General features: G+C 72.5%; 92 protein-coding genes (1 of these 92 running past the window's edge). 31 read left to right on the top strand and 61 right to left on the bottom strand.

All coding sequences use genetic code 11. The annotated features are described in order from the left end of the window. Together ABT053_RS03280 and ABT053_RS03275 are read left to right on the top strand one after the other, a co-directional pair. Nucleotides 1-364: the 3' portion of a dihydrofolate reductase family protein gene (locus tag ABT053_RS03280; protein WP_350967200.1), read on the top strand. The gene continues 188 nt to the left of window position 1, outside the view; 364 of the gene's 552 nt are visible here — the last part of the coding sequence; its start codon lies off the left edge, out of view; it ends in the stop codon at nt 362-364. 42 nt (nt 365-406) lie between these two features. Next, nucleotides 407-1,786, top strand: a complete 1,380-nt coding sequence (locus tag ABT053_RS03275) for an FAD-binding oxidoreductase (RefSeq protein WP_350967199.1) — start codon at nt 407-409, stop codon at nt 1,784-1,786. Nucleotides 1,787-1,975: 189 nt separating this feature from the next. Here the strand turns inward: ABT053_RS03275 and ABT053_RS03270 are convergent, their stop codons facing one another. The 8 genes from ABT053_RS03270 to gltB form a co-directional block, all read right to left on the bottom strand. Beyond that, a complete protein-coding gene (locus ABT053_RS03270; protein WP_350967198.1) occupies nt 1,976-3,013 on the bottom strand; it encodes an LLM class F420-dependent oxidoreductase in 1,038 nt (345 codons plus the stop codon). Further along, nucleotides 2,992-3,861, bottom strand: a complete 870-nt coding sequence (locus tag ABT053_RS03265) for a thioesterase II family protein (protein ID WP_350967197.1) — start codon at nt 3,859-3,861, stop codon at nt 2,992-2,994. Before ABT053_RS03265 ends, ABT053_RS03270 begins: the two co-directional genes overlap by 22 nt. A gap of 172 nt (nt 3,862-4,033) precedes the next feature. After that, the gene (locus ABT053_RS03260) at nt 4,034-9,076 is read right to left on the bottom strand and encodes a non-ribosomal peptide synthetase (RefSeq protein WP_350967196.1); all 5,043 of its coding nucleotides are present in this window, start codon (nt 9,074-9,076) and stop codon (nt 4,034-4,036) included. Beyond that, nucleotides 9,073-9,471, bottom strand: a complete 399-nt coding sequence (locus ABT053_RS03255) for an acyl carrier protein (RefSeq protein WP_350967195.1) — start codon at nt 9,469-9,471, stop codon at nt 9,073-9,075. Before ABT053_RS03255 ends, ABT053_RS03260 begins: the two co-directional genes overlap by 4 nt. A 192-nt stretch (nt 9,472-9,663) precedes the next feature. Beyond that, complete coding sequence (gene pyk, locus ABT053_RS03250) at nt 9,664-11,094, bottom strand: pyruvate kinase (protein ID WP_350967194.1); 1,431 nt, start codon at nt 11,092-11,094, stop codon at nt 9,664-9,666. A gap of 226 nt (nt 11,095-11,320) precedes the next feature. Next, nucleotides 11,321-13,147 carry a S8 family peptidase gene (locus ABT053_RS03245; RefSeq protein ID WP_350967193.1) on the bottom strand — a complete coding sequence of 609 codons (1,827 nt, stop codon included), beginning with the start codon at nt 13,145-13,147 and terminating at the stop codon, nt 11,321-11,323. Between the two features lie 540 nt (nt 13,148-13,687). Further along, complete coding sequence (locus tag ABT053_RS03240; RefSeq protein WP_350967192.1) at nt 13,688-15,166, bottom strand: glutamate synthase subunit beta; 1,479 nt, start codon at nt 15,164-15,166, stop codon at nt 13,688-13,690. A gap of 136 nt (nt 15,167-15,302) precedes the next feature. Continuing rightward, entirely contained in the window at nt 15,303-19,808 is a 4,506-nt protein-coding gene (gene gltB / locus ABT053_RS03235) for a glutamate synthase large subunit (RefSeq protein ID WP_350967191.1), read from the bottom strand. Between the two features lie 274 nt (nt 19,809-20,082). Between gltB and ABT053_RS03230 the strand changes: the two genes are divergently transcribed. Next, a complete protein-coding gene (locus ABT053_RS03230) occupies nt 20,083-21,921 on the top strand; it encodes a bis-aminopropyl spermidine synthase family protein (protein WP_350967190.1) in 1,839 nt (612 codons plus the stop codon). Here ABT053_RS03230 and ABT053_RS03225 read toward each other — a convergent pair. From ABT053_RS03225 to ppk2, 14 genes are all read right to left on the bottom strand, one after another. Then, entirely contained in the window at nt 21,896-22,510 is a 615-nt protein-coding gene (locus ABT053_RS03225; RefSeq protein WP_350967189.1) for a hypothetical protein, read from the bottom strand. The genes ABT053_RS03230 and ABT053_RS03225 overlap by 26 nt on opposite strands. Before the next feature lie 124 nt (nt 22,511-22,634). Further along, nucleotides 22,635-23,492 carry a hypothetical protein gene (locus ABT053_RS03220; protein WP_350967188.1) on the bottom strand — a complete coding sequence of 286 codons (858 nt, stop codon included), beginning with the start codon at nt 23,490-23,492 and terminating at the stop codon, nt 22,635-22,637. Next, complete coding sequence (locus ABT053_RS03215; RefSeq protein WP_350967187.1) at nt 23,489-24,208, bottom strand: VIT1/CCC1 transporter family protein; 720 nt, start codon at nt 24,206-24,208, stop codon at nt 23,489-23,491. Before ABT053_RS03215 ends, ABT053_RS03220 begins: the two co-directional genes overlap by 4 nt. A gap of 151 nt (nt 24,209-24,359) precedes the next feature. Next, on the bottom strand, nt 24,360-26,036 hold the full coding sequence (gene lgt, locus ABT053_RS03210; protein ID WP_350967186.1) for a prolipoprotein diacylglyceryl transferase: 1,677 nt from the start codon (nt 26,034-26,036) through the stop codon (nt 24,360-24,362). 26 nt (nt 26,037-26,062) lie between these two features. Beyond that, nucleotides 26,063-26,827: a DsbA family protein gene (locus tag ABT053_RS03205; RefSeq protein WP_350967185.1), complete on the bottom strand. Its 765-nt coding sequence runs from the start codon at nt 26,825-26,827 to the stop codon at nt 26,063-26,065. Continuing rightward, the gene (locus ABT053_RS03200) at nt 26,827-27,363 is read right to left on the bottom strand and encodes a MauE/DoxX family redox-associated membrane protein (protein ID WP_350967184.1); all 537 of its coding nucleotides are present in this window, start codon (nt 27,361-27,363) and stop codon (nt 26,827-26,829) included. Before ABT053_RS03200 ends, ABT053_RS03205 begins: the two co-directional genes overlap by 1 nt. A 249-nt stretch (nt 27,364-27,612) precedes the next feature. Beyond that, a complete protein-coding gene (gene trpA, locus ABT053_RS03195; protein WP_350967183.1) occupies nt 27,613-28,407 on the bottom strand; it encodes a tryptophan synthase subunit alpha in 795 nt (264 codons plus the stop codon). Between the two features lie 65 nt (nt 28,408-28,472). Next, a complete protein-coding gene (trpB, locus tag ABT053_RS03190; RefSeq protein ID WP_350967527.1) occupies nt 28,473-29,693 on the bottom strand; it encodes a tryptophan synthase subunit beta in 1,221 nt (406 codons plus the stop codon). Nucleotides 29,694-29,720: 27 nt separating this feature from the next. Beyond that, entirely contained in the window at nt 29,721-30,530 is an 810-nt protein-coding gene (trpC, locus tag ABT053_RS03185; protein WP_350967182.1) for an indole-3-glycerol phosphate synthase TrpC, read from the bottom strand. Between the two features lie 170 nt (nt 30,531-30,700). Next, on the bottom strand, nt 30,701-31,147 hold the full coding sequence (locus tag ABT053_RS03180; protein ID WP_350967181.1) for a DUF2752 domain-containing protein: 447 nt from the start codon (nt 31,145-31,147) through the stop codon (nt 30,701-30,703). Nucleotides 31,148-31,340: 193 nt separating this feature from the next. Continuing rightward, the gene (locus ABT053_RS03175; RefSeq protein ID WP_350967180.1) at nt 31,341-31,784 is read right to left on the bottom strand and encodes a DUF4190 domain-containing protein; all 444 of its coding nucleotides are present in this window, start codon (nt 31,782-31,784) and stop codon (nt 31,341-31,343) included. A gap of 258 nt (nt 31,785-32,042) precedes the next feature. Further along, nucleotides 32,043-32,654, bottom strand: a complete 612-nt coding sequence (locus tag ABT053_RS03170; RefSeq protein WP_350967179.1) for a Trp biosynthesis-associated membrane protein — start codon at nt 32,652-32,654, stop codon at nt 32,043-32,045. After that, entirely contained in the window at nt 32,651-32,998 is a 348-nt protein-coding gene (hisI, locus tag ABT053_RS03165; RefSeq protein ID WP_350967178.1) for a phosphoribosyl-AMP cyclohydrolase, read from the bottom strand. Before hisI ends, ABT053_RS03170 begins: the two co-directional genes overlap by 4 nt. Nucleotides 32,999-33,098: 100 nt before the next feature. Further along, the gene (gene ppk2, locus ABT053_RS03160) at nt 33,099-34,055 is read right to left on the bottom strand and encodes a polyphosphate kinase 2 (protein WP_350967177.1); all 957 of its coding nucleotides are present in this window, start codon (nt 34,053-34,055) and stop codon (nt 33,099-33,101) included. Between the two features lie 552 nt (nt 34,056-34,607). On the opposite strand from ppk2, the gene ABT053_RS03155 reads away from it, so the two are divergent. The 4 genes from ABT053_RS03155 (at nt 34,608) to ABT053_RS03140 (ending at nt 38,394) form a co-directional block, all read left to right on the top strand. After that, nucleotides 34,608-35,591, top strand: coding sequence for an amino acid ABC transporter permease (locus ABT053_RS03155; RefSeq protein ID WP_350967176.1), 984 nt, complete (start codon nt 34,608-34,610; stop codon nt 35,589-35,591). Then, nucleotides 35,588-36,352, top strand: coding sequence for an amino acid ABC transporter ATP-binding protein (locus tag ABT053_RS03150; RefSeq protein ID WP_350967175.1), 765 nt, complete (start codon nt 35,588-35,590; stop codon nt 36,350-36,352). The genes ABT053_RS03155 and ABT053_RS03150 overlap by 4 nt, the downstream gene beginning before the upstream one ends. Before the next feature lie 324 nt (nt 36,353-36,676). Then, entirely contained in the window at nt 36,677-37,675 is a 999-nt protein-coding gene (locus tag ABT053_RS03145; protein WP_350967174.1) for an ABC transporter substrate-binding protein, read from the top strand. A gap of 266 nt (nt 37,676-37,941) precedes the next feature. Beyond that, entirely contained in the window at nt 37,942-38,394 is a 453-nt protein-coding gene (locus ABT053_RS03140) for a GNAT family N-acetyltransferase (RefSeq protein WP_350967173.1), read from the top strand. Here ABT053_RS03140 and ABT053_RS03135 read toward each other — a convergent pair. Together ABT053_RS03135 and ABT053_RS03130 are read right to left on the bottom strand one after the other, a co-directional pair. Further along, the gene (locus tag ABT053_RS03135) at nt 38,391-40,163 is read right to left on the bottom strand and encodes an ABC transporter ATP-binding protein (protein WP_350967172.1); all 1,773 of its coding nucleotides are present in this window, start codon (nt 40,161-40,163) and stop codon (nt 38,391-38,393) included. The two genes, ABT053_RS03140 and ABT053_RS03135, sit on opposite strands and share 4 nt — an antisense overlap. A gap of 67 nt (nt 40,164-40,230) precedes the next feature. Continuing rightward, a complete protein-coding gene (locus ABT053_RS03130) occupies nt 40,231-42,033 on the bottom strand; it encodes an ABC transporter ATP-binding protein (protein WP_350967526.1) in 1,803 nt (600 codons plus the stop codon). Nucleotides 42,034-42,185: 152 nt separating this feature from the next. Between ABT053_RS03130 and ABT053_RS03125 the strand changes: the two genes are divergently transcribed. Next, on the top strand, nt 42,186-42,815 hold the full coding sequence (locus ABT053_RS03125; RefSeq protein ID WP_350967171.1) for a TIGR03085 family metal-binding protein: 630 nt from the start codon (nt 42,186-42,188) through the stop codon (nt 42,813-42,815). A 495-nt stretch (nt 42,816-43,310) separates the two neighbouring features. On the opposite strand, the gene ABT053_RS03120 is transcribed toward ABT053_RS03125, so the two are convergent. From ABT053_RS03120 to ABT053_RS03090, 7 genes are all read right to left on the bottom strand, one after another. Beyond that, nucleotides 43,311-43,607, bottom strand: coding sequence for a hypothetical protein (locus ABT053_RS03120; protein WP_350967169.1), 297 nt, complete (start codon nt 43,605-43,607; stop codon nt 43,311-43,313). 93 nt (nt 43,608-43,700) lie between these two features. Continuing rightward, on the bottom strand, nt 43,701-44,510 hold the full coding sequence (locus ABT053_RS03115; protein ID WP_350967167.1) for a DUF1295 domain-containing protein: 810 nt from the start codon (nt 44,508-44,510) through the stop codon (nt 43,701-43,703). Nucleotide 44,511: 1 nt separating this feature from the next. Next, nucleotides 44,512-46,056, bottom strand: a complete 1,545-nt coding sequence (locus tag ABT053_RS03110; protein WP_350967166.1) for a class I SAM-dependent methyltransferase — start codon at nt 46,054-46,056, stop codon at nt 44,512-44,514. Then, the gene (locus tag ABT053_RS03105) at nt 46,053-47,279 is read right to left on the bottom strand and encodes a class I SAM-dependent methyltransferase (RefSeq protein ID WP_350967165.1); all 1,227 of its coding nucleotides are present in this window, start codon (nt 47,277-47,279) and stop codon (nt 46,053-46,055) included. Before ABT053_RS03105 ends, ABT053_RS03110 begins: the two co-directional genes overlap by 4 nt. Continuing rightward, nucleotides 47,276-47,926: a DUF1365 domain-containing protein gene (locus tag ABT053_RS03100; protein WP_350967164.1), complete on the bottom strand. Its 651-nt coding sequence runs from the start codon at nt 47,924-47,926 to the stop codon at nt 47,276-47,278. The genes ABT053_RS03105 and ABT053_RS03100 overlap by 4 nt, the downstream gene beginning before the upstream one ends. Nucleotides 47,927-48,129: 203 nt before the next feature. Then, nucleotides 48,130-49,371: an NAD(P)/FAD-dependent oxidoreductase gene (locus ABT053_RS03095; RefSeq protein WP_350967163.1), complete on the bottom strand. Its 1,242-nt coding sequence runs from the start codon at nt 49,369-49,371 to the stop codon at nt 48,130-48,132. 173 nt (nt 49,372-49,544) lie between these two features. Continuing rightward, entirely contained in the window at nt 49,545-50,285 is a 741-nt protein-coding gene (locus tag ABT053_RS03090) for an alpha/beta hydrolase (RefSeq protein ID WP_350967162.1), read from the bottom strand. A gap of 567 nt (nt 50,286-50,852) precedes the next feature. On the opposite strand from ABT053_RS03090, the gene ABT053_RS03085 reads away from it, so the two are divergent. The 4 genes from ABT053_RS03085 (at nt 50,853) to ABT053_RS03070 (ending at nt 54,846) form a co-directional block, all read left to right on the top strand. Next, on the top strand, nt 50,853-51,014 hold the full coding sequence (locus ABT053_RS03085) for a hypothetical protein (RefSeq protein WP_344744406.1): 162 nt from the start codon (nt 50,853-50,855) through the stop codon (nt 51,012-51,014). 918 nt (nt 51,015-51,932) lie between these two features. Next, entirely contained in the window at nt 51,933-52,169 is a 237-nt protein-coding gene (locus tag ABT053_RS03080; RefSeq protein WP_350967161.1) for a putative Ig domain-containing protein, read from the top strand. A 221-nt stretch (nt 52,170-52,390) separates the two neighbouring features. Further along, entirely contained in the window at nt 52,391-53,788 is a 1,398-nt protein-coding gene (locus tag ABT053_RS03075; RefSeq protein WP_350967160.1) for a glutamine synthetase family protein, read from the top strand. Nucleotides 53,789-54,267: 479 nt separating this feature from the next. Next, a complete protein-coding gene (locus ABT053_RS03070; protein ID WP_350967159.1) occupies nt 54,268-54,846 on the top strand; it encodes a Uma2 family endonuclease in 579 nt (192 codons plus the stop codon). Nucleotides 54,847-55,062: 216 nt separating this feature from the next. Here ABT053_RS03070 and ABT053_RS03065 read toward each other — a convergent pair whose 3' ends face one another. The 12 genes from ABT053_RS03065 to hisD all read right to left on the bottom strand — a co-directional run bounded on the left by ABT053_RS03065 (nt 55,063) and on the right by hisD (nt 67,029). Continuing rightward, complete coding sequence (locus tag ABT053_RS03065; protein WP_350967158.1) at nt 55,063-55,623, bottom strand: OmpA family protein; 561 nt, start codon at nt 55,621-55,623, stop codon at nt 55,063-55,065. Then, a complete protein-coding gene (locus ABT053_RS03060) occupies nt 55,607-56,251 on the bottom strand; it encodes a hypothetical protein (RefSeq protein WP_350967157.1) in 645 nt (214 codons plus the stop codon). The genes ABT053_RS03065 and ABT053_RS03060 overlap by 17 nt, the downstream gene beginning before the upstream one ends. Nucleotides 56,252-56,337: 86 nt before the next feature. Further along, nucleotides 56,338-59,178 carry an AfsR/SARP family transcriptional regulator gene (locus ABT053_RS03055; protein WP_350967156.1) on the bottom strand — a complete coding sequence of 947 codons (2,841 nt, stop codon included), beginning with the start codon at nt 59,176-59,178 and terminating at the stop codon, nt 56,338-56,340. Further along, nucleotides 59,175-60,809, bottom strand: a complete 1,635-nt coding sequence (locus ABT053_RS03050; protein WP_350967525.1) for a serine/threonine-protein kinase — start codon at nt 60,807-60,809, stop codon at nt 59,175-59,177. Before ABT053_RS03050 ends, ABT053_RS03055 begins: the two co-directional genes overlap by 4 nt. Nucleotides 60,810-60,989: 180 nt before the next feature. Next, nucleotides 60,990-61,760, bottom strand: coding sequence for an imidazole glycerol phosphate synthase subunit HisF (gene hisF, locus ABT053_RS03045; RefSeq protein WP_350967155.1), 771 nt, complete (start codon nt 61,758-61,760; stop codon nt 60,990-60,992). Between the two features lie 10 nt (nt 61,761-61,770). Continuing rightward, nucleotides 61,771-62,493, bottom strand: a complete 723-nt coding sequence (gene priA / locus ABT053_RS03040) for a bifunctional 1-(5-phosphoribosyl)-5-((5-phosphoribosylamino)methylideneamino)imidazole-4-carboxamide isomerase/phosphoribosylanthranilate isomerase PriA (RefSeq protein WP_350967154.1) — start codon at nt 62,491-62,493, stop codon at nt 61,771-61,773. 4 nt (nt 62,494-62,497) lie between these two features. Next, nucleotides 62,498-62,839, bottom strand: a complete 342-nt coding sequence (locus ABT053_RS03035; RefSeq protein WP_350967153.1) for a hypothetical protein — start codon at nt 62,837-62,839, stop codon at nt 62,498-62,500. Nucleotides 62,840-63,080: 241 nt separating this feature from the next. Continuing rightward, nucleotides 63,081-63,716 (bottom strand): imidazole glycerol phosphate synthase subunit HisH, encoded by a 636-nt coding sequence (gene hisH / locus ABT053_RS03030; RefSeq protein ID WP_350967152.1) that lies wholly within the window; start codon nt 63,714-63,716, stop codon nt 63,081-63,083. Then, the gene (locus tag ABT053_RS03025; RefSeq protein ID WP_344744419.1) at nt 63,710-63,865 is read right to left on the bottom strand and encodes a CG2302 family histidine operon protein; all 156 of its coding nucleotides are present in this window, start codon (nt 63,863-63,865) and stop codon (nt 63,710-63,712) included. Before ABT053_RS03025 ends, hisH begins: the two co-directional genes overlap by 7 nt. A gap of 27 nt (nt 63,866-63,892) precedes the next feature. Continuing rightward, the gene (gene hisB, locus ABT053_RS03020; protein WP_350967524.1) at nt 63,893-64,486 is read right to left on the bottom strand and encodes an imidazoleglycerol-phosphate dehydratase HisB; all 594 of its coding nucleotides are present in this window, start codon (nt 64,484-64,486) and stop codon (nt 63,893-63,895) included. A 59-nt stretch (nt 64,487-64,545) separates the two neighbouring features. Continuing rightward, entirely contained in the window at nt 64,546-65,616 is a 1,071-nt protein-coding gene (locus ABT053_RS03015; protein WP_350967151.1) for a histidinol-phosphate transaminase, read from the bottom strand. Nucleotides 65,617-65,721: 105 nt separating this feature from the next. Further along, entirely contained in the window at nt 65,722-67,029 is a 1,308-nt protein-coding gene (hisD, locus tag ABT053_RS03010) for a histidinol dehydrogenase (RefSeq protein WP_350967150.1), read from the bottom strand. A gap of 99 nt (nt 67,030-67,128) precedes the next feature. Between hisD and ybaK the strand changes: the two genes are divergently transcribed. Both ybaK and ABT053_RS03000 read left to right on the top strand, forming a co-directional pair. Continuing rightward, nucleotides 67,129-67,629: a Cys-tRNA(Pro) deacylase gene (ybaK, locus tag ABT053_RS03005; RefSeq protein ID WP_350967149.1), complete on the top strand. Its 501-nt coding sequence runs from the start codon at nt 67,129-67,131 to the stop codon at nt 67,627-67,629. A gap of 197 nt (nt 67,630-67,826) precedes the next feature. Then, the gene (locus ABT053_RS03000; RefSeq protein ID WP_350967148.1) at nt 67,827-69,215 is read left to right on the top strand and encodes an amidase; all 1,389 of its coding nucleotides are present in this window, start codon (nt 67,827-67,829) and stop codon (nt 69,213-69,215) included. Nucleotides 69,216-69,281: 66 nt separating this feature from the next. On the opposite strand, the gene ABT053_RS02995 is transcribed toward ABT053_RS03000, so the two are convergent. Then, nucleotides 69,282-69,833 carry a hypothetical protein gene (locus ABT053_RS02995; RefSeq protein WP_350967147.1) on the bottom strand — a complete coding sequence of 184 codons (552 nt, stop codon included), beginning with the start codon at nt 69,831-69,833 and terminating at the stop codon, nt 69,282-69,284. A 107-nt stretch (nt 69,834-69,940) separates the two neighbouring features. Here ABT053_RS02995 and murA point away from each other — a divergent pair, with 107 nt between their 5' ends. Both murA and ABT053_RS02985 read left to right on the top strand, forming a co-directional pair. After that, on the top strand, nt 69,941-71,257 hold the full coding sequence (murA, locus tag ABT053_RS02990) for a UDP-N-acetylglucosamine 1-carboxyvinyltransferase (protein ID WP_344744426.1): 1,317 nt from the start codon (nt 69,941-69,943) through the stop codon (nt 71,255-71,257). A 52-nt stretch (nt 71,258-71,309) separates the two neighbouring features. Further along, nucleotides 71,310-73,706: a transglycosylase domain-containing protein gene (locus ABT053_RS02985; RefSeq protein WP_350967146.1), complete on the top strand. Its 2,397-nt coding sequence runs from the start codon at nt 71,310-71,312 to the stop codon at nt 73,704-73,706. Between the two features lie 174 nt (nt 73,707-73,880). Here the strand turns inward: ABT053_RS02985 and ABT053_RS02980 are convergent, their stop codons facing one another. The 3 genes from ABT053_RS02980 to dnaE all read right to left on the bottom strand — a co-directional run bounded on the left by ABT053_RS02980 (nt 73,881) and on the right by dnaE (nt 79,564). Then, nucleotides 73,881-75,182 carry a serine hydrolase domain-containing protein gene (locus tag ABT053_RS02980; protein WP_350967145.1) on the bottom strand — a complete coding sequence of 434 codons (1,302 nt, stop codon included), beginning with the start codon at nt 75,180-75,182 and terminating at the stop codon, nt 73,881-73,883. 137 nt (nt 75,183-75,319) lie between these two features. Further along, on the bottom strand, nt 75,320-75,796 hold the full coding sequence (locus tag ABT053_RS02975) for a macro domain-containing protein (RefSeq protein WP_350967144.1): 477 nt from the start codon (nt 75,794-75,796) through the stop codon (nt 75,320-75,322). Nucleotides 75,797-76,042: 246 nt separating this feature from the next. Further along, nucleotides 76,043-79,564 carry a DNA polymerase III subunit alpha gene (gene dnaE, locus ABT053_RS02970; protein WP_350967143.1) on the bottom strand — a complete coding sequence of 1,174 codons (3,522 nt, stop codon included), beginning with the start codon at nt 79,562-79,564 and terminating at the stop codon, nt 76,043-76,045. Between the two features lie 168 nt (nt 79,565-79,732). Between dnaE and ABT053_RS02965 the strand changes: the two genes are divergently transcribed. Beyond that, on the top strand, nt 79,733-80,056 hold the full coding sequence (locus ABT053_RS02965) for a PadR family transcriptional regulator (RefSeq protein WP_350967142.1): 324 nt from the start codon (nt 79,733-79,735) through the stop codon (nt 80,054-80,056). Between the two features lie 119 nt (nt 80,057-80,175). On the opposite strand, the gene ABT053_RS02960 is transcribed toward ABT053_RS02965, so the two are convergent. Further along, entirely contained in the window at nt 80,176-81,201 is a 1,026-nt protein-coding gene (locus ABT053_RS02960) for a chorismate mutase (RefSeq protein ID WP_350967141.1), read from the bottom strand. A 331-nt stretch (nt 81,202-81,532) separates the two neighbouring features. Here ABT053_RS02960 and ABT053_RS02955 point away from each other — a divergent pair, with 331 nt between their 5' ends. The 5 genes from ABT053_RS02955 to ABT053_RS02935 all read left to right on the top strand — a co-directional run bounded on the left by ABT053_RS02955 (nt 81,533) and on the right by ABT053_RS02935 (nt 88,454). Next, the gene (locus tag ABT053_RS02955; RefSeq protein ID WP_350967140.1) at nt 81,533-84,208 is read left to right on the top strand and encodes a protein kinase domain-containing protein; all 2,676 of its coding nucleotides are present in this window, start codon (nt 81,533-81,535) and stop codon (nt 84,206-84,208) included. A 46-nt stretch (nt 84,209-84,254) separates the two neighbouring features. Continuing rightward, nucleotides 84,255-86,366, top strand: a complete 2,112-nt coding sequence (locus tag ABT053_RS02950; protein WP_350967139.1) for a serine/threonine-protein kinase — start codon at nt 84,255-84,257, stop codon at nt 86,364-86,366. A gap of 7 nt (nt 86,367-86,373) precedes the next feature. Next, on the top strand, nt 86,374-87,210 hold the full coding sequence (locus ABT053_RS02945) for an AraC family transcriptional regulator (protein WP_350967138.1): 837 nt from the start codon (nt 86,374-86,376) through the stop codon (nt 87,208-87,210). A gap of 23 nt (nt 87,211-87,233) precedes the next feature. After that, nucleotides 87,234-87,914 carry an AzlC family ABC transporter permease gene (locus ABT053_RS02940; protein ID WP_350967137.1) on the top strand — a complete coding sequence of 227 codons (681 nt, stop codon included), beginning with the start codon at nt 87,234-87,236 and terminating at the stop codon, nt 87,912-87,914. 228 nt (nt 87,915-88,142) lie between these two features. Further along, nucleotides 88,143-88,454: an AzlD domain-containing protein gene (locus tag ABT053_RS02935; RefSeq protein WP_350967136.1), complete on the top strand. Its 312-nt coding sequence runs from the start codon at nt 88,143-88,145 to the stop codon at nt 88,452-88,454. Nucleotides 88,455-88,543: 89 nt separating this feature from the next. Here the strand turns inward: ABT053_RS02935 and ABT053_RS02930 are convergent, their stop codons facing one another. Further along, nucleotides 88,544-89,728, bottom strand: coding sequence for a sensor histidine kinase (locus tag ABT053_RS02930; RefSeq protein ID WP_350967134.1), 1,185 nt, complete (start codon nt 89,726-89,728; stop codon nt 88,544-88,546). Beyond that, complete coding sequence (locus ABT053_RS02925) at nt 89,728-90,414, bottom strand: response regulator transcription factor (protein ID WP_350967133.1); 687 nt, start codon at nt 90,412-90,414, stop codon at nt 89,728-89,730. Before ABT053_RS02925 ends, ABT053_RS02930 begins: the two co-directional genes overlap by 1 nt. Before the next feature lie 121 nt (nt 90,415-90,535). On the opposite strand from ABT053_RS02925, the gene ABT053_RS02920 reads away from it, so the two are divergent. Further along, nucleotides 90,536-92,719, top strand: a complete 2,184-nt coding sequence (locus ABT053_RS02920; RefSeq protein ID WP_350967132.1) for an MMPL family transporter — start codon at nt 90,536-90,538, stop codon at nt 92,717-92,719. A 430-nt stretch (nt 92,720-93,149) separates the two neighbouring features. On the opposite strand, the gene ABT053_RS02915 is transcribed toward ABT053_RS02920, so the two are convergent. The 8 genes from ABT053_RS02915 to ABT053_RS02880 are packed head-to-tail and all read right to left on the bottom strand — an operon-like array spanning nt 93,150 to nt 100,748. After that, on the bottom strand, nt 93,150-94,379 hold the full coding sequence (locus tag ABT053_RS02915; protein WP_350967131.1) for a beta-ketoacyl synthase N-terminal-like domain-containing protein: 1,230 nt from the start codon (nt 94,377-94,379) through the stop codon (nt 93,150-93,152). A 29-nt stretch (nt 94,380-94,408) separates the two neighbouring features. Continuing rightward, nucleotides 94,409-95,671 (bottom strand): beta-ketoacyl-[acyl-carrier-protein] synthase family protein, encoded by a 1,263-nt coding sequence (locus tag ABT053_RS02910; protein WP_350967130.1) that lies wholly within the window; start codon nt 95,669-95,671, stop codon nt 94,409-94,411. Further along, nucleotides 95,668-96,504 carry a cupin domain-containing protein gene (locus ABT053_RS02905; RefSeq protein ID WP_350967129.1) on the bottom strand — a complete coding sequence of 279 codons (837 nt, stop codon included), beginning with the start codon at nt 96,502-96,504 and terminating at the stop codon, nt 95,668-95,670. Before ABT053_RS02905 ends, ABT053_RS02910 begins: the two co-directional genes overlap by 4 nt. 57 nt (nt 96,505-96,561) lie before the next feature. Next, nucleotides 96,562-97,884, bottom strand: a complete 1,323-nt coding sequence (locus ABT053_RS02900) for an SAM-dependent methyltransferase (protein WP_350967128.1) — start codon at nt 97,882-97,884, stop codon at nt 96,562-96,564. Continuing rightward, nucleotides 97,881-99,107, bottom strand: a complete 1,227-nt coding sequence (locus ABT053_RS02895) for an FAD-dependent monooxygenase (RefSeq protein ID WP_350967127.1) — start codon at nt 99,105-99,107, stop codon at nt 97,881-97,883. The genes ABT053_RS02900 and ABT053_RS02895 overlap by 4 nt, the downstream gene beginning before the upstream one ends. Then, nucleotides 99,104-99,652 (bottom strand): antibiotic biosynthesis monooxygenase family protein, encoded by a 549-nt coding sequence (locus ABT053_RS02890; RefSeq protein WP_350967126.1) that lies wholly within the window; start codon nt 99,650-99,652, stop codon nt 99,104-99,106. Before ABT053_RS02890 ends, ABT053_RS02895 begins: the two co-directional genes overlap by 4 nt. After that, nucleotides 99,649-100,398, bottom strand: a complete 750-nt coding sequence (locus ABT053_RS02885; RefSeq protein ID WP_350967125.1) for an SDR family oxidoreductase — start codon at nt 100,396-100,398, stop codon at nt 99,649-99,651. The genes ABT053_RS02890 and ABT053_RS02885 overlap by 4 nt, the downstream gene beginning before the upstream one ends. Next, on the bottom strand, nt 100,395-100,748 hold the full coding sequence (locus tag ABT053_RS02880; protein ID WP_350967124.1) for a SchA/CurD-like domain-containing protein: 354 nt from the start codon (nt 100,746-100,748) through the stop codon (nt 100,395-100,397). The genes ABT053_RS02885 and ABT053_RS02880 overlap by 4 nt, the downstream gene beginning before the upstream one ends. Nucleotides 100,749-101,393: 645 nt before the next feature. Between ABT053_RS02880 and ABT053_RS02875 the strand changes: the two genes are divergently transcribed. The 7 genes from ABT053_RS02875 (at nt 101,394) to ABT053_RS02845 (ending at nt 109,282) form a co-directional block, all read left to right on the top strand. Next, nucleotides 101,394-102,251: a sensor histidine kinase gene (locus ABT053_RS02875; protein WP_350967123.1), complete on the top strand. Its 858-nt coding sequence runs from the start codon at nt 101,394-101,396 to the stop codon at nt 102,249-102,251. Next, on the top strand, nt 102,230-102,904 hold the full coding sequence (locus ABT053_RS02870; RefSeq protein ID WP_350967122.1) for a response regulator: 675 nt from the start codon (nt 102,230-102,232) through the stop codon (nt 102,902-102,904). Before ABT053_RS02875 ends, ABT053_RS02870 begins: the two co-directional genes overlap by 22 nt. 468 nt (nt 102,905-103,372) lie before the next feature. Next, on the top strand, nt 103,373-103,711 hold the full coding sequence (locus ABT053_RS02865) for a TcmI family type II polyketide cyclase (protein WP_350967121.1): 339 nt from the start codon (nt 103,373-103,375) through the stop codon (nt 103,709-103,711). Further along, nucleotides 103,708-105,459: an acetyl-CoA carboxylase carboxyltransferase subunit alpha gene (locus ABT053_RS02860; protein ID WP_350967120.1), complete on the top strand. Its 1,752-nt coding sequence runs from the start codon at nt 103,708-103,710 to the stop codon at nt 105,457-105,459. Before ABT053_RS02865 ends, ABT053_RS02860 begins: the two co-directional genes overlap by 4 nt. After that, the gene (locus ABT053_RS02855) at nt 105,452-106,255 is read left to right on the top strand and encodes an acetyl-CoA carboxylase biotin carboxyl carrier protein (RefSeq protein ID WP_350967119.1); all 804 of its coding nucleotides are present in this window, start codon (nt 105,452-105,454) and stop codon (nt 106,253-106,255) included. The genes ABT053_RS02860 and ABT053_RS02855 overlap by 8 nt, the downstream gene beginning before the upstream one ends. After that, nucleotides 106,252-107,628, top strand: coding sequence for an acetyl-CoA carboxylase biotin carboxylase subunit (locus ABT053_RS02850; RefSeq protein WP_350967118.1), 1,377 nt, complete (start codon nt 106,252-106,254; stop codon nt 107,626-107,628). Before ABT053_RS02855 ends, ABT053_RS02850 begins: the two co-directional genes overlap by 4 nt. Before the next feature lie 43 nt (nt 107,629-107,671). After that, nucleotides 107,672-109,282: a serine/threonine-protein kinase gene (locus tag ABT053_RS02845; RefSeq protein WP_350967117.1), complete on the top strand. Its 1,611-nt coding sequence runs from the start codon at nt 107,672-107,674 to the stop codon at nt 109,280-109,282. A gap of 198 nt (nt 109,283-109,480) precedes the next feature. On the opposite strand, the gene ABT053_RS02840 is transcribed toward ABT053_RS02845, so the two are convergent. The 3 genes from ABT053_RS02840 to ABT053_RS02830 are packed head-to-tail and all read right to left on the bottom strand — an operon-like array spanning nt 109,481 to nt 111,442. Further along, nucleotides 109,481-110,410 carry an RluA family pseudouridine synthase gene (locus ABT053_RS02840; RefSeq protein ID WP_350967116.1) on the bottom strand — a complete coding sequence of 310 codons (930 nt, stop codon included), beginning with the start codon at nt 110,408-110,410 and terminating at the stop codon, nt 109,481-109,483. Continuing rightward, the gene (locus ABT053_RS02835; RefSeq protein ID WP_350967115.1) at nt 110,403-111,059 is read right to left on the bottom strand and encodes a signal peptidase II; all 657 of its coding nucleotides are present in this window, start codon (nt 111,057-111,059) and stop codon (nt 110,403-110,405) included. The genes ABT053_RS02840 and ABT053_RS02835 overlap by 8 nt, the downstream gene beginning before the upstream one ends. Further along, nucleotides 111,023-111,442, bottom strand: coding sequence for a TraR/DksA family transcriptional regulator (locus ABT053_RS02830; protein ID WP_350967114.1), 420 nt, complete (start codon nt 111,440-111,442; stop codon nt 111,023-111,025). Before ABT053_RS02830 ends, ABT053_RS02835 begins: the two co-directional genes overlap by 37 nt. Nucleotides 111,443-111,922: 480 nt before the next feature. On the opposite strand from ABT053_RS02830, the gene ileS reads away from it, so the two are divergent. Further along, nucleotides 111,923-115,081: an isoleucine--tRNA ligase gene (ileS, locus tag ABT053_RS02825; protein ID WP_350967113.1), complete on the top strand. Its 3,159-nt coding sequence runs from the start codon at nt 111,923-111,925 to the stop codon at nt 115,079-115,081. Nucleotides 115,082-115,343 lie beyond the last annotated feature (262 nt).

Here is a 115,343-nt window from a genome sequence, read left to right as displayed (position 1 = left end):
CGGCAACCCCTACGTGGACCACGTCAACTCCGTTCCCAAGTACGTGGTCGCCTCCCGGCCGGTCGACACCTCCGCGTGGAACCCCACGACGGTGATCCCCGGTGACGACCTCGTGGCGCAGGTCACCAAGCTCAAGGAACAGGACGGCAAGGACATCCTGATCTGGGGCTGCGGCCGCCTCACCGACGCCCTGGCCCAGGCCGGCCTGCTCGACGAGTACAAAGTGTGGATCTTCCCGGTCGTCAAGGGCCAGGGCGAGCCCCTGTTTCGCGTCGACAGCGCCACCACCCTGACCCTGACCGACTCCACCACCTTCGCCGGCGGCACCGTCGTCCTCACCTACCGCCCCGAACCCTCCGCCTAGTCCATCGCGGGACCGGCGAACACCCAGAAGGGAGCGGTCATCATGACTCTGACCGGATCGAGGAACACCTCCACCCCCGCACGCCGTCTGCGCGCGGACTTCGCCGGCGCCGTACACCTTCCCGGCGAAGCCGGATACGAAGAGCACCGGCGCCCGCTGTTCACACCGATCGACCAGCGACCCGCCCTGGTGGCCGAGGCGACCGGCGCCGAGGACGTACGGGCGGCGGTCGTGGCGGCTCGGGACGCCGGCCTGGCCCTGGCCGTGCAGGCGACCGGGCACGGCACCCACGCGCCCTGCGACGGCGGTCTGCTGCTGAGGACGTCCTCCATGGGCGGAGTACTCCTCGATCCGCGCCGGCGCATCGCCCGTGTCGGCCCCGGCGTCCGATGGGGCCAGGTCATGACGGCCGCCGGGCCGTTCGGGCTGGCCCCGCTGTCGGGCTCGCACGCCGACGTCGGCGTGACCGGGTACACCCTCGGCGGTGGCCTGGGCTGGCTCTCCCGCGCGTACGGCTTCGCCGCCGACAGCGTGCTGCGCGCCCAGGTCGTCACAGCCGACGGGCGGCTCGTGACCGCCGCTCCCGACAGCCACCCCGATCTGTACTGGGCGCTGCGCGGCGGAGGCGGCAACTTCGGCGTGGTCACCTCGCTGGAGTTCCGGCTGCACCCGGTGGCCCAGGTCTTCACGGGCACCGCCTGTTTCCCGGTCGAACGCGCCGGCGAGATCATGACCTTCTACCGGGACTGGATCACCGGGCTGCCCGACGAGCTCAGCACCGCCCTGTCACTGACCTCGATGCCCGACACCCCAGAGGTGCCCCCGCTCGTGCGCGGCCGCCGCGTCCTGCAGTTCAAAGCGCTGTACGCGGGGAGCGCCGACCAGGGCCGGCGGCTGCTGCGGCCGTTGCGGCGAGCCGCGGGCCCGGCGCTCGCCGAGGACTTCCGCGCCATGCCGTACGCCGAGGCCTCCATGGGCGGCATCGCCCCCGGCCAGGTCGAACTCCTGAAGGAGCTGCCGGACTCGGCGATCGCGGCGGTCATGCGCGTCGCCGAGCCGTACGACGGACCGGCCGTGGAGATCCGGCACTGGGGTGGCGCCATGGGCCGCCCCGGCCCCGGCGCCGGCCCGGTCGGACACCGCGCCACCCGCCTGTCGGTGATCGCCGACGACTGCTCCCCGGTCCTGGCCGACGCCCTGCGCGCGCACACCGGCGGTGGGGCGTTCCTGAACTTCCTGCGCGACCCGACCCGGACCGCGGACGCCTACACCGCCGCCGACCACCGGCGGCTGAGAGCCGTCAAGCGCCTGTACGACCCTGACAACACCTTCGGTGTCACACACAACATCCCGCCGGCACCGCTCGCCACCGCCCGCCCGGCGTCATCGAAGTGGGCTCAGTCTCCGGCGGTTCCCGTCTGAGGGTCAGCAGGCGAGGCCGACCGTCTTCCGCGACCCGCGACGCGGCGGTTCACCGCCGACGACCGTCCCGCTGTTCCTCGACCCCGTGGCCCTGGACCGGTCCGAGGTCCGGCAGGCTGTTCGCCGCGTCCGTGACGGAGTCGGCGGCCGGCCGCGTGCGCCGGCCCAGGACACCGGGGTCTCGGCAGGTCAGGTCACCAGGTCGGCGACCAGTTCCAGTTGTTCCAGGCGGAGCCTGAGCGTCGGGGTGACCAGGCCGACGACGAGGGAGGTGGCGCCCGCCTCGCGGTAGGCGGCGACGCGTTCGCGGAGTTTGCCCGGTGGCCCGCACATCGTCATCGCGTCGACCAGGCCGTCGGGGAGCAGCGACATCGCCTCGCCCTGGCGCCCGCCCAGGAACGCCTCCTGGATCGCCTCCGCCTCCTTCTCGAAGCCCAGGGAGCGGGCCAGGCGGTTGTAGAAGTTGGTACGGCGCGAGCCCATGCCGCCCAGATAGAGGGCGAGCATGGGCCGCATCATGTCGTAGGCCAGTTCCTCGTCGTCGTCGACGAGGGTGAGGATCATCGGCGCGACGTCGAAGCCGTCCAGGCTGCGGCCGGCCCGCGCCGCGCCCGCGCGCAGCTGGGCCGTGCGCTCGGCCAGGTGCTCCGGCGGGAAGTGGATCGCGAGCCAGCCGTCGGCCAGCTCCCCGGCGAGCGCGGTCGTCTCCGGGCCCATCGCGCCGAGATAGACGGGGAGGTGCTTCTGGACCGGGGAGACGCCCAGGGACAGCTCCTTGCCCTGCCCGCCGGGGAGCGGCAGCGTCATGGTCGGGCCCGAGTAGCTCACCGGGCGCCCGGCCAGGGCGAGCCGCAGCACCGACAGGTAGTCGCGGGCGCGGGCCACCGGCCGGTCGAAGCGCTCCCCGTGCCAGCCCTCCACGACCTGCGGCCCCGACACGCCCACGCCCAGCCGGGCCCGGCCTCCGGAGATCTGGTCGATGGTGGCGGCCGTCATCGCCGCCACCACGGGCTTGCGGCCCGACATCTGCAGCACCCCGGTGCCCAGCGCGATCCGCTCGGTCTGCCCGGCGATCCACGCCATCAGGCTCGCCGGGTCGGTGCCGTACGTCTCGGCGGCCCACACCGACTCGTAGCCCAGCCTCTCGGCCTCGCGGACCAGGGTGAGGTGGTCGGCGGGACCGAGCCCGGCGCCGCCCCAGTAGCTCATGCTGTAACCGAGACGCATCCGATCTCCTCTGCGATGACGGTGGCGAGCAGGTCGGGGGTCTCCTCGGCCAGCCAGTGCGAGGCGTCGAGCTCGCGCATCGACGGCCGTGTGACGCTCTGCCTGCGCCAGCCGAGCAGCCCGCCGCGCGACATGGAGCCGTCGCGGCTGCCGTACAGGACGGTGACGGGCACCGGCAGCGGCGGGCCCTGCCGGTGCCGGTACCGGGCGAGCATCCCGAAGTCGGCGCGCAGGGCCGGTTCGAGGATCGGCCTGAGCACCTCGCGCTCGGCCACCTCCGCCGGGACCCCGCCCAGCTCGATCAGCTGGTCCCAGAACAGCCACGACGGCAGGGCGGGCAGCCTGCGCAGCAGGAGGGTGACGTCCGGCGCGGCGAAGGACCCCACGAGGAGCCGTTCCGGCCACCGCCCCCCGGACCCGGACCCGGACCCGAACTCGTGCTCGTGCTCGTGCAGAGGACCTGATCCGGCGGGCTCCGGCGAGGCACCCGGTCCGGGTGACGCCGGAATCCCGGCGCCGGAGGCCGGGGCGAGTTCGGTCAGGCGGCGGCAGACCAGGTAGGCGAGGAGCGCGCCGCTGCAGTAGCCGAACAGCGCGTACGGCTCGCGGGCGTTCGCCAGCAGGTCGCGGGCCAGGTCGTCGACGAGCGCGTCGAGGTCCTCGACCGGCGGCTCGGCCAGCCTGGCCTGACGGCCGGGGAGGTTCACCGACCACACCTCGACCTCGTCGGGGAACCGCTCGGCGAGGTCGGTGAGCGAGGCGGGGCCGCTGCCCGCGTTGGGGAAGATGTACAGGCGGATCCGGTCCTCCGGCCGCTCCCCCACCGGTACGAACCACGGGGCGGTCATCTGGGTCCTTCCAGCGTGGAGAGGTCGGGGGTGGGCTCCGGGGAGCCCGGCACTCGGGTCCGGGGCCCCGGACCCGGCCCTGGGCTCGGCCTCGGGGAGGAGACCGGGAGCCGTCCGGCGGGCCCCGGCCCCGGCCCCAGCTTCGGCTTCGGCTTCGGCCTCGGGGAGGGGGTCAAGAGCCGGCCCCTTCCTGGATGAACGCGGCCAGTTCGGCCGGGGTGGGGTGGTCGAAGACCGCGCGGACGTTGATCGCCCGGCCCGCGAGCTCCTCCAACGGGGCGATCAGCCGTACGGCGAGCACCGAGTGTCCCCCGTTGAGGAAGAAGTTGTCGTGCTCGCCGAGCCCCGGGCGGCGCAGCGCCTCCCGCCAGAGCCGCAGCACCCCCTCGGCGAGTTCCGAGCTCGCCGGGGCGCGGGAGGCGGGCGAGGAGTCGTCCTCGGGGACGGTCAGCCCCCGATAGTCGATCTTGCCGTTGGCGGTCGTCGGGAACTCCTCGGCCAGCACGATCCCCGACGGGACCGCGTAGTCCGGCAGCCGCGTCCCCGCATACCGCCACAGCTCCTCGCGCAGTGCGGCCCCCGTCTCCCCGTCGGGCAGGTCCGTGGGCTGTACGAACGCCACCAGCCTGTCGTCGTGGACGATGACGGCCGCGACCTTGACGGCGTCGTGGTGGTGCAGCACCGCCTCGATCTCGCCCAGCTCGATGCGGTGCCCGCGCAGCTTGATCTGGCGGTCGTCGCGGCCCAGCAGCTCCAGGGTCGCGTCGTGCCTGAGCCTGGCCATGTCGCCGGTCCGGTAGAAGCGCCCGTGGCGGGGGTGCTCGCCGAACCGCTCGGCGGTCAGCTCCGGCCGGTTGACATACCCGGCGCTCACCCCGTCGCCCGCTACGCACAGCTCGCCCGGTACGCCCGGCGGGGCCTCGCGCCCGTCGGCGTCCCTGACGAAGATCCGGGTGTTGGCGAGCGGCACCCCGATCGGCACCGGGTCGGACGGAGGGCCGAGGATCTCGGCGGCGGTGGACCAGATGGTCGTCTCGGTCGGCCCGTAGACGTTGAACAACCGGCAGCCCAGGCCCAGCAGGTCCGTGGCGAGCGCGGCCGGCATGGGCTCCCCGCCGCAGAGCACGATGCGCCCGGCCAGCTCGTCGCGCGCCTCGGGGGCGATGAGCCGCCAGGCCGTCGGGGTGGCCTGCACGACGCGTACGTCCCGCGCCGCGATGAGTTCCAGGAACCTGCGCGGCTGGAGCTGGTCGTCGTCGGAGGCGACGACCAGGGTGCCGCCGACGGTGAGCGGGAGCATCAGCTCCAGGGCCGAGATGTCGAAGGAGGTCGTGGTGGACCACAGCACCGCGTCGCCCGCGCCCGCGCCGAGCCGGTCGGCGAAGTCGAGGACGAGGTTGGCCAGGTTGCCGTGGGTGACGGCCACCCCCTTGGGCCTCCCGGTGGACCCCGAGGTGTAGATCACGTAGGCGATCGACTCCCCGGTGACCGTCGCGGCGATCCCGGCCGGATCCAGCGGGCGCGCGGGCGCGCCGTCACCGTCCGCGCCACCGGCTCCGGGAGCCGGTGGCATGGGGAGTACGGGGATCTCCCCCGCCCACGGAGCCTCGGACTCGGCGACGACCAGGCGGGCCCCGCAGTCCTCCACCTGGTAGGACAGGCGCAGCTCGGGCTGGCGCGGGTCCAGCGGCAGGTAGGCGGCCCCCGCCGCCCAGACGCCGAGCACGGCGGCGACCATCTCCGCCGAACGGCTCAGCCCGAGCGCCACGATGTCACCGGGCCCCGCGCCGCGCGCGACGAGGGTGTCCCTGACGACGGCCGCCCAGGTGAGCAGCTCGCCGTAGGTGACCTCCCGGTCGCCGTCCCGGACCGCCGTCCTGTCGACGGCCTCGCGGGCGACTTCCGGGCCGCCGTCGCGAGCCACCCCGGTGGCCTCCGGACCGCCGTCGCGAGCGTGGCCGACGGCTTCCGAGCGACCGCCGCGGTCCTCCCCGGTGACCTCCGGACCGCCGTCACGGACCTCGCCGGGGGCCTCCGGGCCACCGGCGCGGTTTCCCGTCACGGTGTGGGCCGCGATCCGCTCCAGCAGCGTGGCCGGGCCCTCCCAGGTGCGCGCGGTGTCGTTGAGCCGGTCGAGCAGCTGCCGGTCGGCCGTGGAGAGGGAGTCCAGCTCCCGCTGCGGGCGCCGCGCGTCCTCGGCGGCCCGCCGCAGCAGCGCGGTCATCCGCGCGACGAACGCGGCGATCTCGGCCTCGTCGTGGACCTCCGTGCTGTGCCAGACCCTGAGCGTGAGCCTGCCGGGCTCCTGCACCGCGATGCACTGCAGGTCCAGGCGGCTGCGGTCGAACAGGTCCTCGACGTACTCGGGTACGGAGCCCAGGATGCTGACCTGGTCGTCGGTCCACGGCCGGTAGTTGAACATGTGCCGGAACAGCGGCACCCTCCAGTCGCCGGTGCCGTGCCCGCGTTCGACCAGCACCGCCTCCACCGAGGCGTCCGCGTGCTCGACCCCCTCGAAGAAGACGTCCTCGACCCGCCTGACCAGGGCGGCGAACCCCTCGTCCGGGTCGGCGCGCACCCGCATCGGCAGGGTGCTGACGCCGTACCCGACGTGTCCGCGCATCGCGGCCGTCCTGGTGGTGACCGGCATCGCGGCCACCAGCTCGGGACCGGCGCCGTGGGCGCGCAAGGTGAGCATGAACGCGGCGGCCAGCACGATGTTGTCGGTGGTGCGCAGGCCGGTCCGCAGCGTGCCGAGCGCCCGCCGCGTGTCCGCGTCCACCTCCCAGGAGCAGGTGTGCCCGGCGAAGGTGGGCCGGGCGGGCGACGGCCTGCTGCCGGGGAGCACCATCGCGGCCGGGTCGACGTCCGCGAGCCGTTCGAGCCAGTAGTCCAGCGACCCCCGCGATGCCTCCCCAGGCTCCAGCATGGGCGCGACGCCGGAGAGGGCGACGGGGAGCGGCTCCCGGCTCGTCTGCGCGTCGTAGAAGCCGCCCAGCTCCTCGACGAGGAACTGCATCGAGGTGGCGTCGATGACGATGTGGTGGGCCACCAGGCAGACCACGCTCCCGCCGCCGTCGGGCAGCGCGAAGTGCCCGGCCCGGAACAGCAGGTCGCGGCCCAGGTCGAAGGGCTCGTCCAGGAACCCCTGCAGGTCGGCGACGAGCGTCTCCTCGGTGGTCTCCCCGTTCGTCAGCTTGATCTGCGCGTCCTGCGCGGCGGTGAGGTGCCGCACGGGCGCGCCGTCCACCACGGGGAACCGCAGGCGCAGCGCCGGGTGCCGCTTGAGCAGGCGGTTCACCGCGATCTGCAGCGGGAGCCTGCGCAGCGGCTCGCGGGTCCTGAACGCCACCGCCAGGTTGGACACCCCGCTCGACCCGGCGAGCTGCTCCAGCACCCAGAAGGAGTACGGGACCGCCCCGGGCCTGCGAAGCGGCTCGGCGGGCTCCGGAAGGCCCTCCGGGACCGCCGGATTGCCCTCCCGTCCCACCTCCCGCGACGCGGGAGACGACCGGGAGGTGGAACGGGAGAATTCGAGGACGGGGACGATCGACGCCGGGGTGTAGCGGTGTCCTCCCGGGACGGGGAGGCGCTGCAGGGGGTGGTCGGGGTCGAGGGCGGCCCAGTCCACCGGGCAGCCGAGCGTCCACAGCCGGGCGAACGCCGCGAGCAGGCCCCGGCGGTCGTCCCCGCAGGCGATCGTCCCCTCGTCCGCCGACGCTCCCGCCGTCCCGATCAGGAGGGACAGCGTGTCTCCCGGGCCGGTGCTCCCCGGCCCGGTTCCCGCCCGGGGCGAGGCCTCCTGTCCCGGGACCGCCTCGCGCGGGGTCTCCGGTTCGTGGAACGTTTCATGTCCCGGCAACGGCTCGGGCACTGCAAGATCACCCGGCACCGGCTCGGACACCGCCAGATCGCCCGGCACCGATTCGGGCACCGTCAGGTCGTCCGGCACCGGCTCGGACACCGCCATCGCGTCGTCCGCCACCGGCTCGGGCACCCGCCCCGCCGGTTGTCCGGACGCCTGCCCGGCCATCCGCTCGGGTGTCTGCTCGGGCACCTGCTCGGGCACCTGCTCGGGCGCCGCGACGGAGGCGGCCACGCGGGCGATCGCCTCGTCCAGCTCCAGCGTTCCCGAGAAGACGGCGGCGGTGAGCTCGCCGACCCCGTCTCCCGTGCAGTCCAGCGGGGTGACGCCCCAGCCGGTCAGGGTCGCCGCCAGGGAGTAGGTCACCGCGAACGTCACCGGGTCGTCGTCACGTTCCCCGGCGAGCCAGGCGTCGTAGAGGTCGACGCCGTGCCGCTCGAAACCTTCCAGGCAGACGTCCATCGCCTCGCTGAACAGCCGCTCGGTCCCGTACAGCGAGGCTCCCAGCCGTCCGGCGCCACCGGCGGGGAAGACGAACCGCACGCCCGTCCCGGCCACGTCGCCGAAAAGCGGCTCGTACCCGGACGCCGGTTCGCCGGACGGAGCCGTCGGCGAGGCCGGGGGCGTCACGGCGACGGCCGTGGCGAGGGCGGCGGACGCCTCGGCGGGGGTGGCGGCCACGACCGCGCCCCGCACGGGACGCTGGGTGCGGCCCAGCTGGAGGACGGCCACGGCGTCGGCGAACCGGTCGGCGCCGAGGGTGGCGAAGAACCCCGCCAGGCTTCTCCGTACGGCGTCGGCCTCCTCCTCCGTACGTCCCGACCAGACGACGACGCGGGGCCGGGAGTCCGCCGGGAGGTGGACCGGCGGGAAACCCTCCTTCACCCTCAGCGGTTCCCGCAGGCGCGCGGCCGAGCCGCTTCCGAGCGGACCACCACCGCGCCCGCTGCGGGCGGGCACGGTGCGGGCGGGAACCGTCCTGGTGGAGACGATGCGGGCGGGAGGGGTGCCGGGCGGGGATTCGATCACCAGCTCGATCACGGCGCTCACGAGGTCGCCGTCGAGGAGGGCGTCGTCCAGGCGTTTGAGCACGATCGTGGTGCCCGGTTCCGTGAGAGCTTCGAGGCTCGCTCCCGACACCGTGACCACGAGGTCGTGGTCACCGACCGCGAGGGCCAGGCAGGCCTCCTCGGCCGGTTCGTAGTGAGCGGACATCCCCAGGGGGCGCACGGGGTCGTATCCGGCGTTCTCCAGCGCGCCCTCCCCGCTCTCCATCAGGACGACACCGGGAGGAGGGAGCGGAGCACGCGGGGCCATGCCGATCACGGCGATCGACGCGGTATTCGTCACCGAGGCGCCCCGCCGTCCCGGCGGATGCGGGCGCGCACGTCCCTGCGGCTGCCCCCGACGGGGCGCAGGCGCGCGGGTTCGGTCCTGACGGGTTCCCGCGCGCCCTCGACGAGGCGGCTGAGCGCCCGCACGTTCGGCCGGGTGAACATCGAGGTGACCGGGATGTCGATGCCGAGCACCCCCGTGATGTCCGCGTGCAGCTCGACCAGTGCCATCGAGTTGAGCCCGGCCTCGAAGAAGTTCTCGTCGGGATCGACCGCCCGGCCCAGTCGGGCCTCGATCATCTCCGCGACCGTGTCGGCGGCCGACACGCGCTGCCCCGGCGGGCCCGGAGGCCGCCCCTCGGCCTCCTCGCGTTGCCGTTCCGCTCCCACCGGCCGACTGCTCTGTATCATCCGGCGCCTTTCATTGAGTTTGTCCGGTTTACCAGGCAGGCCCCGTTCGGGCATGCCATGTACCGATCCTCTGACACCTATTCGGACACGACAAGAGCGTATTTTTCGGCTTTTTGAATGCGCGGCCGGGCGGAAGGCCCCGGAAACGCGAACGGCCACCGCCGAAGCGGTGGCCGTACGCGATCACGCAGATCAGCCGGGGTTGGAGACCGCCGCGCCGATGGTGTGCACGCGCAGGGCGTTGGTGGAACCCGCGGTGCCGGGAGGCGAACCGGCGACGATGACGACCTTGTCGCCCTTCTCCAGGCGGGAGTTGGCGAGCAGCGAGGCCTCCACCTGACGGACCATGTCGTCGGTGTGGTGGACGAACGGCACCTCGAAGGTCTCCACGCCCCACGTCAGCGCGAGCTGGTTGCGGACGTGGCTCGCGGAGGTGAACGCCAGCAGCGGGATCGGCGAGCGGTAGCGGGCCAGGCGGCGGGCCGTCTCACCGGACATGGTGAACGCCACCAGCGCCTTGGCGCCGACGATGGCGCCCACCTCGGCCGCGGCGCGGGCGATGGCGCCGCCGGTGGTCTCCGGCAGCCGGTCGAGGCTGTGCGTGGCCTGCAGGGAGCTCTTCTCCGCGGTCGTGGCGATGCGGCTCATCGTCTCGACGACCTCGATGGGATAGTTGCCGACCGAGGTCTCGCCGGAGAGCATCACCGCGTCGGCGCCGTCCATGACGGCGTAGGCGACGTCGGAGGCCTCGGCGCGGGTGGGACGCGGAGAGGTGATCATCGACTCCAGCATCTGGGTGGCGACGATGACCGGGCGGGCCTTCTCGCGGCAGAGCTCGATGGCGCGCTTCTGCACGATGGGCACCTCCTCCAGCGGCAGCTCGACCCCGAGGTCGCCGCGGGCGACCATGATGCCGTCGAAGGCCTCGATGATCTCCGGGAGCCGCTCCACGGCCTGCGGCTTCTCGATCTTGGCGAGCAGCGGGAGGCGGATGCCCTCCTGCTCCATGATGTTGCGCACCACGTCGGCGTCGGAGGGGCGCCTGACGAAGGAGAGGGCGACCAGGTCGAAGCCGGTGCGCAGGGCCCAGCGCAGGTCCGTCTCGTCCTTGTCGGTCAGGACGGGGGCGCTGACGTTGACGCCGGGCAGGTTGAGGCCCTTGTTGTCGGAGATCATGCCGCCGATGATCACGCGGGTGGTGACGCGCTGGCCGTCGACCCGGGTCACCTCCAGCCGGACGCGACCGTCGTCGACCAGGATGCTGTCACCGGGGCTGACGTCCTTGGGAAGCCCCTGGTAGGACGTGGAGACCTGGTCACGGTCGCCGGGGACCTCCTCAGTGGTGATCGTGAAGACATCACCGAAGCCGAGGCGGACGGGGCCCTCACCGAACTTGCCGACCCGGATCTTGGGACCCTGGAGGTCGGCCAGCAGACCCACGCCACGCCCGAGCTCGGCGGCGGCCTCCCTCACCCTGTCGTAAACCTCCTTGTGCAGCTCGTGGCTGCCGTGGCTGAGGTTGAAACGGGCCACGTCCATCCCGGCCGCGATCAGCTCGCGGAGGCGTTCGGGAGAGGAGGTGGCAGGGCCGAGAGTGCAGACGATTTTCGCGCGACGAGTCACGGATCCCACCCTAATTGGTACAGACCACTTGGTCGTGACGTTGGTCAGAGCGCCGATGAAAAAATCGGTGACACAAAGCTACCTTGGATGAACGTGAGGTTGCGAATCGCCCTTTATCTCAGGCTTTGAGACCACATGTCGTAAAACGACACGACACCCGCGCTCGCGAACCTCGCGAGGCCCGCGTCCTCGAAGACCCGCGAAGCCCGTGTCCCCGAAGGCGGGATCAGGGAGTGGAGACCGGGGCCTTGGCGGCGTTGGCGGCACTGACGACACCGCGGCCGTAGAAGCCGTTGCGCGTCTTGGGACCCTCGCACTTGTGGACCTCGTCCACCACGAGGTCGATCTTGTACGCGTACTCGCGCGGCGAGGGGCAGGCCTTCTCGGTGGCGGTGGAGTACAGCAGGCGCTGGACGTCCGCGGGGGGCAGCGCGAGACCGCCCTTGCCCGGCTTGCCGAAGCGGCTGACCAGGATGGCGGCGACGCCGGTGGCGTGCGGGGCGGCCATCGAGGTGCCGACGAGGTACTGGTAGTAGGCGCAGGTGCCGCCCTCGCAGTCCCGGATGATCGAGTCGGACTTCGGCGTGCCGTCGGCGGAGATCTGTCCCTTGGCCTTGAGCGCGTTCTCCGGCGCGGCGGCGAGGATGCCCCGGGTGGTGTCGTACGTGCCGCCGCCGTCGAACTCGTCCCCGCCGGGGGCCGCCAGATCGGCCTGCTCGACGCCGTAGTCGGAGTAGTAGGCCTTGCGCCCGCTCTCGCCCACCGAGGTGACCGAGATGACGCCCTTGGACTCGGCCGGGACGTTGAGGCAGGAGTTGTCGACCTTGCGGGTGCGCTCGGCGTCCTTGGGGTAGTCGGGGCTGGTCGCGTCCTTGGTGGGCCTGCCGAGGTCGGTGGCCCCGTTGCCGATGGCGCTGACGAGGGTGACGCCGCGCTTGCGGGCGTAGTCGAGGGCGCGCTGCATGCCGGTGATGATGCCGCGCTGCTCCAGCTGCTCGGCCTTGGAGTCCGCGGGGTTGGCCTTGCAGTTGAACAGCCAGGGGTCGACGTAGAAGCTCATGTTGACCACGTCGATCCCGGCGTCGGCGGCGTAGGTGAGCGCCTCGATGCTGGGCTTGAGGAAGAACAGGCCGGAGTCCTGGCCCGCGCGCAGGTTCACCAGGGACACCTGGGGGGCGACCCCGGCGATGCCCACGCCGTTGATCGGTGAGGCGATGGTGCTGGCCACGTGGGTGCCGTGGCCGTCGTCGTCCCAGTCGACCGGGTCCTTGCAGCTCTTGAACTCGCAGGGCCCGTCGAGGGTCTTGCCGTTGGGGTCCTTGGGCCGGTCGATCACGAAGTTGCGGCTCAGGGCGCGGTTGAAGTTGGGGGCGATGTCGGGGTGCCTGCCGTCGACACCGGTGTCGATCACCCCGACCAGCACCCGCTTGTCACCGGGCTCGGCGGCGTAGGAGCCGTCCGCGGTGGCACCGATCATCTTCATGTCCCACTGCCGTCCGGCCAGCGGCTCGGGCGCGCCGGTGGAGACGGCGGGGGCGCTGGGGGTGCCCGCCCGCCCGAGGGCGTCGGCGGAGGGGAAGACGAGCGGGGTCCTGGCCTGGGAGGCGGCCCCGGAAACGTTCTCGGCGCCGGGCGTCCTGGCCGCAGAGGCGGCGGCCGTCCCGGTCGCGGAGACGGCCCCGGTGGGCGTCCTGACCGCGGAGGCGGCGGTCCCGGCCACGGTCGCGGGGGTGAGCGCGGTGGCGGAGCCGATCCTGCGGTCGGAGGAGACTCCCTCGACGGCGTCACTGCCGGCCAGGCTCTCCACGAAACGGGTGCCGGGCCCCTCGGCGAGGACGTAGCCGATCCTGGTGTCGGTCGACAGGGCGGTGCCGCCGCTCGCGGCGATCGCGTCGACCGCCCGGTCGCGGGCCCCGTCCGCGTAGAAGACCAGGTACTCGCGGGTCTGGCCCGCGCCTGTCGTGGCCCCGCCGCCCAGGGCTCCCGCCGTGAGGGTCGCCGCCAGGGCGAGCACCGTCGCCGCGCCCGTCAGGCTTCTGATCCCGCGATTCATCGATCCTCCGCACCTGGCCTGACCAAGAAAGAATTATCTTTCAGGCATATGTACGACAAAGCAATCTGAACACCTGCTCTGCGCATTTTTACCTGAAGCAGCCGGTAAGACACCCGGCACGCCGCACGATTTCCGGGCGTGATGGGCGACACCGCACCCGGAAGGCCGTGACGTGCCGGACCCGCCGCGTTCCCGCCGGACCGTCCCCGGCCTGACCGGGGCGGCCATGACACCCGCGAACCGGCCCTGACATGCAGGAACCGGTCCGGGTGTGCACGAATCAACCATGACACACCCGGACCGGCCATGACATATCAGCCGACGACCACCTGAGGCCAGCGACCACCCGAGGCCAGCGCCCGCCCGAGGACGGCGACCACCCGGGGCCGGGCGGCCACCCGGCCCGGCGACCGCTCAGACCAGGCGACCGCTCAGACCGGGGAACCGCGCAGACCGGGAAGCAGACCGGGGAGCCGCGCAGACCGGGAAGCGGACCGAGAAGCCGTTCGGGCCAGAACGCCGCTCAGGGCGGGAAGCCGTTCAGACCAGGGGCCGCGCCGTCGGCGGGATCGCCACCGGCAGGGCCGTCTGGCCCGTGAGGTAGCGGTCGGCGGCCGAGGCGGCCGAGCGGCCCTCGGCGATCGCCCACACGATCAGCGACTGGCCGCGACCGATGTCCCCGGCGACGAAGACGCCGTCGACCGAGGACATGTAGCCCCTGTCCCTGGCGACGTTGCCCCTGGCGTCGAAGAACTCGCCTCCGGCGGCCTCGGCGAGCTCCTCCAGCAGGCCCTTCTTCTCCGGGCCCACGAAGCCCATCGACAGCGTGACCAGCTCGGCCGGGATCTCCCGCTCGGAGCCGGGCACCGGCTTGAACCCGGCCCCGGGACCCTCCACCTCGACCAGGCGCAGCGCCCGGACGTTGCCGTCGGCGTCGCCGGCGAACTCGGTGGTGGAGACCGCGTAGACCCGGTCGCCGCCGCCGTCGGCCAGCTCCTCGTGGGCGCTCTCCATCTTGAACAGGATGGGGAACGTGGGCCACGGCTGGCTGCCGGGACGGGCCGCCGGGGGCTGGGGCATGATCTCCAGCTGGGTGACCGAGGCGGCCCCCTGCCGGATCGCGGTGCCGATGCAGTCGGCGCCGGTGTCGCCGCCGCCGATCACGACGACGTGCTTGCCCTCGGCGCTGATCGGCGAGACCGGGAAGTCGCCCTCCTGGACCTTGTTGGAGGGCGGCAGGAACTCCATCGCCTGGTAGATGCCCTTGAGGTCGCGCCCGGCGACGGGCAGGTCCCGCCACTGGGTCGCGCCACCGGCCAGGACGATCGCGTCGAACTCCTCGCGCAGCCGCGCCGCCGTGATGTCCACGCCGACGTTGACGCCGGTACGGAACTCGGTGCCCTCGGCCCGCATCTGGTCGAGACGGCGGTCGATGTGCCGCTTCTCCATCTTGAACTCGGGGATGCCGTAGCGGAGCAGGCCGCCGATCCGGTCGGCCCGCTCGAACACGACCACGTCGTGCCCGGCCCTGGTGAGCTGCTGCGCGGCGGCGAGGCCCGCGGGCCCCGAGCCGACCACCGCGACCCTCTTACCGGTCTTCGAGGCGGGGATCTGGGGGGTGACCCAGCCCTCGTCGAAGGCGCGGTCGATGATCTCGACCTCGACCCGCTTGATCGCGACCGGGTCGGAGTTGATGCCGAGCACGCACGCCGCCTCGCACGGAGCCGGGCACAGGCGGCCGGTGAACTCCGGGAAGTTGTTGGTGGCGTGCAGGCGCTCGATCGCCTCCTGCCAGTCGTCCCGGTAGACCAGGTCGTTCCACTCGGGGATCAGGTTGCCCAGCGGGCAGCCGTTGTGGCAGAACGGGATGCCGCAGTCCATGCACCGCGCGGCCTGCTTGGTCAGCGCGGGCTTGGGGAAGTCCTCGTAGACCTCCCGCCAGTCGCGGATGCGCACGTCCACCGGGCGGCGCGCCGGCAGCTCGCGTCCGTGAGCGAGGAAACCCTTGGGGTCAGCCATCGGTCGTACCTCCCTTATCCGTGAAATCCGTGAAATCCGTGAAATCCGTGAAAAGCCTGGCAAGCCCGGAGACCCGGAAGAAACCGGGAAACATGGGCGACATGAACGGTCTTCGGCGTGGAGAAGGACATCGGCCTCACCCCTGGACCGCGGCGGTCATGACGGCCTCGTCGATGTCGCGGCCCTCCAGCCGGGCGGACTCGGCGGCCCGCAGGACCCGCTTGTAGTCCGTCGGCATGATCTTGCCGAACCGGGACGGGTCCCAGTCGGCGAGGACCGCCTTGGCGACCGTGGAGCCGGTCTCGGTCAGGTGGGCCTCGACGAGCTCGCGCAGCGCCTCGGACTCGGCCTCGTCCAGCTCCTCGATGTCGACCATCTCGCGGTTGACCCGCTCGGCGTCGAGGTCGAGCAGGTAGGCGACGCCGCCCGACATGCCCGCCGCGAAGTTGCGGCCGGTCGGGCCGAGGACGACCACCTTGCCGCCGGTCATGTACTCGCAGCCGTGGTCGCCGACGCCCTCGACCACCGCGGTGGCCCCGGAGTTGCGGACGCAGAACCGCTCCCCCACGACGCCGCGGATGAAGGCCTCGCCGGAGGTCGCGCCGTACAGGCCGACGTTGCCGGCGATGATGTGCCCGTCGAGCGGGGCCGCGTCGTGCGGCTGGACCGAGATCCGGCCGCCGGACAGGCCCTTGCCCACGTAGTCGTTGGCGTCGCCGGTGAGCCGCAGGGTGATCCCCCTGGGCAGGAAGGCCCCGAAGGAGTTGCCCGCCGAGCCGGTGAAGCGCACGTCGATGGTGTTGTCGGGCAGCCCGGCGCCGCCGTACCGCTTGGTCACCTCGTGGCCGAGCATGGTGCCGACCGTGCGGTTGACGTTGCGGATGGGCAGGTCGAGCGTGACCCGGGAACCGCCCTTGAGGGCGCCCTCGGCGAGCTGGATCAGCGTGTTGTCCAGCGCCTTGGACAGCCCGTGGTCCTGCTCCACCGTACGGCGGAGCGAGGCGCCCGCGGGCAGCTCGGGCTGGTGCAGGATCGGCGCCAGGTCCAGGCCCGAGGCCTTCCAGTGGTCCTCGGCCGGGGTGGTGTCCAGCAGCTCGGCGTGGCCGACGGCCTCGTCGATGCTGCGGAAGCCCAGCGCGGCGAGATACTCGCGGATCTCCTCGGCGACGAACTCGAAGAAGTTGACCACGAACTCGGGCTTGCCGGTGAACCGCTTGCGCAGCTCCGGGTTCTGGGTGGCGACGCCGACCGGGCAGGTGTCCAGGTGGCAGACGCGCATCATCACGCAGCCGGAGACGACCAGCGGGGCCGTGGCGAAGCCGTACTCCTCGGCGCCGAGCAGCGCGGCGACGACCACGTCGCGGCCGGTCTTGAGCTGGCCGTCCACCTGCACGACGATCCGGTCGCGCAGGCCGTTGAGCAGCAGCGTCTGCTGGGTCTCGGCCAGGCCGAGCTCCCAGGGCGAGCCCGCGTGCTTGAGCGAGGTCAGCGGGGACGCGCCGGTGCCGCCGTCGTGGCCGGAGATGAGCACGACGTCCGCGTGGGCCTTGGAGACGCCCGCGGCGACCGTGCCGACCCCGACCTCGGCCACGAGCTTGACGTGCACCCGGGCGGCCGGGTTCGCGTTCTTCAGGTCGTGGATGAGCTGGGCGAGGTCCTCGATCGAGTAGATGTCGTGGTGCGGCGGCGGCGAGATGAGGCCGACGCCCGGGGTGGAGTGCCGGGTCTTCGCGATCCACGGGTAGACCTTGTGGCCGGGCAGCTGGCCGCCCTCGCCGGGCTTGGCGCCCTGGGCCATCTTGATCTGCACGTCGTCGGCGTTGACCAGGTACTCCGAGGTCACGCCGAACCGGCCGGAGGCGACCTGCTTGATCGCCGAGCGGCGGGCCGGGTCGTGCAGCCGCTCGGGGTCCTCGCCGCCCTCGCCGGTGTTGGACTTGCCGCCCAGCTGGTTCATCGCGATGGCGAGCGTCTCGTGCGCCTCCATCGAGATGGAGCCGTACGACATCGCGCCGGTGGAGAAGCGCTTGACGATCTCGCTGACCGGCTCGACCTCTTCGATGGGCACCGGCTCGCGGACGCCCTCCCGCAGCTTGAACATGCCGCGCAGCGTCATCAGCTTCTCCGCCTGGGAGTCCACCAGGCCGGTGTACTCCTTGAAGATCTCGTAGCGGCGCGAGCGGGTGGCGTGCTGCAGCTTGAAGACGGTCTCGGGGTTGAACAGGTGCGGCTCACCCTCGCGCCGCCACTGGTACTCGCCGCCGACCTCCAGGCGGCGGTGGGCGTTCTCGGCCCGGGGGTACGCGCGCAGGTGACGCTGCGCCGCCTCCTCGGCCAGGACGTCGAAGCCGACGCCGCCCAGGCGGGACGTGGTCCCGGTGAAGCAGGCGTCCACGACCTCCTGGCTCAGGCCGAGCGCCTCGAAGATCTGCGCCCCGGTGTAGGAGGCGACCGTGGACACCCCCATCTTGGACATGACCTTCAGCACGCCCTTGCCGTACGCCTTGATGAGGTTGCGCACGGCCTTGTGCCGGTCGACCTTCAGGGCGCCGGAGTCGACCATGTCCTCGACGGTCTCGATGGCGAGGTACGGGTTGACCGCGCCCGCCCCGTAGCCGACGAGGAGCGCCATGTGGTGCGCCTCGCGCGCCTCGCCGGTCTCGACGACCAGACCGATCTTGGTACGGGTCTTCTCGGCGATCAGGTGGTGGTGGACGGCGCCGGTGAGCAGCAGGGAGGGGATCGGCGCCAGGGTCGCGGAGGAGCCGCGGTCGGACAGCACGATGATCCGCGCCCCGCCCTCGATCACCGAGGAGACCTCGGCGCGGATCTCCTGGATGCGGCGCAGCAGCGCCTCGCCGCCGCCCGCGACCTCGTACAGGCCGGAGACCACGTGCGGGTGGAAGCCCGGCAGCGCGCCCTCGTCGTTGATGTGGATGATCTTCGCGAGCTCGTCGTTGTCGAGCACCGGGTAGGGCAGCACGAGCTGGCGGCAGGAGGCCGGGCCCGGGTCGAGCAGGTTGCCCTCGGGGCCGATGGTGCTGGCCAGAGAGGTGACGAGCTCCTCGCGGATCGCGTCCAGTGGCGGGTTGGTGACCTGCGCGAACAGCTGGCTGAAGTAGTCGAACAGCAGCCGGGGCTTCTCGCTGAGCACCGCGACCGGGGTGTCGGTGCCCATCGAGCCGATCGGCTCGATGCCCGCCCTCGCCATCGGCGCCAGGATGATCCGCAGCTCCTCCTCGGTGTAGCCGAAGGTCTGCTGCCGCTTGATCAGCGCCTCGTGCGAGAGGACCTCGTGCGAGCGGGCGGGCAGCTCCTCGAAGCGGACCAGCCCGGCGTGCAGCCAGTCCGCGTACGGCAGCTCGGCCGCCAGCTCGGCCTTGATCTCGTCGTCTTCGATGATCTTGCCGAGCTCGGTGTCGATCAGGAACATCTTGCCGGGCTGCAGGCGGCCCTTGCGGACCACGTCCTCGGGGGCGATGTCCAGCACGCCCGCCTCGGAGGCGAGCACGACCAGGCCGTCCGCGGTCACCCAGAACCGGCCGGGGCGCAGGCCGTTGCGGTCGAGCACCGCGCCGACGAGGGTGCCGTCGGAGAAGGTGATCGAGGCCGGGCCGTCCCAGGCCTCCATCATCGTGGAGTGGAACTCGTAGAACGCCCGCCGCGCGGGGTCCATCTCGGTGTGGCTCTCCCACGCCTCGGGGATCATCATCAGCACCGCGTGCGGCAGGCTGCGCCCCGCGAGGTGGATGAGCTCCAGCGTCTCGTCGAAGGAGGCGGTGTCGGAGCCGGCCGGGTCGCAGATCGGGAAGAGCCGCGACAGGTCGCCCGGCAGGTTCGCCGTCTTCAGCATGGCCTCGCGGGCGCGCATCCAGTTGCGGTTGCCCTTGACCGTGTTGATCTCACCGTTGTGGGCGACGTAGCGGTACGGGTGCGCCAGGGGCCACGAGGGGAAGGTGTTGGTGGAGAAACGCGAGTGGACCAGCGAGATCGCGGTCTCGTAGCGCTCGTCGCTCAGGTCGGGGAAGAACTGCTCGACCTGCAGCGGGGTGAGCATGCCCTTGTAGACGATGGTCCGGGAGCTCAGCGAGGGGAAGTAGACGTTCGCCTCGTGCTCGGCCCGCTTGCGCAGGCAGAAGGCCATCCGGTCCAGCTCCAGGCCGCTCTCGCCGTCCGGGGACGCCACGAACAGCTGGCCGAAGAACGGCATCACCGCGCGGGCGCTCGGCCCGGGAAGGTCGGGGGTGGTCGGTACGTCGCGCCAGCCGAGGACCGTGAGGCCCTCCTCCGCGGCGATCTCCTCGATCAGCCGCACCGCGGCCTCGCGAGCCTGCGCCTCGGCGGGCAGGAAGGCCATGCCCGCGGCGTAGGAACCGGCCACGGGCAGGGGGAAGTCCGCCACCACGCGGAAGAAGGTGTCGGGGACCTGCGTCAGGATCCCGGCCCCGTCTCCGGTGTCCGGTTCGCTACCCTGGGCTCCCCGGTGGTCGAGATTGCACAGCGCGGTCAATGCCTTCGCGACGATCTCGTGGCTACGGCGCCCGGCGACGTCCGCGACCATGGCGACACCGCAGGCGTCGTGCTCATGTGAGGGGTGGTACAGGCCCTGGGGCTCGGGAAAGCCGAGGTGGGCAGCAGGCATTGAATCCCTCCCGTCGTCTTGCTTCTTTCGAACAAGCAAGGGACGACGTTGGCCCTGCTGCGTGGTGGGTAGAGATTACCGTACCCTGCCGGATACCTACCTACCCGGTGAGATCGCGCCGAATTAGTGCCGGTTCGCCCGGTTCGTTTAACACGTAACGGTGACACAACATTCCAGGTCCGGGCCCTATGGTGGCCCAATGGAACCGAGCGATCCCACCGGCCCGGACGGCCCCACCGGTCTGACAAATACCAGCACTCCGAGCATCTCGGGCGTGTCGGGGCGACCTGGCGCGCCGGAGACTTCCGGGGAGACCGGGGCCGAGGCGCTCGTCGCGCGGGCGGGCGTCGACGGCAGGCGGCTGCGGAACGCGCTGGTCATCCTGGGTGGCGGCCGCTGGTGGACGCTCGCCGACCTGGTCAGGGAGACCGCGACCTCCCGGCGGACCATCGAGGCGCTGCTGCGCGAGGTGGACGGGGATCTGGAGCGATCCGGCGACCGGTTCAGGCTCCCGGCCCCTCCCGCCTGGCTGGCGCCGGCCCGGCAGGATCCTGCCAGTCAAGCCCCTGCCGAACGGGTCCCGGACCGGCAGGATCCTGCCAGGCAGGATCCGGCCGGACAAGCGGAGAAGGCCGCGAAACCGGCCGGACCGCGAGCGAACGCCCCCACACCGGCCACCCCAGAAACGCCCGGCCCGGGAACGACCGGCCCCGCCCCGGCCCGCGCCGGGGCGAGGATTCTCGCCCCGGCCGACCCCGTGGCCCATCTGCTCCCCGGTCACGCGGACCTGGTCGCGCGCATGGACGAGCTGATTGCCAAGGCGCCCCGGGGCCGCCACACGCTGGACCACGTCGCCGCGACCGGAGAGACCGTGGTCAGGCGGGCGCTGCTGCTGGACGCCCGCTTCTGGCTGGACGGCGCCAGGCTGCTGTGCGTGGGCGACCACGACCTGACCTCGCTCGCCACCGCGATGCTGCACCCGGGCGTCGAGGTAACCGTCGTCGACGTCGACGAGCGCATCCTCGCCTACATCGCCGGGCAGGCCGACCGGCTCGGCCTGGCCGTACGGACCCGCTGGGCCGATCTGCGCCTGGGGCTGCCCGCCTCCGCGCAGTCCTGGGCCGACCTGGCGATCACCGACCCTCCCTACACCCCCGAGGGCGTCGGGCTTTTCGTCGCCCGCTGCGCGGAGGGGCTGCGCGACCGCGAGCAGGGCCGGATCATGCTGGCGTACGGGGCCAGCGAGCGCACCCCCGCGCTCGCCCTCAAGGTGCAGCAGGCCCTCTCGCAGCTCAACCTCGTCAACGAGGCGATCTACCCCGACTTCAACCGCTACTTCGGCGCCGAGGCCATCGGCTCGGCCGCCGACCTGTACGTCCTGCGGCCCACGACGAAGACCTGGCCCGCCGCGGCCGCCCGCGCCGAGGCGGCCGGAACCGCCATCTACACGCAGGGCCCGCAGTCCGTGGAGTCGGCGCCCTCCTCCGCCGCCCCGGCCGCGGACCCGGGCGACGGGTTCGTCCCGGAGGTGCTGGTGGGCGACTGGCCCCGCGACGTGCTGCCCAAGGCCCCCAGGGCGCGCCTGGCGACCTGGCTGGCCAAGCCCTACGCCAGCGACCCCGCCAGGGTGGCGATCTCCGTACCCGCCGGGCTGGAGGCCGCGCTGCCCCGGCTGCTGCTCGCCACCCGCGCCGCCGAGGTCCGGGTCACGCTGGCCGCGGCCCCGAAGGACCTCCCCGCCGACCTGCTCGCCCCCGTCTACGCGCTCACCGCCGAGGGCACCTCCGTGCGCGCCGTACGGGTGCCGCCACCGGCCGGGACCACCGGGACCACCGGAAGCGCCGGGACCACCGGGACCACCGGCGAGACGGGCGACGCGGCCAGGATCCTGCGCCGCGTCCTGGACAACGCGCACGGCAAGCTCGCCAACACCTGGCGCGAGGCCCTGATCAGGGTGCGGGGCGACCTGACGAAGAAGCAGGCCAGGGCGGTCGTCGCCGCCGTGGCCCCGTGGGCGGGCGACGTCACCGTCCTCGAACTGCCCGCCCACCGGCTGCTGGAGCTGCGGGCCGCGGTGGAGAGCTCCCTCAGCGCACCAGCCGGCGCTGGATGACCAGGCCGAGACCGTCCACCGCGACCTGCGGGTAGGTGAGATCCACCTTGCTCCCCGGTGCGACGGGGCCGACCCAGCTCACCGTGACGTAGTGCCCGAGACCGCGGACCTGGGCCCAGCTGCGCGAGCCGTCGAAGCCGTCGGGCGTGCCGGGGGCGGGCCGGACGAAGCCGCCGTTCCCGAGCGCCGCCACGAGCCTGTCGGCGGCGGCGGAGTCGGCGAGGTTGAAGATCAGGAACTGGCCGGAGACCGCCCCGTCCTCGGTCTCGTACCGGGCCCGCAGCACCTGCGTGCACCCGCCGAGCGCGTCCGCCGGGCTCCCCCAGGCCGCTTCGGCGCAGTCGGCGAGGGCCTCGGTGTTCCTGAGCGCGAGCCTGGTCGTGCCCGCCGACACCGAGGGGCCGGGGAACATCTCGGCGACGGTGAGCGGCTGGGGATCGAGCGCGCGGGTCGCGATGGGCGCGTAGTGGGCCGTACCGGGCTCCGCGCGCAGGACGGCGGCACGCGGGGCGGGCGTGTCGCCCAGCCACAGGAAGGCTCCCAGCCCGGCGACCCCGGCCAGCACGACGATGATGATCCACTTGCGCATGACGAAAAAGCTTACTTCGACATCCACCCGCTCCTCGAAGAACCACGATTCCTGACAGAAGTCAGACGCTCACGTTTCGTGGTCCCGCCCCACGGCCCGGGAACGGCCCGGCGTACGGGAGGAGCTACTGGGCCGGGGCGGGCGCCGGGGAGGCGGCGACGATGCGGCGGAAGATCGCCTTTTCCGTGGCGCGGAGTGTCAGGGAGAGCGAGACGAAGTCGTCCCTCGGCCCCGGCTCCGCCCCGTCGGCCCTGCCGATCCAGACCAGGCCCGCGTAGTGCCCCATGGCGTGACCGCTGGCCTCGGTGTGGCCACCGGAGGGGAAGGCCGCTCTGGGCGTCTCCAGCGGCCGGACCCAGCCGCCCCGGTGCAGGGTGGTCAGCGTGTTGGCCAGCGTGTCGGCGGAGGCGGTGTCGCGGAGGTTGAACATGGTGTACTGGGCGACGTAGCGGCCGTCGGCGCTGACGTACATGCCCCTGGCCACCTGGGTGCACCCTCCCTGGGTGAGCAGGTCGGCGAGCCCCTGACCCCAGATCGCCGCCACGCAGTCGGTCTCCAGCCGGGGGGTGCCCGCCAGCCTCAGAGTGACCCTGCCCTCCTTGAGGGTCTTGGCGAAGAGGTCCTTGACCGTCAGCGGCTTGGGGTCGGCCCTGCTCTCCGCGATCGGCGCGAACACCTTGGAGGAGGGCCATCCCCGGTAGACGTCCGGCCGGGGTTCGGTGCCGATGACCGAGGCGGTGGCCCGCTCGGGCACGAAGTCGTTGCCGATCGCGGAGATCGCCAGGGTGAGGGCGAGCGCGGCGACCAGCACGCCCGCCAGCGAGCCGAACACCAGCACCAGCCGCTGCTGGGTCCGGGTCAGCCCCCACTCCTCCAGCTGGGGGATGCTCCAGGTCTGCGCCTTGCCGGAGGTACGGCGGCGCTTGCGCCCGGGAGCCGGCGAGGGCGGCGACGGGGTCGAGGCCGGGGGTGGCGGGGTCACAGTGCGGTTCCTCCCAGGAAGGTGCCCAGGGCGAAGGTGAGGCCGGCGGCGACCGCGCCGACGAAGAGCTGGCGCAGCCCGCTGTACCACCAGCTGCGCGCGGTGACCCGGGAGACCAGCGCGCCCGCGCCGAACAGCGCCAGACAGGAGATCACCGCCGAGGCCACCAGGCTGGTGACACCGAGCAGGTACGGCAGGAGGGGCAGGAGCGCGCCCACGCCGAACGCCAGGAACGAGGAGATCGCGGCGGTCCTGGGCGAGGGCAGGTCACGGAAGGTGACGCCGAGCTCGGCCTCGGTGTGCACCTCCAGGGCCCTGTCGGGGTCCATCGAGATCTGCCTGGCCACCTCGGCCGCCACCGCGGGGTCGACGCCCCGCTCCTCGTAGAGCTTGGCGAGCTCCTCCAGCTCGGCCTCGGGGTGGCGTTCGAGCTCGCGCCGCTCGACGTCGATCTCCGCGAGAGCGAGCTCCCGCTGGCTGGCCACCGAGACGTACTCGCCGCCGGCCATGGAGAACGCGCCCGCGGCCAGCCCGGCGATGCCGGCGAGCAGGACGACCCTGGTGCTCGCGGCGCCACCGGCGACACCGGCGATCAGCGCGAAGTTGGAGACGAGGCCGTCCATCGCGCCGAACACCGACGGCCGCAGCCAGCCGCCGTTGACGTCGCGGTGCCGGTGGTGCATCTCGGCACGCCCCCCGAGGGCGTCCGAACTCATCCTGGTCCTTCGACGCGCCGAGACCCCGGGGCCTCAGCGCCCGAGGGGGGCGGCGAGCCGCCGGTCTCGGCCCCGGAGAGGGGACACGCCGGTGTGCCGGACGATCCGGCCGCGTGTCCGGGGCCCCGGGGCCTCGACCGTGGGAAGAACGTCAACGTCGTTCTTTCTCGCCTTCGGAAACGCCCTTCGGCGCCTTCGGCGCGACCTCCTCGCGGAGATCGCCTCTCTCCGTGCCCGAAGCGGTCTCGTCCGGGACGGTGACCCCGTCCTTGTCCGGGACGGTGACGCCGTCAGGGACGGTGGCGCCGCCGGAGACGACCTCGCCGTCCGGGACGGTCCTGCCCGAGACGGTGCCGTCCCGGCTGGTGCCGTCCGACACCGTGCCCTGCGAGACGGTGCCGTCCGAGGCGGTGTCGTCCGGAACGGCGCCGTCCGAGGTGGTCTTGCCGGAGGTGGCGCTGTCCGGGGTGGCGCTGTCCGGGGTGGCGCTGGCCGGGGTCGCGCTGTCCGGGACGGTACTGCCCGGGGTGGTGCTCTCCGAGGTGAGTCCGGCCGGGGCGACGGCCGGAACCGCTGCGGCGGGCCTCCCCTCGGCCCTCCCCTCGGCAGGGGCGCCCTCCACCGGCTCGGCCTGGTCCGGCGGGTGGGCCGGGTCGACGGAGCCCCCGGCCGCCGGGCGGGCCGGTGCGGCCGGGTCCGCGGCCGTGCCCGAGCCCTCGGCGGCGAGCGTCGCCGAGGCGGGCCGCCCGGTCTCGCCGTCGTTCTCCGCCTGGTCGGCCTGGTCGGACGGGTGGGCCGGATCGACGGGATCCCCCGCCCCGTCTCCCACCCCCGACGCGGCCAGGGCCGTGGCCGGTGTGGCGTTGTCGCCGTCCTTGTCGCCGTCCTTCTTCTCCGAAGAGGGATCCGCCTTCTCCGGAGAGGGGTCCGCCTTCTCCGAAGAGGGGTCCGTGCTCTCGTCGTCCCCGGGAAGGACCGCCCCGTCCGTGAGGCCGTCGGGATCGGTCACCGGGACGACCCGCTCCTCGGTGGTCTTGTTCCTGGTGTACCAGAAGTAGGCCATCGCCCCGATGAACAGGATGATCGAGGTCCACTGGTTGAGCCGCAGGCCGAGGATGTGGTGGGCGGTGTCGACCCGCAGGCCCTCGATCCAGAAGCGGCCCACGGTGTATCCGGCGACGTAGAGCGCGAACAGGCGGCCGTGGCGGAGCACGAACTTGCGGCCGAGCCAGATGAGGACCAGCGCCAGGCCCAGGTCCCAGATCGACTCGTACAGGAACGCGGGGTGGTAGGTGTCCTCGCCCGGCACCGTGCCCGGCCGGTCGGGGTCGATCTCCAGACCCCACGGCAGGTCGGTGGGGCTGCCGAACAGCTCCTGGTTGAAGTAGTTTCCCCAGCGGCCGATGGCCTGGGCCACCGCGATGCCGGGGGCCACGGTGTCGGCCACCGCGGTCAGGGAGATGCCCCGGCCGCGGCAGCCCAGCCAGACGCCCACGCCGCCGAGCGCGACGGCGCCCCAGATGCCCAGGCCGCCGTTCCAGATGAACAGCGCCTCGATCGGCTCGTTGGGCGCGTCCGGCCCGAAGTAGAGCTGCCAGTCGGTGATGACGTGGTAGAGGCGACCACCGACCAGGCCGAACGGCACGGCCCAGACGGCGAGATCCACGATCGTTCCAGGGACACCGCCGCGGGCGCGCCAGCGGCGCTCGCCGATGGCGACCGCGACGACGACGCCGAGCACGATGCACAGTGCGTAGGCCCGGATGGGGACCACGCCGAAGAGATGCCAGACCCCCTGGGAGGGGCTGGGAATCGAGGCGAGGGGCATGTCAGGTGACGTTACCGTGTCGCGCGCTACTTGGCGGCATCAAGAACGGCCTGGCGTAGCTCGGCCGGTTTGAAAGCCACCGCGGTGTCCACCTCGGTGCCGTCGAGTTTCAGCGTCGGGGTGCCCGTGAGCTTCTGGCTCTTGAGAACCTCGGCGCTGTAGGCGAGGTGCGCGGGCGCCTTCTCCTGGCTGGTCACGCACTTCTCGAAGGCGGGGTCGGTCACCCCGGCGTCCTTGCCCCAGGCGATCAGGTCGGGGATCGCGAAGCCCTCCGCGGTCTCCGACGGCTGCTCCTCGAACAGCTTGTCGTGGAACCTGCTCCAGGGAGCCCCTCCGGCGATGCAGCGGGAGGCCGCCCCGGCACGCACGGAGTTACCCCGGGTGATGCCCTTGTTGGTCTGTTCCGAGAAGATCGTGATCGGGTGGTAGACCACCTTGGCCTTGCCTTCGGCCGCCAGGTTCTTGATCGTGGCGCCGCTGGTCCTCTCCAGCGCCTCGCAGGCGGGGCACTGGAAGTCCTCGAAGACGTCCAGGACCGGCTTCTCCACGCCCGCCCTGGCCATCACCACCGAACCGTCCGACGCGACGGTGACCGGTGCGAGCGCGGCGCCGACCTCCTCCGACCTGCTGCTCTGGGCGGCGAACCACCACCCCGCCCCGACTGCGGCGATCGCGACGACGGCGACCGTTCCGATGGTCGCCATACGCTTACGCCTCTCCTTCACCATCTGCTCTTCGCGCTGTGCCTTGATCCGATCACGCGCCGACTGCTCCCGCGCGGCCTTGCCCATCAGTCAGTCTCCTTCTCCTGGTGCTCCTCCTCGTCGTCGCCGTCGTCGGGGTCGTCGTACGGTTCCCGTCCCGGGGTGAGCCCCAGGGCCGAGTCCAGCGCGAAGCGGCCCGGAGGGAACCAGGCGACGAGCACACCGAGCCCGAAGAGACCGAGGTCGCGCAGGATGTCGATGAGGTAGTCGGGCTCCACCCCGGCCGCCAGCTGACCGCCGCCGCCGAAGCAGCCGCAGTCGATGCGCAGCCCGCGCGCCCACGCCGAGGCGATCCCGATGACGAACGCCAGCATGAGCAGTGCCGAGATGACACCCGCCGCCCGGGTGAGCAGCCCGACGACCAGCAACACCCCCACGACGATCTCCAGGATCGGCAGGCCGTAGCCGACCGCCGTGGCGAGCGATTCAGGGAGCAGTTCATATGCCTCGACCGCCTGAACCGAGAGCACCGGGGTGCCGATCTTGCCCCAACCCGCGACGATCAGCACGCCCGCCAGCACCAGCCGCGAGACGGTCGTTACCCAGGGTAGCGCCGAAATCACGATACGCGACCTATTGGGCGCGGGGTTATCAGAGGTCACGAGTACCATTCTCCTATTCCAGGCCCCGGGCGCGGACGTCTCCGGCGAACGCAAGGTATCCGAAGGAAACCTCATCACGGGCTGGATAAGCGTCAGGTAAGCCTGTCCGACAGGCACGAACCGGGGCGCGGTCCCTCCCCGGGAGGGATCGCGCCCGGGCGGGTCCTCAATCTCGGATCAGCCCCGGATCAGCCTCGGATCAGTCCCGGATCAGCCCCGGACGCCCGCCGCCAGCTCGGCGCCCAGCTCACGGACGGCTGCGAGACCCGAGCTCTCGTCGGGAGCGTCCAGGACGCGGCGGATGAACGCCGAGCCCACGATGACGCCGTCGGCGTAGCGGGCGACCTCGGCGGCCTGGCGGCCGGTGCCGACGCCCAGGCCGACGCACACCGGCAGGGAGGTGTGCGGGCGGGTGCGCTCGACCAGGCCCTGCGCGGCCTCGCCGACCGATTCGCGGGCACCGGTGACGCCCATCAGCGACGCCGCGTAGACGAAGCCGGTGCAGCTGCCGACGACGGCCTCGATGCGGGCCTCGGTGGAGCTGGGCGCGACCAGGAAGACCGTGTCGATCCCGGCCGCGGCGCTGGCCTCGCGCCAGGGACCGGCCTCCTCGGGGGTGAGGTCGGGGGTGATGGTGCCCACCCCGCCCGCGCTCGCCAGCTCCCGGGCGAAACGGTCGGCGCCGTAGCGGTCGATCGGGTTCCAGTACGTCATGACCAGGGTGGCGGCACCGGTGGCGGCCACGCCCTCGACCGTGCGCAGCACGTCGGCGATGCGGGTGCCGTTGGTCAGCGCCCGGTGGACGGCGTCCTGGATCGTCGGGCCGTCCATGAGGGGGTCCGAGTAGGGGAGGCCGATCTCGATCACGTCGCAGCCCGCCTCCACCATGGCGGTGGCGACGGCGATCGCACCGTCCTTGCTGGGGAACCCGGCGGGCAGGTATCCGATGAGGGCGGCGCGGTCGTCCGCCTTAGCCTTGGCGAACACCGTCTGGAGAGTCGTCATCGTTACTTCCGTTGCGGTTCGTCCCCCCCGGGCCCCGGAGGGGAAGCAAGTCGGTCGTCAGAGGTTCAGAGGTTGAAGTACTTCATCGCGGTGCCCATGTCCTTGTCGCCCCGGCCCGAGAGGTTGACCAGGATCGTCGCCTCGGGACCCATCTCGCGGCCGAGCTTGAGGGCTCCGGCGAGCGCGTGCGAGGACTCGATCGCGGGGATGATGCCCTCGGTGCGGGCGAGCAGCGCGAAGGCGTCCATCGCCTCGGCGTCGGTGATGCCGTGGTAGGTGGCGCGGCCGCTGTCCTTGAGCCAGGCGTGCTCGGGGCCGACGCCGGGATAGTCGAGCCCGGCCGAGATCGAGTGCGACTCGATCGTCTGGCCCTCGTCGTCCTGCAGCACGTAGGTGCGCGAGCCGTGCAGCACGCCGACGGAGCCCGCGGTGAGGGTGAGGGCGTGCTCGCCGCTCTCCAGGCCCCGGCCGCCCGCCTCGTAGCCGTGCAGCCGGACGTCGGGGTCGTCGAGGAAGGCGTGGAAGATGCCGATGGCGTTCGAGCCCCCGCCGACGGCGGCGGCGACCGCGTCGGGCAGCTTGCCGGTGAGCTCCAGCATCTGGCGGCGGGCCTCGACGCCGATGATCCGGGCGAAGTCGCGGACGATCTCCGGGAACGGGTGCGGGCCCGCGATGGTGCCGAAGAGGTAGTGCGTACGGTCGACGTTGGCGACCCAGTCGCGGAACGCCTCGTTGATGGCGTCCTTGAGGGTCCGGCTGCCGTTGGTGACCGGGACGACGGTGGCGCCGAGCAGCTTCATGCGGGCGACGTTGAGCGCCTGGCGCTCGCAGTCGACGGCCCCCATGTAGATCACGCACTCCAGGCCCATCAGGGCGGCGGCGGTCGCGGTGGCGACGCCGTGCTGGCCGGCACCGGTCTCGGCGATCACCCGCGTCTTGCCCAGGCGCCTGGTCAGCAGGGCCTGGCCGAGCACGTTGTTGATCTTGTGGGCGCCGGTGTGGGTCAGGTCCTCGCGCTTGAGGATGATCCGGGCGCCGCCCGCCTGCTCGGCGAAGCGGGGGATGTCGGTCAGCGTGGTCGGCCGCCCGGCGTAGGTGCGCAGCAGGTGGTCGAACTCCCGCACGAACGCCTCGTCGTTCTTCGCCTTGTCGTACTCCGCCGCGACCTCGTCCAGCGCCGGGATGAGCGCCTCGGGCACATAGCGTCCGCCGAAGACGCCGAACTTGCCCTGGACGTCGGGGTCGTCGCCGTGGGCGGCGTTCCCCGCGAGGTCGGCGGTGGTGATGACGGTTCTCTCCTGCGCTGTCACTGCTTACTGCCCCTCGGGTCGGGATGCTGGGTGGGCACCGGCGGTGACCAGGTCGACGACGGCGGCCCGCGGGTCCTTGCCGGTCACCAGGCTCTCGCCGACCAGGACGGCGTCGGCGCCCGCCCTGGCGTAGGCGAGCAGGTCGTGGGGGCCGCGCACGCCCGACTCGGCGATCTTGATGACGCCGTCGGGGATCTTGGGAGCCAGCTTGGCGAACACCTCGCGGTCGACCTCCAGGGTCTTGAGGTCCCGCGCGTTGATACCGATGATCTTCGCCCCGGCGGCGAGCGCGCGGTCGAGCTCCTCCTCGGTGTGCACCTCGACCAGCGGGGTGAGCCCGATCGACTCGGCCCGCTCGATCAGCGAGACCAGCGCGTTCTGGTCGAGCGCCGCGACGATCAGCAGCGCCAGGTCGGCCCCGTAGGCGCGGGCCTCCCAGAGCTGGTACGAGGTGACGATGAAGTCCTTGCGCAGCACCGGGATGTCGACGACGGCGCGCACGGCGGCCAGGTCGTCGAGGCTGCCGCCGAAACGCCGCCGCTCGGTGAGCACGCTGATGACGTGGGCACCGCCCGACTCGTAGTCACCCGCCAGCGCGGCGGGGTCGGCGATCGCGGCCAGGGCGCCCTTGGACGGGCTGGAGCGCTTGACCTCGGCGATGACCGCCACCTGGTCGCCGCCCAGCGCCGCGTACGCGTCGCGGGGGGCGGGTGCCCGCCCGGCCCGCTCCTTGAGCTCGGCCAGCGTCACCCTCTCCTGCCGCTCGGCCAGATCGGCGCGGACTCCTTCGAGGATCTCCTCGAGCACGCTCACTTGCCCTCCTCGCGAAGCTCCGGGGCCAGGTTCGCGAACGTCGCCGCGTCCGTGGTTCGCTCGCTCCGATCGCTCACGAGTCAGGCCCCTCCCGAATCGACTGCCCTTGTTCCGCCGATGCTATCGGCCCTGCCGGGGTCGCTCCGCCACGGGGTGAGACCTATCGGTGACTATGGGGCCAGGAATTCCCCAAAAGGAAGATTGCGCACTATCCAAAACACGGCCATCAAAGCGAGCAATAACCACACGTACGCCGGGTGTATGGATTTTCCCGCGGGCGCGCCACCGCATCTCCCGATGGACCCGCCTCCCGACCAGGCACGCAGTGCCCACCGGCCCCAGAGCGCGACCAGCACCGGGATCATGAGCACGACGAACGGGTTGAGCCCCAGGGCCGTCACGGGGTCCCCGTGGACGAGCGCGTACACCGTGCGCAGGCCGCCGCAGCCGGGGCAGTAGAGGCCGGTGAGCATGAGGAACGGGCAGGTCGGGTAGTGGCCCGGCTCGTTGGGGTCCACCGCTGCCACGAACGCCACCGCCGCGCCCGCGGCCAGCGCGGTGCCGAGCGGCGCCAGCACGGCCGTCACACGCGACCCCTCCGCCTTCCCCGTCACCACGCCGTCACCGCTGTCACCATGCCGTCACTATGTTGTCACCATGGCCCATCGGCGCCCTTACCGGTGACCGACCCTCACTCCGGCCACTACCGGTGACCGCCCCTCACCCCGGCTACCCTACTCACGCCTTCACCGCGCCACCGGAGCTCCCGGGTCGTGAACCCGCGCCGGAGCCCGGCCTCGCGTCGGTGGTTCAGGGCGCCACCGCGAGGGTGCCGACCCCGATCAGCCAGATCAGCAGCACCACTCCCAGCCAGCACAGGATGCCGAAGTAGGACAGGACCAGGCCCGCGATGGCCATCCCCCGGCCCTCCTCGCCCGTCCGCCTGATCTGTCCCAGCGAGATGTGGCCGAGCACCACACCCACGATCGAGGTGAGGCCGCAGATGAACAACCCCGCGATGCCCATGATCAGCGCGGCGACGGCCATGCCGTTGTTGCCCCTGGGGGGCGGCGGCGCGCCGTACCCGCCGTAGGGGTCGTAGCCGCCGTCGGGCGCGCCGTACCCTTTGTATCCCCCGGTGCCGTGACCGCCGGGTGAGCCGTAACCGCCGGAGGGGTCGTAGCCACCCGGGGGGCCGTAGCCGCCGTTTCCTGGGGGCTGGCCATAGCCATCCGAGTGATTGCCATAGCTCATGAATGACCCCCAATTATCCGAGTTGCGGGCGAAATCCTAGCGAAAATGCTCCCGGAAGGAGAGGATCCATTCACGCTCGTGAGCGCGTTGTGAGCAAGTCGTAGCCGAAAGCGCATACCAGTGCACATTCTGGGCGCCCTCGCATGCCGGACGTGCTCGGCGTTCCCGACGGACCGGCGTTCCATCGCAGGTCGGAGCTCACCGAGGTCGACGCTCGCGGGGAGGGCGGTCTCGCCGGAGATCGGCGTTCGCGGGGAGTCAGCGGTCGCGGGGGTCCGGGTCGGCCGTCGGGTCGGTGCCCTCGTCGATGGCGTCCCACAGCGCCCGCTCGCTGGGAGCGCTCTCGGCGGGAGCGGGACGGTTCGCGGTGCCCGCGGCACCGGCGGGACCGGGGCCCTGCCGGTCGTACCGGCCGGACATGCCCGGCCAGCGCCCGCCGCGCAGGATCGCCGCCACGCCTCCGGCCAGCAGCAGGAGCCCCCCGGCGGAGGCGAGGACCGGCCAGACGACGGCGGACGCGACCTGCGGGACGGTGCCCGCGGACATCGGCGCCCGCTCGGCGGCGATCCGCAGCGCGGCGTCCGCGCCGCTCCCCCACCAGGAACCGGCGATCATCCCGGCCCCGCCGAGCGCCATCACCGCCCCGACGAGCCCGCGCCACACGCCTCCCGTGGCGAGGACGGCGACCACCGCCGCGAGCGCCGCCCAGGCTGCGGGGCCGAGCGCGGGGACCAGTTCGGCGGCGGAGACCGCCACCTCGCGGGTGCCGTACGTCACGGTGAACCAGTCGCGCCCGGCGGCGAGGAGCACGAGGGCCGCGCCCGCCGCGCACACCGCGAGCCAGGTCCACAGTTCCCGCCTGGCGGTCACGCCCGGGTCACCGTCAGCTCGTCGGCGTCGAAGCAGGTCCGGTCGCCGGTGTGGCAGGCGGCGCCCACCTGGTCGACCTTGAGCAGGACGGTGTCGCCGTCGCAGTCGAGCGCGGCGGACTTGACGTGCTGGACGTGGCCGGAGGTGTCGCCCTTCACCCAGTAGGTCCCGCGGCTGCGCGACCAGTAGGTGGCCCTCCCGGTGGTGAGCGTGCGGTGCAGGGCCTCGTCGTCCATCCAGGCGAGCATGAGCACCTCGCCGGTGTCGTACTGCTGGACGACGGCGGGCACCAGCCCGTCGGCGGTGCGCTTCAGCCGGGCCGCGATGGCGAGGTCAAGGGACATGCGGCAATTGTGCCGCAACCACCGGGAGGGGTCGTGCCCGGCTCCGCCGCGACCGGCCTGACCGGGCGGCGGCGGAGTCCGGAAGAGGGACGGGGGCAGCTCAGCGGCTGCGGTCGTCGTCGAGCACGTCGGCGGCGTGGACGACGATCCTGGGATCGGGGCTGCCGACGATCTCGTGGTCCTTGTTGTCGTACTCGAACAGGCTCAGGACGTGGCGCATCGCCTCGATCCTGGCCCGCTTCTTGTCATTGCTCTTGATCACCGTCCACGGGGCCTCCTCCGTGTCGGTGTTGACGAACATGTCCTCCTTGGCGGCGGTGTAGTCCTCCCACTTGTCCAGCGACTCCAGGTCCATCGGCGACAGCTTCCACTGCCGGACCGGGTCGACCTGGCGGATCACGAACCGGGTGCGCTGCTCGCTCCGCGAGACCGAGAACCAGAACTTCACCAGGTGGATGCCGTCGCGGACGAGCATCCGCTCGAACTCGGGGGCCTGCTCCAGGAACTCCAGGTACTCCTCGGGGGTGCAGAAGCGCATCACCCGCTCCACCCCGGCGCGGTTGTACCAGGAGCGGTCGAAGAAGACCATCTCCCCGGCGGCGGGCAGGTGGGAGATGTAGCGCTGGAAGTACCACTGGGTGCTCTCGCGCTCGCTGGGCTTCTCCAGCGCCACCACGTTCGCGCCCCGGGGGTTGAGGTGCTCCATGAAGCGCTTGATCGTGCCGCCCTTGCCCGCGGCGTCGCGCCCCTCGAAGAGGACGACCATGCGCCCCCCGGTGTCCTTGATCCAGTACTGGAGCTTGAGCAGCTCGATCTGGAGCAGCCGCTTGAGCCGGTCGTACTCCGCCCGGTCCATCCGCTCGTCGTAGGGATACTTCTCCCGCCAGGTGTCGACCGGGCTGCCGTCCTTGCGGATCAGTACGGGGTCGTCGTCGTCATCGTCGTTGACCCGCAGATCGGTCAGCTCGTCGAGCAGGTCGCTGCGGTCTATCGCCGCGTGGACGTCCACTACGGGAAACTGGCCGTCCGACGTCTCTCCGCCAACCAACTCTGCCATCGGTCCCTTCCCTCGGGCGGACGTGGGGCCCGCCTCCGCCCTGCCTCTACCTCGCCCTGAGCAGGCTAATCCTTCCCGGGCGTCCCTTTCTTCGCGGGGTGATCCGTCCCGTTCTCCAGCGACTGACCCGTTCCGATCAAAAACCTACTAAACAAGTAGGTCTTGACGGGATTGTGAACGTGTGTTGAAGTGATGCCGTGCGCCCAGAGTTCCAGCCGGTGGCGGGCGAGCACGTCGCCCCCCGCCGCGCCCGCCCCCTCTCCTGTCGTCGCTGACCCGCGTCGCCGCCGCCCCTCCGGTGCTCCGCCGCCCTCCCGGCGCTCCGCCGGTGGAGCGCGCCCCGCACCCCTCCACGCCCGGTACGACCAGCCGGATACGACCAGCCGGATACGACCAGCCAGAAAGGCCTCAACCATGCCCGTCGAATTCTCAGGTGCCGACGGCGGTGACACGCACGATCCCCCCGCGGCCCCCGCAGTCCTCGCGACCCCCGTAACCCCCGCCCCTTCCACGACCTCCGCGAAGGCACCGGCCCCGGGGACGAGCCGCCGGGTGAGCGGGCCCCGCGGGTACGCGTGGAGCCGGGCCCGCCTCGTCCCCGCGTCCGCCTCCGGCAGGCCGGCCGGGACCGCCGCCGGGCCCCGCGTGATCCTGGCCGCCACTCCCCCCGCGGGCGGGCCCCCTGGCGGACAGGACCACGCGGCGGCCGGCGAGCGCCCGCTGCGGGTGGTCACCACCCGTCACCCCGGGCGGTGGGTGGCGGCCCTGGGGGTCGCGGTGCTGCTGGCCATGGCGGTCAGCGCGCTGGTCACCAACCCGGCCTGGGAGTGGGAGGTGGTCGGGGAGTTCCTCTTCGCGCCCTCCGTGCTGCGGTCGGTCGTGTTCACCCTGGAGCTGACCGCGCTGGGAATCGTCTTCGGCTTCCTGCTCGGCACGGTCCTGGCGCTCATGCGCCTGTCGGGGAATCCGCTGCTCAACTCGGTCGCCTGGGGCTACATCGCCCTGTTCCGGTCGGTGCCGCTGATCCTGCAGCTGCTGTTCTGGTACAACCTGGCGTTGCTGTACCCGAGGCTCTCCTTCGGCGTGCCGTTCGGCCCGGCGTTCTTCGACGTCGGGACGATGGACCTGATCGGCCCGGTCACCGCCGCCGCGCTGGGCCTCGCCCTGCACCAGGCCGCCTACGCCGCGGAGATCGTCCGGGCCGGGCTGCTCTCGGTGGACCACGGCCAGCGGGAGGCGGCCGCGGCGCTGGGCATCCCCAGGAGCAGGCAGCTGTTCCGGATCGTCCTGCCGCAGGCCATGCGGTCGATCGTGCCGACCGCGGGCAACGAGATCATCGGCCTGGTCAAGGGCACCTCGGTCGTCTACATCATGGCGCTGCCCGAGCTCTTCTACCAGGTCCAGGTGATCTACAACCGCAACGGCAGGGTGATCGCCCTGCTGCTGGTGGCGACCATCTGGTATCTCGTCATGACCTCCGTGATGTCCATCGCGCAGCACTACGTCGAGCGGTACTACGGGAAGGGCCGGGCATGAGCGCCGCGATGGTCGAGCTGCGGAGCGTGCACAAGAGCTTCGGGTCGCTGGAGGTGCTGCGCGGGGTGGACCTGCGGGTCGCCCCGGGCGAGGTCACCGTGATCCTGGGCCCGTCGGGGTCGGGGAAGTCCACGCTCCTCCGTACCGTCAACCACCTGGAGAAGGTGGACAGCGGCTCGGTCAGCGTCGACGGCGAGCTGGTCGGCTACCGCAGGTCCGGCGACAGGTTGTACGAGCTGCCCGAGCGCGAGATCCTCCGGCAGCGGACCAAGATCGGCTTCGTCTTCCAGAGCTTCAACCTCTTCCCGCACCTGACCGTGCACCAGAACGTCACCGAGGCTCCCCGGTCGGCCCAGCGCAGGCCGAGGGCGGAGGTGGACGCGCTGGCGACCCGGCTGCTGGAGCGGGTCGGGCTCTCCGACAAGGCGCACTCCTACCCCCGCAAGCTCTCCGGCGGGCAGCAGCAGCGGGTGGCCATCGCCCGCGCCCTGGCCCTGGAGCCCAAGGTCATCCTCTTCGACGAGCCGACGTCCGCGCTGGACCCGGAGCTCGTCGGCGAGGTGCTCGACGTGGTCAAGGGCCTCGCCGGGAGCGGGACCACCATGATCGTCGTCACTCACGAGGTCGGCTTCGCCCGCGAGGTCGCCGACACGGTGGTCTTCATGGACGAGGGCCGGATCGTCGAGCGGGGCACTCCCGCCGAGGTGCTGGACGCCCCCCGGCACGAACGCACCCGCCTCTTCCTCAGCAAGGTCCTCTGACTTCTCTCCCCCGTCCTCTGACCTTTCGCCTCTGCCCCCTCGCCTCTGACCTCTGACCTCTGACCTCTGACCTCTGACCTCTCGCCTCTCGCCTCTCGTGAAGCCCTTTTCCCGAGGACCTTTCACGAGCCCTTCTCGCGGCTCCGTCCGCGATGTCCCGTGAAGACCCTTCGCGTTCGCGAAAACCCTCACGAAGACCTTTCGCGCAGCTCCCGAAGCCTCCGAAGCCCCCTCACGAACCTCCTGGCACCACCCACCCACCCGCCCATCAGCGGTTGTCCCTCACCCGTCACCCTTCATCCGTCACCCCGAGCAAGGACCGACATGTCGTTCATATCGAGGCTCGCCCCCGCCATCGCCGCCCTGCCTCTCCTCCTCGCCGCCGCCTGCGGCAGCGCCGGAACCTCAGCCGGTACGACGGACAGGGCGGAGGCCGCCCCGGCCGCGGCCCCGTCGGGAACCGGCGGAATAAAGATCAACACCTCGCCCGAGCAGAACCGCGTCCGCGCCGAGAAGGTGGAGGCGATCGCCGCCAAGGTCCCCGAGGCGATCCGGTCCAAGGGAGGGCTCACCGCCGGGTTCAACGGCGAGGGCGCGCCGCCCCTGGTGTTCCTGGCCGACGACGACACCACCCTGGTCGGCGTGGAGACCGACCTCGCCCACCTGATCGCCGACGTGCTGGGCCTGCCCCTGAAGGAGGAGAACACCTCCTGGGAGAACCTGTTCCTCGCGGTCAAGTCCGGCAAGTACGACCTGGTGCTCAACAACGTCACGGTGACGGAGGAGCGCAAGGACATCTACGACTTCGCCACCTACCGGGTGGACCAGCTCGCCTGGCAGGTCGGCAAGGACAGCCAGATCACCAAGATCGAGAAGCCCGCCGACATCGCCGGGCTGAACGTCTCCGTCGGGTCCGGCACCAACCAGGAGAAGATCCTGCTGGAGTGGGACGCGCAGAACCAGAAGGCCGGGCTCAAGGCCGCGAACATCCAGTACTACCAGAAGTACGGCGACGTCCTGCTCGCGCTGAAGTCCGGCCGCATCCAGGCCTACCTGGGCCCGAACCCGCCCATCGCCTACCAGGTCGCGGTGGGCGGCGACAGCAGGATCGTCGGCACGCTCTCGGGCGGCGGATCGGTCGAGGGCCTGATCGCGGTCATGACCCTGAAGGGCAACGGCCTGGTCCAGCCGGTCAACGAGGCGATCAACGTGCTCATCGAGAACGGCAAGTACGCCGAGGTGCTCAAGCGCTGGGGCCTGGACAACGAGGCGCTGCCCACCTCGAAGATCAACCCGCCCGGCCTGCCGAGGCAGCCGAAGTGACGATCGACTCCGCGAGGCCCGCCGCCCCGGGCACCGAACGCCCCCGAACCCCGGTCCCGGACACCGAACGTCTCCGAACCCCCGTCCCGGGCACCGAACATCCCCGTCACCCGATCCCGGGCACCGAACATCCCCATCACCCGATCTCAGGCACCGAACATCCTCGCCACCCGATCTCAGGCACCGAACATCCCCGTTCCCCGGCCCCGGGCGGCCAGAGCGACCAGGGCGGGCACCCCACGGACGTCCACCTCCAGGTGCGCCACGTGGCCGTCCGCGACCCCGAGGTCAGGCCGCTCCTGGAGGACCTGCATCACGAGTACACCAGCCGGTACGGTCCCAACGAGGAGATGAGCCGCTACCCCGACGAGCGGTTCACCCCGGAGCACGGGGGCGCGTTCCTCGTCCTCGTCGAGCACGGGCGGACCGTCGCCGGGGGCGCGTTCTTCCGTCACGACGAGGAGACCGCCGAGCTCAAGCGGATCTGGACCCATCCGGACCACCGCAGGCGCGGCCTGGGCGTCGTCGTCGTACGGGAGCTGGAGCGGGAGGCCGCGCGGCAGGGCTACCGCAGGATCTACCTGACCACCGGCCCCCGGCAGCCCGAGGCGGCCGGGCTGTACCTCTCGACCGGATACACCCCGCTCTACGACCTGGGAGCCGATCCGGAGACGGTCGGCCCCCACCCCTTCGAGAAGATCATCCCCCGGAGCCGCTAGGAGCGGGCGGCCGAGACCCAGGAGGCGTGCAGGTCGGCGTAGACGCCGGGCCGGCGTACCAGCTCGGCGTGCGGGCCGCGCTGCACGATCCGGCCCTTGTCGAAGACGAGCACCTCGTCCGCCGCCTCGGCGGTGGAGAGCCGGTGGGCGATGGAGACGGCGGTGCGGCCCCGGGTCACGCCCTCCAGGGCGCGGGCCAGCCGCACCTCCGTCGCCGGGTCCACCGCGGAGGTGGCCTCGTCCAGCAGCAGCAGGTCGGGGTCGGCCAGGTAGGCGCGGGCGAGCGCGACGAGCTGGCGCTCGCCCGCCGACAGCGACTCGCCCCGCTGGCCGACCCTGGTCGACAGGTCGGCGGGCAGCCCCTCCAGCCAGTCGGTGAGCCCCAGCTCGGTCATGGCGAGCCGGATCTCCGCCTCGGTCGCCGAGGGGCGGCCGAAGGCGATGTTCTCCGCCAGGGTGCCGTCGAACAGGAAGCCGTCCTGCGGCACCATGACGATGCGGCTGCGCAGCGAGGAGAAGCGGACGGTCCGCAGGTCGTGGCCGTCGACCGTGATCCGCCCGGAGACCGGGTCCATCAGGCGGGTGAGCAGCTTGGCGAAGGTCGTCTTGCCGGAACCGGTCTCCCCCACCACCGCGATCCGCGAGCGCGGCGGGATGTCCGCCGAGACCCGGTGCAGCACCGGGACCCCGCCGGGATAGGAGAAGTCCACGTCCTCGAAGGAGACCGAGATGGGTCCGCGCGGCAGCTCGACCCCCTCCGGGCCCGGGTCGGCGACGTCGGCGGGGGTGTCGAGCACGCCGAGGATGCGCCGCCATCCGGCGACGGCGTTCTGCGCCTCGTTGAGCACCTCGGTGGCGATCTGCATCGGCGAGACGAACAGCGTGATGAGGAACAGGAAGGCGACCAGGCGCCCCTCGGTGATGTCCCCGGCCAGCCCGAGCCGTACCCCGACCAGCACCACGGCCGCCAGGGTGACGGCGGCGACGATCTCGGTGAGCGGGAACACGGTCGCGACGATCCGCTGGGTGCGGGCCTGCGCGGCCATGTTGGCGTCGATCGCGACGTCGAGCCGCTCGGCCGTACGGGCCTCGGAGCCGTGGGCCCTGATCACGGCCGCGCCCACGACCGACTCGCTGACGGCCGAGAGCATGTCGCCGGTGCGCTCGCGGACCCGCGTGTAGGCGCCCGACAGCCACCGCTGGAAGCGCGGCAGGACGACCATGAGCGGCAGGAAGCACAGCCACACCAGCAGGGCGAGCTGCCAGGAGTAGACGAACATCAGCCCGGTGGCGACCAGGAGCTGCCCCAGGGCGATGATGATCATCAGCCCGCCCCACTGCATGAACACGCTGATCTGGTCGACGTCGCCGGTGACCCGGGAGACGAGGGCGCCGCGCCGCTCGGAGTTCTGGGTGAGCACCGACAGGTCGTGCACGTGCCGGAAGCCGCGCACCCTGAGCGTGGCGAGCGAGGACTCGGTGGCCCGGTAGAGGCGGACGTTCATCAGGTACGCGCACAGCGCGGTGAACACCACGGCGGCGGCGCACAGCAGCACGGCGGTGCGGACGTAGGCCACGTCCGGGGCCCCCTCCGCGAGCCCCGTGTCGATGGTCTGCTGGACGGCGATCGGCACGATGATCTTGCCGACCGTGGCCACCACGGCGAGCGCGAGCGTCCCGGCCAGCCCCTTGCGGAACTCCGGCGTGAGCGACAGGCCGTGCCTGACGGTGGCGAGCCCCGAGCGCTCGACCCCCTGGAAGGAGCTCACCGGCACCGTCCCCCCAGCGGGCCCCGCCCACGGCCACCGGGGATCTCCCCCGGCCGGTAGTGCTTCCTCACGCGCTGACCTCTTCTTCTCGCTCGGCGTCGAGCGCCTCGCGCTCGGCGCCCTGGCGTTCGTAGGCGGTGACCAGGTTGCGGTAGCCCTCGCAACGGGCGAGCAGCTCCGCGTGCCCGCCCCGGTCGACGACCCGGCCGTGGTCGAGGTAGACGACCTCGTCGGCCAGGGCGATGGTGGCCATCCGGTAGGCGATGACGACCACGGTGGAGACCTGGGCCGCGTCCCGCAGCCCGTACAGGATCCTCGCCTCGACCTGCGGGTCGACGCTGGAGGTGGCGTCGTCCAGGACGAGCAGCCTCGGGCGGCGCACCAGCGCGCGGGCGAGGGCGATCCGCTGGCGCTGGCCGCCCGACAGGGTGGTGCCGCGCTCGCCGACCCGGGTGTCCAGCCCCGAGGGCAGGGCGCTGACGAACCCCTCGGCCTGCGCCAGGCGCAGCGCCGCCCAGACGTCCTCGTCCCCGACCGGCCGGCCGAGGGTGACGTTGCCGCGTACGGTGTCGTCGAACAGGAACGTCTGCTGCGGCACCAAAGCCACCGCGTCGCTCACCCCGTTCCTGGCGACCTCGCGCAGGTCCGTGCCATCCACCAGCACGGCGCCCTCCGCCGGGTCGACCAGGCGGACGAGGGCCTGGGCGAGCGTCGACTTGCCCGAGCCGGTGGGACCGACCAGGGCGACGGTACGGCCGGCGCCGACCTCCAGGCTCACCTCGCGCAGGACGGGGAACTCGCCGTCGCCGTACGCGTAGCCGAGGTCGCGGACCTCCAGCCTGGCCGGTTCGGTGCCGGGCAGCTCGACCGTGCCGTGCTCCATGGAACCGGTGGCGTCGAGCACGGCCTGGACCCGCTCGTAGCCGACGACGGCCCGGGGCAGCTCGGCGAGCACCCAGCCCAGCGCGCGGATCGGGAAGGCGAGCAGGGTGAACAGGTAGGCGACCTGGACGAGCACCCCGGAGCCGATCGCGCCGGCCTCCAGCCGCATCGCGCCGATCAGCAGCACGGCGAGCACACCCAGGGTGGGCAGCGCCTCCAGCATCGGGTCGAACAGGCCGCGGACCCGGCCCACGGCGATGTTGGCGTCGCGCAGCTCCTCGGCCTTGGCCTGGAACCTGGCGGTCTCCTCGTCCTCGCGGCCCAGGGTCTTGACGACCAGGGCGCCGTCGAAGCTCTCGTGGGCGATCTCGCTGACCTCGGCCCGCAACTGCTGGGCGCGGGTGGCCAGCGGGTTGAGTTTGCGCTGGTAGACCAGGTTGAGGACGGCGATCGCGGGAAAGACGAGGAAACCGACGAGAGCGAGGACGGGATCGGTGATCACCATCGCGACGGCGGCGGTCACCAGCATCACGACCACGCCGACCGCCATCGGCAGCGGCGCGAGCGGCGCCCAGGCGGCCTCCACGTCGGACCCGGCGTTCGACAGCAGCTGCCCGGTCGGGTGCCTGTGGTGCCAGGCGAGGGGGAGCCGCAGATACTGGCGGGTGACGTCGCGGCGGGATCGGGCCTGCATCCGATACTGCATGACCCCGGCGAAGTACCGCCGCCCGGCCACGCCCAGCGCCTTGAGCAGGGAGACCCCGAGGATGAGGAGCGCGCCGAGGGTGAGGGTGCCCGTCGTGATCCGCCCGTCCCTGAAGGCCGGGAGCACGACGTGGTCGGTGGCCCAGCCCAGCGCCCACGCCGCGGCGACGGTCATCACGCCGTACAGGGCGCTGGACAGCACCGCGGCGGAGAAGATCGGCTTCTCCGCCCGGATGGCCACCCCGAGGACCCCGAGTCCCCTGCGCATGACTGCGGTGGTCATCTTGCTCGCCACGCGGGGGGTGTCCTTTCGACGGGGAACGTTGCTACCTAAGTCCCTATCACTCTGGATCATCCGGTTATTCCCGAACCACCTTCGGTTAGTGTCACGTTCACACCTCCGGTTGCTCGCACAACGGCTCGTTAGGATCTGAAATGAACTACGCCCGCGCCGAACGATCCGCGCTCAGCGACCTGTTCGACCAGCTCGGCCCGGACGCTCCCACGCTCTGTGAGGGCTGGACCACCTTCGACCTCGCCGCCCACCTCGTCGTCCGCGAGAGCCGCCCCGACGCCGCCGGAGGCATCCTCCTCAAGCAACTCGCCGGGCACACCGCCCGGGTCCAGGAGTCCGTGAAGACCAGAAAGGGGTACGCGGGCCTCGTCGAGCTCGTGCGTTCCGGGCCCCTGGGGCCCTACCGTCTGCCCGGCCTGGACAAGGCGGTCAACACGACGGAGTTCTTCGTCCACCACGAGGACGTACGGCGGGCGCAGCGGGTCTGGGAGCCGCGGGAGCTGCCCGCCGAGCTGGAGGATCGGTTCTGGAAGCAGGTCCACAGCGGCGCCCGGCTGTTCCTGCGCCGCTCCCCCGTCCGGGTGGTCCTGCACCGCGTCGGCGGGGGTGTCGCGACCGGCGGACCCAAGGAGGGGCCGCAGGTCGAGGTGACGGGCACGGCCGGGGAGCTGCTGCTGTTCTGCTTCGGCCGCCAGTCCCACGCCAAGGTCGACGTGAACGGCGACGAGGAGGCCGTGGCCAAGCTGATGGACGCCTCCCTGGGCGTCTGACCCGGGGGCCGGCCTGGACCTGGGGGCTGACCTGTGGGTCTGACCTGGGCTTCCGGCCTGGGGTCTGGGGTCTGGGGTCTGGGGTCTGGGGTCTGAGCGGGCGCCCGAGCGGGGAGAAGGCCGCAGGCGACGGCCCGGCCCCAGCGGTCCGGCCCCGCGGCCCGGGCGCCGGAGGTACGGGTGACGGCTGGTCCGGGCGCCGGGGTCCGGGCGACGGCGGTACTGGTGACAGGGGCCGGGGTGACGACTGAGCCGGGCGTCGACGGTACAGGCGTCGGCAGTACAGGCGATGGCTGGTCTGGGCGTCGGCGGTACGGGCAACGGCGGCCTGGGCGACGGCGGTACGCGGTCACACCGGCCCGGCCGCCGGGCGACCACCGCCGGAGGGCGGTCGCCGGAGGACCGTCGATCAACCACCTGCCGACAATCGCCGAACCGCCGAATCGGCGAGTCGGCCGGCCGATGGGTCGGCCGGTCGGCGGGAAGCCCGGAAGGCTAGCGGACGCTGTCGCCCCGGTCCCAGCTCCCGGCCTTCGCCAGACCTCGGGCGACCATGTAGCCGACAGTGAGGATGGTGATGTACCTGATGGCGTGCTCCGCCCCGAAGGGGTCACCGTAGCCGCGCGAGTCACCGCCGACCGCGAAGGCCGTGATCACGATCGCGATCAGGATGACGATGTAGGCGATGAACTCGGTGGTCTGGAACGCTGGTCTTGTCTCCGAGCTCAACCCGCGAGAGCCGATGTTGCGCGGCTGATCACCTGGCTGGCCTGATCCGACGGGCGATGTCATCGTCCTCACTCCTCGCTTCTGAATAATTACCCATAGTTACGATACATCGACCAATTCCCCTCTTTTTTGAGCCACAAACGCCGCACCAGCCGCCTACGCGCCGTCCGTCCCGCGCGGTGACCTGGGCGGGAGCGGGAAGAACCCGCTGGTGCGGCGGACGTAGTCGGCGTAGCCGGGACGGGATCGTGACAGCTGCCGCTCCAGCAGCGGCTTGCCGGTCTTGCCCGCCAGGAAGTACGTCATGAGCACCGGCGACAGCACGGTCAGCACCCCCGGCCACTGGTCGGCGGCGACGAGGAACAGGCCCCACCACACGCAGGCGTCGCCGAAGTAGTTGGGGTGGCGGGTGTAGCGCCACAGCCCCGTGTCCAGCACCTTCCCCCGGTTTCCCGGGTCGGCTCTGAACCGGGCGAGCTGCCGGTCGCCGACCGCCTCGAACAGGAACCCCACCAGCCAGAGGACGGCCCCGGCCCAGGCGATCCAGCCCGGCGGCTCCGTACCGAGCATGGCCACCTGGACGGGGAGCGACACGAACAGCAGGATGACCCCCTGGGTGAGGTAGATGACGCGGACGGCGTACAGGGTCCGGTTACCGGGTGCCCGGCCGAGCATCCGCTCGTAGCGGGGGTCCTCTCCCTCCCCGATGTTGCGCCGCCCGATGTGCAGGGCCAGCCGGATGCCCCAGATCGCGGTGAGCGCCAGCGCCAGCAGCCTCCGGACGGGATCCCCGTCGGACAGCAGGCAGGAGACCAGGGCGACGAGCGCGAACCCGAGCCCCCAGGCCACATCGATCACCGAGTGGCGCCCCGCCCGCAGCGCCACGGCCAGGGTGAGCGCCAGCAGCACGACGAGGGCGACGGCCGAGCCGAGCAGGGACCAGCCGAGGGCGGACAGGTCAAACACCTCATACCTCCGATCGCCCGGAAGCACCGGGCACGGTGTGCGACACGGGACCGGTCGGGACCCCGGACGCGGCAGGGGACACGAAGCCGACCGGCGCACCGGGCCCAGCGGAGGGCACAGCAGGAGACGCGGAGCCGGTCGGCGCACCGGCTCCAGCAGAAGGCACAGCGGGAGGCAGAGAGCCGGGCGCCGTATCGGGTCCGAGCGGTCGTCTCAGCAGGATCTGGTGGACGTCCATCCGGCCCTGCTCGAAGGCGAGGGCGCCGCCGACCAGGTAGAGCCGCCAGACGCGGGTCATCTCCTCGCCGACCATCGCGACGGCCTCGGCGTGGCGGGACTCGAAGGTCCGGTACCACTCGTTCACGGTCGTGACGTAGTGCCCGCCCATCGCCTCCGCGTGCTCGAACACCAGCCCCGACGCCTCCAGCAGCCCGATCGTCGCCCCGACCGGGCGCATGTGCATGTCGGGAGCGATGTACGTCTCGATGAACGGCCCGCCGCCCGGGTGGCCCGCGCCGCGCGACATCTGCTGGACCAGCACCCGGCCGCCGGGCCGTACCAGCCGGTGCAGGGCGGCGGCGTAGACCGGGTAGTTGTCCTGGCCGACGTGCTCGCCCATCTCGATCGAGCCGATCGCGTCGTAGAAGCCGTCGAGACCGCCGAAGCCACCGAGACCTCCAGGACCGCCGGAACCGCCGAGGCTTCCGGGACCGCCAGGACCGCCAGGACCTCCGGGATCACCGGGATCACCGGCGATGTCGCGGTAGTCCTGCAGTCGCACGGTCACGTCCAGCCCCTCCGAGCGCGACTCGACGAACGCCTTCTGCTCTCTCGACAGGGTCACCCCGGTGGCCGACACCCCGTACTCGCGGGCGGCGTGCAGGATCAGCGAGCCCCAGCCGCAGCCCACGTCGAGCAGGCGCATCCCCGGCCGCAGGCGCAGCTTGCGGCAGACCATGTCGAGCTTGCGGCGCTGGGCGGCGGCGAGGGTGTCGCCCGGCTCGAAGTACGCCGAGGAGTAGGCCATCGACTCGTCCAGGATCAGCGAGTAGAAGTCGTTGGACAGGTCGTAGTGGTGGGAGATCGCGGCCCGGTCCCTGCTCCGGCTGTGGGCCCTGCCGCCGAGCCTGGCCTCGGTGGCGGGCGGCGGCAGCGGACGGCCGAGCGCGCCGCGTACCCTCACCAGCGCCCGCGCGGCGCGCAACGGGGCGACCACAAGAGCCGCGCGGGCCGTGTGAGCCGTGCGAGCCGTGTGGGCCGTTGCCCAGACCCGGCGCAGCCCGTCGGCCAGGTCGCCCTCCACGTCCAGCTCCCCCGTCACGTACGCCCTGGCCAGGCCGAGCTCCCCCGGGCTCCACAGCAGGCGCCGCAGCGCGCGGGGCGAGCGCAGCACGACGGCGGGGGCGTCCGGCGGCCCGTACGCGCCGCCGTCCCAGGTGCGCAGCCGCAGCGGCGGCTCCCCGCCGAACAGGCCGCGCAGCAGCGGCGCGAGAACGGCCGCGGCACCGGTGGCCGCAGCTGCAGGTGTGGGTGCGGTGACGGTCATGCTTCCCTCCCGAGGGTGAACTGCCAGACGTCCAGGTAGCGCGAGCGGAAACCCGCCTCCGAGTAGGCGAGGTAGAACGTCCACATCCGGTGGAAGACCTCGTCGAAGCCGAGCGCGCCGATGGCGTGGACGCGCTCCAGGTAGCGTTCCCGCCACAGCCGGAGCGTCTCGGCGTAGTCCTCGCGCAGCGAGAGGCGGTCCACGACGCGCAGGTTCCCGAGGTTCTCCTCCACCGCCCGCACCGAGGGCAGCATGCCGCCGGGGAAGATGTACTTCTGCACCCAGGTGTGGGTGTCGAGGGTGGCCAGCATCCGGTCGTGCGGCATGGTGATCGCCTGGAGCGCGATCCGGCCTCCGGGGGCGAGGAGTTCCTCCAGGGTGCGGAAGTAGACGGGCCAGTAGCGCGCGCCGACCGCCTCGACCATCTCGACGCTGACGATCGCGTCGTAACTACCGCCCACCTCGCGGTAGTCGGCCAGCAGGATCTCCACCCGGTCCGACAGCCCCGCCTCCGCGGCCCGCGCGGTGGCCAGCGCCCACTGCTCCTGCGACAGCGTGACGGTGGTGACGATCGCGCCGCGCGAGGCCGCCCGCAGCGCGAGCTCGCCCCAGCCGGTGCCGATCTCCAGCAGCCGGGTGCCCGGCCCCACCCCCGCCCGGTCCAGCAGCCGGTCTATCTTGGCCCGCTGGGCGTCCGCGAGCGTTTCCCACGAGGCGGGCCCCTCGAACAGGGCCGCGGAGTACGTCATGGTCTCGTCGAGGAACTCGGCGAACAGCTCGTTGGACAGGTCGTAGTGGCGGTGGACGTTGCGCCGGGTGTCCTCCTCCGCGCCCAGCTCGTCGCCGGGCGTCCTGCGCACGGCCAGCCGCCGCAGCCGCTGCAGCGCGGGCGGGACGAGCGTGGTCAGCCGCCCGGCCATCACGGTGAGCACCGCGACCAGGTCGTCGGCGTCGCCGGCCTCCCAGTCGCCCGCCATGTACGCCTCCCCGAAGCCGATCAGCCCCGAGGCGCCGATCCTGCGGTGGAGGTCTCCGGGGCGGCGTACCCGCATCACCGGGCCGCCGGTGCCGAGCCGTTCCCCGCCGGGCAGCTCGACCGTGAGGGGCAGCCGCCGTACGGCGCGCAGGAAGAGCCACCGGGCGAGAGCGCCGCGCAGGCGCGAGGCGGGAACGGCGGAGACGTCGGGCCAGGGCGCGGGGGCGCGGCCGGTCGTCGTGGTCATCTGGGTCCTCCGGGGGGAATGATCTTCAGGCCGCGCAGGTACAGGGAGACGCCCTGCCGGCGGATCCTGGCGCTGCCCGCCAGGGGGGCCATCGGGTGCCTGGCGGCCAGCCGGTAGAGCCAGGCGCCGGTCGCCGGGCGGCGGCGCCCGCGTACCCCGGCCACGAAGGGCGGCTGCCCGTCGCGGTGCAGGACGACGTGGAGCGCGAGCCGCTCGCCGGGCTCGGGGAGGCTGAGCCGGTAGCGGCCGTCCACGCCGTTGAACGGCGAGACGCGGAACTCCTTGGCCACCTCCCGCTCGCCGGGGCGCAGCAGGTAGCGGTGGCGCCCGCCGTAGGTGTTGTGCACCTCGGCGACCACGGCCGTGCCGCCGGGGGTGTCGCACCAGTAGACGGTGAGCGGGTTGAACACGTGACCGAGCACCCGGGCGTGGGTGAGCATCCTGACGCGGCTCGCGGTGATCCCGTGCCCGGCGAGGAACGCGTCGACGTTCTGCCTGATGCTCAGCGCGGGGTCGCCCGCGTGGTCGCGCGCGTGGAACGCGGCCAGCCACCGGTCGCGCGGCATCCGGTCCAGGTCGACCAGCCACATGTAGGAGGCGTGGGCGAACACGTTGCGCACCGGCGCCGACCGGACATGAGTGATCACACACTCGTACAGCGCGCTCTCCGGCGCCTCCGGCGTTCCGGGCGCCCCGGCGGGCGCACTCGCCGACGATGTGCTTGCCGGCACTGCGCTTGCTGGCGTACACCCCGGCGTGCCCGCCTGCGGCCCGCTCACCGATGTACGCCCCGGCATGCTCGCCTGCGGTGCGCTTACCGGCGTACGCCCCGGTGTCCCGCGCGGCGCGGTCACCAGCGCGCTCCGAGCGCCTCGGCCGCGCGTACGCCCGAGCGGCACCCGTCCTCGTGGAAGCCCCAGCCGTGGTACGCCCCCGCGTAGGCGACCGCGTTCCCGTTGAGGCCGGGAAGCCGTTCCTGGGCGGCGACCGACTCAGGGGTGTAGACCGGGTGCTCGTAGACCATCCGGGCGATCACGTGCTCGTCGGGGATCTCGTCGCCGAGGGTCACCAGGTGCGGTTCCGGCGCGTCGAGCCGTTGCAGCCGGTTCATGTCGTACGTGACCCGCACCCCGCCCGCGCCCTCCCCGCACGCCTCCATCCGGTAGTTCCACGAGGCCCGCGCGCGCCGCGCCCCGGGAAGCACCGAGGGGTCGGTGTGCAGGGTCGCCGGGTTGCGGGAGTAGCGGAACGCGCCGAGGACGTCGCGCTCGTCGGGGGTGGGGTCGGCCAGCAGGCGCAGCGCCTGGTCGGGATGGGTGGCGACCACCGCCGCGTCGAACCGGTGGACGGCCCCGTCGGCGTGGAGCTCCACCCCCTTCCCGGTGCGGCGCAGTGCCCGCACGGGGGCGGAGGTGCGCACCGCGGTGAGGGACTTGGCGATCCTCTCGACGTACTCGCGCGAGCCCCCGGTGACCGTACGCCACCTCGGCGAGCCCGAGACGCCGAGCATGCCGTGGTTGGCCAGGAACGCGAACAGGTAGCGGGCCGGGTAGCGCCCGGCGACGGACGGGGGGCACGACCAGACCGCGGACACCAGCGGTGTCGCGAAGTGGGCGACGAAGTACGGGGAGAAGCCCGCGACGAACTCCCCCAGCGTGCGGTCGTCGCCGCGCTCCAGCGCCTCGCGGGCCAGCCGGTGGAAGCGCGGCACCTCGGCGAGCATCCTCAGGTACGCCGGACGGGCCAGGCTGGAGGGGCGCGCGAACAGCCCCGGCGCCTTCCTGCCCCCCGCGTACTCCAGGCCGCAGCCCTCGCACGAGACCGACATGCTCATCTCGGACGGCTGGGTCCGCACGCCCAGCTCGGCGAAGAGCCGGACGAGGTGGGGGTAGGTCCGCTCGTTGTGGACGATGAACCCGCTGTCCACCGCCAGCGTGCGGCCGTCGCCCGACGGCACGTCGTGGGTGTGGGCGTGCCCGCCGATCCGGTCGTCGGCCTCGAACACGGTGACGTCGCCGCTCCGCCGCAGCACGTACGCCGCGGTCAGTCCGGCCACCCCGCTGCCGACGACGGCGATCCTGCGTCTTTCCATCGATGTCCTCTCACCCGGGCCCATGGGGCCGGTCGAACCGGAACGGCGTACACCGGCGTCTCGGGACGCCCGGACCGCCGGGGTCCCTGCCGACGCCCGGACCGCCGGTATCCCGGCCGGCACCCGGACCGCCGGCATTCCCGGACGCTCAGGCCGCCGCTATTTCGTGACGCTCAGACCGTCGGCCGGGACAGTCCCGCCGCGGCCCGGCGGAAGGCGTTCGTCACCGGCCCCGCCCCGGATGGCCCATCAAGCGACAAAAGGGTGAATTCCACTGCGAGCCGGTGCCAGAGCGCGGCCCGGCGGAGCATCGCGTGCCCCTCCCCCGCCACCTCGATCGCGGCCACCTCACCGACGGCTCCCCTCCGGAAGGCGGGCACCCCCGCGCCGGATCCCGGCTCGCGCGAGGCGAGTCCCCCCGCGCCGGGCACCTCGGTCCCGTGCGCCGGCACGGAGCCGTGCCGCAACCGCTCGGCGTAGGCCCAGGTGGCGCGCGGGTCGGTGACGGTGTCGCGGTCGCCGTGCGCGAGCAGCACGCGTGTAACGCCGAGGTCCCCGGCCGGTTCTCCCGTGGGCAGCCAGGGCGCCAGCGCGGCGACCGCGACCACCAGGGGGTGTCCCACCATCCGCAGCGCGGCCCGCGCGCCCATCGAGTGGCCGATGAGCACGGTCGGCACGCCGAGCCCGTCGACGAGCTCGTGCAGGTCCGCGACCGGCGAGGCCTCCGCGCCGTTCCATCCGCGCACCCGGAACCTGGGCCGCGAGACCACGACGTCCCGCCCGCGCACGGCACGGCGTACGGCCCGCTCGAAGGGAATCATCCGCAGGACGGCGGGCTGCGTCGGCGCCGTGGGTTCATGGCCACGGGCACGCCCGCCGTGCAGGACGACAACGGCACCGGCAAATCGGGTCATAAGGGGCCCCTCGGGTCGGTTCGACCCTTCATTCGGAGCCACCGGGTGATCGGATGCCCCAAATACTAAGTTCCCTTAGTTTTTTCCCGGGGGTTCGTCACCCGTTCGCCGGGCGGGGTCCTCCCCGCGTCACCGGCGATCTGCCGAGGGGCCCTCGGGCGGCGTGTCCCGATCGGCCCCGGCCCATCCGACGGTCGAGGCCGCGCACCCGTCGGCACCGGCTCGCGAGCGTGCGGCACCGGCCGGTCATACCGGACCCCCGGGCTCGAACGACGCACTCGGGCGGTCACCGGATCGGCGATGAGCGGCAAAAACAGTCCCCGCGATCGGCGTACGCCGGGCGCCGGGCTAGCCCTACCGGTATACCTGGCAGTGAAGATTGGACAGGAGCGTCTCGCGACCGCACGATGGCGGATGTGACCTATGCCAAACTCGCGACCAGACCGCGGCTAGCCCCCGCGCGACGGGTATGATCATCAAAATCCGGGAGCCACCCGGGCCGCAGATGCCAAAGATCGATAAAATTCGGGTATATACGGCTGGGATTGGAACTGCCAGGAGGCCCCCATGCAGGTCAAGAAGATCCTCACCTACCTCGCGGTAGCTTTCGTGGTCTTCTATCTGTTCACCAAGCCCGCCGAGGCGGCGAGCGCGGTCAACGGAGTCTTCGACGGGATCATAAGGGGAGCAGACCAATTGGCTCTGTTCTTCACCCGAGTGCTCACCTAACCGCTCGGCGGGGTCCCCCGCCCTGAACCGCGCCACCCGCGTTCCCGGCTGACCCACAGGGGAGCGCGCACCCCGCACCGAACGCCACGCCGTCGGCCCCGCCGATCCCGGAAACGCATCCAGCTCCGCTGATCCCGGAACCGTATCGCGACGATCACCGGAAGCCGCCACGGCACCCCCGTACCCGCGAACCCAGCCACGAGGTCACACCCGCGCCCCGCCGCCCGACGTCGCGCGGCCCCGCCGTACAGCGTGGTACGGAACCAGGGCGGTACGGACGACACCCAATGTGACGTGACACGGAGACCACCCGTACGGCGAACGCCCTGACCCGATCATGGATGACCACGGAAGACATCACGGCACTCCCTTGATGATCTTTCCGGCACCCTGGGGGAAGTCCGTTTCTCGTACGGGGGATCGTTCATGCGTGACAAGCAGGGTTTCCCCGGGATCGGGGCCATCGTCGCCGGGACCGTCGCGTGCGGCGTGCTGGCGACCCCAGGAGTCGCCTTCGCGACCCCGGACCCGACACCGACACCCCCCTCCGCACAGGCACCGGCACCGTCCCAGGCACAGGTCGCCGACCGGCCCCCGCAGCCTGTCGCGGGTGGCGCTGTCGCAGGAGGCTCCATCGCGGAAGGTCCCGCTGCGGGAACCCCTGTCACGGGAAGCACCCTGGGAGACTCCGCATCGGGAAGCCTTCTCACGGAAGGTCCCACTGCGGGAAGCCCAGTCACGGGAAGCGTCCCGGGAGACTCTGTCGCGGGAAGCCCCGTTGCAGGAAGCCCCGTCACGAGAGGCTCCTCATCCCTCTCGGCGCATCCGTCCCTCGGCCACTTCGGCGTCGCCGTCGACCGGCCGCTGAGGGGAAGGATCACGCTGGCCAACCCGACCGGCGAGACGCTCTCCTTCAGGGTGGTCAACCCCACCCTCCTGCCCGCCGGGATCACGCTCGACGCCGACGGACTGCTCGGCGGCACCTCCCGGGTGTCCGGCGCCTGGACGGTCCCGGTGGAGGCGTGCGCCCGCTCCGGCGGTTGCACCACCGGCACGGTGACGATCACCGTCACCTGCGAGTGCGCCCGCCCGGCCCCCCGGTCCCCCTCGCTCATCGGCGCGCCCTGCTCCGCCGGTGACGTGGTCACCGAATAACCTCGGCCCAAAACCCCGCGACCACCCCGGACCACCGAGCCACAGAGCCGCCGGGCCACAGGGCACTCCAGATCGTCCCGGCCCTCTCGGCCCCCCGGACCCGCCTGGCCTCCCCGGCCCGGCCCAGATCGTCCCGGGCCACCCGGATCGCCCCGGATCGCTCCCGGGGCCGGCGTCCCGGGGTGCTTCCCCTCCCTCCGAGGACGTGTTACGCAGGAGGCATGGGAGATCAGCAGGCCGTGACCGGCCCCCACCCGCTCGACACCGCCGCGGCGCGGCGCGTCGCCGAACGCGCCGACACCGAGGGCGTCGAGCTGGTCCGCTTCCTGTACGCCGACCACGGCGGCGTGATCAGGGGCAAGGCCGTCTCCCGCTCCCGGCTGGCGGAGCGGCTGCACACCGGCATCGGGCACACCGTGGCGATGATGGCGATGAACATGCTCGACGAGCTCCAGGACGTCGAGAGCCTCGGCCCGGTGGGAGAGGTCCGCCTCGTCCCCGATCCGGCGACGTTCGTCCACCTGCCCTACGCTCCCGGCGCCGCGGCCATGCTGGCGGACCTGCGCCAGGTCGACGGCTCGCCCTGGCCCGTCTGCCCGCGCACCTTCCTGCGCGACGCCGTCGCCGCCCTGGCCGCCGAGGGACACGCCCTCGTCGCCGCCTACGAACCCGAGTTCACCCTGGGCCGCCGCGAGCCCGACCCCGCGGGCGGCCTGGACCGGCTGGTCCCCGCCGACGACAGCCTGTGTTACTCCACCACCGGCTTCAACCAGCTCCACGACTACACGATGGCCCTGATCCGCGCCCTGGAGAGCCAGGGGCTGCGGCCCGAGCACTACCACCCCGAACTCGGCCACGGCCAGCACGAGCTGTCGATCCGGCACGCCCCCGCCCTCCAGGCCGCCGACAACCACGTGGTCTACCGCGAGACGGTCAGGGGCGTCGCCGCCCGCATGTCGATGTGGGCCTCCCTCGCTCCCAAGCCCCTCGCCGACCAGGCGGGCAACGGCGCCCACCTGCACGTCTCCCTGTGGGATCCCGGGCTCCGGGACAACGCCTTCGGCGACCCCTCCGACCGGTACGGCATGTCGGCCACGGCTTATCACTTCATCGGCGGCCTGGTCGCCCACCTTCCGGCACTCACCGCGCTGACCTGCGGCTCGGTGAACAGCTTCCGGCGCCTGACACCGAGGTCGTGGTCGAGCGCGTACGCCTGCTACGGCATGGACAACCGTGAGGCGGCGGTGCGGATCTGCTCCCCCACGGGACGCGACGCCGCGGCGTCCGCCAACCTGGAGCTCAAGCCCTCCGACTCCTCGGCCAACCCCTACCTGTCGCTGGGCGCCGTCATCCACGCGGGCCTGGACGGCATCCGCCGCGGCCTCGACCCGGGCGACCCCGTCGACGTCGACCCCGCGACCCTCCCGGCCGGACGCGTCCGCCGCCTCCCGGCCTCCCTGGACGAGGCCCTCGACGCCCTGGAGGCCGACGACGTCCTCATGGACGCCCTCGGCCCCCTGCGCGCCTCCGCCTACCTGGCCGTCAAACGCTCCGAGGCGAGGTCCTTCGCCGCCCAGGACGCCGCCTACGAGATGTTCCACCACTTCCGGGTCTTCTGAATCCCCCGGGCCCTGACATCTCCGCACCTCTCCACCCGCTGCGGGAGTACGCGACGAGAAGCAGCACCGGAACGGTCACGGCACCCGTCCTCCCGCTCGGCGGACACGGCTTCGGAGGCGATCCGGACGCGTCTGCGATCCCGTACGCGATCCCCCTCGGCGCAACCCTCCGTTCGGGATGTCAGCGGAACCGCTTTCCTCATACTCATGTCGCTCTGAGTGATCACATGGATACCATTCGTCCACCCCGACTTCAGGGAAGGGGGCGGGCGAGGCGAGGGATACGGCAACTCCGCTCGACCGCCGCCGTGGCCACGACTGCCGCCCGGAGCACCGGCCCGCCGCAGCGCGAACCAGGAACCCCCGAAAGGAGCGCCGACCCCATGAGCGGCCTGCCGAGAACCACACATCTCCATACCGGTGAACGCGCCGCTCAGCCACGCTATGAGGCGTACAGGAACCCCGATACCGTGGTACGCATGACCGTCCCGCATGGCCACGAACCCCACGGAGCACTTCCGTGGGCTCCGCGTTACTGGAACGCGGACGAGTTCATGAACCATGACTTCGGCGACGTCGGCCGTCGCTTCGAGCTTGAGGACGGCTGCATCGTGATGACCCCCGCGCCCTCCATACGGCACCAGCGCATCGCCCGCCGCCTCATCAACGCCATCGAGGCATGCCTGCGGGCCGGCGACCTGGACCTCGATGTGGAGGGGCCGGTCAACTACCGCCTCAACTCCGACACCGTGTTCGCCCCCGACATCGCCGTCTTCCAGCGTGGCACCGACAGCGACCTCTACGTGGAACCACACGAGATCGAGATCCTCTCGGAGGTCACCTCCACCAACTCCAACCGTGACCGCCTCACCAAGATGAACCGCTACGCCCGGACCAAGTGCGAGTGGTACTGGATCGTCGACCAGAACACCCTGGTCATCGACGTCTACCAGCTCGACGGTGACCTCTACCGGCAGGTGGCCGCCCTCACCCCCGGCACCGCCGCCACCCTGCCCGGCCCCGTCCCCTTGACGATCGACCCCGGAACCCTCGCCTGAAAGGCGGGCGCGTCACGCCTCCGCGGCGTGCGTGATCGTGCACCGGACGGGTTCGCGGCCGATGCGCCGGCACGGGCCGGACGCGAGCGGCTCCCGCGATCCAACCGAGGCGCCGTCGGCCAGGGGCAACGGCGTGGCTGCGAGTCAGGATCGAAGCCGACTCGGCGGGCCTTCTCGAGGCACAGCCGGCCGGGAGTGACGGCGTGGCCGCGAGGGTCATTTCCTGGCGGTGAAGACGATCTCCACTCTGCGGTTCCTCGCCCGGTTCTCCTCCAGTGGCCGGCCCTTGACGACGTTGGGCACCCGGGGCCGCCTCTCGCCGAAGCCCGTTACCCGGAAGTCCACCCCCGTCAGCGTCTCCTGGAGAGATTGGCGCACGGCCTGCGCCCGCCTGAGCGACAGCGCGGCGTTGTAGGCGTCGCCGCCCTGGTCGTCGGTGTGCCCCTCGATCCTCACCGTCCCGCCCGCGGAGTCCGCCCGGACCCTCGCGGCGACCCGTCCCAGCCGCTGCCGTGCCCGAGGCGTCAGCACAGCCCTGTCGAGCGCGAACAGCACGTCGCTGGTGAGCGCCACGGTGACCTGCTCGCCCTGGCGCGCCTCGCTCTCGGCGCCGTCGAGCGACTCCACCTCGGCGACGATGTCCTCGACGGGGGCGACGACGTCCTCCACCCCGGCCGTGGCGTCGTCTCCCGGATCCGCCCACGCGGCCGTCGCGGGGCCCGCGAGCAGGGCGAGCCCGAGGGCCAGGATCGTGAGGCGCTCAGGAGATCGGGACATCGGTGAACACACCCAGCACCTTGAGGTCCACATTGATCTTCGTGACGTCCGGCGGCGGGGCGGCGAACGTGGCGTGCAGCGACAGCACCTCACCGGCCTCGGTGAACACGTCGTAGTCGGAACACAGGCACTTGGCCTTGGGATACTTGCCGGTGCGCGCGACGACGTACCGCTTGCCGTTGACCGGGTCGACCAGGCTGATCCCGGCCACGGTCAGCCCGAGGCCGCCCGGGGTGTCGCCCATGTCGTTGTTCATCTGCCAGCGGTCGTCGCTGTCGTTGGTGACCGTCCAGGTCAGCGTGGAGAGCCGGCCCTGGCGCCGGAGACCGGTGATCTCCACGGTCAGGTCGGCGCCGCTCGCCTTGACCTCCCTGCGGGCGATCGCCCGCTCGCGCCCGGCGGGGTCACCGGTCTCCGTGGCCCGCACCGTCTCGGTCGTCTCCGTGGCCTCCGTGGCTTCCGTCGCCTTCGCGGTGGCCGCGGGCTCCACGGTGTCAACGGGGTCCGCGACGTCCGACGCCCTCGTCACCCGCTCCTCCCCGCCGCCCCCCTGCTGCCCGGGAAGCACCCCGCAGCCGCTCAACATGGCCGCCAGCACCACCCCGGCCATTCCGGATACGAACCGCATGTCATCCCCATTCCCCCGTCGTGGATCGCGTCGAGCCCGACCGTACGCGCGCCACCTTCAGAACCCGCATAGATCAGCACAGCGCGCTATACGCGCAGGCCACGGCGCCGCGACGCCTCGCGGGCGAGCTCCCCGGCCTCGGCGAGGCCGTCCCGGTCACCAAGAGCGTCAAACTCTCCCACAGCGCTCGATACGGCATCAACCGCCTCGGCCACCTCGTCGAGATCCAGCAGGGCCGCCGTCAGGGTCAGCAGCGCCCGCGCGACGCCCCGGCGGTCCGCGTACTCGCGGAACGTCCCGAGCGCCTCCTCCGCGGCCCCCCGGGCGGCGTCGGGCCGTCCCTCGGCGAGGGCGACCCTGGCCATGAGAACCAGTCCCGTGGCCTCGGGGAGCCGGTCCCCCAGGCGTCTGACCAGGCCGAGGCCGCGTTCGGCGCGCTCACGCGCCTCCGAGGGGCGTTTGCGGTCCAGGAGGAGCCCGGCGAGGTCGAGCGAGACGGCCGCCTCGCCGCGCGGATCGCCCAGCTCGCGGTAGGCGGCGAGGCTCCCGCGCAGCAGGTCCTCGGCCCGCCGCGACCCGCCGAGCGCGCGCAGCGCGTCGGCCCTGCCGCGCCGGTCCCCCGTCGCCGAGAACGCGGCCAGGCAGGCCACGAAACAGGCCTCCGCCTCCGGCCGCCGTCCCTGGGCGAGGCGCACCAGGCCGAGCCGGTGACGGGTGCGGGGCACCTCGCGCGCCTCCGCCAGCGGAAGCGCATGCCGGAGGAGGTCGGCGGCCTCCGCCAGGCGGCCCTCCGCACGGCGCAGGTCGGCCTGGGAGCGCAGCAGCAGCGCCTCGCCGTGGCGGTGGCCCGCGCGCCGCGCGGCCCGCAGTCCGAGTTCCGCGACCGCGTGCCAGTCCTCGTGGTGCGCGCCCAGCTCGAAGAACGGGGTCAGGTAGAAGGCCAGCCGCCAGGTCGCCTCGTCCAGACCGGCCCGGTGGAGGTCGGTGACGGCCGCGACCAGGAAGCCCCGCTCGGCGGCGAGCCAGCGGGCCGACTCCCGCAGCCGCGCGGTGTCCAGGTCCGCGGCCTGCTCCGCCGTACGGGCCACGGTCCGGCCGGAGCCCGGTTCCGCGGGCAGGAGCAGTGCCCTGGCCCGCCGGGCGCGGTCGAGGATCTCCCCGCCGGCCGCGGCGAGGACCCGGGCGGGCGGACCCTCCTCGGTGGCCAGCCGCTCGGCCGCGTAGAGCCTGGTCAGGTCATGCCAGTCGTACCTCTCCTGGCCGCTCGCGTCGAGCCCGCGCGCCCGCAGCAGGCCCGCCTCGGCCAGCGCCTCCAGCGGCCGGTCGGCGGGCTCCCCGAGGACGGCGGTGGCCGCCCACGGGGCGACGTGCGGCGCGGACAGCGCGCCGAGGCGGCGCAGCAGCAGGCGTTCGCGGTCGGGGAGCGCGCGGTAGCCGAGCGCCAGGCTGCCGCGTACGGCCAGGTCCCCCGCGCTGAGCTCGTCGAGGCGGCCGCGCTCGTCCTCCAGGCGTCCCGCCAGGTGTTCCAGCGTCCAGCTCGGACGCCGGGCGAGCCTGGACCCGGCGATCCTGAGCGCCAGCGGCAGCCCGCCGCACAGCACCGCGATCCGCTCGGCCGCCCGGGGCTCGGCCCGTACCCGTCGCTCTCCGGCCACCCGCGCCAGCATCTCCACGGACTCGTCCGTGCCGAACACGCCGAGCTCGAAGGCCCGCGCCGCCTCCAGGCCGGACAGCGGCGAACGGCTGGTCACCAGCGTGAGGCAGCCGGGCCCCGCGGACAGCAGCGGGCGTACCTGGGCCTCGTCGGCCGCGTCGTCCAGCACCACCAGCAGCCGCCGGCCGTTCACCAGGCTGCGGTAGAGGCGCGTCCGCTCGGCCGGGCCGGCGGGCACCGCGCCCCGCGGGCAGCCGAGCGAGCGCAGCAGGTCCTCCAGCACCGCGCCCGGCGTCCTGGTCCCCAGCGAGGCGTGCAGCCGCCCGCCGGGGAAGTCGAGCCCGGCGGCCGCGTGAACCGCCACCGCGGACTTGCCCGTCCCCGCCGGACCGTGCAGCACCAGGTGGACGGGCGCGCTCCCAGCGGCGGGCACGGACCGGCGGATCCAGTCCAGCACGCGCTCGCGCCCGGTGAAGTCGGCGACGTCGGGCGGCGTCTCGTTGGGTGTCTCGTTCGGCGTCCGGTCCGGTGCGGCCCGCCCGGGCGTTCCCCCCGCCAGCACGCGCCCGTGCGCCTCCCGCAGCTCGGGACCCGGTTCGAGGCCGAGCTCGCCGACGAGCAGCCGCCGCGCCTCCCCGTAGGCGGCCAGCGCCTCCGGCCTGCGTCCCGCCTGGCCGAGCGCGAGGACGAGCTGCGCCCACGCCCGCTCCCGCAGGGGGTGCGAGGCCACGAGCGCGCGCAGCTCCCCCGTCACCTCCGCGCCCCGGCCGAGCGCCACGTCCAGCTCGACGCGCTCCTCCAGGGCGGTGAGCCGCAGCTCCTCCAGCGGCACGGCGTACGCGCGCCGCAGCTCGGCCGAGTCGACGCCGTCCAGCGCGGGCCCTCGCCACAGCGCGAGGGCGGCACGCAGGCCGTCGGCCGCCTCGGCGGTCCTGCCCGCGTCCCTGGCCCGCCGGGCCCCGGTCACCAGGCGCTCGAACCGGTGCGCGTCCACCTCGCCGGGATCGACGTCGAGGAGATAGCCGCCGGGCACGGTGCGGATCCCGGCGACCACCTTGCGCAGCGCGCTCACGTACACCCGCAGCACCGGTTCCGCCGAGGCGGGCGGCTCCTCGCCCCACACCTCGGCGATCAGCCGGTCGACGGTCAGCGTCCGTCCCGGCCTCAGCAGCAGGGCGGCCAGGAGCGTGCGGTGCTTGGCGGGGCCGGGCGTCAGGTCACGCTCCCCCTCGACGACCCGAAGCGTCCCCAGCACGCCGAACCGCGCGTTCACCCCGCCACCGGGCGGACCTCGAACGTGCGGAACCCGACCCGCACGGGCGTGGCCGCGTCCGGCGCCGCGTAGACGCCGGTGGCCCCGGGGCCGTAGGGGTCCTCGTCGTCGGCGGTCTCCCCCACCGGCTTCTCGTTGAACCACATGCCGAGGACGACCCGCTCGCCCCGCTGCTCGCACTGGGCGACGACACGGACGTCGGCCGCCTTCCCCACCCGCACCGGCCCGTACAGGAGGACACCCCGCCCGCCGCGCCGCTTGGTGATCGAGGCCTCGCCCGAGGCGGTGACCGCGAACTCGTAGCGGTCGCCGGTGCCCACGTCGCCTCGGCACCACACGCCGAACTCCCCCGAGCCCCCCTCCAGCCGCATCCTGGAGCTGACCACGACGCCCCCGGCGGTCCCCTCCGCGAAGGGGGCCGACTTCCACAGCCGCCATCCGGGGTTGGCGGTCAGCAGGTAGGTCCCGCCGTCCAGCCGGGTCCCGCCGCCGTCGGACGCGCCGACGGCCCAGGAGTCGGCGAAACCGGCGCGGTACGACGACGCGGGCGTGCCGAGACCGGCGTAGAACGCCCACCCGCCCGCCAGCGCCACCGCGAGCGCGGCGGCCCCCGCGACCCACGGCCACCGCCGCCTCCTCACGGCCACCGCACCGGCCTTCACGGGCGCGGGCACGGCGGGCTCCCCCGGCACCGCGGATCCGCCGGGCACGGCCGCTTTCCCGGACACGGCGGACTCCCCGGGCACGCCCGGCTTCCCGGGCAGGGCCGGTTCCTCCAGGACCTCCGCCCCGCCGTCCCCGCCCCCACCTACGCCACCTGCCCAGGCGCGCTCGACGGCCTGGCTCGCCGTCGCCGGGGTCGGCCGGCCGCCGACCAGCTCGTCCAGCAGCCGCTGGGCGCTCGGCCGGCGCGCGGGGTCCTTGGCCATCGCCCCCTCGACGACGGCGCGGACACGCTCGTCGAGGCCGTCGAGGTTCGGCCCGTCGTTGACGATCCGGTAGAGGACCTCGGACGGCGCGCCCCCGCCGAACGGCAACCGTCCCGTGCCGGCGAACGCGATCACCCCGCCCCACGCGTAGACGTCGGCCGCGGGTGTCAGCGGCTCGCCGCGCACCTGCTCGGGCGCCATGAACGCCGGGGTTCCCATGATCGTCTGGCTCGCCTGGCTCTGGGTGTCGACGAGCTGCGCGATGCCGAAGTCGATCACGCGCGGGCCGAGCGGCGACAGCAGCACGTTCGACGGTTTCAGGTCGCGGTGGATCACCCCCGCCCCGTGGATCGCGTGCAGCGCGGTCGCGATCCCGACCGCGAGCGCCTCCAGGTTGGCGCCGCCCAGCGGCCCCTGCTCGCGTACGGCCTGCGCCAGGTCGGATCCCTTGACGTACTCGGTGACGAGGTAGGCGACGCCGTCCTCGACCCCGGCGTCGAGCACGGGAGCGGTGCAGAACCTGGCCACCCTGCGCGCCGCCGCCACCTCGCGGTCGAAGCGCCGCCGGAAGGCCGGGTCGCGGGCCAGCCACGGATGGATCACCTTCACCGCGGCCAGGCCCCCCGTCGGGGTCGTGGCGAGGTGCACCACGCCCATGCCGCCCTGGCCCAGCTCACGCCTGAGCACGTAGCCGCCGATCATGTTCACCGGAGCCACCCTATGCCGTCAAATCCGCGCACACCGGCATTTTGTACGCCAAAGAGCTCAGCCCTGAGCACCTTCCCGCGAGGGCGCTTCGGCCACGGCGACCGGCCCTCGAACGCGGAAACGCCTCCCGGGCGGCCGGGAACGAGACGACCGCGGCCGACACCCCGTACGAGATCAGCGAACCGGGTGCCCCGCCCCCCGCAGCGCGTCCTTGACGTCACCGATCTTGAGCTGCCCGAAGTGGAACACCGACGCCGCCAGCACCGCGTCCGCACCCGCCTCGACCGCCGGGGGGAAGTCCTCGACGGCGCCGGCCCCGCCGCTGGCGATGATCGGAACCGACACCGCGGCCCGTACGACCCGGATCAGCTCCAGGTCGTAGCCGCCGCGGGTGCCGTCGCCGTCCATGGAGTTGAGCAGGATCTCACCGACCCCGAGCTCCTCGCCCCGCCGGGCCCACTCCAGCGCGTCGAGGCCCGCGCCCCGGCGTCCGCCGTGCGTGGTCACCTCGAAACCGGACGGCATCGGCGGGCCGTCGACGACCCGGCGGGCGTCCACCGACAGCACGATGCACTGTGCCCCGTAGCGCCGCGACGCCTCGGTCAGCAGCTCGGGCCGGGCGATCGCCGCCGTGTTCAGGCTCACCTTGTCGGCACCCGCCCGCAGCAGCTTGTCGACGTCCTCGACCGAGCGCACCCCCCCGCCCACGGTCAGCGGGATGAACACCTGCTCGGCCGTCCGGCTGACCACGTCGTACATCGTCGTCCGGTCGGAGCTGGAGGCCGTGATGTCCAGGAACGTCAGCTCGTCGGCCCCCTCCTCGTCGTAGCGGCGGGCCAGCTCGACCGGGTCGCCCGCGTCACGGAGGTTTCCGAAGTTGACGCCCTTGACCACCCGCCCGGCATCCACGTCCAGGCAGGGAATCACTCGTACCGCGACAGTCATCTGCAACCCCTCACGAACTCACGGCGGCGAGGGCGTCCTCGAGGGTGAAGGCCTGCGCGTACAGCGCCTTGCCCACGATGGCCCCCTCGACGCCGATCGGGACCAGCGCGGCCAGGGCGCGCAGGTCGTCCAGGGACGAGACGCCGCCGCTGGCGACCACCGGCTTGTCGGTGCGGGAGCAGACCTCGCGCAGCAGGTCGAGGTTGGGGCCGCGCAGCGTGCCGTCCTTGGTGACGTCGGTGACGACGTAGCGGGGACAGCCGTCGCCCTCCAGGCGCTCGAGGACCTCCCACAGGTCACCGGCCTCCTGGGTCCAGCCTCGGGCGGCCAGGGTCGTCCCCCGCACGTCCAGCCCGATCGCGATCCGGTCGCCGTACTCAGAGATGATCTTGGAGCACCAGGCGGGGTTCTCCAGCGCCGCGGTGCCGATGTTCACCCGGCGGCAGCCGGTCGCCAGCGCGATCTCCAGGGAGGCGTCGTCGCGGATGCCGCCGGACATCTCCACCTTGACGTCGAGCGCGCCGACCACGGTGGCGAGCAGCTCGCGGTTGCTGCCCCGGCCGAAGGCCGCGTCGAGGTCGACCAGATGGATCCACTCGGCACCGGCCTCCTGCCAGGCCAGCGCGGCGGACAGCGGGTCGCCGTACGACGTCTCGGTGCCGGCCGCGCCCTGGACCAGGCGGACCGCCTGTCCGTCGGCGACGTCCACGGCGGGGAGCAGCTCAAGCGACATCGGTTCACGACCTCCGGTCGAAGACAAGGGTGATGAGAAGCGGTACCAACAACAGAGAGATGACAAGAGCCCCGAACCGGGCCGCCCACGAGGACCACAGCAGCCAGACGATCACCTGGACGATCAGGAACAGCACCACCGCGACGCCGTTCTGCGTCCGGCGGCGGCGGGCCATGATGCCGCCCTGGGACACGATGCGGACGGGCCTGCCCGGCAGCAGCGCGACCACCCTGCCGACCCGCTCACGCCGCCGCGCCAGCCGCGCCTCCCGCTCGGCGCGCAGGGCCGCCTGACGGGCCTGCTCGGCCTCCCGCTCGGCCCTGCGCCTGGCCCGCTCCTTGCTCATCGCGAACTCACCGGAACCCCGATCGGGACCCCGGATCGAGAGCCCACCGGGACCCGGAGCGGGACCCCGGATCGAGAAGTCACCCGAACCCCGCGCGGAAACCCGGATCGAGAACCCACCGGGACCCCGCGCGGAAACCCGACGGCGCCCCCGAGCCAGCCCCCGGCCGAGACCCGGGAGGGAGACCCCGCGGAGAACCCTGCGGGAGCCCCGTACGAAACCCTGCCCGCGGCCCGCGGGATCACGTGACGGTCCCGAGCCAGTTCGTGAGCAGCTGCGCTCCGGCGTCGCCCGACTTCTCGGGGTGGAACTGGGTGGCCGCCAGCGGGCCGTTCTCCACCGCCGCGACGAACGGCACCCCGTGCTCGGACCAGGTGACCAGCGGGTCGGCGAAACCCGGCCCCGCCTGGAGCTCCCAGGAGCGCACGCCGTACGAGTGCACGAAGTAGAAACGCGTGTCGGCGTCGAGCCCGGCGAACAGCACGGTCTCGGCGGGCGCCTTCACCGTGTTCCAGCCCATGTGCGGCAGGACCGGGGCCTCCAGGCGCTCCACCGTGCCCGGCCACTCCCCGCAGCCCTCGGTCGTGACGCCGTGCTCGACGCCCGTCTCGAAGAGGATCTGCATGCCGACGCAGATGCCGAGGACCGGCCGCCCCGCCGACAGGCGCCGCGCGACGATCCGCTCGCCCCGCGCGGCGCGCAGCCCCGCCATGCACGCGGCGAACGCCCCCACCCCCGGCACGACGAGGCCGTCGGCCTCCATCGCCGTCTCGTAGTCGGACGTCACCGTGACCTCCGCGCCGACCCGGGCCAGCGCGCGCTCCGCCGAACGGAGATTGCCCGAGCCGTAGTCGAGAACGGTTACCTTCTTCACCACCAGAGCACCGCCGCCGTGGTCGCCAGGGCCGCGAGGGCGGCGAGCAGCACCGCGCCCTTCCTCAGACCCTGTTTGAGGAATGAGACGATCCCGCCGACGAGGAAGAGGGCCACGAAGGCCATCGCGACGGCCGTCCAGTTGTCACTCACCGGACGCCCTCCCCACGCGGGAAACGATCACAGCACGCCCTTCGTGCTGGGCACCCCGGTGGCGCGCGGGTCGCGCTCCGAGGCCGCCCGCAGCGCCCTGGCCAGCGCCTTGAACTGCGCCTCCACGATGTGGTGGGCGTTGCGGCCGTACGGGACGCGCACGTGCAGGCAGATCGCGGCCTGGGCGACGAACGACTCCAGGATGTGCCTGGTCATCGTCGTGTCGTACTCCGCCCCGATCATGGGGGCCATGCCCTCGGGCTCGCTGTGCACCAGGTAGGGGCGCCCCGACAGGTCGACCGTGACCTCCGCGAGCGACTCGTCCAGCGGGCAGGACGCGTTGCCGAACCTCCGCAGGCCCGACTTGTCGCCCAGGGCCTCGCGGAACGCCGCCCCCAGCGCGAGCGAGGTGTCCTCGATCGTGTGGTGGGCGTCGATGTGCAGGTCGCCCTCGGTCTTCACGGTCAGGTCGAACAGGCCGTGCTTGCCGAGCTGGTTCAGCATGTGGTCGAAGAACCCGACACCGGTGGACACCTCGACGTGCCCGGTGCCGTCGAGGTCGACCTCGACCAGCACCGAGGTCTCCTTGGTGACGCGCTCGACGCGACCGCGACGCGGCACGGCCGCGACGGCGATGTCGCCGGTGCCGGCAGTGTCGCCAACGCCGCCAATGATGCTGCTCACAGGATCTCCTCCAGGGCGGCGCGGAACGCCGCCATCTCCTCAGGGGTACCGATCGAAACTCTCAGCCACTCGGGCGGCCCCACCTCGCGGATCAGCACCCCGCGGTCCAGCATGCCCCGCCACACCGCGTGCCTGTCCTCGAAGAGCCCGAACAGCACGAAGTTGGCGTCGGAGTCGGCGACCGTCAGGCCCCGCCCGCGCAGCCACTCCACCGTGGCGTCCCGCTCGGCCCGCAGCGCGTCGACGGCACCGAGCAGCTCGGCGCCGTGGGCGAGCGCGACCCGCGCCGCCGTCTGGGTGAGCGTGGACAAATGGTACGGGAGCCGGACCAGCAGCAACGCCTCGATCACCGCCGGGTGGGCGGCCAGGTAACCCAGCCGGGTCCCGGCCATCGCGAACGCCTTGGACATCGTCCGCGTGACGATCAGCCGGGGGTTGTCCGGCAGCAGGGTCAGCGCCGACGGGGTGCCGGTGCGGGCGAACTCGAAGTAGGCCTCGTCCACCACCACCATGCCCGGCGCCGCCTCGACGATCCCGGCGATCACCTCCGGGTCCAGGGCGGTGCCGGTCGGGTTGTTGGGCGACGTCAGGAAGACGACGTCGGGCCGGTGCTCCTCGATCGCGGCGACGGCCTTGTCGGGGTCGATCCCGAAGTCGTCCTCACGCGCCCCGGAGATCCACTCGGTCGAGGCGCCGGTGGTGATGATCGGGTGCATCGAGTAGGAGGGCTCGAAGCCCATCGCGACCCGGCCGTGGCCGCCGAAGGCCTGCAGGATCTGCTGGAGCACCTCGTTGGAGCCGTTCGCCGCCCAGACCCGCTCCACGGTCAGGTCGTGCCCCAGGTAAGCGGCCAGCTCCCCGCGCAGGGCGAGGGCGTCGCGGTCGGGGTAGCGGTTGAGCTCGCCCGCCTGGGCGCGCACCGCCTCGGCCAGGTCGGCGACCAGGGACGCCGAGGGCCCGTAGGGGTTCTCGTTGGTGTTGAGCCTGACCGGGACGTCGATCTGGGGGGCACCGTACGGCGTGCGCCCCCGAAGGTCGTCGCGGATCGGCAGATCTTCAAGCCTCACGACGAAGCCTCCCAGCGGAATCGAACACGGACATCCCCGGTGAACACGGGCGGGAAGGCCTCTCCCTGTCGGAACGCGCGCCCGGTGAGCACGGGCCGGGGGCCCTCACGAGGGCACCTCCCAGTCGAAACGGGCGCGGATCGCCGCGCCGTGCGCCGGGAGGTCCTCGGTGTCGGCCAGCACGCACACGTGGGCGGCGGCACCGGCGAGGGCCTCGCGGCTGTAGTCGACGACGTGGATGCCGCGCAGGAACGTCTGCACCGACAGCCCCGAGGAGTGGCAGGCACAGCCGCCGGTGGGCAGCACGTGGTTGGAACCGGCCATGTAGTCGCCGAGCGAGACCGGCGCGTAGGAGCCGACGAAGATCGCCCCGGCGTTGCGCACCCGGGCGGCCAGCGCGTGCGCCCCGGCGGTGTGGATCTCCAGGTGCTCGGCGGCGTACGCGTCGACGACGCGCAGCCCGGCCTCCATGTCGTCGACGAGCAGGACGCCAGACTGGCGCCCGGACAGGGCCTCGGTGATCCGCTCGGCGTGCTTGGTCGCGGCGACCTGGCGGGGCAGCTCCCGCTCGACGGCCTCGGCCAGCTCCACGGAGTCGGTGACGAGCACGGCGGCGGCGATCGTGTCGTGCTCGGCCTGGCTGATCAGGTCGGCGGCGACGTGCACCGGGTCGGCCGTGGCGTCGGCGAGGATCGCGATCTCGGTGGGACCGGCCTCGGAGTCGATGCCGATGCGCCCCTTGAGCAGGCGCTTGGCGGCGGCGACCCAGATGTTGCCGGGGCCGGTGACCATGGTGACCGGCGGGCACTCCTCGGTGCCGTACGCGAACATCGCCACCGCCTGGGCACCGCCGACCGCGTAGACCTCGTCCACGCCGAGCAGCGCGCACGCCGCCAGGATGGCCGGGTGCGGCAGCCCGCCGAACTCGCGCTGCGCGGGCGAGGAGACCGCCAGGGAGGGCACCCCCGCCTCCTGGGCGGGAACGACGTTCATGACCACGCTGGAGGGGTAGACCGCCCGGCCGCCGGGGACGTACAGCCCCACGCGGTCGACGGGCACCCAGCGCTCGGTGACGGTGCCGCCGGGCACGACCTGGGTGGTGACGTCGGCGCGCCGCTGGTCGCGGTGGACGAGGCGGGCGCGGCGGATCGACTCCTCCAGCGCCGCCCTGACCTTCGGGTCGAGCCCCTCCAGCGCCGCGGTGATCGCCTCGGCGGGCACCCGGGTGGACTCCAGCTCGACCCCGTCGAACCTCGCGGTCAGCTCGCGCACGGCGGCGACCCCGCGATGATGCACGTCCTCGCAGATGGGCCGCACCTTCTCCAGGGCGGCTTCGACGTCGAGGTCGGCTCGGGGCAGCACGTCGCGAAGGTCCTCAGGCAGTGGCCCTCGCAGGTCGGTACGCGAAATCACCCGTTCAGTCTACGGAGGTCCGCCACCCGATATCGTCTCGTCCAATATCCGGACGACGCCTTTACTATGTAGATTTTAATCAGCCGCTACGCTTCCCCCGTGAGCAAGAGCAAGAACAAGGGCGGCCAGGGAACCCCCGCGACGGTGGCCCTGGCCCAGGCCAAGGTCGATTTCACCCTGCACCCCTACGAGCACGACGCGAACGCGCAGGCCTACGGCGAGGAGGCGGCCGACGCCCTCGGGGTGCCGTACGGGCAGATCTTCAAAACCCTGGTGGCCGAGGTGGAGAGCGGGCTCGCCGTCGCGGTGGTGCCGGTGGCCGGGAAGCTCGACCTCAAGGCGTTCGCGGCGGCGCTGGGGAGCAAGCGGGCGGCGATGGCCGACGCGGCCAAGGTCGAGCGGGTCACCGGCTACGTGGTCGGCGGCATCAGCCCCCTCGGGCAGCGTAAACGCCTGCCGACCGTGGTCGACGCCTCCGCGCTCGGCTTCGCGACGATCTACTTCTCCGCCGGGCGGCGCGGGCTGCAGATCGAGACCGCCCCCTCGGAGCTGGTACGGCTCACCCAGGCCGTCACCGCCCCCATCGGCAAAACCGGCTGACCACCTCGCGGGTCCTGGCAGGACCCGCCTCGCGAGGTCCCGTGAGATCCGCGGGGTCCCGTGAGATCCGCGAAGTCTCACAAGACGGACCCGCTCCCCCCTCCCGGTCCTGTCGAAGGTTGCCGACGCGGCGCGCGGCGGCGTTCGGCCAGACTCGGTACGACAGGACACACCTGACCAGGGACATCGGGGGGAAGATGCACTACTTGACCGCTACCGAGATGATCGAACTGCTACGCACCAGGCAGGTCGGCGCGGTCGAGTTGCTCGACGCGCACCTGCGGCGGATCGAGGAGGTCAACCCCGAGGTCAACGCGATCGTCACGCTGGTGGCCGAGCGCGCCAGGCGGGAGGCCGAGGAGGCCGACCGGGACCTGGCCCGCGGCCGGTGGCGGGGGCCGCTGCACGGCCTGCCGGTCGCGCACAAGGACCTGGCCGACACCGCCGGGATCCGCACCACGTACGGCTCGCCGATCTTCGCCGACCACGTCCCCGACACCGACGCGCCGATCGTGCGGCGGATGCGCGAGGCCGGGGCGATCACGATCGGCAAGACCAACACCCCGGAGTTCGGCACCGGCTCGCACACCGTGAACGAGATCTTCGGCGCCACCCGCAACCCCTACGACCTGTCGAGGTCGGCCGGGGGCAGCAGCGGCGGGGCCGCGGCGGCGCTGGCGACCGGCATGGTGGCGCTGGCCGACGGCTCCGACATGGGCGGCTCGCTGCGCAATCCGGCCTCCTTCTGCAACGTGGCGGGGCTGCGGCCCACCCCGGGACGGATCCCCTCGCCGTCGCCCGTCGCGGCCTGGTTCACCCTCGGCGTGCCGGGCCCCATGGCCAGGACCGCGGAGGACCTGGCGCTGCTGATGAGCGCGGTGGCGGGGTTCGACGCCGCCTCCCCCCTGTCGATCACCGAGAGCGGCTCCGCCTTCGCCGGGCCGCTGGACCTCGACCTGACCGGGATGCGCGTGGCCTGGAGCCCCGACCTGGGCGGGCTGCCGGTCGACATGGAGACGGCCAAGGTCACCGCGGACGCCCCCGCCGCGCTCGCGGAGCTGGGCGCGCGGGTGGAGCGGGTGGACCTGGACCTGTCCGCCGCCGAGGACGCCTTCCGGATCTACCGGGCGTGGTACTACGCGCTCTCCTTCGGCGACCTGCCGCGGGAGAGCCTGGGCCCGAACGTGCGCTGGAACGTCGAGCGGGGCCGCGAGGTGACCGGCGCCGACCTGGCCCGCGCCGAACGGCTGCGCAGCCGCCTCTACCAGCGGATGAACTCCTTCTTCGACACCTACGACTTCCTGATCGCGCCGGTCAGCCAGGTGCCGCCGTTCCCGGTGGACGACCCGTACGTCTCGGAGATCAACGGGCAGGCGCTGCCCGACTACCTGGCGTGGATGCGCTCGGCGTACTGGATCAGCGTGCTGCACGTCCCGGCGGCGTCGGTGCCGTGCGGGTTCACCCCCGGCGGGCTGCCGGTGGGCGTGCAGATCATCGGGCGCCCCTTCGCCGACATGGCGGTGCTGCGGCTCGCCCACGCGTTCGAGCGCGCCACCGGCCACGGCTCGCGCCGCCCGCCCCTCTGACCCCGGCCCCCTCGGACCTCGCTCCCCGACCCCTCGGACCCCGGACCCCGGACCCCGGCGCGGCGGCTACCGGTCGCCGGGCCGGCCGCTGATGTCGTACGACGACAGCGGCCCGTAGGGGTCGTTCCCGCCGAACGGGCGGCGCAGCGGGGAGTCGCGGTAGCCCGCGATGCCCTCCAGGGCGAAGAAGAGACCGGCGGCCAGCGTCGGCCACGCGAACAGCACCCCCCTGGCGGTCAGCACCAGCGGCCCCGCGATCAACGGCCTGGACGTCCCCGAGGCGGTGACGCTCACGGCCCCGAGGTTGACCGTCTCCCCGACCACCAGCGCCAGGTACGCGCCGGCCAGGCCGCCCGCGGCCAGGCCCACCACCACCGGCAGCGGGCGGCCCCCGCGCGACACGCTGTAGCCGACGGCCCCGCAGGCGAGCCCCAGCGCGCCGGTGATCAGGGCGAACCAGCCGTCGGCGGCGATCAGCGCCTGCGTGGAGGGATCGGCCAGCAGCGGCCCCTCGCTCGTCGCGACGTACGGGGGGCGCGGCGCGGCCAGCGACCACAGGATCCCGGCGACGACCCCGGCCGACGCGAGCGCCAGTACGGTGATCACAAAGTCACGCACGCCGCGCACCATGGTTCCCTCACCCTCTGTGCAGATGTGCCCGATGTTACATATCCCTCGGCCCGGCGCCATCCGAGGCTTCGACCGAATCCCGTTACTCTGGCGGTGTGAATGAAGAGGTATGGCTGATCGAACCCTCCGGGCCGCTCCGCGGTGACGTCGAGGTCCGTGGCTCCAAGAACGGCGTCTCCAAGCACATGGTCGCCGCGATGCTGGGCACCGGTGAGAGCACGATCCAGAACGCCCCCGACGTGGGCGAGGTGGGGATCACCGCGCAGATGCTGAGGGCGCTCGGCATCGACGTGGAGATCAGCTCGGGGGAGATCTCCGTCGCCCCGGGGAAGCAGATCAACCCGCACGTCCCCGCGGCCTTCACCGGCCTCAACAGGATCCCGATCCTGATGCTCGGCCCGCTGCTGCACCTGGCGGGCGAGGCGTTCGTGCCGCTGGTGGGCGGCGACCCGATCGGCCGCCGTCCCGTCGACTTCCACGTCGAGGCGCTGCGCGCGATGGGCGCCGAGGTCGAGGTGAGCGACACGGGGGTGTACGCCAAGGCCAAGCGGCTGCGCGGCACCCGGATCGAGCTGCCCTACCCCAGCGTCGGGGCCACCGAGACGATCCTGATGTCGGCGGTGCTGGCCGAGGGCAAGACCGTGCTGAAGGGCGCGGCGATGGAGCCCGAGGTGGTGGAGCTCGCCCTCTTCCTGCAGCGCATGGGCGCCCGCATCGAGCTGAGCCCCGACCGGCGCATCGTGATCGAGGGCGTGGAGCGCCTGCACGGCGCCTCCACCTGGCTCAACGGCGACCGCATCGAGGCGTTCTCCTACCTGGCGGCCGGTCTGATCACCGGCGGGCAGGTGCGGGTGCACGGCTGCCCCCAGGACCGGCTGGTGACCGCGATCACCACCCTGGCCAGGATGGGCGCCGAGGTCGACATCACCGACGACTACCTGTCGGCGTCCGCGCCGCACGGGCTGCGGGCCGCGGCGGTGCAGACCGACACCCACCCGGGGTTCATGACCGACTGGCAGACGCCCCTGATGGTGCTGTTCACGCAGGCCCAGGGCATGTCGGTGCTGCACGAGACGGTGTTCGAGAACCGCCTGGTCTACGTGCCCGCGCTGCAGAAGATGGGCTGCGAGATCGAGGTCTTCGACGTCTGCCTCGGCGGCCCCGCCTGCCGGTACCACGACACCAACGCCAAGCACTCGGCGGTCGTGCGCGGCGTGTCCAGGCTGAGCGGCGCCGACGTGACGCTCCCCGACATCCGGGCCGGGTTCTCGGCCGTGCTGGCAGCCGCCGCCGCCGAGGGCACCTCCACGCTGCGCGGGGTGCACCACATCGAGCGGGGCTACCACCGGCCGTTCGAGCAGTTCGCCTCGCTCGGGCTGAAGATCAGTCGAGAAAAGGTGCAGGACGGGTAAGGATTGGCAATCGGGTGTTTGTAGGTGATCACCCGGTCGCACGTTACTATGCGTGACATCGCACCCAGAGGTGAGACGTGGTCCCGGCGCGTGCCTGCGCGGGCTGCTGGCCTGCGGGGTGTTCGGCGGGCTGCTCGCCGCCCTGGCCGCGCTGCCGCTGGTCGGCACGGCCGGGCTCACCGTCAACAACGTCACGAGGACCCTCACCGACCTGCCCCCGAGCCCCCGGGAGAACCCGCTCCCCCAGCGCACCGTGCTGCTGGACAAGAACGGCAAGCGGTTCGCCCAGTTCTACACGGAGAACCGGACGGTCGTGACGCTCGCCCAGGTCGCCCCTGTCATGCGTGACGCGATCGTGGCGATCGAGGACTCGCGTTTCTACGAGCACGCGGGCCTGGACATCAAGGGCACCCTGCGCGCCCTGGTCACCAACACCAAGGCGGGCGGGGTGCGGCAGGGCGGGTCCTCGCTCACCCAGCAGCTCGTGAAGAACATCCTGGTCGAGGGCTCCGAGAGCGACACCGAACGCGCCCAGGCCCGCGCGCCCAGCATCCAGCGCAAGATCACCGAGCTGCGGTACGCGCTGGCGATGGAGCGCAAGTACAGCAAGGCCGAGATCCTGGAGCGCTATCTCAACATCGCCTACTTCGGCGCGGGCGCCTTCGGGGTGGAGGCCGCCGCCCAGCGGTTCTTCTCGGTCCCGGCCGCCCGGCTCACCCTCCCCCAGGCGGCGACGCTGGCCGGCGCGGTCCGCACGCCGTACGCCACCGACCCGTCGCTGGACACCAGGCGCAGGGAGCGGCTGCGCGAGCGCAGGGACATCGTCCTGGACCGGATGGCCCAGCTGTCGTACGTCACCCCGGCGCGGGCCGAGGCCGCCAAGAGGCGCCCGCTGGCCATCCGCCTCAAGCCGGAACCCGGCGGCTGCCAGGGGAGCGTCTACCCGTACTTCTGCCTCTACGTGCACCGGGAGCTGCTGACCAACCCGGCCTTCGGCCCCACCCGCGCGGAGCGGGAGCGCCGCCTGGCCAGGGGCGGCATCGTGCTGCGCACCACCCTGTCGCCGAAGGCGCAGCGGGCCGCGCAACGGGCCATCGCCGCGCGGGTCGGCAGGAGGGACACCGAGGTCGCGGCCGAGGCCATGATCCAGCCGGGCACCGGGCGGATCCGGGCCATGGCGGCGAGCAAGCGGTACGGCAGCAACGGCGGCAACGGCGGCAATACTGCGAACACCACGAACGGCCCCGACACCACCTACAACCTGGCCGCCGACATGGCGCACGGCGGCGGCCAGGGCTTCCAGGCGGGGTCGACGTTCAAGGTGTTCACCCTGGCGACCGCGCTGGCCCAGGGCTGGCGGTTCGACCAGGGTTTCATGACGCCCGGCAGTTTCGTCCCCGCCAGCGGTTTCACCGACTGCGCGGGCCGCAAGGTCAACGACCCCGGCGCGGAGATCCACAACGCGAGCGGCGAGGGCAGGGGCGGCCCGCAGAGCCTGTCCACCGGCACCTGGAAGTCGGTGAACATCTTCTACATGATGCTGGAGCAGCGGGTGGGCCTGTGCCCGGTCGTCACGACGGCCAGGGCGCTGGGCGTCGCCCGCGCCGACGGCACCCCGCTGCGGGAGGTGCCGACCTTCACCCTCGGGGTGAACGAGATGGACCCGGTGACCGTGGCGGCCTCGTTCGCCGCGTTCGGGGCGCGGGGCCGCTACTGCCGCCCGATGGCCATCGCCGAGATCGTCGAGCGGGACGGCAGGCGCTTCAAGATCCCGCCCAGCTGCGCGCGGGCGATCGAGCGCGACGTGGCCGACGCGGTCAACCACCTGCTGGCCGGGGTGTTCACCAAGGGGACCATGACCGGCCAGGACATCGGCCGCCCGGCCGCGGGCAAGACGGGCACCAACAACGGCTACACCTCGGCCTGGTTCGCCGGTTACACCCCCGACCTGGCCGCGGCGGTCAGCGTGGGCGACATCCGGGGCTCCTACCGCTACCCGCTGACCGACGTCGAGATCGGCGACGAGTACTTCGGCGCGGTCCAGGGGGCCTCCCTGCCGGGACCGATCTGGGTCTCGTCGATGTCGGCCGCCCTCGACGGTACGCGCGAGACCCGCTTCCACCGCCCCGACATGGGCCGTTTCGGCGGCGGGTTCACCCCCGGCCTGGAGGAGGCCCTGGCCAGGGAACGCGAGGAGGAGGGCGCCGAGGGCACTGACGCCGACGGGCGCCGCGGCGCCCGGGGAGACCGCGGACGCCGCTTCCGCGAGGAGTACAGGTACCGGGACGGACGCGGGTACCGGGACGGACGCGGGTACCGGGACGGACGCGGGTACCGGGACGGACGCGGGTACCGGGAGGAGCGGCGCTACCGGGAGGAGCGCCGCTACCGGGGGAACGGCGCCCACCGCCGGTACCGCGCCCCCCACTGGCGCGACCGCCCCCGCTGACCCCGGCCGCCCCGTCCCCGTCACCGTCCTCCGGCCGCTCCGTCCCCGCCCCTGTCCCCGTCACCGTCCCCGGACGCCGGTGAACCAGCGACCCGGCGGACCGGCCCCTGACCGGTGAACCGACCGGTCGACCGAATCAGCGGCCGATCGGCGGATCACCGGCCAGACGACGGTTCAGCGCTTGACCAGCACCTGCTGGGTCGGCAGGAGCACCGGAGGCCGGGAGCTCTTCGCCGTCGCCGCGGACGGGCCGCACAGCGCCTGCATGAAGTAGCTCACCATCGCGTAGTCGATCGCGTGCGGCTGGATGTTGCCGTTCTCGTCGATGCTCTGGTACTTCATCAGGTTGAACCCCAGGGAGAGCTGGCGCCGCCCGTCCTCGCCGGACAGGGAGATCGAGCCCATGCCGAACACTCCCCCGTCGTGGCCCCAGAACCGGCCGCAGGGCAGGTCCTGGGCGTAGATGCCGAGGCCGTAGTTCATGATGACGTTGCCCTCGGCGTCGGTGACCGGCACCGTCGTCCGCATCTGGTCGAGCTGCGCCGGGGCGAGGAGCCGGCCGCCCAGCAGTTCCCGGTAGAACCGGTTGAGGTCCTCCATGGTCGCGACGACGGCGCCCGCCGTGCCCGCCCACGACATGTCGTAGACGCTGTAGTCGCGCGGCGGGTCGGCGTATCCGTACAGCGCCTCGTACGCCTTGGAGTGCGGCCCGGGGATGACCGGCGTGCGCGGGAAGGACGTGTCGCGCAGCCCGGCCCGCTGGATCACGTGGCGGGTGATGTACGCCTCCGCGCCGGTGCCGGTCACCTTCTCCAGGAGCAGGCCCGCGATCACGTAGTTGGCGTTGGAGTACGACCACCCCTGCCCCGGCTCGCCCGTGCGCGGCGCCTCCAGCGCGAGCCTCACCAGCTCCCGCGGGCTGATCCTGCGGAACCTGTGCTCGTCGAGGCTCCGCGGGGACGCCTCGAGAAGGGAGGGGAAGGCGCCCGCGATGTAGTCGCCGATGCCGCTGGTGTGGTTGAGCAGCATCCTGACCGTGGTCCTCTGGCCCAGGTCGTCCGGCAGCAGGCCGGGGAGGTAGCGGGCGACGGGCGCGTCCAGCTCGACGCGGCCCCGCTCGACCTGCTGGAGGATCGCCACGGCCGTGAAGGTCTTGGTGATGCTGCCCACCCGGTGGACCATCCGGGAGTGGACGGGCCGCCGGGTCCGCACGTCGGCGACCCCCGCCGCCCCGAGCCACTTCGCCCCGCCGTCCCGGACGGCGGAATAGGTGCCGTACATGCCGGCCTCGTGCATCGCGGCGAGGCTCCGCCGCAGCGCCTCCCGGTCGAGCCCTGCCTCCTGCCCGGCCGACGCCGAGGGCCCCGGTACGGGTTCGGCGGACGCGGGGGGCGCGACGGCCCAGGTCACGAGTATCGCGCTCAGCCCGAGGCCGGCGATCGCCCGTCCACGGTGGGGAAGTCGCGCGAGAGTCATCGGCTGTCAGCTCCTCAGATCCGGAATGTACGACATAACGATCATCGCAATTCCGGCCCGCCCCTCCCTCCCCAGCGCGGACGACCTTTTCCTCATCCGCCAGGACGAAGGCCGGGAACGCGCCCCGATGCAAAATGTCACATCGGATGATCGTCCAGATCGTAGACGGTGACCTGGACGTCGCGTTTCACCAGGCACTCGTCGATGATCGGCTCGATTCGGTCCCAGGTGCCGCCTGCCAGACCGCATCCGATGCGCGGCAGGTGAACACCGGCGCCGAGCTCGACGGCATGGTCGGCGAGGGTCTCCAGGCAACGGCTCACGGCCTCGTAGCGGATGGGCGGGCCCGCCTTGGTCGCGCGGACACCGCGCTGGGCGACCATGTTGGCCACCCACAGGCCCTCATCGACCTGGACCAGTTGCACGGCGCCCAGCGCGAACCCGTCGCCCTGGCGGTACCAGGCCCGGTAGGCGGCCTCCGGTGCGGGCCAGCGCCGGGAGAGCGCGACGACGAAGCCGCGTCCCCAGCCACCGGCGTCGTTGCAGACATGCGCGATGATCTTCGGATCACCGCCGACGGGAACGGTGGCGTCACCCGTTACGTACGAGATCATGCTGGGACACCTTCGCTGGTTACGGTCATCGCCGAGCTCATCCTCGTCCGGCTCCACGGTGGAGGAACGGGGCCACCCGTTCGGCAGGGCAGGCGAGCGGCCCGGTCGACGGGACAGGCCCGGTCGACGGGGCGGGCGCCCACGCCTTTCGAGCCGGTGAATCGCCTCATCGCCCCTCGTCGACCCATCTTCATGCCGTCATCGAAATCCCGCCGCTCATCGCGTCAGACGAAACAGATCCCGTTTTCAGGCTCCGAGGCAGGCGGGGCCGAGAAGTTGTTTCAGGTCGCCCATCAGGGCCGGGGACGGCGAGACCCGCAGGCGGTCGTCGAGGCGCACGATGGTGGTCTTCGGACCGTTGTGGACCTGCAGGTGCACCTCGGTGGTACCGGGGTGGGCGGTCAGCACCTCCTTGAGGCGGCCGACCACCGGTGGGGTGCAGCGGGCCAGGACGAGGCTGACGGCGAGCGGGCCACCGGCCTCGCGGGTCAGGTCGGGGGCGGTCACCTCCATCGCGATGATCTTCCCGACGTCCTCGCGCTTGTCCAGGCGCCCCTTGACGAACACGATCGCGTCCTCGGCGAGCACCGTCGCGCAGAGCTGGTACGCGGACGGGAAGATCATCACCTCGATCGCGCCCTCCAGGTCCTCCAGCTGGGTCAGGACCCAGGTGTCGCCCTTCTTGGTGACCTTGCGCTGCAGGCCGCTCAGGATGCCGCCGACGGTGACGACCTGGCCGTCGGGACGGTGCTCGTCCTGCAGCGCGGCGACGGTGCAGTCGGCGCCGGAGGCGAGGATGTGCTCCACGCCGAAGAGCGGGTGGTCGGAGACGTACAGGCCGAGCATCTCCCGCTCGAACTGCAGCAGGGTGTTCTTGTCCCACTCGCCCACCGGGATCTGCACGTCGAAGGTCTCGTCCTCGGCGCCCTCGACGGCGCCGAACAGGGAGTCCTGTCCCTGGGCCTCGTTCTTCTTGATCCCGATGATGCTGTCGACGGCCTGCTCGTGGATCATCACCAGGCCCTTGCGCACGTGCCCGAAGGAGTCGAAGGCACCGGCCTTGACCAGCGACTCGATGACCCGCTTGTTGCAGACCACCATGGGAACCTTGCGCAGGAAGTCCTTGAAGTCGGCGAAGCGGGTCTTCTCCTTGCGAGCGGCGATGATCCCGTCGACCACGTTGCCGCCGACGTTGCGGATCGCCGACAGGCCGAACCGGACGTCGGTGCCGCGCGGGGTGAAGTCGAAGTCGGAGTCGTTGACGTCCGGCGGCAGCACCTTGATGCCCATCCGGCGGCACTCGTTCAGATAGAGGGCCGACTTGTCCTTGTCGTCCTTGACCGAGGTGAGCAGGCCCGCCATGTACTCGGCCGGGTAGTTGGCCTTGAGGTAGGCGGTCCAGTAGGAGACCAGGCCGTACGCGGCGCTGTGCGCCTTGTTGAAGGCGTAGTCGGAGAAGGGCAGCAGGATGTCCCAGAGCGTCTTGATCGCCGCGGCCGAGTAGCCGTTGTCCTTCATGCCCTGCTCGAAGGACTCGAACTGCTTGTCCAGCTCCGACTTCTTCTTCTTGCCCATCGCGCGGCGCAGCAGGTCGGCCTTGCCGAGCGAGAACCCGGCGACCTTCTGCGCGATGGCCATGACCTGCTCCTGGTAGACGATCAGGCCGTACGTCGTGCCGAGGATCTCCTGCAGCGACTCCTCGAACTCCGGGTGGATCGGGACGATCTCCTGCTGGCCGTTCTTGCGCAGCGCGTAGTTGGTGTGGGAGTTGGCGCCCATCGGGCCCGGCCGGTACAGCGCGCCGACGGCGGAGATGTCCTCGAAGTTGTCGGGCTTCATCAGCCGCAGCAGCGACCGCATGCCGCCGCCGTCCAGCTGGAACACGCCCAGGGTGTCGCCCCGGCCGAGCAGCTCGTACGTCTTGCGGTCGTCGAGCGGCAGCTTGAGCAGGTCGATCCGCTCGCCGGTGTTGGCCTCGATCATCTTCAGGCAGTCGTCGATGATCGTGAGGTTGCGCAGGCCCAGGAAGTCCATCTTCAGCAGGCCGAGCGTCTCGCAGGTCGGGTAGTCGAACTGCGTGATGATCACACCGTCGGAGTCGCGGCGCATGATCGGGATGTAGTCGGTCAGCACCTCCGCCGACATGATGACCCCGGCCGCGTGTACGCCGGTCTGCCGGATCAGGCCCTCCAGGCCCCTGCCCAGGTCCATCGCCGACTTGACGTCGACGTCCTCCTCGTACAGCCTGCGCAGCTCACCGGCCTCGTTGTAGCGCGGGTGGTCCTTGTCGAAGATGCCCGACAGCGGGATGTCCTTGCCCATCACCGCGGGCGGGAACGCCTTGGAGACCTTGTCGCCCAGCGCGTACGGGTGCCCGAGGACGCGAGCCGCGTCCTTGATGGCCGCCTTCGCCTTGATGGTGCCGAAGGTGGCGATCATCGCGACCTTGTCGGCGCCGTACTTCTCCGTCACGTAGCGGATCACGTCGCCGCGCCTGCGCTCGTCGAAGTCGATGTCGACGTCGGGCATGGAGACGCGGTCGGGGTTGAGGAACCGCTCGAAGATCAGCCCGTGCGGCAGCGGGTCGAGGTCGGTGATGCCCAGCGCGTACGCGGCCAGCGAGCCCGCGGCCGAGCCTCGCCCGGGGCCGACCCGGATGCCGTTGTTCTTGGCCCACATGATGAAGTCGGCGACCACGAGGAAGTAGGAGGGGAACCCCATCTGCAGGATGACGCCCATCTCGAACTCGATCTGCGCGCGGTGCTCCTCGTCGATCCCCTCGGGGAAGCGCCGGTCCATGCCCGACCAGATCTCCTTGCGGAACCAGCTCTCCTCGGTCTCCCCCTCGGGCAGGGGGAAGGTGGGCATCAGGTTCTTGAAGCCGAACATGCCGCTCGGGTCGACCTTCTCGGCGACCAGCAGGGTGTTGCGGCAGCCCTCGGCCCACAGGTCCGAGGAGTCGACGGCGCGCATCTCGTCGGCGTTCTTGATGTAGTAGCCGCTGCCGTCGAAGCGGAAGCGGTCGGGGTCGGACAGCTGCTTGCCGGTCTGGATGCACAGGAGCGCGTCGTGCGAGGTCGCGTCCGACTCGTAGGTGTAGTGGGAGTCGTTGGTGACCAGCGGCGGGATGTCCAGCTCCTTGGAGATGCGGGTCAGGCCGTCGCGGACCCGGCGCTCGATGTCGAGCCCGTGGTCCATGATCTCCAGGTAGTAGTTTTCCTTGCCGAACAGCTCCTGGAACCTGGCCGCCGCCGCGACCGCCTCGTCGTACTGTCCCAGGCGAAGGCGGGTCTGCACCTCGCCCGACGGGCAGCCGGTGGTGGCCATCAGGCCCTCGGCGTGCTCGGCGAGGATCTCGGCGTCCATCCGGGCCCACTTGCGGACGAAGCCCTCGGTGTAGGCGCGCGAGGAGAGCTTCATCAGGTTGCCCAGGCCCGTGGCGTTCTTCGCCCAGATGGTCATGTGGGTGTAGTAGCCGCCCGCGGAGACGTCGTCGCGCTTCTGGTGCGGCTCGCCCCACAGCACCGGCTTCTTCTGGTGCCGGGAGGCCGGGGCGACGTAGGCCTCGATGCCGATGATCGGCTTGATCCCGGCCCCGGTGGCCTGCTTGTAGAAGTCGTAGGCGCCGTGCATGTTGCCGTGGTCGGTGATCGCGATGGCGGGCATGCCCAGGTCACCGACCTGTTTGAACATCTGCTTCAAACGGGCGGCCCCATCCAGCATGGAGTATTCCGTGTGAACGTGCAGATGCACAAACGAGTCTGACATGCGGCCCCGTCCTCCCCTAGTCGCACCGTCGGCGGGGAAAGCGTATCCAAATCTGAGTTTCGAAAGTGCCTCATGTGGCTCCGGTTCACCTCTCCCCCGCGACGCCCCGGACCTCCCCGCGCGAGGTCTACCCTTGACCCATAGTACGAGTAACGATATATGTCGCTCATGGCGCTACGTGAGCAGAGCTACCTGATCCTGCTGGCCCTGTCCGAGGGCCCGCTGCACGGGTACGGCGTGATCAAGACCGTGCGCGAGCTGTCGGAGGACCGCGTACGGCTCGGCGCGGGCACCCTCTACGGCGCCCTGGACCGCCTGTCGGGGGAGGGCCTGATCGGCGTGGTCAAGGAGGAGGTCGTCGACGGCCGCCACCGGCGCTACTACGACCTCAGGGGCGAGGGCCGCGCGGTCCTGACCGAGGAGACCGCCCGGCTGACCCGCCTCGCCGCCACCGCCCGGCACCGGCTCGACCTCCGGCCGGGGGCCCTGTGACCGGGTGTTCCGGGTGTTCCAGATGTTCCCGGTGACCCCGAGGGGCCGGGTCCCGAGCCGCTCGGTCCCGGGTCGTTTACTCCCGGGTCGTTCGCCCGAGCCGCTCGGTCCCGGGGCGTTCAGTCCTGGGGCGCCGAGCGGCGTTCCTCGGCGAGGTGGAGGCCCGCCTCGATGACGGCGTTCATGATGGGGGCGAGCCGGGCCTCGCCCAGGACGGGGGCGCGGCGGGCCATCTCGGCGACCAGGCGCCGCTCGCGGTCGGCGTCGCGACCGGCGAAGCCCCCGACGGGCTTGAGGCGCTGGATGGTCCCGGCCAGCTCGGCGCGGCGCTCCAGGAGGACGGCGAGGGCGGCGTCGACGCGGTCGATGGCCTCGCGGGCGGCGCGCACCGAGTCGGGGGTCTCCCTGCGGGTGAGCGCGCCGAAGATCCTCACGGCCTCGCGCGCGGCCAGCGCGTCCCGCTCGGTGGCGGAGGGGTCGAGGAGCAGGCCGTCGGCACCGGCGGCGATCGCCGCGGCGGCCAGCGCGGGGTCGGCGCCGAGCCCGGCCAGCACGGGACGCCCCGACCTCTCGCACGCGGCGCGCAGCAGGGCCAGGTCGAGGGCGGCGCCCCCCGGGTAGGCTCGGCCGCCGCCCTCGCAGAGCACGATCCCGTCGTTGCCCTCCGCCGCGCAGTGACCGGCGACCTCCAGCCACTCCTCCAGCGTCGCGCGGGGATCGCGCTGGACGAGCACCGGCAGGCCGAGCCCCGCGGTGGCGCGTACCAGCGCGGAGTCGCGCATCCAGGCCGCGCCGACCACCGCGCCGTCGGCCCCCTCGGCGATCGGCGGCAGGTCCTCCGCGGAGGACGGCTCCACCAGGACCGGTCCCGCCCCCTGGGCGCGGGCCGCCGCCAGGGACTCCATCAGGGACTCCGCCACGGACGCGGAGGCTTTCTCGCGACCGTGACCGTGACCGCGTCCGGGGCCAGGTCCGAGGCCGGAGCCAGGGCCGGGGCCGGGGCCGGGGCGGTCCCGCAGGCTGATCCAGTGGGCGTCCGCGCCGGGCCCGCCGATCACCACGGCCGGTCCCGCCCCCACCGTGAGCGTGCCCAGCCGTACCGCCGCGCGTTCCAGGTGGGTGGCGTACCGTGCGGTGGACGACATGAGGCTCCCCATGTTCGGCCGACGCGCGTCCCGCGAGCCGGCGGCCGTTCGGAAAGGGACTTCGGACAGAGAAAGAGGCAGAGACTTCGCGTCTCCGCCTCGTGCCTGCTCCGGCCGGTCGCTAGTTCAACACTGTCACGATCGGCTCTCCGGAGCCGACTCATTGGACACAAAGTGACAGGTCATGCGGCCAATCTTAGGTCACCTTCCCGACATCTGCCACGTACTGGACATCGGATCTCAAGATATGGACGTTTCCAGAGGCGGGTGAGTCGATCACTTTACCGGGCTATGAGAGTATTCGGGGGTTCAGAAGGAGGTAAGCCGGTTGATGGCCGAAGCACAGCCCGAGGGGCGCCGTATCGCCTCCCGCTACCACCTGCTCGAAGCCATCGGCCGGGGTGGCATGGGCATCGTGTGGCGGGCCCATGACGAGCTCCTCGACCGCGAGGTCGCGATCAAGGAGGTCCGTTACGCCGACATGCTCGGCGAGGACAACCAGGAGGACTTCAACCGGCGCACCAAGCGCGAGGCGCGTGCCGCCGGGCGCCTGACGCACCCGAACGTGGTGGTCGTCCACGACGTCGTCGAGGAGGACGGGCGTCCCTGGATCGTCATGCAGCTGGTGGAGTCGCGCTCCCTCGGCAAGGTGATGCGCCAGGACGGGCCGCTGCCGCCGCAGCGGGTCGCGGAGATCGGCCTCAAGCTGCTGGAGGCGCTGCGCGCCGCCCACGCCCAGGGAGTGCTGCACCGCGACGTCAAGCCGGAGAACGTGCTGCTGGCCGACGACGGCCGGGTGGTGCTGACCGACTTCGGCATCGCGACCCTGGAGGCCGAGACCGCGCTGACCATGACCGGCATCGCGGGCACCCCCGCGTTCATCCCGCCGGAGCGCATCAAGGGCGGCAGCGCGCAGCGCGAGTCCGACCTGTGGTCGCTCGGCGCGACCCTGTACGCCGCCGTCGAGGGCAGGCCCCCGCACGACCGGGGCGGGGCGCTGCCGACCATGCACGCCATCCTGAACGACGAGCCCGAACCCCCGGCCAACGCCGGGCCGCTCGCCCCGGTCCTCGAAGGGCTGCTCCGCAAGGACCCGGCGCTGCGCATGCCCTACAAGGAGGCCGAGCGGCTGCTGCGCCGGGTGGCCGAGGGCGACCGGGACCGGCCCGCCAGGACCGCCGTCATGCCGGCCGTGAGCCCGGCGGACGAGACCGACCCCGGGATCGACTTCAAGCCCGGCTCCGTCCCCGAGACGGGCGCGAAGCTGGACGCCGTACCCTCGGGCCCGAAGAAGGGCGCCTCTCCCACGCGCCGCGAGGAGCCGCGGAAGGCCGCCCCGAAGGCGCCCGCCGCTGACGTACGGCGGGAGTCCGCCCCCGCGGCGGCCGGTGCCGTGGCAGCCGGGTCCGTGGCGGCAGGGTCCGTGGCGGCAGGGTCCGCGGAGAAGGCAGCAGAGAAGGACGCGGAGAAGGCGGCGGGGAAGGACGCGCCCGCCGCGAAGGGCGGCCAGGCTCCCGGGGCCGGAGCCCCGGTTCCGGCCGCCGGAGCGGGTGCACAGGCCTCCGGGCAGGTTTCCGGGCAGAGCGCCGGACAGAGCGCCGGACAGAGCGCTGAGCAGGGTTCCGAGGCGGAGACGGACCCGAAGGCGAGCCGTCCCGCCGTCGAGGGCACACCTGTTCCCCCGGTGGCCGCCGCCGAGGCCGCGCCCCCGATCCTGGCCAGGTTCGCCCCCAAGCCGAGGCCCGCCGTCACCCCGGAGCCCGAGCCCACCCCGGAGCCCGAACCCAAGCCCAAGCCCGCGACCGCTCCCCCGGTCCTCGCCAGGTTCGCCCCCAAGCCGAGGCCCGCCGCCGACCCGAAGCCCGAACCCGCCGCCGACGTCGCGTCGTCCCGCGAGCCGAAGCCGGGCACGGCGGCCTCCGCGGCCTCCGGCGCAGCGGCCTCCGGCGCAGCGGCTTCAGGCGCGGCGGTCTCCGGCGCGGCGGCTCCCGGCGTCGCGGCCGGGAAGCGGCCCGCGCCGCAGGCGAGCCGTGAGAGCGCCCCGCCGGCCGGGGAGCCGGAAGCCGAGGCCGCGCGCCAGAAGCCCGCCGCGCGTCCCAACCCCTTCCCGCCCGTGGGGCGGGAGCCCGCGCCGAGACCGGAGCCCGTCGCGGAGCCCGTCTCCGCCTCCAGGGCCGAGCCCGCTCCGCGCGAGGAGCCCTCGCCCCCCTACGCGGGAGGCGGCGGCGCCTACTCCGGGAACCACGACACGCTCGCCTCGCGAGGGTCGGGCGGTTCCCGGGTGAGGCGGGGACTGCTCGTGCTCGTGCCCGCGTTGCTGATCGTCGGCGGGATCGCCGGCTGGCTCGGCATGCAGAGCGGCGACGGCGACGAGACCCCGCAGGCCAGGCCGGGCGAGCCGAGCGCGTCCAGCGCGTCGAACGCCCCGAGCGGCACCGCGGAGACGACCCCGGAGGGTTCGCCGGGCCCGGAGACGTCGCCGCCGTCCTCCTCCGCGTCCCCGTCGGAGTCGCCCTCGGCGTCCCCCTCGTCCAGCCCGAGCCCCTCCAAGACGGAGAAGAAGTCCCCCCTCCCCTCCGGCTGGAAGATGCACAAGGACAGCAACGGCTTCTCGATCGGCCTGCCGAAGGGGTGGGCCGTGGAGAAGCGGCCCGGCCAGCAGGTCTGGTTCCGCGGCCCCGACCGGACGAGCTTCGTCTTCGTCGAGTACGTCGACAAGGCCCGCCCCGATCCGAAGAAGGACTGGGAGGACCAGGAGAGGGCCGTCCGGGGCAACTTCTCCGGCTACCAGCGGATCAAGATCGCGAACGTCAAGTACATGGAGAAGGCCGCCGACTGGGAGTTCACCTGGAACACCAGCTCGGGCAAGGCTCGCGTGATCAACCGGGGGTTCGTCACCAAGGGCGGCCGGGGGTATGCGATTTACTGGCATACCCTGGCAAAGGACGCGAAGAAGAACATGCATCTCTTCGAAGGGTTCACCGCGACCTTCTCCTCGAAAAAGTGAGCGGGAGTCCTGACGCCCGCGGTCGGTGAGCTTGGAAGGGCGGGGGATGGCGGAGAGGAAGGTGGCGGGCCGCTACCGGCTGCTCGAACACATCGGCGAGGGCGGCATGGGCATCGTCTGGCGTGCCCACGACGAGCTCCTCGACCGGGTGGTGGCCGTCAAGGAGGTCCGTTACCGGGGAGTCGACGAGGACGCGCGCACCGACCTGAACCGGCGCACCATCCGCGAGGCCAGGACGGCGGGGCGCCTCGACCACCCCTCCGTGGTCATCGTGCACGACGTGGTCGAGGAGGACGGGCGTCCCTGGATCGTCATGCAGCTGGTCCGGTCCCGGTCGCTGGGTGAGATCGTCCGCACGGGCGGGCCGCTCCCGCCCGAGCGGGTCGCCTCGGTGGGGCTGCACGTGCTGGGCGCGCTGCGGGCCGCGCACGCCGCGGGGGTGCTGCACCGCGACGTCAAGCCGGAGAACGTGCTGCTGGCCGACGACGGCCGGGTGGTGCTGACCGACTTCGGCATCGCCTCCATGACGCAGGAGACCGGCATCACCCGTACGGGCGCGATGGTCGGCACCCCCGCGTTCCTGCCTCCCGAGCGGCTGCACGGGCTGCCCGCCACCCCGGAGTCGGACCTGTGGTCGCTCGGCGCGACGCTGTACGCGGCGCTGGAGGGCCGCCCCCCGTTCGAGCGGGCCACTGCCGCCGCCACCATGATGGCGGTCCTGCACGGCGAGCCCAGCCCGATGACCCATTCCGGGCCGCTGTCGGTGGCGATCCTCGGCCTGATGGCGAGGGACCCCGCCGCCCGGATGGTCCCCGACCAGGCCGAGGCCCTGCTCGGCCGCGCCTCCTCCTCCCCTTCCTCCCCCGGCCCGGTCGCCGGGCGGGCACCACATCCCGGGTCCGCCTCCGAACGCGCACCGCACTCCGGCCCCGCCTCCGAATGGGCATCGCACCCCGAACCCGCCTCCGAATGGGCACCGCACCCCGGGTCCACCTCCGAACGGGCGTCGCACCCCGGGCAGCGGGCGTACGCCTCCCCCGGGTTCCCCACCGACCCGCCACCGCGCCAGGACGTGGGGCGAGGCGCGTGGCAGCCGGGGTACGGGGACTCCCCGGGCGGTCCCGGACGGCCTCCGCACCCGGCCACGCCCACGCACCCGGGACAGCCGCAGTACGCGTCCGGGCACACCCGGCCCCCGGTCTCGCACACGCGGCCCGAGCAGCCCCCGTACCCGCACCCCGAGTCATACTCACAGCCCGAGCAGTCCCGCCCCCCGGCCGCGCGCACGTGGCCCGAGCAGCCCCCGTACCCGCACTCCCCGTCGTACGCGCGACCCGAGCCGTACATGGGGCCCGAGCCGTACACGCCCGAGCAGTACGCGTACCACGGACAGCAGTCCCCGCACACGCACCCCGGGCAGCGGGCGTACGGCACCGAGCCGTCGCCTCCCGGTTCCTGGCCGGGGCGGGAGCAGCCCACGGACACGGGGGCCGAGCCCGTGCGGCGGGCGCGGGCGGGGCGGCTGGCGCTCATGGCGGGGGTGCCCGCGCTCGTGGTGGCCGTCGGGGTCGGCGGGTGGCTGCTCGTACAGAACATGGACACCGCAGTGGACACCGGTGACGGCCGGGCCGAGGTCACGACCCCGGTCACCGGCCCCACCCCCACCCCGGAGCCGACCCCGGAACCGACCCCGACGGTGACGCCGCGCCCTTCCCGGATCATCCCCGCGGGCTGGCGGCTGCACCGCGACCCGATGGGCTTCTCCGTCGCGGTGCCGAGAAACTGGCAGGTCAAGCGGTTCGCCGGCCGTGACAGGGTGGAGTTCCGCGCCCCCGGCGCGAGCGGTTTCCTGTGGATCGAGTCCACCGACGACCCGGAGAAGAACCCGGTCATGCACTGGCAGAAGGTGGAGAAGGCCGGGAGGGCCGACAACGTCTGGCCCGGCTACCGGCGGATCGGCATCACCTCCCTGGCGTACCGGGGGGTGCCGGCCGCCGACTGGGAGTTCACCTACCTCAGGAACGGGGTCCGCACCCGCGTCCTGGACCGGGGCTTCCGCACCGCCGCCGACAAGCCGTACGCCATCTACTGGGAGAGCCCCGCGGCCGGGTGGGACCGCTCGTTCTTCGACACGTTCACCAGGACCTTCCGGCCGTGAGCGGCACATGAGCGGCCTGGAGAGGGCGCGTTTCTGGCGTACCCCGGCCCTGCCGGGGGTGGACCTCCTCAAGGCCAGATACGTGACCCACCGCTTCCCGCCGCACGCGCACGACGGCTACGCGATCGCGATGGTCCTGTCGGGGGTGGAGGAGTTCGCCTACCGGGGCGCCCTCCACCGCGCGGGGCCGGGCAGCCTCAGCACGCTCAACCCCGAGGAGGCGCACGACGGCTACGCGGGCGTCCCCGGCGGGTGGTCCTACCGGGTGCTGTACCCCTCGGTCGAGTTCGTCTCCGGGATCGCCGCCGAGCTGATGGCCGGGCACGGCACGCCCTGCTTCCCCGAGACCGTCACCTACCACCGGCCCACCGTCGAGCTGCTGCGGGCCGCGCACGACGCCGCGGAGGGGGGCGACGACCTCGCCTCCTCGACGCTGGCCCGCACGGCCTTCGCCGCCCTGCTCACCCGGCACGCCTCCCGCCGCCCCGCGAGCGCGCCGCACCACCTGGCCGACGACCCGGCGGTACGGCGGGCCCGGGAGATCCTGCACGAGCGGCTCGTCGACCCGCCCACGATCGAGGACCTGGCGCGGGCGGTGGACGCGAAGCCGTTCACCCTGATCAGGGCCTTCAAGGCGGCCACCGGGCTGCCCCCGCACGCCTACCTGAACACGCTGCGGATCATCCGGGCCCGGCGGCTGCTCCAGTCCGGCACCCCTCCCGCGCAGGTCGCCGGAGATGTCGGGTTCACCGACCAGGCCCACCTGAGCAGGCACTTCACCCGGACGGTGGGTGTGCCGCCGGCCGCGTACCAGCGCGCAGGAACGTACAAGACCGGCGCCTGAGGCCGAACCTAGGCTCACCTGCCATGGAAACAACCACTCGTTCCTCCGCGATCAGGGACGGACTGGGCGTGGGGATCGCCGTCGGCCTGTCGGGGGTGGCCTTCGGCGCCGCGGCGGTCACCGCGGGGCTCAGCGTCGCGCAGGCGTGCGTGCTGAGCCTGTTCGCCTTCACCGGCGCCTCGCAGTTCGCCCTGGTCGGCGTCGTCGCGGGCGGCGGCAACCTCGTCGCGGGCACGGCCGGCGCGATGCTGCTGGGCGCCCGCAACAGCCTGTACGGCCTCCGGATGGCCGGGGTGCTCGACATCCGGGGCTGGCGCAGGCCGCTGACCGCCCACGGGGTGATCGACGAGACGACGGCGGTCGCCCTGGCCCAGCCGGACGAGGAGTCGTCCAGGACGGCGTTCCTGGTCACCTTCGCCACCCTTTACGCGACCTGGAACGCCACCACCCTGGCCGGCGCGCTGGGCACCTCCTGGGTGACCGACCCCTCGGTGTTCGGCCTGGACGCGGTCGGTCCCGCGACGTTCCTCGCCATCCTGTGGCCCCGGCTCACCGGGAGGGGCGCCGAGGCCCGCTCACTGCGCCTGATCGCGGCCTGCGGCGCGGCGGTCGCGCTGGCCGCGACCCCGTTCACCCCGCCGGGCGTGCCCGTGCTGCTCGCGTCCGTGGCCGTGCTCGCGGTGATCCTGAGGAGGCCGAAGTGACCGTGCCCGCGACGCCCCGAAGGAGACCGATGCTCGCGGCGCCTCAAAGAAGGCCCATGCCCGCGGTGCCTCAAAGAAGGCCCATACCCGCGGTGCCTCAAAGGAGACCCATGCTCGCGGTGCCTCAAAGAAGACCCCTGCCCGCGGCGCCTCAAAGGAGACCCATGCTCGCGACGCCCCCGAGGAGACCCAAGTGACCATGCTTACGGTGACTCCGAGGAGATCCGAGTGACCATCTGGTGGGCCATCGTCGCCACCTGCGCCGCCTGTTACGCGCTGAAGCTCGCCGGGCTGTCGGCCCCGCGCCGCGTCCTCGACCATCCCGGGGTGCAGCGCTTCGCGACGCTGGTCCCGGTGGCCCTGCTGGCGGCGCTGATCGCGGTGCAGACCTTCGGCGACGGGCAGGCGCTGCACCTCGACTGGCCGCGCACCGCGGGGATGGGGGCCGCCGTCGTGGCGCTGCTGCTGCGCGCCCCGTTCCTGGTCGTCCTCGCGGCGGCGGCCGTCGTCACCGCCGCGCTGCGCCACCTGCTGAGCTGAGGTCGTCACCACCGTGCCGTCCGCTGAGCCGAGGCGTCGGCGCCGGGCCACCTCGTGAGCCGGGGGCGTCACGTCCCGGCCCGGGAACGTCAGTGCCGGGCCGTGCTCCGGGCCGGGCCGGGGTCGTCGCCTCGCGCCGGGTCCGGGGCACGGCCGTGACCGGGCGCGCCCGTGCCGCGCGGGAACCGTACGCGGAAGGTGGCGCCCGCGCCGGGGCGTGAGGTCACCGTGGCGTCGCCCCCGTGCGCGGCGGCGACGGCCGCGACGATGGACAGCCCGAGGCCCGCGCCCCCCTGGCGGGCGCCGTCGCGGGGGTGGCCGGCCCGGTGGAAACGCTCGAAGACGAGGGCGCCCTGCTCGGCGGTGAGACCGGGCCCCTCGTCGGCCACCTCGACCACGGCGTGCTCGTCGTCCACCCGGATCCTGACGACCGCCGGGGTCCCCTCGGGGGTGTGGCTGAGCACGTTGGCCAGGAGGTTGCCGACGATCTGACGGATCCCGGCGGCGTCGCCGGGCACCTCGACGGGTCCCTCGCACTCCAGCGAGAGCGGCCTGAGCGGCTCGATGGCGAGGGTGTCGGCGACCGCGTCGGCGGCGAGCGAGGTCAGCTCCACCGGGGAGCGCTCCAGGGGACGGCCCTGGTCGAGGCGGGCGAGCAGCAGCATCTCGTCGACCAGGGAGCCCATCCGGGTGGCCTCGGCCTCGATCCTGCGCATGGCCTTGGCGAGGTCCTCGGGCCGGGTGGCCGCGCCGCGCCGGAACAGCTCGGCGTAGCCGCGGATGGAGGCGATCGGGGTGCGCAGCTCGTGGGAGGCGTCGGCGACGAAGCGGCGCAGCCGGTCCTCGGACGCCTCCCGTTCGCGGAACGCCTCCTCGATCTGGGCGAGCATCTGGTTGAGCGCGTGGCCCAGGCGGCCCACCTCCCCGGTGGCGGGCGCGGCCTCGATGCGGCGCTCCAGGTTGCCCTCGCCGATGGCCGCCGCGGTCTCGACGATGCGGTCCAGCGGGCGCAGCCCCCGGCGGATCAGGTGGGTGGCGAGCAGGGTCAGGCAGGCGAGCGCGAACACCGAGGAGCCGATCATGACCAGGGCGACGCGCTCGGTCAGCTCGTCGGAGGCGGCGACCAGCGCCTCGGGGGTGGTGAGGGCGAGCAGCCGGGCGCTGCCGTGGCCGCGCCAGTCCTGCAGCGCGCCGAACGTCGCCCCCGCCGCCGTCCCGAGGGCGAGGGCGACCAGGCCCACGACGGTGAGCACGAGGCGGGTGCGCAGCGACATCAGTCTTCCCTGGGCAGGCGCACGACGTATCCCACCCTGGGCACGGTGTGGATGAGCGGCGGGTGCGACGCGTCGACCTTGCGGCGCAGGTAGCTGATGTAGGTCTGCACGACCCCGTCGTTGCCGCCGAAGTCGTACTCCCACACGTGGTCGAGGATCTGCCGCTTGGAGACGACCTTGCCCGCGTTGGCCACCAGGAAGCGCAGCAGCTTGAACTCCGTCGGGGTGAGGTCGACGCGCCGGCCGTCGCGCCACACCTCGTGGGCGTCCTCCTCGATGACCAGGTCGGCGAAGGTCACCCTGCCGCCCTCGGCGCCGGTCCGCCGGGTCCTGCGCAGCACGGCGCGGATCCTGGCGATGAGCTCCTCCAGGCTGAACGGCTTGGTGACGTAGTCGTCACCCCCCACGGTCAGCCCGCCGATCTTGTCCTCGGTGGCGTCGAGCGCGGTGAGGAAGACGACCGGGACCTCCGAGCCCGTCATCCTGATCCGGTGGCAGACCTCCGTGCCGAGCACGTCGGGCAGCATCACGTCCAGGACGATCAGGTCGGGGGCGAAGGTCTCGGCCAGCGACACCGCCGCGGCGCCGGTCTCGGCGATCGCCGTCTCGAACCCCTCGTAGCGGAGGGCGGTTGCGACCAGATCGGCGAGATATGGCTCGTCATCTACGACCAGTATGCGGCTCACCTGATAAGTCTCACTCAGAGGATCTTTGAAAGACCATAGAAAACCCTGTGAAGAGTGATTCACAGACCGCTCTAAGGGCGGGCACACGGACATCGAAGATCTTTTTGTTGCACTGGGTGACATGGAGAGAATCTCGGTTTTCGTACTGCGACGCAAAGGGCTGGTCGCCCTGCTGGCCGTGCTGGGATTCCTGGTGGGTATGGGCGCGACGCCGATCGCGATTCAGCGGCTCTCCGAGGAATACTCACACCCAGGAATGCCCGCTTTCGATGCCAATCAGGAAATTGTCAGAATTTACGGGAATGGCGGCTACCAGCGGCCGTTCGTCCCGGTCGTCGTGCTTCCCGAGGGAATGCGGGCCGACGAGCAGAAAGAGACCCTCGGCCGCGCCTTCGCCGCCGTCTCCGCCAGGCTTCCCCAGGCCCGCGTGGTCTCGTACGCGAGCACCGGCGACTCCCGGCTGGTCGGCAACGACGGCCGGACCACGTTCGGGCTGGTCTTCCCCGGCACCTACTCCGACGGCAGCCCGCCGGGCGGCGGCCTCGGCGAGACGCCGAACGAGAGCCCGGTCATCGTCGCGGCGATGACCCCGGCGCTGCCGCCGGGCGCGAGCGTGCACGTCACGGGGCTGGACACCCTCGCGCCGAGCGTGGACGCGGGCGGCGTGGACGTGCCCGCCAAGATCGGCATCGGGGTGGCCGCCGCGGTGCTCGTCCTGCTGCTGGTGTTCCGCTCGGCGCTCGCCTTCGTACCGCTTCTCATCGCGGTCCTGTCCATCTTCGTGTCGTTCGTCGTGATCCTGCTGCTGACACTGGTGACGACCGTGCACGACGTGGCCCTCACCACCATGCCGCTGCTGGGCCTGGGCATCGCGGTCGACTACTCGCTGCTGCTGGTGGCCCGCTGGCGGGAGGAACGGGCGGGCGGGCACCGCGGCGACGAGGCCGTGCACCGGGCGATGGCGGGCGCGGGGCGGGCGGTGCTGTTCAGCGGCGTCGCGGTCGCGATCGGCCTGGTGACCATGGTGGTGCTGCCGGTGCCGTTCCTGCGCAGCCTCGGCCTCGCCGGGATGATCATCGCGGCGGTGAGCGTGGCCACGACGCTGACCGTGCTGCCGGTGCTGCTCGCCCTCACCGGGCGGCGGCTCGACCGCAGGCGCGCCCGCGACGGCCGGGCCGGGCTCCCCTTCCGGCGCGAGGCGCGGGCCGGGCGGGCCTGGTCGGCGTGGGCGCGCGGCGTGGTACGGCTGCGCTGGCCCGCCGCCCTGCTCACCGGCGGGGTGCTGGTCGCGCTGACGGTGACCGCCCTGGGCGTCAACCTCGGCCTGCCGGAGAGCAGGAACCTGCTCACCTCGGGGCCCGGCCACGAGGGGCTGTCCGCGCTGCGCCAGGCGGGCGTACCGGCCGGCTCGATCACCCCGTTCGACGTCCTGGTGACCGGCGACCCCGCCCGGACCGCCGAGAGACTGCGGGGCGTGGAGGGCGTGTCGGCGGTGCTCGCCCCCGGCGGCCCGTCCTGGCGCCGCGACGGCACCGCCGTCGTCACCGTGCTCCCGGCCGCGGAGAACGGCACCGCGGAGGGCGAGGCGACCATCAAGCGGGTGCGCGAGGCGGTGCCCACCGGCGCGCGGGTCGGCGGCAACGCGGCGCAGAGCATGGACTTCCAGGAGCGCACCTACGGGGCGTTCCCCTGGATGCTCGGCCTGATCGCGCTGGTCACGTTCGTCATGCTGGCGCGGGCGTTCCGCTCGCTGCTGCTGCCGCTGAAGGCGATCGTCCTCAACCTGCTCTCGCTGGGCGCGGTGATCGGCGCGATGGTGCTGCTGTGGCAGTTCGGCTGGGGGACGAGGGAGCTGCTGGACATCCAGCCCACCGGCTCGATCGGCGAGTTCGTGCCGCTCACCATCTTCGCCTTCCTGTACGGCCTGAGCATGGACTACGAGGTGTTCATCCTGGCCAGGATGCGCGAGGAGTACGACAGGTCGGGCAGCACGGAGCACGCGGTGATCGAGGGGGTGGGCCGCACCGGGCGGCTGGTCACCTCGGCGGCGCTGATCCTGTTCATCTCCTTCACCGCGCTGGCCATGACCCCCGAGCTGGACGTGAAGGTGTTCGCCAGCGGCCTCGCCCTGGGCATCTTCCTGGACGCCACCCTGATCCGCGGCATCCTCGTCCCGGCGGTGGTCGCGATGATGGGCCGCTGGAACTGGTGGCTGCCCGTCTGGACGGCACGGCTCCTGCGGGTGGAGCCCTCCCCCTTGAGAGGGGAGAACCCCGAGCCGGTCAGGATCCCGGAACCGGTCTAGCCTCCCGGCCCCGGTCCGGGGTCCGGAATTGGTCCGGGATCCAGAACCGGTCCGGGATCCAGAACCAGTCCGGGATCCAGAATCGGTCCGGGATCCAGAACCAGTCCAGGGTTCCGCGAACGGTGAGACGGCCACCGCCTCCGAGAGGCGGTGGCCGTTCCCGTGTCTCCCCAACGCCAGGGGACCGGGCTTTCCCGGCTCCCGCTCCGGTCGGCCGACCCGGGATCCGGGACCCCGGACCCGGGACCCGGGACCCGGAGGCTGAGATCCGGAAGCCGGGATCCGGAAGCCGGAAGCCGGAAGCCGGAAGCCGGGATCCGGAAGCCGAGGTCCAGCAGCCTATGGGGGCGACGTCCTGGATTCGCCGGGCAGCGCAACGGCCACCGCCCAGGCAGGCGGTGGCCGTTGCGCGTTTCTCTTTCCCGGGGCGTCAGGCGGCGGTCAGTACCGCCGCGGAGTTGAAGCCGCCCGAGCCTCGGGCCACGACCAGCGCGGCCGACAGCCCGTCCACGGCCCTGGCCTCGGTGACCAGGTCCAGGCCCTCGACGGCGGCGGTGCCGTCGGTGCCGACGGTCGGCGGAATCACCCCTCCGGCCAGGGACAGGGCCGCCCACGCGACGTCGAGGGCCGCGCCGCCGGAACACAGGCGGCCGGTCATCGTCTTGGGCACCGTGACCGGCACGCGGCGACCGCCGAACACCTCCCGCAGCGCCGCCACCTCCTGCGCGTCCCGCACCGGGTCACCGGCACCGTCGGCGAAGACCACCCCGACGTCCTCGGGGCCGAGCCCGGCGCGGGAGATCGCCTCGCGCATGGCCCTGGCGTACTGCCGGTGGCCGGGGGCCGGGTCGCTCACGTGGTGGGCGTCGTGGGTGGAGGCGGTCCCGGCGATCTCGGCGTAGACCGTCGGGGCGCACCGGCCGAGGGCGCTGTTCCGGTCCTCCACGATGAGCATCGCGCCTCCCTCGCCGGGGACGTGGCCACCCGCGCCGGGAGCGAAGGGCCGGTAGGCCGTGGCCGGGTCGCCCCCGCGTCCGGCCGTCGCCTCACCGGCCTGGCAGGCCAGCGCGTACGGCGACAGCGGCGCCTCGGTGCCCCCGGTCACGACGACCTCGGTGCCCCGGCGGATCAGCCGGGCCGCCTCGGCCAGCGCGTCGATCGCCCCGGCCGCGTCCGCGACCACCACCCCGCAGGCGCCCTTGAGCTGGTGCTTGATGGACAGCTGGCCGCTGCTCGCGGCGTAGAACCAGCCGATGGACTGGTAGGCGCTCACCGCCCGCGGCCCCTTGCTCCACAGCGCCTGGATCTCCCGCTGCCCGAAGGCGTTCCCTCCGGAGGCCCCCGCGGTCACCACCGACAGGTCGAACGGATCCTCCCTCGCGGGATCGAGGGCGGCGTCGGCCAGGGCGAGCTCGGTGGCGGCGAGGGCGAACCAGGTCCACCGGTCGGTCTGCACCAGCAGCCTGCTGTCGACGAACTCGCGCTCGTCGAAGCCGGTGACCTCCCCCGCCAGCCCGATCGGCGCCCCGGTGGCGTCGAACGACGTTACCGGGCCGATCCGGCTCCGCCCGGTCAGCGACTCCTCCCAGTGCTCGGCCACGCCGATCCCGGTCGGGGCGACCACGCCGATCCCGGTGATCACGGCTCTGCGGTCGCTCATCGGCCCGCCCCGGCTCGGAGAACGGTCGCTCATCGGACCGCCCCCGGCTCGGAGAAGATCATCGCGGACTGGAACCCGCCGAAGCCGCTGCCCGCGGAGAGCGCGTGCCTGGCGGACACCTCGCGTGCGACCAGGGGTGTGTAGTCCAGGTCGCACTCGGGGTCGGGGACGGTCAGGTTGGCCGTGGGCGGGACCACCCCCCGCTGCAGCACCAGGGCGCAGGCGGCCATCTCGATCGAGCCGATCGCGCCGAGCGAGTGGCCGATCACCGACTTGATCGAGCTGATCGGCACCCGCCGGGCGTGGTCGCCGAGGCTCCGCTTGTAGGCGGACGTCTCGTGCAGGTCGTTCTGCCTGGTCCCGGACCCGTGGGCACTGATGTAGCCGATGTCCTCGGGGTTGAGCGCGGCCTGGCCGAGCGCGTCGCCGATGGCCTCGCCCAGCTCGTGGCCGTCGGGCCGCAACCCGGTCATGTGGAAACCGTTGGCCCGCGCGGCGTAGCCGGTGATCTCGCAGTAGACGCGGGCCCCGCGCCTGCGGGCGTGCTCCAGCTCCTCCACCACCAGCACCGCCGCGCCCTCGCCGAGGACGAAGCCCTTGCGCCCGGCGTCGAAGGGCCGCGAGGCCGCCTCGGGCTCGCCGTTGCCCGGGCTGGTGGCGCGGATGGCGTCGAAGCACGCCACGGTGATCGGGGAGATCGGCGCGTCCGACGCCCCCGTGATCATCATGTCCGCCTCGCCGTCCTGGACGAGCCGGTAGGCCCGGCCGATCGCGTCGATGCCGGAGGTGCAGCCGGTCGAGACGACGGCGGCCGGGCCGTGCGCGCCGTACCGGACCGCGAGCTCGGCCGCCGCGCTGGAGGGCACCAGCGCCTGGTAGAGGAACGGCTTGAGGTGGCGGTGGTCCACCTCCCAGTCTCTGCCACGGTCGCTGGCGACGACGTACTCCTCCTCCAGGGTGATGGTGGCCCCCACCGCCGAGCCGAGGCTGACCCCGGCCCGCTCGGGGTCGGCCGCGCCGAGGTCGAGGCCGGAGTCGGCCAGCGCCTCGTCGGCGCAGGCGACGGCGAGCTGGGTGAAGCGGTCCATCCGCCGGACCTCGCGCGGGGTGAGCCCGCGGGCGGCGGGGTCGAAGTCGACCTCGGCCGCGATCTGGGAGCGGAACGGGGACGGGTCGAAGGCGGTGATCCGGCGGACGGCCGGTTTGCCGTCGACGATCCGGTTCCAGAACTCCTCCCGGCCCACCCCGCCCGGGGCGATCACCCCGATGCCGGTGACGACGACCCGTCTCACGCTCTCACCTTCTCGGGGCAGGGCTCGGTGTCCACGTGCCCGAGCTCGGGGCTGGGGGCGAGCGGGCTGAGCTGGAACACCATGAGCGCGTCGTCCTCGCCGGCGTTGGTGAGGCGGTGCCTGACGTTCCGGGGGACGAGCAGCGCCTGCTCGGCGCCGACGGTGAGCGGCTCGCCGTCGAGGTCCACCCTGAGCGTCCCGGTCGCGACGAACACGTACTCCTCGGAGTAGGGGTGGTAGTGCTCGGAGACGGCCTCACCCGGCGCCAGCCGTACGGCCCCGCAGAAGCCCGACGAGGAGCCGCAGGTCGCCGGGGAGACCAGGGTGCGCAGGTCACCGCCGCGCCTGGTGTTGGACGGCACGTCGTGAAAGCCCACGACGCGGCGGCGGCGCCGCTCCACCTTCTCCTTGATCAGCGACATCTGGACCGCGGAGTTGGCGTTGATCCGGTCGGTCATCCCCCGGGTGTCGACCGGGGCCTCGGGCCTCATGTGGAAGTCCTGCACCCAGCGCATGCGGGTGCGGTCGGGACCGAGCTCCTCGTAGACCCAGGTGATGTTCATGAACTCGAACGGCCCGGTCTCCACCCGGCGCGCCCGGACCGTCCAGGTGTCGCGGTCCCAGGAGCGCTCCGAGACCCAGGACCAGACGCGGTCCCGCTCGTCGGGGTGCATGGTGAGCCGGAAGGTCACCGAGTCGTCCGACTCGGCGAGGATCTCCACCTTGGCGTACTCGGAGAAGAGCTCCGGCCAGGTCTGGACGTCGTTCGTCTGGTCCCAGACGAAGCCGATGGGCGCGTCGATCTCGATCGCGTTGTCGGTGTGTCCGATCATGATGTGCGTTCTCCCTCTCAGGCGCTCAGGCGCTTAGAAGCTCAGATGCTCAGGCGCTCAGGCTCCGGTCGCGGCCAGCCGCTCGGTCACGAGTTCTCTCATCAGGGACGGCGTGGCCTCGGCCGTCAGCTGTTCCTCCACGTCCACGCCGAACCGGTCCTGGATCTGGGTGGCGATCTCCACCCGGGCCAGCGAGTCGAGGTCCAGCTCGTCGAAGCTGAGCTCCAGGGCGTCGTCCCCGGTCGCGGGGTCCAGGCCCACGGCGAGCAGCAGTTCGCGCACGTTCTGGTCGGTGAATGGCATCGTCGTCGTTCCCTGTCGTCGGTCGGTGTCTCTGGAGTGCGGGTCGATGTCACGGGGGTGCGGGCGGATGTCGTGAGAGTGCGGGTCGATGTCACGGGGGTGCGGGCGGATGTCGTGAGAGTGCGGGTCGATGTCACGGGGGTGCGAGTGGATGTCACGGAAGTACGGGGCGGTGTCGCTGAGGTGCGCGCCGGTGTCGTGGGAGGTGCGGGTCGGTGACCCCGGATAGCGGCCGTCGTCGCGCCGGGCGTCGACGAGCCAGATCCGGGCCGGGCCGACCACCCCCGGGTCCGCCATCGCGGGGACCGGACGGCCCAGCTCCCGGGCGAGGTCGGCCTGGTGGGTCACCGAGGCGCGCCAGCCGTACCCGGCGAGCCACGCCCGCGGGTCCTCCACGGTGGACCGCCAGGCGGCCTGGGTGGAGGTGAGCCTGCTCATCGCGGGACGCATCTGCGGCAACTCGGCGTACGCCCGGTTGACGTGCTCGACGGCGAGCCTGCTGCCCAGGGACGACAGCTCGGAGACCCGGCCGAGGAGGCGCGCGCCGTCCCCCGGCGTGAGATACATCAGCACGCCCTCGATCAGCCAGGCGATCGGCCCGGCCGGGTCGAGACCGGCGGCCAGCAGCGGTGACGACCAGTCCCCGCGCAGGTCGGCGGCGACGACCGTACGGTCGCAGGCGGGCCGGGCCCCCCGGTCGGCCAGCGCCCTCTCCTTGAAGGAGATCAGGTCCGGCAGGTCGACCTCGAACAGGCGGGTGCCCTCGGGCCAGTCCAGCCGGAACGCGCGGGTGTCCAGGCCGGCGGCGAGCAGGACCACCTGCCGGGGTCCGGCCGCCACGGCCTCGCGCAGCCGGTCGTCGAAGAAGCGGGTGCGCAGGACGAAGTGCTCCCCGGCTCGGCGGCCCGCCTCGCTGATCCCGGCGATCCGTCCCGCGGCGCCGGCGAGCGGGCCCGCCAGCGGGTCGTCGAAGAGCCGGTCGGGACGCGCGCTCTCGGCCTCCCTCGCCTGGGCGATCACCACCGCGGTGCGGCTCACGCCGGTGGGCAGGCCGGGTTCTCCGGTGGGTCGGGTCATTCCTCGCTCCTGTCGCCCGTGAAGCCGTTGAGGCCGTTGAAGTCTGTGAAGCCGGTGAAGTCCGTGAAGCCCGTGAAGCCGGTGGCCATGGTGAGCCGGTAGGTCTCGCGGTAGACCAGCCGGTCGAAGGTGAGGCGCATGAACGCGTCGCGCGCCGCGCAGGCGACCGGGTGCCGCCAGCGGGTGAGCTCGCCGTTGGCCCGCGACCGCCGGACCATCCGGGTGGTGCGGTCCACCCGCCGCGCCTCGTAGCCGGCCAGTGCACGCGGCACGTCGCCGCCGGTGAGGGTGAGCTCGTCGGCCAGCACGAGGGCGTCCTCGATCGCCTGGCCCGCGCCCTGGCCGAGGTTGAACGTCATGGGGTGGGCCGCGTCCCCCAGCAGCGTCACCGGGCCGTGGCTCCAGCTCCGCAGCGGGGGCCGGTCGAAGACGTGCACCGGGGTGACGTCGTCCGCCCCGGTGGCCGCGATCAGGTCGGGGATCGGGTCGGGCCAGCCGTCGAACTCCTCGGCCAGCAGGTCGAGGGCGCTCACCCCGAGCCTGGGGACGATCCGGTCGCCGAGCACCCCGTCCCAGTAGACGTGGTCGCCGGTGAGCCGGTAGCAGACGAACCACCGGCCTCGGCCCCACGTGCTGAGGAAGGTGCGCGCGGGCACCCCGGAACCCGGCAGCCGGATCACTCCCTGGAAGGCGGTGAACCCGGCGTAGCGGGGCGGCGGGTCGCCGGGGAGCAGCGCGGCGCGTACGGCCGAGCGCAGCCCGTCGGCGCCGACGAGCAGGTCCGCCCGTTCCTCGCGGCCGTCGCCGAACCGGGCGACGACACGCTCGCCCGTCACGGTGAGGCCGGTGAACCGGGAGCCCGTCACGAGGTCGTCCCCCACCCGGTCGGCGAGGAGGGCGTGCAGCTCGGGGCGGCTGACGCTGTGGACGGGCGCGCCGAGGGGGCCGGCCATGCGCGCCATGGACCACTCCGCGATCCGGCGGCCGCGCGCGTCCCTGAACAGGTGCCGGTCCAGCTCGTGACCGATCTTGCGAACCCCGGGCTCCAGCCCGAGCGCGCGCAGCGCGAGCACGGCGTTGTGCCAGAGCACCAGCCCGTGTCCCGCCTGTGCCGCGCGCGGCCCGGGGGCGCGTTCGTGCACGCTGACCTCGGCTCCCGCGGCCCGCAGCGCCAGCGCCGCGGTCAGCCCGCCGATGCCGCCCCCGACGACGACCACCCTCACGCGGATCCCCGCGCGACGGCCGCCGCAGCGGGCCCCACCTCCGCTTCGGGCGAGATGCCCGCTTCCTCCCTCGAAGACGCCTCGCCTCTCAGGTGCGCTTCCCCACTCGAGAAAGCTTCCTCCTTCGAGAACGCCCCCTCCCTAAAGGGCGCTTCGCCCCTCAAGAGTGCTTCGCCCCTTGAAGGCGCTCCGTCCCTCAGGAGTGCTTCGCCCCTTGAAGGCGCTTCGTCCCCGACCGGCGCGCCCGCCTCCGTCTCCGCCCGGATCAGGAAGCGCAGGGAGCGGGCCTCGGTCACGCACTCCCGCATCGGCCGGACGAGCTCGCGGTGCTCCTCGGTGGCCTCCCAGGCGAGGAAGTCGGCCACCCGGCGCCACTCGCTGGTGATCAGCCACTGCTCGGGGTCGGTGACCGACTGGCAGACCTGGTCCCTGAGGTGCCCGGGTACGCCGCCGGACACCTGGTACCGGATCCTCTCGTAGGCGGCGAGGAAGTCCTCCCGCCGCTCGGCGGGCACCCGGATCAGGAAGACGATCCGGGCCCTCACCGGGGGCCTCCCACGCCGGGCGGCGGCCCGCCGCCGAGTTCGGAGGTGAACTCGAACCTGCCCAGCACCGGCACGCAGCTCCCGTACAGGCCGTCCGCGGCCTCGCTGGTCAGGAAGGCGACGACCCTGGCGACCAGGTCGGGGGTGACGGTGTGGTCGAAGTTCGTACCCGGGCGCTCCCGGCGCTTGTCCGGGGTGTCGGCCATGGTCATGACGACCGTGTTGGCGTGGATGCCGCTCCGCTTCACCTCGTGCGCGATGGAGCGGACCCAGGCGACCAGCGCCGCCTTCGCCGCGGCGTACGCCGACAGCGCGGGCAGCGGCACGTCGGCGAGCGGGGTGCTGAAGTAGACCAGCCGCGCGCCCTCGGTCAGGTGCGGCAGGACCGCCTGGGTGGCGGTGACGGCCGACAGGAAGTTGTCGCGCAGCATCCGCTCGTAGACGCCGGTGTCCATCAGGAACAGCGGGCCGGCCCGGAAGCCGCCGGCCATGTGGACCAGCCCGTCGAGCCGGCCGAAACGCCCGATCGCCTCCTCGGCGGCCAGGCGGGCGCCCTCGGGGTCGGAGACGTCCGTGGCCAGCGTCTCGACGCGCCCGGGGACGCCGTGCCGCCGCTCCAGCACGGCGAGGCGGTCCTTGTCGCGGCCGGTGAGCAGCAGCCGGTCCCCCCTGGCGCCGAGCAGCTCGATCACGGCCTCGGCGAGCTGCCCGGTGGCCCCGGTGACGACGAAAGCGGGGGCGGTCATCGGACCGGCTCCGCGACCCGGGTGGTCACGTGGTCCATCAGGGAGGACAGGAAGAAGGACCGCGCGCCGTCGGGGCTGCCCATGTCCCGGGGGACCGCGAGGTAGCCGTCCAGCTCGCGCTCCAGCCTCTGGATGCTCGGCTGCCTGGACAGGTGGGCCATCACGCTCGGCAGGTTGCCGTCGATCTCGATGACCCGGATGACCGTGGTGTCCTTCATGAAGATCGAGGTGCTCAGCAGCCGGGTGCCGTCGGAGGTCTCCCACTCGGGGGGAGCGTAACTCGACAGCAGCTCCCTCACCGCCGCCTCCGCGCCGGGCCTGATCTGGAAGGTGATCGCGTAGCGCTGCATCGGGCCTCCTGGGTCGCGGGCGGCCGTCCGCCGCCTTCTGCGAACAGCCTGTTCGCCGGGGGACCGGCCTGTCTTCCGCCACGCGGCCGGACCTGCGCTCCCCCGGCGGACGGACCCCCTCCGCCCCGGGCAGGAGGCCGCCGCTCCCACCGGAGCCCCCGCCGCCGGGCGCGCGGGGACGGAATCACATGATCCCAAGCAACCATTTGCTTTACACTTGATTGAAATCCTTATCAGGCGGAATTGCGGACGACGCGATTCACGAATTTCACCCGCACACCGAGCGTTCGCAGATAATACGATTTATCCCGTTACTCCTTAGGAATTCCTGAGCCACCCCTGTGAGAACCCATAGAACGGCCGGGCGACACCGGCACTGGTGATACGCGCTGACGGACGCCTGTCAGGCCCCGCGACCTGCCGCCGGCATGGATTCGGCGGAAGCCCGGTAGACGTCCTCAATAGCCAAAGAATAGAATCTTAATGAAGTCTGTGACAGCCCATATGATTTGCTTGATATAGTCACTTTTTCTGACTACGCTCACCTTTCATGGGGGAACGACGGGGCAAAACAACCCAAGGAATCAAGCACCTCTCATGTTTAACGAGTAGCCGATCTCAGCGGACCCCAACGGGGTGGGTTCGATGAGCACCTTCCTCGGCTATCTCGTCTCGGAGCTGAGCTGGACCGACCTGCTGTGCTCGACGGTGGCGGCACTTCTGGCCGTCACGTCGTCCACACTCGGCACCCGCAGGCACACCAAGTCCGTACTGACCAGGCGCGAGAACGCCGCCGCACTGCGCGAGCGGCGCCGGATCGCCCGCAACCTGCACGACGGGGTGGGCCACGGCCTGACCGTGATCGCCCTCCAGGCCCGGCGGCTGACCGGCTCGCCCGCGACGGCCCACCAGGTGGCCCAGATCATCGAGGAGACGGTCCAGGCGACCCTGACCGACCTGCGAGGGACCCTCACCGACCTGCGGCACGACCCGCCTCCTCCGAGGGGGCGGCGCGACCTCCCCCCGCGGGAGGAGTCGCGACGCCACGACGACGGCGCGCTCCTGTCGGCCAGGCTGACCGAGCTCGCCGGGCGCTTTCCCTTTCCCGACCTGGCCGTACGGCTGCGCAACGTCGCGGCCGAACGCCACGTGCCGCCCGAGGTCGCCCGGACGGCGTTCCGCGTCGCCCAGGAGGCCCTGACGAACGCGCTCAAGCACAACACCGGCCCGGTCCACCTGGAGGTCTGCTTCGGCGAGAAGCTGAGCGTCTCGGTGGTCAACGAGACGCGCTCCCCCGGGGTGATGGCCGTGGCCATGCCCCTCCCCCGCAGACAGGGCGGCGGAGGTACGGGACTGCGGGGCCTGTCGGAACGCGTCGCCGAGCAGGGAGGTCACCTGGAGGCGGGCCCGCTGACCGGGGGCGGGTTCATCACCCGGGCCGTCATCCCGGTGACCTCCGCCACCTCCAGAGAGGACGAGCCATGCGGAAGATCCGCGTCCTGATCGCCGACGACCAGCCGCTGATCCGCAGTGGTCTGCACGCCGTCTTCGACGGGGTGCCGGACATCGTGGTGGTCGGCGAGGCACCGCACGGGGTGCAGGCGGTGCAGTCGGTCAAGACACTCCGCCCGGACGTCGTGCTGATGGACATCAACATGCCGCGCATGGACGGCATCACCGCCACCAGGGAGATCTGCAAGCTGGGTGCCGACTATCCCGCGAAGGTCGTCATCCTCACCATCTACGACCAGGACGAGCACGTGTTCGAGGCGCTGCGCAGCGGGGCGAGCGGCTTCATCCTCAAGCACACGCCCACCGAACGGCTGGTGGACGCCGTGCGCGAGGCCGCCGAGGGCGACGCCCTGCTGTCGCCCTCGGTGACGCGCAAGCTCATCGACGAGTTCGCCAGGCGCCCGGTGCTCTCCGCCGCGCCGACCGCCGTGCTCGGCCAGCTCACCGAGCGGGAACGCGAGGTGTTCCAGCTGCTCGTCCGGGGCTACGGCAACGACGAGATCGCCCGCGCGCTCGTGCTCGGCGACAGCACGATCAAGTCACACGTCCAGCACCTCTACCAGAAGCTCGGCGTGCGCGACCGGGTGCAGATCGTGATCTTCGCGTACGAGAACGGCCTGGTCGCGGCCACCCCCCGGGGCTGACACGACTCCCGCGCGAAGGCGGCCGTCTCCCTCCCGGAGGCGGCCGCCTTCGTACGCCCCTCCCGCCTCCGCGAGGGCGGGCAGGCCCCCGCGGAGGACCTTCGCGAACGCGGGCGGCCCCCTCCTCCGGGACGCCACGAAAGCCCTCCGGGACGTCACGAAAGCGACCTGTCCTCCCGAAGCCCCGCAAACGCCACCCGGCTCTCCGCCACTTCGCGACTTCGCGACTTCGCGACTTCGCGACTTCGCGACTTCGCGACTTCGCGACTTCGCGACTTCGCGACTTCGCGACTTCGCGACGACGGGCGGGCCCGTCGAGGCCTCGCGGACGCGGTCCGGCTCCCCTTCGGGAAGGAGACGGTCCCCTCCCCGGAGGAGCCCCGGGTTCACGCCGGCGGCGGGCGACACCGGCCGGGACGGGTTCCTACGGTGGGACGGACCCGATCGACCGGCCACCGAGGAGTGCCCGTGCCCGACCAGATCCTGATCGTCGCCCGCCTCAGTCCCGGCGGTTCCGGCGAGGTCTCCCGCCTCTTCGGCGAGTCCGACGCGGGCGAGCTCCCCCGCGCGCTCGGGGTGACGCGCCGCGACCTGTTCCTCTACCGGGACCTCTACCTCCACCACGTCGAGTTCGAGGGCTCCGCCGCCGAGGCGATGGCCCTCGCCCGCGAGCGGGAGGACTTCCTGCGGCTGAGCGAGGATCTCGGCCCGCACGTCAGGCCGTACGACCCGGACACCTGGCGCGGCCCCGCCGACGCGATGGCGCGGCGGTTCTACCACTGGACCCCCGAGGAGCGCGCCCTGTGACGATCTCACCCGCCGCCGTACCCACAGCACCCCCAGCACCCACAGCGCCCGCCGCACCGGCCACCGCGTCGACCACCGCATCAGCCACCGCGCCCGTGGCGTGGGCGCGCTGCCCCGGCTGCGCCGCCATCGTGTACGCCCCCCGCCTGGCCCGTACCCAGCGCGTCTGCCCCGAGTGCGGCCACCACCACCGGCTGAACGCCGTCGAACGGCTGCGCACCCTGGTGGACGACGGCTCCTTCCGCGCCGCCGTCCCGCAGGTGCGCGGCGCCGACCCGCTGGGCTTCACCGACTCCCGGCCCTACGCCGAGCGCCTGGCCCAGGCGCGCGGGCGCACCGGCCTGGACGACGCCGTCCTGTACGGCACCGCCACCGCCGGAGGCCACCGCGTGGTCGTCGCCGTCATGGACTTCTCCTTCCTCGGCGGCAGCATGGGCTCGGCCGTCGGCGAGGCCGTCACCCGCGCCTGCGAACGGGCGCTGGACGAGCGCGTCCCGCTGGTCCTCGCCGTCGCCTCCGGTGGCGCCCGCATGCAGGAGGGTGCCCTGTCCCTGATGCAGATGGGCAAGACCGCCCAGGCGATGCGGCGGCTGCGGCGCGCGGGCGTGCTCAGCGTCTGCGTGCTGACCGACCCCACCTTTGGCGGGGTGACCGCCTCGTTCGCCACCCTCGGGGACGTGCTGGTCGCCGAGCGCGGCGCGCTCGTCGGCTTCGCCGGGCCGCGCGTCATCGCCTCGGCGACCCGGGAGAAGCTTCCCCGGGGGTTCCAGAGCGCCGAGTATCTCGCCGGGCGCGGCATGCTCGACCGGGTCGAACCCCGCGACGGCCTGCGCCCCCTGCTCGCCCGGCTGCTGTCCACGACCCGCGGGGCCGCCTCTCCCGGACACGCCCAGGAGCCGCCCGGCGGGCCCTCGGCGGTGATCCGCGATCCGGGCGAGCTGTCCGGCGCGCCGGCCGCCCAGGAGACCGTACGGCTGGCCCGCGACACCCGGCGCCCGACCGCCCTCGACTACATCTGGCACCTGTGCTCGGACTTCGTGGAACTCCACGGGGACCGCACGCACGGCGACGATCCGGCGATCGTGGGCGGCACCGGCCTGATCGACGGGACGCCCGTGATGGTCATCGGCCACCAGAAGGGCCACGACACCTCGGAGCTGGTCGCCAGGAACTTCGGCCTCGCCCACCCCGAGGGGTATCGCAAGGCGCTGCGGCTGATGGGACTGGCCGACCGGCTCGGCCTGCCGGTGGTGACCCTCGTCGACACCCAGGGCGCCGCCCCGGGCGTCGGAGCCGAGGAACGCGGCCAGGCGTGGGCCATCGCCGAGTGCCTCGCCGGCATGTCGGAGCTGTCGGTCCCGGTGGTCGCGACCGTGGTCGGCGAGGGCGGCAGCGGCGGGGCGCTCGCCCTCGCGATGGCCAACCGGGTGCTGATGCTGCGCCACGCCGTCTACTCGGTGATCAGCCCGGAGAGCTGCTCGACGATCCTGTACGGCGACCCCTCGCACGCTCCCGAGCTGGCCGGGTCCCTGCGGATCACCGCGCCGGAGCTGCTGCGGCTCGGCGTCGTCGACGGGGTCGTCCCCGAGCCGCCGGGCGGGGCGCAGGAGGATCCGGCGGCGGCGATGGACGCGCTCAAGGCCGCCGTCCTGGAGTCGCTGCGCGAGCTGTCCGGGCTGAGCGGCGACGAGCTGCGCAAGCACCGCCACGAGAGGTTCCGTGGGCTGGGAGTGATCGAAGGTGAATGAGCGGACCACCGGGAGACCGGCCCCCGGGACCACCGGCGGACCCGACCCCGAGACCACCCAGAGATCCGGCCCAGAGACCGCCGGGAGGCCAGACCCCGGCACCGCCGGGAGACCCGCCCCCGAGACCACCCGGGGATTCGGCCCCGAGACCGCCGGGAGGCCCGGCTCCAAGACCACCGGCAGACCCGGTTCCGAGATCGCGGGGAGACCCGGCTCCGGGGAGGACGCGCACGCGGCGATGCGGCTGCTGCGCGAGGAGGTCGGCAACCTCGTCAAGACCGTTCCCGGTCCGGTGGCGGCCATCTCCCTGCGCCTGGGCGAGTGCGCCCTGGAGGTGACCTGGGCCTTCCCGCAGCACACAGCGCAGCACACCGCGCAGCCTCACGCCGCGCAACCTACGGCGCAGCCCACCCCGCAGCCCCCGTGGCCCGTCGTCGCCGTCGGACAGGCGGCCACCGAGCGGGCACCCACCGGCGAACCGGCCGCGCGACCGGCGGAGACGAGCCCCCTCGGCGCGGCGCGGGAGCACCCCTCGCCGCACGCGGTGACCGCGCACGCGGTGACCGCCCCCCTGGTCGGCACCTTCTACGTCGCCGCCGAGCCCGGGGCCCCGCCCTTCGTACAGCCGGGCGACCGGGTGGACGCGGGTCAGACGATCGGCATCGTCGAGGCCATGAAGCTGATGAACCCGGTCGTCGCCGGACACGCGGGCGAGGTCGTCGAGGTCGTCGCGGGGAACGGCGAGCCGGTGGAGTACGGGCAGGTCCTGGTGCGGCTGCGGACGGACGACGCATGAGCTTCACGAGGATGCTCATCGCCAACCGGGGCGAGATCGCGCTGCGCGTGGCCAGGACCTGCCGCGAGATGGGCATCGAGACCGTCGCCGTGTACTCCACCGCCGACCGCGACGCCCGGTTCACGGCCTACGCCGACCGGGCCGTCCACATCGGCCCGGCCCCGGCCCGGCGCAGCTACCTCTCCGTGCCCGCCGTCATCGAGGCGGCCCTGCAGACCGGGGCCGAGGCGATCCACCCGGGCTACGGGTTCCTGTCGGAGGACGCCGACTTCGCCAGGGTCTGCGCGGACCACGGGATCACCTTCGTCGGGCCCGCCCCCGAGGTGATGGAGTGCGTCGGAGACAAGGCGCGGGTGCGCTCCCTGATGGCCGAGGCCGGGCTGCCCGTCCTGCCCGGCAGCGACGGCGCCGTACCCTCGGCGGCCGAGGCCGAGCGGATCGGCGCCGAGATCGGCTACCCGGTCATCGTGAAGGCCGCCGCGGGCGGCGGCGGGCGGGGCATCGAGGTGGCGCGCGACCGGGCCGAGCTGCGCGACGTCTACCGGCGCACCACCGCGTTCGCCCGGCAGGTGTTCGGCAACGGCGACGTCTACATCGAGCGGTTCGTGCCCGTCGCCCGCCACGTGGAGGTCCAGCTGCTGGGAGACTCCGCCGGGAACGTCGTACACCTGGGGGAGCGCGACTGCTCGCTGCAGCGGCGCAACCAGAAGCTCGTCGAGGAGGCGCCCTCCCCCGCGCTGCCCGAGGAGGTGCGCGGGCGGCTCGGCGAGTACGCGGTGGCCGGGGCGCGGCACGTCGGCTACACCGGCGCGGGGACGATGGAGTTCCTGGTCGGGCCGGGCGGGGAGGCGACCTTCATGGAGATCAACGCCCGCATCCAGGTCGAGCACCCGGTCACCGAGATGCTCACCGGCGTCGACCTGGTCAGGGAGCAGATCCGGGTGGCCGCGGGCGAGCGCCTGTCCTTCACCCAGGAGCAGGTCCGCCTCACCGGCGCGGCGATCGAGTGCCGGGTGAACGCCGAGGATCCCGCGGCGGGTTTCCGGCCCGCCCCCGGCCGCCTGACGGTCTTCCGCCCGCCCGGCGGGCCCGGCGTGCGGGTCGACTCCGGGTTCGCCCAGGGCGACGCGATCCCGCCGGACTACGACTCGCTGATCGCGAAACTGGTCGTCTGGGCGCCCACCCGGGAGGAGGCCGTCGCCAGGGCCGACCGCGCGCTCGCCGAGTTCGCCGTGGAGGGTCCCGGGGTGGCCACCACCATCCCGCTGCTGCGCGAGCTGCTCGCACAACCCGGGTTCGCGGCCGGTGAGCACAGCACCGGATTCGTGGACGCGTTCATGAGCGGGCGGGGACATATACGCTGGTCTGCGTAAACTTTTCTGAATGCCAGCGTAAATCCGGGGTACTCGCCACCACATGACCGATTCTCAGGGGATCATCGGAGCCCGCTACCGCCTGCTCGAACGCATCGGCCGAGGAGGCATGGGAACGGTCTGGAGAGCGCGCGACGAGGTGCTGGGCCGCGACGTCGCGGTCAAGGAGGTCATCCCCTCCCCCGACCTCACCGATCCCGAACGCGAGGTCTTCACCGTACGCACCCTCAGGGAGGCCCGTGCCGCCGGCCGGATCGGCCACCCGGGGGTGGCGACGGTCTACGACGTGATCGAGGAGTACGGGCGCCCCTGGATCGTCATGCAGCTGGTCGACTCCCGCACGCTCGGAGCGGTGATCAGGGAGGACGGGCCGCTGCCGCCGATGCGGGTGGCGCGGATCGGCCTGGAGGTGCTGAGCGCGCTGCTCGCCGCCCACCACGCGGGCGTCCTGCACCGCGACGTGAAGCCGGACAACGTGCTGATCGCCGCCGACGGCCGGGCCGTGCTCACCGACTTCGGCATCGCCGTCCTGGAGGGCGACTCGTCGATCACCAGGACCGGTTCGCTCATCGGCACCCCGGCGTTCATCGCGCCGGAGCGGGCGAGCGGCGGACCGGCCGAGTTCGCCTCCGACCTGTGGTCGCTCGGCGTGACGCTCCACGTGGCCGTCGAGGGCCGCTCCCCCTTCGAGCGGGCCCACCCGCTGGCGACGCTCAGCGCCGTGATGCACCAGGAGCCGTCACCGATGCGGTTCGCCGGGCCGCTCGCCCCGGTGATCTACGGCCTGCTGCACAAGGACCCCGCGCGGCGCATGTCCGCCCGCGAGGTGCAGATCCAGCTGACCTCGCTGGTGAACGGGACCGCGCCGCAGCCGACCATGCCCATCGAGATGCCCTCGGAGCTGCCCGCCGAGACACCGGCCGAGACGCGGGGCGGATGGTCGACCGGGCCGTCCCCGGTGGTCCCCGTGGCCCCCATGGCCGCCGGGACCCCGGAGGGCGCTCCCACCGCTCCGGCCGGGACGGTGTCGTCCATGTCGTCCATGTCCTCTATGTCGTCCACGCCGCCCGTACCGCCCGCGCCGCCCGTGCGGCCCACCTCGGCCTGGTCCCCCGAACCCGACCCCGCCCTCTCCTCCCCGAGGCGGCGCCCGGCGATGGCCGCCCTGGTCGCGGCGGCGCTCGCCGTCGCCGTGACCGCGGGAGGACTGGCGTGGATCGCCGCCGGCTCCTCGACCCAGAGCCCCGCGGACCCGCCGACCTCGTCGAGCGTGGCGCCCGAGGAGAAGCCCTCGGGCGAGCCCGAGCAGGCGAAGGTACCGGCGCGGAACGACCCCACGCGCGACACCGGGGGCGGATACTCGGAGCGCCCGGCCCCGGAGAGGTCGGGGAACGGCGACCCCGCCCCGCGCGACAGGCCGACGGGCAAGCCATCGTCCAAGCCGACGGCCGAACCGTCGCAGGAGCCCGAGGAGCCCGAGGAGGACCCCGCCGACCAGGCGCCGGACGAGGACCAGGGCGAAGGAGGCGGCGGAAGCGGCGGGGGCGACGAGGGCTCGGGCGGGGACGACGCGCCGGGCGACGGTCAGCAGGGCGACTCGCCCGACCAGGTCGACCCGGGCGCCGGGACGGCCGCGCTCGACACGGCCCCCTGAGACGAGACACGCCTGAGGAGACGAGGCACGCCTGAGCGGGAACCACCGGCGGCGGGCCACACCGGGACGGCCGCGCTCGACACGGACAGGGACGGCCCGCTCGACACGGACAGGGACGGCCGCGCTCGACACGGACGCCGGACAACGCCAGAACGCGCCGGAACCGGGCCAGGACCCGCCAGGCCCCGCCAGGACCCGCTACGACTCGGCGGCGACGATCTCCAGGGCGCGGGCCAGGTCGTCGGGGTAGGCGGTGCCGAAGGAGACCCACTCGCCGGTGGAGGGGTGCTCGAAGGCCAGCGAGACCGCGTGCAGCCACTGCCGGCTCACCCCCAGGCGCGCGGCCAGGGTGGGGTCGGCCCCGTACAGCATGTCGCCGACGCACGGGTGGCGCAGCGCCGACATGTGGACCCGGATCTGGTGGGTGCGGCCCGTCTCCAGCTTGATGTCCAGTAGCGACGCGGCCCGGAACGCCTCGATCGTGTCGTAGTGGGTGACCGAGTCCTTGCCCCCGGCCACGACCGCCCAGCGGCCGTCCCCGACGGGGTGGCGGTCGATCGGAGCGTCCACGGTGCCGCGGTGCGGGTCGGGGTGGCCCTGGACCAGCGCGTGGTAGCGCTTGTCGACCGTGCGCTCCTTGAAGGCCCGCTTCAGGTGGGAGTAGGCGTGCTCGCTCTTGGCGACGACCATCGCGCCGGTGGTGTTGGCGTCCAGCCGGTGCACGATGCCCTGGCGCTCGGCCGCGCCGCTGGTGGCCACCCGGTGGCCGGTGCCCAGCAGGCCGCCGATCACGGTGGGCCCGGTCCAGCCGGTGGTCGGGTGGGCGGCCACGCCGATGGGCTTGTTGACGACGACGATGTCGTCGTCCTCGTACACGATGTGCATGCCCGGCACCGGCTCGGCCACCGGCATCGGGGTGGTGGGCGGCGGCGGGAGGGTGACCTCCAGCCACGCGCCGCCGTGGACCCGGTCGGACTTGATCGCGGTCGAGCCGTCGACCAGCACGTCGCCGGCGACGATCAGCTCCGCCGCGCGCGTGCGGGAGAGGCCGAACAGGCGTGACAGGGCGGCGTCGAGGCGCTCGCCCTCCAGCCCGTCGGGGACGGGGAGGCTTCGCCGGTCAGCCATCGCTGTTCTCCTTGCCTTCATTCGTGGTTGTGGCGGTCTTGGTGGTCTTCGCGGCTCCCGTGTCGCGCGTGCCGTCGATCTGGTAGCCCCGCCAGGCGAGAATGACGGCGAGGACGCCGCCGCAGACGATCGCCGAGTCGGCGATGTTCCAGACCGGGAAGTGACCGGGGAAGGTCTCGATGAAGTCGACCACGTGCCCCTGGAGCGGCGAGGGCCTGCCGGGGCCGAAGCCCGAGGGCGAGCGGAAGATCCGGTCGGTGAGGTTGCCGAGCGCCCCGCCGAGCAGCAGGCTCAGCGTGATCGCCCAGGGCAGGCTGCGCAGGTTGCGCGCGGTGCGCAGGATCGCCACCACGACGGCGGCCGCGACACAGGTGAAGACGATCGTCATCCCGGTGCCGAGACTGAAGGCGGCCCCCGAGTTGAAGATCACCCGGAACTGGAGGAGGCCCGGGACGACCACGAACGGTTCCCTGCCCTCCAGGGTCCTCAGCACGAGGGTCTTCGTGGCGAGGTCGAGGGCGTAGACGATGGGGACGATCGTCGCGAGCACGGCGATCCGCCGCCGCCTCGGGAGCGGGGCGGCCGGAGCCGCCCCCTCCTCGGTCTCGCCCGTCAGCGGCGCTCCTCCCGCTGCTTGCAGGCCACGCACAGCGTCGCCCTCGGAAACGCCTGCAGGCGCTCCTTTCCGATCGGCTGATGGCACGATTCGCACACTCCGTAGGTCCCCGCGTCGATCCGGGCGATCGCTCGCTCGTTCTGCGCGACCAGGTCGCGCGAGTTCAGGGTAAGGGCGATTTCGCGCTCGCGTTCATACGTCCGGGCTCCGGCGTCGGCCTGATCGTCTCCCGCGCCGTCGGTGACGTCGCTGGACGCGATCTCCGTCTCGGCCTTGGCGATCTCCGCGGTGAGCTCGTGGATCTCCGTGGCCAGCTGCCCCCGGACCTCCTTGAGCTCCTCGGCCGACCAGGTGACGACGGCGCCGTCCTGGGACGGCGCCACCGCGCTGTTGTCTGCGCGCACGGTCGCGGCCATGGCGGCCTCCTTGCTCGATGGACCGTCTCCAATGTGGTGAACGGTGCGGGCAGCTTAGGTCTCCCATAACAGAACGGCAAACGACCCGCCGCAATCTTTACCACTCCCGTAACATCCGGTCGCTACCCCCTGATTCCGCCCAGCGGACCTCAATACGGGGAAGCTTCCGGGGGGCGGGTACGTTATCGTGTGAGCCTGCAAGGCGTTGATGGGGACAGCAACCTCCGCATTACCTCGCACGAGCGACCCGGGGACGGTGCGAGCCCGGGGCGAGGCGCGAAGGCACGATCACCCCGGAGCCGCCGGAAGAACCGCCGCGACGACCCTCCCGAAGGCCCGCGGCCCAGTAGACCCGGCAGCAGACCGAAGGAAGAGGGCCTTCCGCGTTCGCGCGAAGGTCAAGGAGGGTGGTACCGCGGGGCCCGAACGGCCTCGTCCCTTCACGCCACAGCCGGTTCCAGCGTGGAGGTCCAGCCCATCATGTCCGCCTATTTCCGTTCTCTCCCTGCGCAGGTCGATCTTCCCGCGCTCGAGCACGAGGTTCTCGACCGCTGGCGGGACGGCAAGATCTTCGAGCGCTCGGTCGAGCAGAACTCCGGCGGCCCCAACTGGGTCTTCTACGAGGGCCCGCCCACCGCCAACGGCATGCCCGGCGTCCACCACGTCGAGGCCCGCGTCTTCAAGGACCTCTTCCCCCGCTACAAGTCGATGCGCGGCTTCAACGTGCCCCGCAAGGCGGGCTGGGACTGCCACGGCCTGCCCGTCGAGGTCGCCGTCGAGAAGGAGCTCGGCCTCTCCGGCAAGAAGGAGATCGAGGCGTACGGCATCGCCGAGTTCAACGACCGATGCCGCGAGTCCGTGCTGAAGCACGTGGACGCCTTCGAGGAGATGACCGAGCGGATGGGGTACTGGATCGACCTGTCCCAGGCCTACCGCACGATGGACCCGGCCTACGTGGAGTCCGTCTGGTGGTCGCTCAAGGTCATCTTCGACAAGGACCTGCTGACCCGCGACTTCCGCATCACCCCGTACTGCCCCCGCTGCGGCACCGGCCTGTCCGACCACGAGCTGGGCCAGCCGGGCGGCTACGAGACCGTCACCAGCCCGTCGGTCTACGTCCGCATGCCCGCGACCTCGGGGCCGCTCGCCGACCTCGGCGCCTCGCTGCTGATCTGGACCACCACGCCGTGGACCCTGGTCTCCAACACCGCCGTGGCCGTGCACCCCGACGTGACCTACGTCGCGGCCCGCCCCGCCGGGTCCGACGAGGTCCTGGTGGTGGCCGAGCCGCTGCTCGCCTCCGCGCTGGGCGAGGGCGCCGAGGTGCTCGCCGCCTTCCAGGGCGCCGACCTGGAGCACACCACCTACACGCGGCCGTTCGAGCTGGTCGACATCCCCGGCGCGCACTACGTGGTGCTCGGCTACTACGTCACCACCGAGGACGGCACCGGCCTGGTCCACCAGGCGCCCGCCTTCGGCGCCGACGACATGACGACCTGCAAGCGGTACGGGCTGCCCGTGGTCAACCCGGTCGGCCCCGACGGCCGGTTCCTCGACAGCGTGCCCCAGGTCGGCGGGCAGTTCTTCAAGGACGCCGACGAGGGGCTCACCGCCGACCTGCGCGAGCGCGGGCTGCTCTACCGGGGCAGCCACTTCGAGCACAGCTACCCGCACTGCTGGCGCTGCCACACCGCGCTGCTCTACTACGCCCTCCCCGCCTGGTACATCCGCACCACCGCGATCAAGGACCAGCTCCTCGCCGAGAACGAGAAGACCAGCTGGTACCCCGAGACGATCAAGTGGGGCCGGTTCGGCGAGTGGCTGCGCAACAACGTCGACTGGTCGCTGTCGCGCTCGCGCTACTGGGGCACCCCGCTGCCCCTGTGGGTCTGCACGGCCGACGAGTCCCACGTCACCTGCGTCGGCTCGCTGGACGAGCTGGGCCGCCTGTCCGGCCAGGACGTCTCCGCGCTCGACCCGCACCGCCCCTACGTCGACGACGTCACGCTGCCCTGCCCCACCTGCGGCGAGGAGGCCCGCCGGGTGCCCGACGTGATCGACGCCTGGTACGACTCCGGCTCGATGCCGTTCGCCCAGTGGGGCGCCCCGTATCTGAACGAGGAGATGCTGGAGAAGGCCTACCCCGCGCAGTTCATCTGCGAGGCCACCGACCAGACCCGCGGCTGGTTCTACTCGCTGATGGCGGTCGGCACGCTCGTCTTCGGCAGGTCCTCGTACGAGAACGTGCTCTGCCTCGGCCTGATCCTCGCCGAGGACGGCCGCAAGATGAGCAAGCACCTGGGCAACGTGCTCAAGCCGATGCCGCTGATGGACCAGCACGGCGCCGACGCGCTGCGCTGGTACATGGCCTGCTCCGGCTCCCCGTGGGCGGCCCGCAGGGTGGGACACGGCGCCCTGGAGGAGATCGTCCGCAAGGTCCTGCTCACCTACTGGAACACCACGTCGTTCTTCACCCTGTACGCCAACACCGAGTCCTGGTCGCCGTCCCGGCTCGCCGAGGCGCCCGCGTACGACGAGCGCCCGCTGATCGACCGCTGGGCCCTCGCCGAGCTGCACCGGACCGTGGCCGAGGTCACCGCGTCGCTGGACGTCTTCGACACCGCCCGCGTCGGACGGCGCCTCGCCGAGTTCCTCGACGACCTCTCCAACTGGTACGTGCGCCGCTCCCGCCGCCGCTTCTGGACCGGCGACCCCGCGGCGTTCGCCACGCTGTACGAGTGCCTGGAGACCGTCACCCGGCTGATGGCGCCGGTGGTGCCGTTCACCACCGACTACGTCTGGGACGTGCTTCGCGACACGAACGCCCCCTCCTCGGTCCACCTGGCCGGCTGGCCCGAGGTCAACGGCGAGCTGCTGGACCCGGAGCTGTCCGAGCGGATGGCGCTGGTCCGCCGCCTGGTGGAGCTGGGCCGCTCGGCCCGCGCCTCCAGCGGGGTCAAGACCCGCCAGCCGCTCGGCCGCGCCCTGGTCGGCGCCCCCGGCTGGGCCGCGCTCTCCCCCGAGCTGCGCGAGCTCATCGCCGACGAGCTCAACGTGAAGGACCTGGAGGACCTGTCCGGGATCGGGGCCGACCTGGTCTCCTTCACCGTGAAGCCCAACTTCCGGGCGCTGGGCAAGCGGTTCGGCTCGCGGACCAAGCTGGTCGCCTCGGCCGTCACCGCCGCCGACCCCGCCGGGCTCGCCCGCGCGCTCCGCACCGGCTCGCCGGTCGCGGTGGAGGCGGGAGAGCTCGGCACGGTGGAGCTCGGCGCCGACGACGTGATCGTCACCGAGCAGCCCAGGTCCGGGTGGGCGGTGGAGGCCGGCGCCGGTGAGACCGTCGCGCTCGACCTCACCATCACCGACGAGCTGCGCCGCTCGGGCCTGATCCGCGACGTCATCCGCCTGCTCCAGGACACCCGCAAGTCCACCGGCCTGTCGATCACCGACCGGATCGACGTGTGGTGGTCCACCGGCGACGCCGACCTGGCCGAGGCCCTGCGGACCCAGGGGCGGTCGGTGGCCGACGAGGTCCTCGCCGTCTCCCTCACCGAGGGCGGCGCCGACGACCTCCCCTCCCACAGCGACGCCGAGCTGGGCCTGACCTTCCAGCTCCGCCGCACGACGACGACGGTCTGACCCGGTTTCCGAATCCGGCCCGGCTCTGAACGGGTCCGGCTCTGAACGGGTCCGGCCGGTCTTGACGACCGGACCTCGCTTCGAACGGGTCCGGCCGTCGAAACCGGTCAGACCCGTTCGGACCGGCTTGGGAAGGTTCTCAAAGCTGACGAGATCGGACACGGCCGGGGGGGCGGGGGGGTGAAAACCCCCGCCCCCGCCCGGGGTGGGGGGGGGGGTGGGGGGTGAGGGGGTGGGGGGAAGCGAGCAGCGGAAACCCCGA

This window comes from Streptosporangium sp. NPDC002524, from assembly GCF_040295985.1.
Lineage (GTDB): Bacteria > Actinomycetota > Actinomycetes > Streptosporangiales > Streptosporangiaceae > Streptosporangium.
Note: the sequence above shows the minus strand (reverse complement) of the source record. Positions and strands in the feature narration are given on the sequence as shown.

What these genes read in the sequence shown, in the direction of transcription:
- ABT053_RS03275 (WP_350967199.1), top strand. Translation starts at nt 407, where the DNA reads ATGACTCTGACCGGATCGAGGAACACCTCCACCCCCGCACGCCGTCTG.
- ABT053_RS03270 (WP_350967198.1), bottom strand. Translation starts at nt 3,013, where the DNA reads ATGCGTCTCGGTTACAGCATGAGCTACTGGGGCGGCGCCGGGCTCGGT.
- ABT053_RS03265 (WP_350967197.1), bottom strand. Translation starts at nt 3,861, where the DNA reads ATGACCGCCCCGTGGTTCGTACCGGTGGGGGAGCGGCCGGAGGACCGG.
- ABT053_RS03255 (WP_350967195.1), bottom strand. Translation starts at nt 9,471, where the DNA reads ATGATACAGAGCAGTCGGCCGGTGGGAGCGGAACGGCAACGCGAGGAG.
- ABT053_RS03245 (WP_350967193.1), bottom strand. Translation starts at nt 13,147, where the DNA reads ATGAATCGCGGGATCAGAAGCCTGACGGGCGCGGCGACGGTGCTCGCC.
- ABT053_RS03240 (WP_350967192.1), bottom strand. Translation starts at nt 15,166, where the DNA reads ATGGCTGACCCCAAGGGTTTCCTCGCTCACGGACGCGAGCTGCCGGCG.
- gltB (WP_350967191.1), bottom strand. Translation starts at nt 19,808, where the DNA reads ATGCCTGCTGCCCACCTCGGCTTTCCCGAGCCCCAGGGCCTGTACCAC.
- ABT053_RS03225 (WP_350967189.1), bottom strand. Translation starts at nt 22,510, where the DNA reads ATGCGCAAGTGGATCATCATCGTCGTGCTGGCCGGGGTCGCCGGGCTG.
- ABT053_RS03215 (WP_350967187.1), bottom strand. Translation starts at nt 24,208, where the DNA reads ATGAGTTCGGACGCCCTCGGGGGGCGTGCCGAGATGCACCACCGGCAC.
- lgt (WP_350967186.1), bottom strand. Translation starts at nt 26,036, where the DNA reads ATGCCCCTCGCCTCGATTCCCAGCCCCTCCCAGGGGGTCTGGCATCTC.
- ABT053_RS03205 (WP_350967185.1), bottom strand. Translation starts at nt 26,827, where the DNA reads ATGGGCAAGGCCGCGCGGGAGCAGTCGGCGCGTGATCGGATCAAGGCA.
- trpA (WP_350967183.1), bottom strand. Translation starts at nt 28,407, where the DNA reads ATGACGACTCTCCAGACGGTGTTCGCCAAGGCTAAGGCGGACGACCGC.
- ABT053_RS03175 (WP_350967180.1), bottom strand. Translation starts at nt 31,784, where the DNA reads ATGAGCTATGGCAATCACTCGGATGGCTATGGCCAGCCCCCAGGAAAC.
- hisI (WP_350967178.1), bottom strand. Translation starts at nt 32,998, where the DNA reads ATGTCCCTTGACCTCGCCATCGCGGCCCGGCTGAAGCGCACCGCCGAC.
- ppk2 (WP_350967177.1), bottom strand. Translation starts at nt 34,055, where the DNA reads ATGGCAGAGTTGGTTGGCGGAGAGACGTCGGACGGCCAGTTTCCCGTA.
- ABT053_RS03150 (WP_350967175.1), top strand. Translation starts at nt 35,588, where the DNA reads ATGAGCGCCGCGATGGTCGAGCTGCGGAGCGTGCACAAGAGCTTCGGG.
- ABT053_RS03145 (WP_350967174.1), top strand. Translation starts at nt 36,677, where the DNA reads ATGTCGTTCATATCGAGGCTCGCCCCCGCCATCGCCGCCCTGCCTCTC.
- ABT053_RS03130 (WP_350967526.1), bottom strand. Translation starts at nt 42,033, where the DNA reads ATGACCACCGCAGTCATGCGCAGGGGACTCGGGGTCCTCGGGGTGGCC.
- ABT053_RS03125 (WP_350967171.1), top strand. Translation starts at nt 42,186, where the DNA reads ATGAACTACGCCCGCGCCGAACGATCCGCGCTCAGCGACCTGTTCGAC.
- ABT053_RS03120 (WP_350967169.1), bottom strand. Translation starts at nt 43,607, where the DNA reads ATGACATCGCCCGTCGGATCAGGCCAGCCAGGTGATCAGCCGCGCAAC.
- ABT053_RS03110 (WP_350967166.1), bottom strand. Translation starts at nt 46,056, where the DNA reads ATGACCGTCACCGCACCCACACCTGCAGCTGCGGCCACCGGTGCCGCG.
- ABT053_RS03105 (WP_350967165.1), bottom strand. Translation starts at nt 47,279, where the DNA reads ATGACCACGACGACCGGCCGCGCCCCCGCGCCCTGGCCCGACGTCTCC.
- ABT053_RS03095 (WP_350967163.1), bottom strand. Translation starts at nt 49,371, where the DNA reads ATGGAAAGACGCAGGATCGCCGTCGTCGGCAGCGGGGTGGCCGGACTG.
- ABT053_RS03090 (WP_350967162.1), bottom strand. Translation starts at nt 50,285, where the DNA reads ATGACCCGATTTGCCGGTGCCGTTGTCGTCCTGCACGGCGGGCGTGCC.
- ABT053_RS03085 (WP_344744406.1), top strand. Translation starts at nt 50,853, where the DNA reads ATGCAGGTCAAGAAGATCCTCACCTACCTCGCGGTAGCTTTCGTGGTC.
- ABT053_RS03075 (WP_350967160.1), top strand. Translation starts at nt 52,391, where the DNA reads ATGGGAGATCAGCAGGCCGTGACCGGCCCCCACCCGCTCGACACCGCC.
- ABT053_RS03070 (WP_350967159.1), top strand. Translation starts at nt 54,268, where the DNA reads ATGACCGTCCCGCATGGCCACGAACCCCACGGAGCACTTCCGTGGGCT.
- ABT053_RS03065 (WP_350967158.1), bottom strand. Translation starts at nt 55,623, where the DNA reads ATGTCCCGATCTCCTGAGCGCCTCACGATCCTGGCCCTCGGGCTCGCC.
- ABT053_RS03060 (WP_350967157.1), bottom strand. Translation starts at nt 56,251, where the DNA reads ATGCGGTTCGTATCCGGAATGGCCGGGGTGGTGCTGGCGGCCATGTTG.
- ABT053_RS03050 (WP_350967525.1), bottom strand. Translation starts at nt 60,809, where the DNA reads ATGATCGGCGGCTACGTGCTCAGGCGTGAGCTGGGCCAGGGCGGCATG.
- hisF (WP_350967155.1), bottom strand. Translation starts at nt 61,760, where the DNA reads ATGACTGTCGCGGTACGAGTGATTCCCTGCCTGGACGTGGATGCCGGG.
- priA (WP_350967154.1), bottom strand. Translation starts at nt 62,493, where the DNA reads ATGTCGCTTGAGCTGCTCCCCGCCGTGGACGTCGCCGACGGACAGGCG.
- ABT053_RS03035 (WP_350967153.1), bottom strand. Translation starts at nt 62,839, where the DNA reads ATGAGCAAGGAGCGGGCCAGGCGCAGGGCCGAGCGGGAGGCCGAGCAG.
- ABT053_RS03000 (WP_350967148.1), top strand. Translation starts at nt 67,827, where the DNA reads ATGCACTACTTGACCGCTACCGAGATGATCGAACTGCTACGCACCAGG.
- ABT053_RS02980 (WP_350967145.1), bottom strand. Translation starts at nt 75,182, where the DNA reads ATGACTCTCGCGCGACTTCCCCACCGTGGACGGGCGATCGCCGGCCTC.
- ABT053_RS02975 (WP_350967144.1), bottom strand. Translation starts at nt 75,796, where the DNA reads ATGATCTCGTACGTAACGGGTGACGCCACCGTTCCCGTCGGCGGTGAT.
- dnaE (WP_350967143.1), bottom strand. Translation starts at nt 79,564, where the DNA reads ATGTCAGACTCGTTTGTGCATCTGCACGTTCACACGGAATACTCCATG.
- ABT053_RS02965 (WP_350967142.1), top strand. Translation starts at nt 79,733, where the DNA reads ATGGCGCTACGTGAGCAGAGCTACCTGATCCTGCTGGCCCTGTCCGAG.
- ABT053_RS02960 (WP_350967141.1), bottom strand. Translation starts at nt 81,201, where the DNA reads ATGTCGTCCACCGCACGGTACGCCACCCACCTGGAACGCGCGGCGGTA.
- ABT053_RS02955 (WP_350967140.1), top strand. Translation starts at nt 81,533, where the DNA reads ATGGCCGAAGCACAGCCCGAGGGGCGCCGTATCGCCTCCCGCTACCAC.
- ABT053_RS02950 (WP_350967139.1), top strand. Translation starts at nt 84,255, where the DNA reads ATGGCGGAGAGGAAGGTGGCGGGCCGCTACCGGCTGCTCGAACACATC.
- ABT053_RS02945 (WP_350967138.1), top strand. Translation starts at nt 86,374, where the DNA reads ATGAGCGGCCTGGAGAGGGCGCGTTTCTGGCGTACCCCGGCCCTGCCG.
- ABT053_RS02940 (WP_350967137.1), top strand. Translation starts at nt 87,234, where the DNA reads ATGGAAACAACCACTCGTTCCTCCGCGATCAGGGACGGACTGGGCGTG.
- ABT053_RS02930 (WP_350967134.1), bottom strand. Translation starts at nt 89,728, where the DNA reads ATGTCGCTGCGCACCCGCCTCGTGCTCACCGTCGTGGGCCTGGTCGCC.
- ABT053_RS02920 (WP_350967132.1), top strand. Translation starts at nt 90,536, where the DNA reads ATGGAGAGAATCTCGGTTTTCGTACTGCGACGCAAAGGGCTGGTCGCC.
- ABT053_RS02915 (WP_350967131.1), bottom strand. Translation starts at nt 94,379, where the DNA reads ATGAGCGACCGCAGAGCCGTGATCACCGGGATCGGCGTGGTCGCCCCG.
- ABT053_RS02905 (WP_350967129.1), bottom strand. Translation starts at nt 96,504, where the DNA reads ATGATCGGACACACCGACAACGCGATCGAGATCGACGCGCCCATCGGC.
- ABT053_RS02900 (WP_350967128.1), bottom strand. Translation starts at nt 97,884, where the DNA reads ATGACCCGACCCACCGGAGAACCCGGCCTGCCCACCGGCGTGAGCCGC.
- ABT053_RS02885 (WP_350967125.1), bottom strand. Translation starts at nt 100,398, where the DNA reads ATGACCGCCCCCGCTTTCGTCGTCACCGGGGCCACCGGGCAGCTCGCC.
- ABT053_RS02880 (WP_350967124.1), bottom strand. Translation starts at nt 100,748, where the DNA reads ATGCAGCGCTACGCGATCACCTTCCAGATCAGGCCCGGCGCGGAGGCG.
- ABT053_RS02875 (WP_350967123.1), top strand. Translation starts at nt 101,394, where the DNA reads ATGAGCACCTTCCTCGGCTATCTCGTCTCGGAGCTGAGCTGGACCGAC.
- ABT053_RS02870 (WP_350967122.1), top strand. Translation starts at nt 102,230, where the DNA reads ATGCGGAAGATCCGCGTCCTGATCGCCGACGACCAGCCGCTGATCCGC.
- ABT053_RS02850 (WP_350967118.1), top strand. Translation starts at nt 106,252, where the DNA reads ATGAGCTTCACGAGGATGCTCATCGCCAACCGGGGCGAGATCGCGCTG.
- ABT053_RS02845 (WP_350967117.1), top strand. Translation starts at nt 107,672, where the DNA reads ATGACCGATTCTCAGGGGATCATCGGAGCCCGCTACCGCCTGCTCGAA.
- ABT053_RS02840 (WP_350967116.1), bottom strand. Translation starts at nt 110,410, where the DNA reads ATGGCTGACCGGCGAAGCCTCCCCGTCCCCGACGGGCTGGAGGGCGAG.
- ABT053_RS02830 (WP_350967114.1), bottom strand. Translation starts at nt 111,442, where the DNA reads ATGGCCGCGACCGTGCGCGCAGACAACAGCGCGGTGGCGCCGTCCCAG.
- ileS (WP_350967113.1), top strand. Translation starts at nt 111,923, where the DNA reads ATGTCCGCCTATTTCCGTTCTCTCCCTGCGCAGGTCGATCTTCCCGCG.